Source organism: Sphingomonas sp. (genome assembly GCF_039594485.1).
Taxonomy (GTDB): domain Bacteria; phylum Pseudomonadota; class Alphaproteobacteria; order Sphingomonadales; family Sphingomonadaceae; genus Sphingomonas.
The window spans coordinates 1-115,343 of the sequence record NZ_JBCNNI010000002.1 but is presented as its reverse complement, the minus strand read 5'-3'; the positions used below and the strand labels follow the sequence as shown (position 1 = coordinate 115,343).

The 115,343-nt window shown below is 66.2% G+C and carries 93 protein-coding genes and 1 tRNA gene (1 of these 94 running past the window's edge); 50 read left to right on the top strand and 44 right to left on the bottom strand.

Features of this window, described 5'->3' with window-relative positions; all coding sequences use genetic code 11:
- Positions 1-283: the beginning of a cupin domain-containing protein gene (locus ABDV78_RS01555; protein WP_343525414.1), read on the bottom strand. It extends 584 nt beyond the left edge of the window; only the first 283 of its 867 coding nucleotides appear in the window; its start codon is at positions 281-283; its stop codon lies off the left edge, out of view.
- Positions 284-459: 176 nt separating this feature from the next.
- The gene (locus tag ABDV78_RS01550) at positions 460-966 is read right to left on the bottom strand and encodes an antibiotic biosynthesis monooxygenase (RefSeq protein WP_343525413.1); all 507 of its coding nucleotides are present in this window, start codon (positions 964-966) and stop codon (positions 460-462) included.
- A gap of 180 nt (positions 967-1,146) precedes the next feature.
- Here ABDV78_RS01550 and ABDV78_RS01545 point away from each other — a divergent pair, with 180 nt between their 5' ends.
- The 6 genes from ABDV78_RS01545 (at position 1,147) to ABDV78_RS01520 (ending at position 8,526) form a co-directional block, all read left to right on the top strand.
- Positions 1,147-2,640, top strand: a complete 1,494-nt coding sequence (locus tag ABDV78_RS01545; RefSeq protein WP_343525412.1) for a PLP-dependent aminotransferase family protein — start codon at positions 1,147-1,149, stop codon at positions 2,638-2,640.
- A gap of 140 nt (positions 2,641-2,780) precedes the next feature.
- Positions 2,781-4,187 carry an aldehyde dehydrogenase family protein gene (locus ABDV78_RS01540; RefSeq protein WP_343525411.1) on the top strand — a complete coding sequence of 469 codons (1,407 nt, stop codon included), beginning with the start codon at positions 2,781-2,783 and terminating at the stop codon, positions 4,185-4,187.
- A gap of 35 nt (positions 4,188-4,222) precedes the next feature.
- Entirely contained in the window at positions 4,223-4,372 is a 150-nt protein-coding gene (locus ABDV78_RS01535; RefSeq protein WP_343525409.1) for a hypothetical protein, read from the top strand.
- 217 nt (positions 4,373-4,589) lie between these two features.
- Positions 4,590-5,336, top strand: coding sequence for a trehalose-phosphatase (gene otsB / locus ABDV78_RS01530; RefSeq protein WP_343525408.1), 747 nt, complete (start codon positions 4,590-4,592; stop codon positions 5,334-5,336).
- Positions 5,336-7,114: a glycoside hydrolase family 15 protein gene (locus tag ABDV78_RS01525; protein WP_343525407.1), complete on the top strand. Its 1,779-nt coding sequence runs from the start codon at positions 5,336-5,338 to the stop codon at positions 7,112-7,114. Before otsB ends, ABDV78_RS01525 begins: the two co-directional genes overlap by 1 nt.
- Entirely contained in the window at positions 7,111-8,526 is a 1,416-nt protein-coding gene (locus ABDV78_RS01520; protein WP_343525406.1) for a trehalose-6-phosphate synthase, read from the top strand. Before ABDV78_RS01525 ends, ABDV78_RS01520 begins: the two co-directional genes overlap by 4 nt.
- Positions 8,527-8,556: 30 nt before the next feature.
- Here the strand turns inward: ABDV78_RS01520 and ABDV78_RS01515 are convergent, their stop codons facing one another.
- Both ABDV78_RS01515 and ABDV78_RS01510 read right to left on the bottom strand, forming a co-directional pair.
- Positions 8,557-9,144: an FKBP-type peptidyl-prolyl cis-trans isomerase gene (locus tag ABDV78_RS01515; protein ID WP_343525405.1), complete on the bottom strand. Its 588-nt coding sequence runs from the start codon at positions 9,142-9,144 to the stop codon at positions 8,557-8,559.
- A gap of 65 nt (positions 9,145-9,209) precedes the next feature.
- Positions 9,210-9,683: a YaiI/YqxD family protein gene (locus ABDV78_RS01510; RefSeq protein WP_343525404.1), complete on the bottom strand. Its 474-nt coding sequence runs from the start codon at positions 9,681-9,683 to the stop codon at positions 9,210-9,212.
- A gap of 236 nt (positions 9,684-9,919) precedes the next feature.
- On the opposite strand from ABDV78_RS01510, the gene ABDV78_RS01505 reads away from it, so the two are divergent.
- From ABDV78_RS01505 to ABDV78_RS01495, 3 genes are all read left to right on the top strand, one after another.
- A complete protein-coding gene (locus tag ABDV78_RS01505) occupies positions 9,920-10,690 on the top strand; it encodes an ABC transporter ATP-binding protein (protein WP_343525402.1) in 771 nt (256 codons plus the stop codon).
- Positions 10,687-13,218, top strand: coding sequence for a CPBP family intramembrane glutamic endopeptidase (locus tag ABDV78_RS01500; protein WP_343525401.1), 2,532 nt, complete (start codon positions 10,687-10,689; stop codon positions 13,216-13,218). Before ABDV78_RS01505 ends, ABDV78_RS01500 begins: the two co-directional genes overlap by 4 nt.
- 264 nt (positions 13,219-13,482) lie before the next feature.
- On the top strand, positions 13,483-16,587 hold the full coding sequence (locus tag ABDV78_RS01495) for an autotransporter domain-containing protein (protein WP_343525399.1): 3,105 nt from the start codon (positions 13,483-13,485) through the stop codon (positions 16,585-16,587).
- 62 nt (positions 16,588-16,649) lie between these two features.
- Here the strand turns inward: ABDV78_RS01495 and ABDV78_RS01490 are convergent, their stop codons facing one another.
- Positions 16,650-19,091: a TonB-dependent receptor gene (locus ABDV78_RS01490; RefSeq protein ID WP_343525398.1), complete on the bottom strand. Its 2,442-nt coding sequence runs from the start codon at positions 19,089-19,091 to the stop codon at positions 16,650-16,652.
- A gap of 353 nt (positions 19,092-19,444) precedes the next feature.
- Between ABDV78_RS01490 and ABDV78_RS01485 the strand changes: the two genes are divergently transcribed.
- The 5 genes from ABDV78_RS01485 to ABDV78_RS01465 all read left to right on the top strand — a co-directional run bounded on the left by ABDV78_RS01485 (position 19,445) and on the right by ABDV78_RS01465 (position 28,758).
- Positions 19,445-23,464 carry a Pls/PosA family non-ribosomal peptide synthetase gene (locus ABDV78_RS01485; protein WP_343525397.1) on the top strand — a complete coding sequence of 1,340 codons (4,020 nt, stop codon included), beginning with the start codon at positions 19,445-19,447 and terminating at the stop codon, positions 23,462-23,464.
- The gene (locus tag ABDV78_RS01480) at positions 23,461-24,030 is read left to right on the top strand and encodes a 4'-phosphopantetheinyl transferase superfamily protein (protein ID WP_343525396.1); all 570 of its coding nucleotides are present in this window, start codon (positions 23,461-23,463) and stop codon (positions 24,028-24,030) included. The genes ABDV78_RS01485 and ABDV78_RS01480 overlap by 4 nt, the downstream gene beginning before the upstream one ends.
- Positions 24,027-24,551 (top strand): GNAT family N-acetyltransferase, encoded by a 525-nt coding sequence (locus tag ABDV78_RS01475; RefSeq protein ID WP_343525395.1) that lies wholly within the window; start codon positions 24,027-24,029, stop codon positions 24,549-24,551. The genes ABDV78_RS01480 and ABDV78_RS01475 overlap by 4 nt, the downstream gene beginning before the upstream one ends.
- A gap of 200 nt (positions 24,552-24,751) precedes the next feature.
- Complete coding sequence (locus tag ABDV78_RS01470) at positions 24,752-27,757, top strand: TonB-dependent receptor (protein WP_343525394.1); 3,006 nt, start codon at positions 24,752-24,754, stop codon at positions 27,755-27,757.
- 29 nt (positions 27,758-27,786) lie between these two features.
- Positions 27,787-28,758 (top strand): glycoside hydrolase family 43 protein, encoded by a 972-nt coding sequence (locus ABDV78_RS01465; RefSeq protein ID WP_343525393.1) that lies wholly within the window; start codon positions 27,787-27,789, stop codon positions 28,756-28,758.
- A gap of 60 nt (positions 28,759-28,818) precedes the next feature.
- Here ABDV78_RS01465 and ABDV78_RS01460 read toward each other — a convergent pair whose 3' ends face one another.
- Positions 28,819-29,853: a LacI family DNA-binding transcriptional regulator gene (locus tag ABDV78_RS01460; RefSeq protein ID WP_343525392.1), complete on the bottom strand. Its 1,035-nt coding sequence runs from the start codon at positions 29,851-29,853 to the stop codon at positions 28,819-28,821.
- Between the two features lie 143 nt (positions 29,854-29,996).
- Here ABDV78_RS01460 and ABDV78_RS01455 point away from each other — a divergent pair, with 143 nt between their 5' ends.
- The gene (locus ABDV78_RS01455; protein WP_343525391.1) at positions 29,997-31,238 is read left to right on the top strand and encodes an MFS transporter; all 1,242 of its coding nucleotides are present in this window, start codon (positions 29,997-29,999) and stop codon (positions 31,236-31,238) included.
- Positions 31,235-32,821, top strand: coding sequence for a glycoside hydrolase family 43 protein (locus ABDV78_RS01450; protein WP_343525390.1), 1,587 nt, complete (start codon positions 31,235-31,237; stop codon positions 32,819-32,821). Before ABDV78_RS01455 ends, ABDV78_RS01450 begins: the two co-directional genes overlap by 4 nt.
- A 27-nt stretch (positions 32,822-32,848) precedes the next feature.
- On the opposite strand, the gene ABDV78_RS01445 is transcribed toward ABDV78_RS01450, so the two are convergent.
- The gene (locus ABDV78_RS01445; protein WP_343525389.1) at positions 32,849-35,284 is read right to left on the bottom strand and encodes a prolyl oligopeptidase family serine peptidase; all 2,436 of its coding nucleotides are present in this window, start codon (positions 35,282-35,284) and stop codon (positions 32,849-32,851) included.
- 212 nt (positions 35,285-35,496) lie between these two features.
- On the opposite strand from ABDV78_RS01445, the gene ABDV78_RS01440 reads away from it, so the two are divergent.
- Positions 35,497-36,813 carry a chloride channel protein gene (locus ABDV78_RS01440; RefSeq protein WP_343525388.1) on the top strand — a complete coding sequence of 439 codons (1,317 nt, stop codon included), beginning with the start codon at positions 35,497-35,499 and terminating at the stop codon, positions 36,811-36,813.
- Between the two features lie 6 nt (positions 36,814-36,819).
- On the opposite strand, the gene ABDV78_RS01435 is transcribed toward ABDV78_RS01440, so the two are convergent.
- From ABDV78_RS01435 to ABDV78_RS01415, 5 genes are all read right to left on the bottom strand, one after another.
- Positions 36,820-37,206, bottom strand: a complete 387-nt coding sequence (locus tag ABDV78_RS01435) for a hypothetical protein (RefSeq protein ID WP_343525387.1) — start codon at positions 37,204-37,206, stop codon at positions 36,820-36,822.
- Positions 37,203-38,822, bottom strand: a complete 1,620-nt coding sequence (locus ABDV78_RS01430) for an NAD(P)/FAD-dependent oxidoreductase (RefSeq protein ID WP_343525386.1) — start codon at positions 38,820-38,822, stop codon at positions 37,203-37,205. The genes ABDV78_RS01435 and ABDV78_RS01430 overlap by 4 nt, the downstream gene beginning before the upstream one ends.
- 55 nt (positions 38,823-38,877) lie before the next feature.
- Complete coding sequence (locus tag ABDV78_RS01425) at positions 38,878-39,348, bottom strand: GNAT family N-acetyltransferase (RefSeq protein ID WP_343525385.1); 471 nt, start codon at positions 39,346-39,348, stop codon at positions 38,878-38,880.
- A gap of 57 nt (positions 39,349-39,405) precedes the next feature.
- On the bottom strand, positions 39,406-40,707 hold the full coding sequence (locus tag ABDV78_RS01420) for an HD-GYP domain-containing protein (RefSeq protein ID WP_343525384.1): 1,302 nt from the start codon (positions 40,705-40,707) through the stop codon (positions 39,406-39,408).
- A gap of 162 nt (positions 40,708-40,869) precedes the next feature.
- Entirely contained in the window at positions 40,870-41,598 is a 729-nt protein-coding gene (locus ABDV78_RS01415; RefSeq protein ID WP_343525383.1) for a FecR domain-containing protein, read from the bottom strand.
- On the opposite strand from ABDV78_RS01415, the gene ABDV78_RS01410 reads away from it, so the two are divergent.
- Entirely contained in the window at positions 41,580-41,891 is a 312-nt protein-coding gene (locus tag ABDV78_RS01410) for a hypothetical protein (protein ID WP_343525382.1), read from the top strand. The genes ABDV78_RS01415 and ABDV78_RS01410 overlap by 19 nt on opposite strands.
- Here the strand turns inward: ABDV78_RS01410 and ABDV78_RS01405 are convergent.
- From ABDV78_RS01405 to ABDV78_RS01395, 3 genes are all read right to left on the bottom strand, one after another.
- A complete protein-coding gene (locus tag ABDV78_RS01405; protein ID WP_343525381.1) occupies positions 41,878-42,396 on the bottom strand; it encodes a sigma-70 family RNA polymerase sigma factor in 519 nt (172 codons plus the stop codon). The two genes, ABDV78_RS01410 and ABDV78_RS01405, sit on opposite strands and share 14 nt — an antisense overlap.
- A gap of 48 nt (positions 42,397-42,444) precedes the next feature.
- Positions 42,445-43,194 (bottom strand): TonB-dependent receptor, encoded by a 750-nt coding sequence (locus tag ABDV78_RS01400; protein ID WP_343525380.1) that lies wholly within the window; start codon positions 43,192-43,194, stop codon positions 42,445-42,447.
- A 410-nt stretch (positions 43,195-43,604) separates the two neighbouring features.
- Positions 43,605-45,152: a TonB-dependent receptor plug domain-containing protein gene (locus ABDV78_RS01395; protein WP_343525379.1), complete on the bottom strand. Its 1,548-nt coding sequence runs from the start codon at positions 45,150-45,152 to the stop codon at positions 43,605-43,607.
- 225 nt (positions 45,153-45,377) lie between these two features.
- On the opposite strand from ABDV78_RS01395, the gene ABDV78_RS01390 reads away from it, so the two are divergent.
- Both ABDV78_RS01390 and ABDV78_RS01385 read left to right on the top strand, forming a co-directional pair.
- Positions 45,378-47,768 (top strand): TonB-dependent receptor, encoded by a 2,391-nt coding sequence (locus ABDV78_RS01390; RefSeq protein WP_343525378.1) that lies wholly within the window; start codon positions 45,378-45,380, stop codon positions 47,766-47,768.
- 19 nt (positions 47,769-47,787) lie between these two features.
- A complete protein-coding gene (locus ABDV78_RS01385) occupies positions 47,788-48,471 on the top strand; it encodes a Fe2+-dependent dioxygenase (protein WP_343525377.1) in 684 nt (227 codons plus the stop codon).
- Between the two features lie 6 nt (positions 48,472-48,477).
- Here the strand turns inward: ABDV78_RS01385 and ABDV78_RS01380 are convergent, their stop codons facing one another.
- Complete coding sequence (locus ABDV78_RS01380) at positions 48,478-50,571, bottom strand: TonB-dependent siderophore receptor (protein WP_343525376.1); 2,094 nt, start codon at positions 50,569-50,571, stop codon at positions 48,478-48,480.
- A 182-nt stretch (positions 50,572-50,753) separates the two neighbouring features.
- Between ABDV78_RS01380 and ABDV78_RS01375 the strand changes: the two genes are divergently transcribed.
- The 6 genes from ABDV78_RS01375 to rarD all read left to right on the top strand — a co-directional run bounded on the left by ABDV78_RS01375 (position 50,754) and on the right by rarD (position 58,747).
- Positions 50,754-51,599 carry an endonuclease/exonuclease/phosphatase family protein gene (locus ABDV78_RS01375; RefSeq protein ID WP_343525375.1) on the top strand — a complete coding sequence of 282 codons (846 nt, stop codon included), beginning with the start codon at positions 50,754-50,756 and terminating at the stop codon, positions 51,597-51,599.
- A gap of 107 nt (positions 51,600-51,706) precedes the next feature.
- Positions 51,707-53,677: a sialate O-acetylesterase gene (locus ABDV78_RS01370; protein WP_343525374.1), complete on the top strand. Its 1,971-nt coding sequence runs from the start codon at positions 51,707-51,709 to the stop codon at positions 53,675-53,677.
- A 234-nt stretch (positions 53,678-53,911) separates the two neighbouring features.
- On the top strand, positions 53,912-55,207 hold the full coding sequence (locus ABDV78_RS01365; RefSeq protein WP_343525373.1) for a 3-methyl-2-oxobutanoate dehydrogenase (2-methylpropanoyl-transferring) subunit alpha: 1,296 nt from the start codon (positions 53,912-53,914) through the stop codon (positions 55,205-55,207).
- Positions 55,208-55,385: 178 nt separating this feature from the next.
- Positions 55,386-56,393 carry an alpha-ketoacid dehydrogenase subunit beta gene (locus ABDV78_RS01360; protein ID WP_343525468.1) on the top strand — a complete coding sequence of 336 codons (1,008 nt, stop codon included), beginning with the start codon at positions 55,386-55,388 and terminating at the stop codon, positions 56,391-56,393.
- A gap of 1 nt (position 56,394) precedes the next feature.
- Positions 56,395-57,693, top strand: a complete 1,299-nt coding sequence (locus ABDV78_RS01355) for a dihydrolipoamide acetyltransferase family protein (RefSeq protein ID WP_343525372.1) — start codon at positions 56,395-56,397, stop codon at positions 57,691-57,693.
- Between the two features lie 160 nt (positions 57,694-57,853).
- Positions 57,854-58,747 carry an EamA family transporter RarD gene (rarD, locus tag ABDV78_RS01350; protein ID WP_343525371.1) on the top strand — a complete coding sequence of 298 codons (894 nt, stop codon included), beginning with the start codon at positions 57,854-57,856 and terminating at the stop codon, positions 58,745-58,747.
- Positions 58,748-58,768: 21 nt separating this feature from the next.
- On the opposite strand, the gene ABDV78_RS01345 is transcribed toward rarD, so the two are convergent.
- The 3 genes from ABDV78_RS01345 to ABDV78_RS01335 form a co-directional block, all read right to left on the bottom strand.
- Positions 58,769-59,548 (bottom strand): SDR family oxidoreductase, encoded by a 780-nt coding sequence (locus tag ABDV78_RS01345; protein WP_343525369.1) that lies wholly within the window; start codon positions 59,546-59,548, stop codon positions 58,769-58,771.
- Between the two features lie 25 nt (positions 59,549-59,573).
- Positions 59,574-60,995: a glucoamylase family protein gene (locus tag ABDV78_RS01340; protein ID WP_343525368.1), complete on the bottom strand. Its 1,422-nt coding sequence runs from the start codon at positions 60,993-60,995 to the stop codon at positions 59,574-59,576.
- 69 nt (positions 60,996-61,064) lie between these two features.
- Positions 61,065-64,058: a TonB-dependent receptor gene (locus tag ABDV78_RS01335; RefSeq protein ID WP_343525367.1), complete on the bottom strand. Its 2,994-nt coding sequence runs from the start codon at positions 64,056-64,058 to the stop codon at positions 61,065-61,067.
- A 375-nt stretch (positions 64,059-64,433) separates the two neighbouring features.
- Between ABDV78_RS01335 and ABDV78_RS01330 the strand changes: the two genes are divergently transcribed.
- On the top strand, positions 64,434-65,195 hold the full coding sequence (locus ABDV78_RS01330; RefSeq protein WP_343525366.1) for an enoyl-CoA hydratase/isomerase family protein: 762 nt from the start codon (positions 64,434-64,436) through the stop codon (positions 65,193-65,195).
- 102 nt (positions 65,196-65,297) lie between these two features.
- On the opposite strand, the gene ABDV78_RS01325 is transcribed toward ABDV78_RS01330, so the two are convergent.
- From ABDV78_RS01325 to ABDV78_RS01315, 3 genes are all read right to left on the bottom strand, one after another.
- Positions 65,298-65,519, bottom strand: a complete 222-nt coding sequence (locus tag ABDV78_RS01325; protein ID WP_343525365.1) for a DUF1289 domain-containing protein — start codon at positions 65,517-65,519, stop codon at positions 65,298-65,300.
- Positions 65,520-65,539: 20 nt separating this feature from the next.
- Positions 65,540-66,973, bottom strand: coding sequence for a DEAD/DEAH box helicase (locus ABDV78_RS01320; protein ID WP_343525364.1), 1,434 nt, complete (start codon positions 66,971-66,973; stop codon positions 65,540-65,542).
- Positions 66,974-67,087: 114 nt separating this feature from the next.
- The gene (locus ABDV78_RS01315) at positions 67,088-67,549 is read right to left on the bottom strand and encodes a hypothetical protein (RefSeq protein ID WP_343525363.1); all 462 of its coding nucleotides are present in this window, start codon (positions 67,547-67,549) and stop codon (positions 67,088-67,090) included.
- A 65-nt stretch (positions 67,550-67,614) separates the two neighbouring features.
- Between ABDV78_RS01315 and ABDV78_RS01310 the strand changes: the two genes are divergently transcribed.
- The 3 genes from ABDV78_RS01310 to ABDV78_RS01300 all read left to right on the top strand — a co-directional run bounded on the left by ABDV78_RS01310 (position 67,615) and on the right by ABDV78_RS01300 (position 70,433).
- Complete coding sequence (locus tag ABDV78_RS01310) at positions 67,615-69,039, top strand: FAD-binding oxidoreductase (RefSeq protein WP_343525362.1); 1,425 nt, start codon at positions 67,615-67,617, stop codon at positions 69,037-69,039.
- A 76-nt stretch (positions 69,040-69,115) separates the two neighbouring features.
- Positions 69,116-69,889: a SapC family protein gene (locus ABDV78_RS01305; protein WP_343525361.1), complete on the top strand. Its 774-nt coding sequence runs from the start codon at positions 69,116-69,118 to the stop codon at positions 69,887-69,889.
- A 4-nt stretch (positions 69,890-69,893) separates the two neighbouring features.
- Positions 69,894-70,433 (top strand): cytochrome b, encoded by a 540-nt coding sequence (locus ABDV78_RS01300; RefSeq protein WP_343525360.1) that lies wholly within the window; start codon positions 69,894-69,896, stop codon positions 70,431-70,433.
- A gap of 373 nt (positions 70,434-70,806) precedes the next feature.
- On the opposite strand, the gene ABDV78_RS01295 is transcribed toward ABDV78_RS01300, so the two are convergent.
- Positions 70,807-71,676: an N-formylglutamate amidohydrolase gene (locus ABDV78_RS01295; protein ID WP_343525359.1), complete on the bottom strand. Its 870-nt coding sequence runs from the start codon at positions 71,674-71,676 to the stop codon at positions 70,807-70,809.
- A gap of 99 nt (positions 71,677-71,775) precedes the next feature.
- On the opposite strand from ABDV78_RS01295, the gene ABDV78_RS01290 reads away from it, so the two are divergent.
- Both ABDV78_RS01290 and ABDV78_RS01285 read left to right on the top strand, forming a co-directional pair.
- Positions 71,776-72,153, top strand: a complete 378-nt coding sequence (locus ABDV78_RS01290; protein ID WP_343525358.1) for a response regulator — start codon at positions 71,776-71,778, stop codon at positions 72,151-72,153.
- 44 nt (positions 72,154-72,197) lie between these two features.
- Positions 72,198-72,272: transfer RNA gene (locus ABDV78_RS01285), tRNA-Val, on the top strand.
- 192 nt (positions 72,273-72,464) lie between these two features.
- Here ABDV78_RS01285 and ABDV78_RS01280 read toward each other — a convergent pair.
- From ABDV78_RS01280 to ABDV78_RS01255, 6 genes are all read right to left on the bottom strand, one after another.
- Positions 72,465-73,652: a hypothetical protein gene (locus ABDV78_RS01280; protein WP_343525357.1), complete on the bottom strand. Its 1,188-nt coding sequence runs from the start codon at positions 73,650-73,652 to the stop codon at positions 72,465-72,467.
- On the bottom strand, positions 73,613-74,026 hold the full coding sequence (locus tag ABDV78_RS01275) for a hypothetical protein (protein WP_343525356.1): 414 nt from the start codon (positions 74,024-74,026) through the stop codon (positions 73,613-73,615). Before ABDV78_RS01275 ends, ABDV78_RS01280 begins: the two co-directional genes overlap by 40 nt.
- Before the next feature lie 48 nt (positions 74,027-74,074).
- Positions 74,075-75,319: a HipA domain-containing protein gene (locus ABDV78_RS01270; protein WP_343525355.1), complete on the bottom strand. Its 1,245-nt coding sequence runs from the start codon at positions 75,317-75,319 to the stop codon at positions 74,075-74,077.
- The gene (locus ABDV78_RS01265; protein ID WP_343525354.1) at positions 75,316-75,639 is read right to left on the bottom strand and encodes a helix-turn-helix transcriptional regulator; all 324 of its coding nucleotides are present in this window, start codon (positions 75,637-75,639) and stop codon (positions 75,316-75,318) included. Before ABDV78_RS01265 ends, ABDV78_RS01270 begins: the two co-directional genes overlap by 4 nt.
- A gap of 71 nt (positions 75,640-75,710) precedes the next feature.
- The gene (locus tag ABDV78_RS01260) at positions 75,711-77,024 is read right to left on the bottom strand and encodes an AAA family ATPase (RefSeq protein WP_343525353.1); all 1,314 of its coding nucleotides are present in this window, start codon (positions 77,022-77,024) and stop codon (positions 75,711-75,713) included.
- A gap of 241 nt (positions 77,025-77,265) precedes the next feature.
- Complete coding sequence (locus tag ABDV78_RS01255) at positions 77,266-77,457, bottom strand: hypothetical protein (protein ID WP_343525352.1); 192 nt, start codon at positions 77,455-77,457, stop codon at positions 77,266-77,268.
- 183 nt (positions 77,458-77,640) lie between these two features.
- Between ABDV78_RS01255 and ABDV78_RS01250 the strand changes: the two genes are divergently transcribed.
- Complete coding sequence (locus tag ABDV78_RS01250; protein ID WP_343525351.1) at positions 77,641-78,762, top strand: recombinase family protein; 1,122 nt, start codon at positions 77,641-77,643, stop codon at positions 78,760-78,762.
- Positions 78,763-78,838: 76 nt separating this feature from the next.
- Here ABDV78_RS01250 and ABDV78_RS01245 read toward each other — a convergent pair whose 3' ends face one another.
- Complete coding sequence (locus ABDV78_RS01245) at positions 78,839-81,118, bottom strand: MobA/MobL family protein (protein WP_343525350.1); 2,280 nt, start codon at positions 81,116-81,118, stop codon at positions 78,839-78,841.
- Positions 81,119-81,428: 310 nt separating this feature from the next.
- Positions 81,429-82,331 carry an HNH endonuclease gene (locus ABDV78_RS01240; protein ID WP_343525349.1) on the bottom strand — a complete coding sequence of 301 codons (903 nt, stop codon included), beginning with the start codon at positions 82,329-82,331 and terminating at the stop codon, positions 81,429-81,431.
- 251 nt (positions 82,332-82,582) lie between these two features.
- On the opposite strand from ABDV78_RS01240, the gene ABDV78_RS01235 reads away from it, so the two are divergent.
- The 4 genes from ABDV78_RS01235 (at position 82,583) to ABDV78_RS01220 (ending at position 89,817) form a co-directional block, all read left to right on the top strand.
- The gene (locus tag ABDV78_RS01235; RefSeq protein WP_343525348.1) at positions 82,583-84,172 is read left to right on the top strand and encodes a class I SAM-dependent DNA methyltransferase; all 1,590 of its coding nucleotides are present in this window, start codon (positions 82,583-82,585) and stop codon (positions 84,170-84,172) included.
- 74 nt (positions 84,173-84,246) lie between these two features.
- Positions 84,247-85,347 (top strand): Fic family protein, encoded by a 1,101-nt coding sequence (locus ABDV78_RS01230; protein ID WP_343525347.1) that lies wholly within the window; start codon positions 84,247-84,249, stop codon positions 85,345-85,347.
- Complete coding sequence (locus ABDV78_RS01225) at positions 85,347-86,582, top strand: restriction endonuclease subunit S (protein WP_343525467.1); 1,236 nt, start codon at positions 85,347-85,349, stop codon at positions 86,580-86,582. The genes ABDV78_RS01230 and ABDV78_RS01225 overlap by 1 nt, the downstream gene beginning before the upstream one ends.
- A 25-nt stretch (positions 86,583-86,607) precedes the next feature.
- The gene (locus ABDV78_RS01220) at positions 86,608-89,817 is read left to right on the top strand and encodes a type I restriction endonuclease subunit R (protein WP_343525346.1); all 3,210 of its coding nucleotides are present in this window, start codon (positions 86,608-86,610) and stop codon (positions 89,815-89,817) included.
- 291 nt (positions 89,818-90,108) lie between these two features.
- Here ABDV78_RS01220 and ABDV78_RS01215 read toward each other — a convergent pair whose 3' ends face one another.
- From ABDV78_RS01215 to ABDV78_RS01185, 7 genes are all read right to left on the bottom strand, one after another.
- Positions 90,109-91,101: a hypothetical protein gene (locus ABDV78_RS01215; RefSeq protein WP_343525345.1), complete on the bottom strand. Its 993-nt coding sequence runs from the start codon at positions 91,099-91,101 to the stop codon at positions 90,109-90,111.
- A 3-nt stretch (positions 91,102-91,104) separates the two neighbouring features.
- Positions 91,105-92,214, bottom strand: a complete 1,110-nt coding sequence (locus tag ABDV78_RS01210) for a DUF3696 domain-containing protein (protein ID WP_343525344.1) — start codon at positions 92,212-92,214, stop codon at positions 91,105-91,107.
- Positions 92,211-93,401, bottom strand: a complete 1,191-nt coding sequence (locus tag ABDV78_RS01205; RefSeq protein ID WP_343525343.1) for a DUF262 domain-containing protein — start codon at positions 93,399-93,401, stop codon at positions 92,211-92,213. Before ABDV78_RS01205 ends, ABDV78_RS01210 begins: the two co-directional genes overlap by 4 nt.
- Before the next feature lie 267 nt (positions 93,402-93,668).
- On the bottom strand, positions 93,669-94,169 hold the full coding sequence (locus ABDV78_RS01200) for a hypothetical protein (protein WP_343525342.1): 501 nt from the start codon (positions 94,167-94,169) through the stop codon (positions 93,669-93,671).
- Positions 94,170-94,238: 69 nt separating this feature from the next.
- On the bottom strand, positions 94,239-94,637 hold the full coding sequence (locus ABDV78_RS01195) for a hypothetical protein (RefSeq protein ID WP_343525341.1): 399 nt from the start codon (positions 94,635-94,637) through the stop codon (positions 94,239-94,241).
- Complete coding sequence (locus tag ABDV78_RS01190) at positions 94,634-95,275, bottom strand: hypothetical protein (RefSeq protein ID WP_343525340.1); 642 nt, start codon at positions 95,273-95,275, stop codon at positions 94,634-94,636. The genes ABDV78_RS01195 and ABDV78_RS01190 overlap by 4 nt, the downstream gene beginning before the upstream one ends.
- A 1-nt stretch (position 95,276) precedes the next feature.
- A complete protein-coding gene (locus ABDV78_RS01185; protein WP_343525339.1) occupies positions 95,277-95,795 on the bottom strand; it encodes a hypothetical protein in 519 nt (172 codons plus the stop codon).
- Positions 95,796-95,948: 153 nt separating this feature from the next.
- Here ABDV78_RS01185 and ABDV78_RS01180 point away from each other — a divergent pair, with 153 nt between their 5' ends.
- The 5 genes from ABDV78_RS01180 to ABDV78_RS01160 all read left to right on the top strand — a co-directional run bounded on the left by ABDV78_RS01180 (position 95,949) and on the right by ABDV78_RS01160 (position 100,287).
- Positions 95,949-96,719 (top strand): hypothetical protein, encoded by a 771-nt coding sequence (locus ABDV78_RS01180; RefSeq protein WP_343525338.1) that lies wholly within the window; start codon positions 95,949-95,951, stop codon positions 96,717-96,719.
- 398 nt (positions 96,720-97,117) lie between these two features.
- Complete coding sequence (locus ABDV78_RS01175) at positions 97,118-97,405, top strand: hypothetical protein (RefSeq protein ID WP_343525337.1); 288 nt, start codon at positions 97,118-97,120, stop codon at positions 97,403-97,405.
- Positions 97,406-97,413: 8 nt separating this feature from the next.
- Positions 97,414-97,845, top strand: coding sequence for a periplasmic heavy metal sensor (locus ABDV78_RS01170; protein ID WP_343525336.1), 432 nt, complete (start codon positions 97,414-97,416; stop codon positions 97,843-97,845).
- Positions 97,846-97,855: 10 nt separating this feature from the next.
- A complete protein-coding gene (locus tag ABDV78_RS01165; RefSeq protein ID WP_343525335.1) occupies positions 97,856-98,416 on the top strand; it encodes an RNA polymerase sigma factor in 561 nt (186 codons plus the stop codon).
- Positions 98,417-98,484: 68 nt separating this feature from the next.
- Complete coding sequence (locus ABDV78_RS01160) at positions 98,485-100,287, top strand: copper resistance system multicopper oxidase (protein ID WP_343525466.1); 1,803 nt, start codon at positions 98,485-98,487, stop codon at positions 100,285-100,287.
- A gap of 40 nt (positions 100,288-100,327) precedes the next feature.
- On the opposite strand, the gene ABDV78_RS01155 is transcribed toward ABDV78_RS01160, so the two are convergent.
- Positions 100,328-100,585: a hypothetical protein gene (locus ABDV78_RS01155; protein WP_343525334.1), complete on the bottom strand. Its 258-nt coding sequence runs from the start codon at positions 100,583-100,585 to the stop codon at positions 100,328-100,330.
- A gap of 13 nt (positions 100,586-100,598) precedes the next feature.
- Between ABDV78_RS01155 and ABDV78_RS01150 the strand changes: the two genes are divergently transcribed.
- The gene (locus tag ABDV78_RS01150) at positions 100,599-101,555 is read left to right on the top strand and encodes a copper resistance protein B (protein WP_343525333.1); all 957 of its coding nucleotides are present in this window, start codon (positions 100,599-100,601) and stop codon (positions 101,553-101,555) included.
- 12 nt (positions 101,556-101,567) lie between these two features.
- Here ABDV78_RS01150 and ABDV78_RS01145 read toward each other — a convergent pair whose 3' ends face one another.
- The 3 genes from ABDV78_RS01145 to ABDV78_RS01135 form a co-directional block, all read right to left on the bottom strand.
- Positions 101,568-102,746 (bottom strand): heparan-alpha-glucosaminide N-acetyltransferase domain-containing protein, encoded by a 1,179-nt coding sequence (locus ABDV78_RS01145; protein WP_343525332.1) that lies wholly within the window; start codon positions 102,744-102,746, stop codon positions 101,568-101,570.
- Positions 102,743-103,381: a DUF1826 domain-containing protein gene (locus tag ABDV78_RS01140; protein ID WP_343525331.1), complete on the bottom strand. Its 639-nt coding sequence runs from the start codon at positions 103,379-103,381 to the stop codon at positions 102,743-102,745. The genes ABDV78_RS01145 and ABDV78_RS01140 overlap by 4 nt, the downstream gene beginning before the upstream one ends.
- Before the next feature lie 140 nt (positions 103,382-103,521).
- Complete coding sequence (locus ABDV78_RS01135; RefSeq protein WP_343525330.1) at positions 103,522-104,829, bottom strand: sugar MFS transporter; 1,308 nt, start codon at positions 104,827-104,829, stop codon at positions 103,522-103,524.
- Between the two features lie 179 nt (positions 104,830-105,008).
- On the opposite strand from ABDV78_RS01135, the gene ABDV78_RS01130 reads away from it, so the two are divergent.
- Entirely contained in the window at positions 105,009-106,100 is a 1,092-nt protein-coding gene (locus ABDV78_RS01130; RefSeq protein WP_343525329.1) for an aldose epimerase family protein, read from the top strand.
- A 13-nt stretch (positions 106,101-106,113) separates the two neighbouring features.
- A complete protein-coding gene (locus ABDV78_RS01125) occupies positions 106,114-107,910 on the top strand; it encodes an IlvD/Edd family dehydratase (protein ID WP_343525328.1) in 1,797 nt (598 codons plus the stop codon).
- A 96-nt stretch (positions 107,911-108,006) separates the two neighbouring features.
- Here ABDV78_RS01125 and ABDV78_RS01120 read toward each other — a convergent pair whose 3' ends face one another.
- Positions 108,007-108,381 carry a hypothetical protein gene (locus ABDV78_RS01120; RefSeq protein ID WP_343525327.1) on the bottom strand — a complete coding sequence of 125 codons (375 nt, stop codon included), beginning with the start codon at positions 108,379-108,381 and terminating at the stop codon, positions 108,007-108,009.
- A 188-nt stretch (positions 108,382-108,569) separates the two neighbouring features.
- Between ABDV78_RS01120 and ABDV78_RS01115 the strand changes: the two genes are divergently transcribed.
- The 3 genes from ABDV78_RS01115 to ABDV78_RS01105 are packed head-to-tail and all read left to right on the top strand — an operon-like array spanning position 108,570 to position 111,412.
- Positions 108,570-109,715 carry a fumarylacetoacetate hydrolase family protein gene (locus ABDV78_RS01115; RefSeq protein ID WP_343525326.1) on the top strand — a complete coding sequence of 382 codons (1,146 nt, stop codon included), beginning with the start codon at positions 108,570-108,572 and terminating at the stop codon, positions 109,713-109,715.
- A gap of 14 nt (positions 109,716-109,729) precedes the next feature.
- Positions 109,730-110,515, top strand: a complete 786-nt coding sequence (locus ABDV78_RS01110; RefSeq protein ID WP_343525325.1) for an SDR family oxidoreductase — start codon at positions 109,730-109,732, stop codon at positions 110,513-110,515.
- A gap of 33 nt (positions 110,516-110,548) precedes the next feature.
- Complete coding sequence (locus ABDV78_RS01105) at positions 110,549-111,412, top strand: SMP-30/gluconolactonase/LRE family protein (protein ID WP_343525324.1); 864 nt, start codon at positions 110,549-110,551, stop codon at positions 111,410-111,412.
- Positions 111,413-111,470: 58 nt separating this feature from the next.
- Here the strand turns inward: ABDV78_RS01105 and ABDV78_RS01100 are convergent, their stop codons facing one another.
- Entirely contained in the window at positions 111,471-112,205 is a 735-nt protein-coding gene (locus ABDV78_RS01100; RefSeq protein ID WP_343525465.1) for a FadR/GntR family transcriptional regulator, read from the bottom strand.
- Positions 112,206-112,359: 154 nt separating this feature from the next.
- Between ABDV78_RS01100 and ABDV78_RS01095 the strand changes: the two genes are divergently transcribed.
- Entirely contained in the window at positions 112,360-113,883 is a 1,524-nt protein-coding gene (locus tag ABDV78_RS01095) for an aldehyde dehydrogenase (NADP(+)) (protein ID WP_343525323.1), read from the top strand.
- 72 nt (positions 113,884-113,955) lie between these two features.
- Positions 113,956-114,948, top strand: a complete 993-nt coding sequence (gene araD1 / locus ABDV78_RS01090; protein ID WP_343525322.1) for an AraD1 family protein — start codon at positions 113,956-113,958, stop codon at positions 114,946-114,948.
- Positions 114,949-115,343: the final 395 nt, after the last annotated feature.

The window sequence follows — 115,343 nt, the reverse complement described above, 5'->3', positions numbered from 1 at the left end:
TCACGCAGGCGACCTCGTCGCCCAATGGCGAGGAATAGACGAGGGTATGCGAACCATCCGCCGCAGCGCCCGGTGCGGTCGGTCCGGTGCGCCAGAACCCGGCCGAGAGCGAACCCGACGTGCCTTCGGGGCGGGCCACCACATATTCGCCGTGCACCTGCACGCCGAAGCGGGGTTCGACCCATTCGAAAGGCGTCCATTTCTCATTGGGTTCGTTCTGCACGCCGCCATGAACCGCGTAACGCGGCAGTTCCTGCACTTGAGGCGCCAACTGCGTTGCCATGCCAAATCTCCCTTGAACGAGATTGAACCGTAACCGGCCGATCGCGAAAACCATTCGGTTCCCCCCGAGCGTCGACCAGACTTCACTATCAGGGCATCACGCCCAACGGCCTAGCGCCATCCCTGGTCTTTTCGATGGGGCCAGATGACGGGTGCTTCGCCGTCCTGCCCACCCGTTCACGCCTCCACGGTCGGGGCGGTCAGCGCGATGGTTTCCGCGAGCAGCGGCACGTCCTTGAACACAGCAAAGCTGCTGGGCGTGTTCGGCATGACGGGGAAGTTGAAATTGCACTGCGGGCAGGGTTCGGCGAGAACCTTCTGCTCTTCCTGCAGTTCGAATGCCTTGTCCTCGACCAGCCCGCAACAGGGGCACACGCGAAGAAGGCGCGTGTTGGTCAGTTCGAAATTGGTGATGATGTCTTCCATGATGGCACCACGCGCCGCCCATTCCTTGGCGTGCTTGTGGTAGGTCGCCATGTGCCAGTCCTTGAGCGCCGCGCGGTTCACCCAGAAGCTGACTTCGTTGAACCAGGTCGGGTCTTCTGGGTGGACCCACCAGGTCAGGTGGAGGAAACCCGGCAGCTTCATCAAGTGATTGCGCGTATCGGCGAAAATGATCTTGAACTTCTCGTATCCGTCCGGGCTGGAAAAGCGCACGCGCTGCATACTGAGATAGATCGACATGGGGTCCTCCGCTCCAATGAGTCCAGCCCAATAAGCTGTGCGGTCAGGATGAAGATCGGCATGGCCAGTCGGTAGGGCCAGTATAGCGGAAGATGATGGTTCCAGATGCCGATGGCTCTATTATTGGCCGGACCGTGCGATAGGATCGGTTCGGCTGGTGTAGCGAAGGCAAGCCTGACGATGACGATGAACCTGATCATCCGTATCGACCGCGACGACGAACGATCGTTGCAGGTGCAGATCTATGAGGCGGTGCGCGATCAGATCCTGCGAGGCACCTTGGCCGCCGGCAAGCGGCTGCCCTCGACGCGCAGCATGTCGGATCAGCTCGGCATCGCCCGCAACACCGTGACGCTGGCCTATGAACGCCTCGCCGCCGAGGACTATATCTCCTCGCGGGCCAAGGCAGGAATCTTCGTCAATGACCGGCTGCCCGATGCGACCGTCCTGCTGCGCAATGGTCATTCGTCGATCCAGCCGAGCCGCAGTCGCCTCCGTCTGGGCAAGAATCCCAGCTTTTCCGGGCGTGCGCCCCGGCTCTGGCACGAAAAGCGCTCACGGCCGCAGTTCGATTTCTTCGTCGGACGTCCGCGCCCCGACAGCTTCCCGACCAGTTTCTGGCGACGCACGATCGCGCGCCACCTGGCCTATGCTCATGGCATCCAGACCGAATATAGCGACCCGCGTGGACTGGCGGCGCTGCGCGAGGCGATCGCGGCGCATCTGGGCGAAACGCGCGGGATCGAGGCCAGCGCCGATCAGATCATGGTCACGTCCGGCATCCAGGGGGCGCTCAACCTGCTCGCCCGCATCTTCATCACCGACCGTTCAAAGGCGAGCGTGGCGGTCGAGAATCCCTGTTACCAGGGCGCGGCCTTTCTCTTCGGCAGCTATGGGGCCAGCGTCCGTCCGATCGACGTCGACGAACAGGGCATCGTCGTGCCGCAACTCGAAAGCTTCATGGGCAATCTCGTCTATGTGACGCCGTCCCACCAGTTTCCGACCGGCTGCACGCTCAGCCTCGACCGCCGGCTGCACCTACTCGACTGGGCCTATCAGACCGGCAGCTATGTCATCGAGGACGATTATGACAGCGACTTCCGTTATGACGGACCCCCGCTGACCGCGCTGGCCGGACTGGATCGCCGGGGGCACGTCATCTATCTCGGCACCTTCTCCAAATCGATCGGCGCGGGGCTGAGAGTGGGCTATGCGGTCATGCCGCGCCATCTTCTCGACCAGGCGCGATTGGTGAAGACATTGACCGACCATGGCGCACCATGGCTGGAACAGGCGGTGATCGCCGATTTCCTGAAGGAAGGTGCCTTTCTCCGCCACCTGCGACGCATCCGCCGATCCTATATGGGCGCGCGCGACCAGGTGATCCGATCGATCGAAGAGCATTTCCCCGGCGGCGCGCTACTGGGGCGGGAATGCGGGATGCATATGATGTGGACGCTTCCGCCCGATCTCCCCTCGGCGAATGACATGCAGCGGATCGCCCTCAACTGCGGTGTCGGCCTGTATCCCTTCGCGGGCGCCGCGACGCAGGAATATGGTAATCCCGGCCGTTTCCGCGAACGCTCGCTGGTGCTCGGCTATACCGGGCTGACGGAAGAGGCGATCCGCGAAGCCTTTGCCCGGGTGGCCACGGTGGTCGGCCAGCGGAAATAGGCGCGAACTGGCACCACCATTAACCCCGGATTTGGCTCTAGGGGCTGGGCCGAAAGCTTTCTAACCTTCCTGAAAATCATCGGCATTCCCGTTCGCCCCGATGGCGAAGGGCGGTCGGGGACAACACAGGAGGATGGGATATGTCCGGTTACCGGCTTCTGATCGGCGGTCGATTGGTCGATGGCGCGGAGACGATGGAGGTCATCAACCCCGCGACCGAGGAGGTTCTGGCCTCGTGCCCGCGCGCCTCGGCTGCGCAACTGGACGAAGCGGTCGCGGCGGCGAAGCAGGCCTTTCCCGCCTGGGCGCGGACGCCGATCGCGGAGCGCCGCGCGCTGATCCTCGATCTTGCCGATGCCATGGAGGTGCATGCGGAGAGCCTGGCGCGCCTGCTCACCCAGGAACAAGGCAAGCCGTTGAGCGAGGCCACGGCCGAGATCGCCTATAGCATCGCCTTCATCCGCCAGCTCGCGAGCCATGATCTGCCGGTCGGGATGCTGGAGGACACTGAGAGTCGTCGGGTCGAGCGGCATCGTCGCCCGCTGGGCGTGGTCGGCGCGATCATCCCCTGGAACTTCCCGGTGCTGATCGTCGCCTTCAAGCTGCCCCTCGCGCTGCTGGCGGGCAATACGCTGGTCATCAAGCCGGCACCCACGACGCCCCTGTCGACGCTGCGCATCGGCGAGATGATGGCGGGGATCTTCCCGCCCGGCGTGGTCAACATCATCACCGACCAGAATGATCTGGGTACCCGCCTGACGACGCATCCCGATATCGCGAAGATCAGCTTCACCGGATCGACCGCGACCGGACGCAAGGTGATGGAAAGCGCAGCGGCGTCGATCAAGCGCCTTACCCTGGAACTGGGGGGCAACGACGCGGCGATCGTCCTGCCCGATGCCGATCCGGTGAAGGCCGCGACGGGCATCTTCGGCGGCGCGTTCCTGAACGCCGGACAGGTCTGCATCGCGATCAAGCGGGTCTATGCCCATGCCGATATCTATGACGCGCTCTGCACGGAACTGGCCCGGATCGCCGAAGAGGCGATCGTCGATGACGGGCTGATGCAGGGGGCCCAGATCGGGCCGCTCCAGAACAGGGCGCAATATGACAAGGTGAAGGCGCTCATCGAGACGGCGCGTGCGGACGGCACGATCATCGCCGGGGGCGAAGTGCTGGACCGGCCCGGCTATTTCATCCGGCCGACCATCGTGCGCGACATCCGCGACGGTACGCGGCTGGTGGACGAGGAACAGTTCGGTCCCGTGCTTCCCGTCATCCGTTATGACGATCCCGAAGAGGCGCTGGCGCGTGCCAATGCATCGGACATGGGGCTGGGCGGCTCGATCTGGTCGTCGGACCGCGATGCGGCGCATGACCTGGCCATGCGCATGGAGGCGGGCACGGTCTGGATCAACAAGCATCTCGATTTCGGCCCCACCATTCCGTTCGGCGGCGCGAAGCAATCGGGCCTTGGCGTCGAATTCGCCGAGGAGGGATTCCACGAGTTCACGCAGCTTCACGTCATCAATGAAGCAAAGGGCTGACCGGCGCCGACGCGACCTTCCGCAGGAGATATCTGATGATCCAGAATGTGGCACAGGTCGCGATCGGGATCGAGACCGGCAGCCGTAACGACAATCCCGATCAGTGGACGTCTTTTGAATGGGACGATCCCGTGTTCGGCAAACAGGTGAAGGAGGAGGTCGCGGTCATCCGTACCCACGGATAGTCGGATGCCATGGCGGGATGGGCGTCGGCGACATGCCGGAATCTGCCGTTGGTGTTCAACGGCCTCCGCGACGTCGTGAGGGCGCGATCCTTCGGATGATCCGCCCCCGATGGACCTGATCGATCAGGTCGGACCGCAATCATTTCGCTAGCGCAGCGGAACGTGAGCGGCGGGGATGGGTTCACTCGGCATGACCGCATCCGCTATGCTTTCGCCCATGCCCGTCGACCTCGCTCCACCGCCGCCGCGCCTGTCCACCCTCGACAGCCTGTTTCTCGATTTCGACGGCACGCTGGTCGAACTGGCCGACAGTCCCGAAGCCGTGCACGTCAGCCGCGCGCTGGCCGATCGGCTGGACGCGCTCGCGGCGCATATGCCCGGCCGTCTCGCCATCGTCAGCGGCCGCTCGATCGCGCAGCTCGACGCGCTGTTCGGTCCACAGGCCGAGCATCTCACGCTGGCGGGCAGCCACGGCGCCGAACGCCGCAGCCCCGAGAATGGCCACAGCCAGCCCGAAACGCCCGATCATCTGGCGACCGCGACCCAGGAGATGCGCGCCGTCGCGGAAGCCAACGACCTCTATTTCGAAACCAAGAGCTTTGGCGCTGGACTGCATTACCGCCGGAACCCGGATGCGGAGCAACTGGCCCTGCGCGAAGCCGCCGCCATTGCCGAGCGTCATGGCCTGACCCTGCAACCCGGCAAGATGATGGTCGAGGTCCGCCTGCCCGGTGACAAGGGCCAGGCGATCGAGACGTTGATGGAAACCCCGGCGATGCGCGGGACCGTCCCGATCTTCTTCGGCGACGACGTCACCGACGAGGACGGTTTCGTCGCGGCGGCGGCGCTTGGCGGCGCGGGCGTGCTGGTCGGCCCGATGCGCGCGACCGCTGCCCGCTATCGCCTGCCCGATGTCGCCGCCGTCCATGAATGGCTCGCCCAAGCGCTGGAGAATGCCGAGTAATGCAACAGGACATGAATCTCTGGCCGATCGGCAATTGCCAGGTTTCGGCGCTGGTCGACTCGGCGGGCCGTTTCGTCTGGGGCTGCGTGCCGCGTGTCGATGGCGATCCGGCCTTTTGCGCGCTGCTGGGCGATGGCGAACCGGAGACGGGATATTGGGCGATCGATCTGGAGGACCGGATCTCGACCACGCAGGGCTATCTGCGCAACACGCCGATCCTGGTCACCACGCATATGGACGATCGCGGCAACGGCATCGAGATCACCGATTTCTGCCCGCGCTTCTCGCGCGAGGGGCGCGTCTATCGCCCGACCAGCTATGTGCGGATCGTCCGCCCCATCGGGTCCCCCCGCATCCGCATCTGCTTGCGGGTCGCGACCGACTGGGGCAGCCCGACCGAGCGGACCCAGGGGTCCAACCATATCCGCTATCTGATGACGCAGCAGACGCTGCGCCTGACCACCGACGCGCCGGTCGGCCATATCGCGGCCGAACAATGGTTCCGCCTCGAACGGCCGATCCACATGTTCCTGGGGCCGGACGAGAGCTTCGCGGGCGTGCTGAGCGAGGCCAGCCGCGCCATGCTGGAGCGTACCACCCATGAATGGCACCATTGGGTGCGCGGGCTCGCCACCCCGGTCGAATGGCAGGCGGTCGTCATCCGCGCTGCGATCACGCTGAAGCTGTGCCAGCATGAGGAAACCGGCGCGATCGTCGCGGCGCTGACCACCTCGCTGCCCGAACATGCCGATTCGGGGCGCAACTGGGACTATCGCTACTGCTGGATTCGCGACGCCTATTACACGGTGCAGGCGCTCAACCGGCTGGGCGCGCTCGACGTGCTGGAGGGGTATCTCGAATATCTCCGCAATATCGTGGATGCGGCCAAGGGCGGGCATATCCAGCCGCTCTACGGCGTCGGCGGGGAGGCTACGCTGGTCGAGCGCATCGAGGAGAAGCTGCCCGGCTATCGCGCCATGGGGCCGGTCCGCGTCGGCAACCAGGCCTATGAGCAGATCCAGCACGACGCTTACGGCCAGATCGTGCTGTCCGACGTGCAGGCCTTTTTCGACACACGGCTGTTCCGCATGTCGGGTATCGAGGATTTCCACTCGCTCGAACGGGTCGGCGAGCGCGCCTGGGCCAAATATGACCAGCCCGATGCGGGGCTGTGGGAACTCCGCACCAAGAGCCATGTCCACACCTATTCCGCCGCGATGTGCTGGGCGGCGTGCGACCGGCTCGCCAATGCCGCGCAGGCGCTGGGACTGGAGGAGCGCCGCACCTTCTGGCAGGAGCGCGCCGACCTGATGCGTGAGACGATCGAGCAGGCCGCCTGGCGCGAGGAGACGCAGCGCATGTCGGCCACGTTCGGCGGCGACGATCTGGACGCCAGCATCATCCAGTTGCTCGACCTGCGCTTCCTGTCGCCTGACGATCCCCGTTTCCGCTCGACGCTCGACGCGGTGGAAAAGGGCCTGCGCCGGGGCAGCCATATGCTGCGCTATGCGACCGAGGATGATTTCGGCCTGCCGCACACCGCTTTCAACGTTTGCACCTTCTGGCTGATCGAAGCGTTATATGTGACGGGCCGTCATGACGACGCCCGCGCGCTGTTTGAGGAGATGGTGGCGCGCTGCACCCCCGCCGGGCTTCTGTCCGAGGATATCGACCCGAATACGGGCGAGCTGTGGGGGAATTATCCGCAAACCTATTCGCTGGTCGGCCTGATCAACTGCGCCGTCCTGCTGAGTAAACCATGGAGTGCCGTGCGATGAGTCGCCTGATCGTCATCTCGAACCGGGTCCAGCCGCCCACCACCGGGCCGGGCGGAAATCAGGGCGGGCTGGCGGTCGCACTCCTCGCCGCGCTTCGCGAACAGGGCGGCATCTGGTTCGGCTGGTCGGGGGAGACCACCGAGGAGTTCAGCGGCCATATCAACTTCCAGCAGGGCGGCGGCGTCACCACCGCGACGATCGACCTGGAAGAGCAGGATATCGACGAATATTATAACGGCTACGCCAACCGGACGCTGTGGCCGCTCTTCCACTATCGGATCGACCTGACAGAATTCGAGCGGGATTTCGATTCCGGCTATGCCCGTGTCAACGAACGCTTCGCCGAGACGGTACAGCCGCTGATCGAACCCGATGATCTGGTCTGGGTCCATGACTATCACCTGATCCCGCTGGGCCGCGACCTGCGCAAGCGGGGGTTCAAGAACCGGATCGGCTTCTTCCTGCACATCCCCTGGCCTCCGGTCCGGCTGCTGATGTCGCTGCCCAGCCATCGCAAGCTGGTGGAGTCGCTGTTCGCCTATGACGTGGTCGGTTTTCATACCGAGGACTGGCTCGACAGCTTCCGCGATTATGTGACCAAGGAGCTGGGCGGCACGCTGGGCGAGAATGGCGCGGTGACGTGGAACGGTCGCACGATCCAGGCGATCCGCGCGCCCATCGGCATCGAAACCAGGGAGTTCGAGGAAGCCGCTGCCGGGCACGACGCCCGTTTCGCGCGCGAACGCATGTATATGTCGGCGACGGGCCGCAGCCTGATCGTCGGCGTCGACCGGCTGGATTATTCCAAGGGCCTGGCCGAGCGCTTCCTGGGCTATGAGCGCTTCTTGGCGCAGAACCCGGAACGGCGGGCGCTGGTCTATATGCTCCAGATCGCGCCGCCCAGCCGTGAGAAGGTGAACACCTATCAGGAAATCCGCGCGACGCTGGACTCGCTGTCGGGGCGGATCAACGGCGAATATGCCGATATCGACTGGGTGCCGATCCGCTACGTCAACAAGGGGTTTCCGCGGCCGGTGCTGGCGGGCATCTACCGCGCGGCGCGGATCGGGCTGGTCACGCCCTTGCGCGACGGCATGAACCTGGTCGCCAAGGAATATGTCGCGGCCCAGGACCCGGAGGATCCCGGCGTGCTGATCCTGTCGCGCTTCGCGGGCGCCGCCGAACAACTGAAGGACGCCGTCCTCATCAATCCGTACAGCGCCGAGGAGATGTCCGACGCCATCGTCCAGGCGCTGACCATGCCGCGCGACGAGCGTATCCGGCGCTGGGAAAGCCTGGTCGCCAATGTCCGGCGCGAGGATGTGTTCTGGTGGTGCGAACTGTTCCTGTCCGCGCTGCGGGGCGATCAGGCGAAGGAAGAGGCCAAGGCGATCGAGGCGGCAGCATCATGACGCTGCCGCCTCGGGGCGCGTGATCGCGAGTTATTGGGGCGGAGAGCCGGGTGTCCCGGCATTCGCCGCCGCCGCCTTGCGCATTTCGGCGATCTCGGCGGCGGTCTTGAAGTCCATCAGTTCGACCTGGAATATGAGGTCCGCATTGGCGGGGATCGGGCCGGAGGCCTGCGCTCCATAGCCCAGCGCCGCCGGTACGCAGAGCCGTATCACGCCGCCCCGGCCGACCATCTGCAACCCCTGGGAGAAGCCGGGAATGACCTCGCCGACCGGCATCACCGACTGCATGGTCTGGTCAAAGACCGCCCCCGTCGCCTGCAGATAGCCGATATAGTTGACCAGTGCGGTCGCATCGGCCGCCGGCTTGGGCTCGGTCGAAGGCCGTAATATCGTATAGCCCAGCCCCGATGGCGTCCGGGCCGCACAGGATCGTTGCGTCGCGGGCACGATCGGGGTCAGCGGCAGGGGGATGATGCCACCGTCCGCCGCCACCGGCCTTGTTGGAGCGGCACGCTCCGGCTTTTTCACCTGGGCCGCCGCGTCCGCCAGCGGCAACGCCGCCAGCAGGGTCAGGGTCGCCGCGATCCGAATGGGCAGGGCATGCAAGGACATGGTCATGGCCCATCCCGTAGTCGGCCTTCGACCGCCAGATCAAGCCGGGGTGGCGGAACGGCGGACGGGCATCAGGGGGCGTGTCGCGCCTTTCGGATCATCGCCATCAGCGCGTTGTCCAGCGCGGACAGGAAGCGGGAACGGTCCTCCTTGCCGAAGGGCGGAGGGCCGCCGATGCGCTCGCCGCCCGCGCGCAGATCGCTCATGATCGCGCGTACCGCGATGGCATTGCCGATCGAGCTGGTCGTGAACGGCCTGCCATTCGGGGCGACCACGGCCGCACCCACCTTCAGGCATCGGTCGGCGAGCAGGATGTCCGCCGTGACCACCACCGTTGCCCCACCCGCATGTTCGGCGATCCAGTCGTCGGCGGCGTCGAACCCCGCACCGACGACGATGCGTGCGACCAGTGGATGCTGCGGGACGCGCAGGTGCGTGTTGCTCACCACCGTCACCGGCACCTCCAGCCGGAAGGCGACGCGATAAATCTCCTCCTTCACGGGGCAGGCATCGGCGTCGACAAGGATATGCGGTCGTTGCTCCACGGCCGGACGATGCCACAGGCTTTGGCCCGGCGGCAATCTCGGACCGGGAGACAGGCGCTATCCAACGGTCGCGCGCGCGCCGCGATCGATCCTGTCGTCGGGAAGACGAGTAGGACGAGAGGCGTCTGATACGGTTCTGTAAAAGACTTCGCTCCTCCCTTTCCAATAACGATTCGCTTCGCTTAAGATGAGGTGGGGATGCCCGGTGCGATCAGGGCAGGTGAGGGATGGTTTGAATGGCATATGGTCAGGCCCGCGACATGCTCTATCGTGAAAATATCGTCACGATCGAGCATGTCACCAAGACATTTGGTGAAAAGGTCGCGCTGAACGATGTTTCCTTCGACATCCCCCAGGGGCAGATATGCGGGCTGCTGGGGGCGAACGGAGCGGGCAAGACGACGCTGTTCCGCCTGTTGATGGGCATATTGAAGGCGAGCTCGGGGCGATTGCGGGTCGGCGGGCTCGATGCGTTCGAGGATCGGGTGGCGGTCAAGCGGGTGATCGGTTTCCTCCCCGACGAGCCGGTCTTCTATTCCTATCTCTCCGCGCGCGAATTGCTGGAATTGAGCGCCGGGATGCACGGGCTCGACACCGATGACGCGATGGCGGCGATCATGCCGGTGGCGCAGCGCCTCCGGCTGGCGGGCGAACTGGACAATTATGCCGAGGATTATTCGCGCGGCATGAAGAAAAAGCTGGGGCTCCTGCTCGCGATGCTTCACCGGCCGCGCTTGCTGGTCCTGGACGAGCCGACCAACGGGCTGGACGTCGAATCCACCCATTTGTTCTATGACCTGATCTTCGAGACCGCGGCGAGCGGCACGACCATCGTCTTTTCCACCCATTTGATGGACCATGTCGCCCGCCTGTGCAGCCATGCCGTGATCATGGGCGAGGGCGCGCTGATCGCGAGCGGATCGCTCGACGCGCTGAAGTCGGATCATGGCGAGGAGGATCTGGAGTCGCTGTTCCTGAAGCTCACGGCACGGCCGGGGGCGCTGTGACGGGGGTGGAGGCGCCGGGTTTCTGGCGGACGGTCTGGCTGCTCCTGACCACGGCGCGGCGGCGATCGCGTGGCCGCCAGGCGCGGCAACAGCAAATGCTCAACAGCCGGCGCCCCCGCTGGGCGATGGATTGGGGATCGATCGGCGTGATCGTCTCGCTGGCCGTCATGGCGCTCATCCATGGCATGGCCGCCTTCACGGTGATGATGGCGGTCGAATCGGCGCAGGTCGCGCATGTCCAGCGCCAGGGGCTGATGCCCGTGCGCGCATGGTTCTATTTTGAGGCGGGGCCGGAAAGCGAGCGGCCGCCGAGCGACGAAAGCTATCGATCCGAGGCGGAGCGCAGCGCGGAGGCCGATGGCGGCGACGAGGATGCGATCGAGGCGCGATTGCGCGACCTGGTGGCGTCGTCGGGCAACCGGCACCTGATCCCGCGCGACGTGGCGGCACCGGGTCTGTCCGCGCTCGCCCGGTCGGCACCCGCGGCGACCCTGCTCGGCTCGCTCATCCTGATCTGGTGGTTCGCGATGATGGTCTGTCAGGGCGAGGGGCTGGAACTCGATCTGCAGCGTCGGCGGCATCCGATGTGGGAATGGCTGCTGAGCCATCCGGTCGGCGCGGGGGCGGTGTTCTTCGCCGAGATGCTGGCCCCGATCGCCGCGAATCCGAGCTATTGGGCGGCGCCGGTGTTTCCCGGCATTCTCTATGGCGTCACCCAGGGACCGGCGGTCGGGCTGGTTGCCGCCGTGCTGATCGGCATCCCCCTGACGGTCGCGGCGGCCTGTCTTGGCAAGGCGCTGGAGATCGGAGCGATGCTGCGATTGCCCTTGCGCAGCCGGGGCGCGGCGATCGGGATCATGGGCTGGTTCGGCTATGCCTCGATGATCTCGATGTTCTTCGCCCTGCGCGTGATGCCCGGCATCGCGCATGGCGTCGTGGGGTGGATCGGGGACGGCGGCTGGACCTGGCCGGTGTTGCGCCTGTTTCTGGGCATGGACGAGGCGGGCGGTTTCTCCCTGCTGCGCGGAGTCGCCGCCTGTATCGGGTTCGGCGCGGTCGTGATCGCGGCGTCGGTCGCATTCAGCGCATGGTCGGTGCGCCAGGGGCTGAGCGGCGCCTTCGCCTCGGACAGCGTGGTCGTCCGATCCGGCAAGGCCGGGCGCTTCGGTCGTGACCCGCTGTTCCGCAAGGAATATCTCTGGTTCGTCCGCGATCGCAGCGCGCTGGTCCAGGTCATCCTGATCCCGGTCACGGTGGCGGGCGTCCAACTGGTCAATTTCCATCGCCTCATCGCGCATGCGGCGGATTCCTGGAATTATCTGTGCGCGGCGGGCATCTTCTTCGGGACCTATTTCCTGTGGATCCTGGGGCCAAAGTCGCTGACCTCCGAAGGATCGGCGCTGTGGATCGCGATGACCTGGCCACGCGGGCTGGAGGCGATGCTGAAGGCCAAGGCGTGGCTATGGTCGATGATCGCCAGCGCGCTGGTCGGCCTTGTACTGCTGCTGGCAGGCTGGATCTTCCCGCATCAGGCCTGGAAGATCGCGCTGTTGGGTGTCGCCTGGTTCCTGTTCGCGCGGACCATGGCCGAAAAGGCGGTGACGCTGGTCGCGATCGTATCGGAATCGGGCGAGCCGCAGAAGATTTCGCGCGGTCGGGTCTGGGCGGCGCAGCTCGGCATGCTGACCTTCGCGATCGGTGTGGTGACCCAGCAATGGCATCTGGTGATCGTCGGCATCGTCTATTCGTGGATCACGGCGGCGGCGATGTGGGAAAATCTGCGCGCGCGGCTGCCCTATCTCTACGATCCCTGGTCCGAACGGCTGCCGCCACCGCCGACCCTGATGCACGCGATGGTCGCGATCAGCATCCTGATCGAATGCGTGGCGGTCGTCACCGCCATCGGCTTTGCGGTGGGGAGAACAAGCGCGGTGGCGGTGCAGGGGGGCGGTTACGCCCTGTGCGCGCTGACGGTGGCGATCGGCATGGGAGTCTTCCTGAATCGGCGCGGCGTCAGCCCGGCGGCGATCTGGTGCTGGAGGGAGGATCCGTCGGCGGGCGGGTCCTGGTTCGGCCGCTATGTCGCGCGCGATCGCCGCGACATGGCGTGGCTGGCGGCGGGAATCGGTGGCGGGCTGGCGCTGGCGCTGGTCGCGCATCTCTATACAGAGATGGTGTCGCTGCTCCCCTGGGCGGGCGAGGCGATACGGACCGCGCGAAACCGGATGGATGCCATTCCGGGCATGGCGACGACCTATGCGGTGATCGCGATCCTCATGGCGCCCTTTGCCGAGGAATATCTGTTCCGGGGGCTGTTGTTCCGAACCCTCGACCGGCAATGGGGCGGCGGCTGGCTGGCCGTTCTGGGGGCGGCGGCGTTTTTCGCCATCTATCATCCCCTGTTGTCCTGGCTGCCGGTCGCGCTGGTCGGCGTCGCCAATTGCGTGCTCTTCAAGCGGTCCGAGCGGCTGACCCCGGCGATCCTGTTGCACATGACCTATAATGCGGTCGTGATCCTCTGGGTCTGAGTTACCGGTTTGGCATTGGCCAAGTATTGCAACATTTGCGACAGGTTTGCGACATATTGATACAATATGAAAAATAAATGATATTTGGATATGTGTTCCGTAATATTTGGAATGTACAAGATTTCATATTGATAAGAGAAATATATCGGCCTTTTAATTTGACCATGAAAGACCGCAATTCCTAGGAGGAAGGCAAGGTGCTGCCCGCCAACGGGGCTCCTTGTCTTTCCCAGGCGGGGCGTCCGCCGCAGCGTCGGGGTTTTTGTGGCACATAGGACGATCCGTTATCTCTCGACCGTCGCCTTCGGTCTGGTCGCCACGCCCGCGCTGGCCGACACCACGGTCGGCGGTTCGACCACGACGCCGCTCGCCACCTCGACCGCCGGGAATGTGACGATCGCCAGCGGCGGCTCGATCGCGCTGGGGAGTGCCGGGTCGGCCGTCACGATCGACAGCGACAACACCGCGTCCAATGCCGGATCGATCACCGCGAAGGACGTGAACAACAGCATCGGCATCCAGGCCAATGCGGGCGTGACGGGCAGCATCACCAATTCCGGCTCGATCGCCCTGACCGAAAGCTATGCCCGTACCGACACCAATGCCGATACGGTGCTCGACGGCCCCTATGCGCAAGGCTCGGGGCGATACGGGATCCAGACATTGGGTGCGTTCAACGGCGCGATCACCAATAGCGGGACGATCAGCGTCTATGGCAACAACAGCGCGGGCATCGCGCTGGGCGGGCCGCTGAATGGCGGACTGACGCATAGCGGCACGATTTCGGTCTATGGCGACAACAGCTATGGCGTGCTGACCGGCGCGGTGAACGGCGATGTCGCGCTGGGCGGGACGATCTCGGCCTATGGCACCAACAGCAGCGCGGCGGTGCTCAACGGGCCGGTGTCGGGCGCGGTGAACGTGACCGCGACGATGATCGCCACCGGCTATAGCGCGATCACCGCCCCGACCAATGTGGCGAACCTGACCGCGCAGAATCTGCAACTGGGCGGTCCCACGCTGTGGATCGCGGGCAATGTCGGGGGCGGCGTGACGATCGCCGCGGCGACCAGCACGACCACCAACGGCACGACCACCACGACGACCGCGGGGACGTTGACCAATTACGGTTCCGCGCCTGCGCTTCGGATCGGCTCGGCGAGCGGTGCGACGACGATCGGGGCGATCACGGGCGATACGGGCGGCTATAGCGTCGCGATCAACGGCACCGCGACTGGGAACGGCGTCTATGCGGGCAACAGCGCCAATGCGGTGCAGATTGGCGGGCTGGGCGGTACGACCATAGTGAACGGCGGCATGGTCGTGCGCGGCACCGTCTCCGCCACCGCCAATGTGGCAAATGCCACCGCCGTCTGGATCGGTAGCGGCACGACCACGCCCAGCCTCGACAATAGCGGCGCGATCAACGCCGCCGGTGCGGGCAGCGCCGGGCAGGTGACCACCGGCGTGCTGATCGACTCCGGTGCGTCGGTCGGCGCCATGACCAATACGGGCACGATTTCGGCGGGGTCCGCCAACGGCGCGACCAGCTATGCCCTGCGTGACCTGTCGGGCACGCTGGGCAGCATCACCAATATCGGGACCATCACCGCGACCGGCGGGGCGAGCGATATCGCCATCGACCTGTCGGCCAATGCGGGGGCCACCACGATCGTCCAGAACGCATCCACGACCAGTTCCATCGTACCATCGATCTCTGGCGCGATCCTGTTCGGTGCGGGGCCGGACAGCCTGACGATCAACGCGGGCACGGTCGCCGGCAACGTCACCTTTGGCGGCGGCGCCAGCACGATGACGCTGACCGGCCAGGGCCGTTACACGGGCATGGTCGATTTCGGCGGAGGAGCCGCGACGCTGAGCCTGTCGGGCAGCGCCGCTTTCCAGGGCGGGCTGGCCAATGCGGGCAACACAGCCGTCACCGTCAATGGCGGCACACTGGCGCTGACCGCCACGGGCACCACCACCATCGGTTCGCTGGCGTTGAACGGCGGCATGCTGGGCGTGACGGTGGACGGCCAGGCGGGTACGTCCAGCCTGCTCAACGTCACCGGCACCGCGACGATCGGGGCGGGGGCCGATATCGCCGTGCTGGCGACCTCGCTCAACAATGCGGTGGGCAGCTATACCGTGTTGCGCGCAGGCACGCTGAACGGCGCGTCCAACCTGTCGCTGGCGGATCTCAGCCTGCCCTATCTGTTCACCGGCACGATCGGCACCGATGCGACCGGCAGCGGCGTCATCGTCACGGTCGCGCGCAAGAGTGCCCAGCAACTGGGGCTGAGCGGACCGCTCGCCGCCGTCTATGATCCGGCCTATGCGGCCGCCCTGGGCGATACGGCGATCGGCGATAGCTTGCTGTCCTGGAGCAATGGAAGCCAGGTCACGGCGGGCCTGCGCCAGATGCTGCCCGAATTCGCCGGGGGCAATTTCGACTCGGTCAGCCTGTCGTCACGCGCCCTGAACCGTATCCTTGCCGATCCCGAAATGCCGCCGCTGCGCCACAATGGCTATGCCGGCTGGTTGCAGCAGGTCGCCTGGAGCGATCGCAAGGGCATGGGGAGCAGCGCGGGCTATGACATCAGCGGCTGGGGCCTGACCGGCGGTGTCGAGCATGGTCTGGGCGGCTTCGGGCGCATCGGCGTGTCGCTGGCCTATCTGATCGGCATCAACGACATGGTCGGCAGTTCCAACGCGCTGTCCGATCAGGAATATAAGGCGGGGCTCTACTGGCGTGGCCAGTGGGGCGGGTTGCACGCCTTCGCGACGGGCATGATCGGCACGATCAGCTTCGACGGCACCCGGACCTTCAACGGGATCAGCAATGCGACCAGCTTTACCCGCACCGCCGATGGGCGGTGGCACGGGCGGACCTATGACGCGGCGGCCGGCCTGTCCTATCAATTCGATATCGGTCGCCTCTATCTGCGGCCCCAGGCCTCGATCGATTATGTCCGGCTGAACGAGAACGGCTTTGCCGAGACCGGCGGCGGCACCGGCTTCGACCTGACGCTGGCGGACCGGACCGCCGAGGAAACGGGCGTCAACACGACGCTGGCCCTTGGCTATAATCTGCGCAAGCCCGACCCTGTCGACGGCATGTTCCTGCGCCTGGAGGTGGAGGGCGGCAACCGCGCCCTGCTGAACAGCCATCTGGGCGCGACGACGGCGAGCTTTGCCGGAGGCAGCGATTTCACCCTGACGCCCGAGGCGCGCAAGGCCGGGTGGCTGGGCAATGTCCGGTTGAAGGGCGGCAGCAACTACCTCGCCGTTACCATGGATGTGGGCGAGGAACGGCAACAGGACCATAGCGGCTTGGTCGGCAAGATGGGCCTGACCCTCGCGCTGTAAGGCCGGGTGTCGCGCGATCGGCAGGGGGGCAGGCGCGGCATCGCGCCCGCCCCGCCCTCCGTTTACCAGTTCAGACCTGCGCGGACGTACAGATAGCGCCCGTTGAACCCGAAGGGCGAGAAATAGGGGAAGCCCAAAACGCCGGTCGAATTGTTCGCGATCGGCGTGGCGCGCGGATAGACGTCGAACAGGTTGCTGACGCCCAGTCCGATCTGCGCACCCTTGGGGGTCGTATAGCGCAGTTCCAGGTCGGTGATCGCGCGGTCGCCGGTGAGCACGTCGGCGGCGGGCGTCGTACCCGGCTGGTTGACGTTGCCGTAATAGGTGACGCGGGCGAGCGCGCCCAGGCTGTCCAGCGACCAGTCGATCGTTCCCGTCACCTTCTCGCCCGGCGTTCCTTGCTCCAGGGTCAGGATGCGGCTGCGCGCGAACAGGGTCGGGGCGGGGTTGAGGGTGGCGGTCGAGGTGGGCACGCGCGTCACCTCGATGGTGTTGAGATTGCCCGCCAGGGTGAAGTCGAACGCCCCCGCGCTCTGGGTGCGCGCGCGATAGTGGGCGACCACGTCGATGCCCTTGGCGGTGCTGGCCAGCCCGTTGATGAAGAAGCGCGCCGCCGACACGTTATAGGGCGCGAGCAGTGCGGCGACCTGTGCGTTGTTCGCCCCCTGGATATTTTCCGACAGGCCGATCTGGTCGCGGATATGGATGCGATAGGCGTCGACGGTCAGGTCGAAGCCGCCCGCGCGGACGACGGCGCCGACCGACAGGTTGGTGGACTTTTCCGGCTCTAGCGGCAGGCCGCCGAGCGTGGTGCCGACCGCGCTGACCGAGGGAAAGGTGCCGGTCAGGATCGGCACGCCGTTGGTCACGACCGAGGCGATCTGGGTGAAATGTTGCTGTTGCAGCGAGGGCGCGCGGAAGCCGGTCGAAGCGGTGCCGCGCAGCGCGAACCAGTCGGTCAGGTCATAGCGGGCCGAGATCTTGCCGGTCGCGGTCGTGCCGAAATCCGAATAATCCTCGCCGCGTCCCGCAATCCCGAGCAGCAGCTTGTCGGTGAGCTGTGCCTCGACATCCAGATAGATGCTGCCGCTGCGCCGCCCGCGCTTGACGGCATTGGCCGGGCTGAACCCGCCGAACCCTTGCGCGCCGGGTGAACCGCCCGCCACTGCGCCGCTGGCTGGATAACCATAGGAGGCCTGCTCGCCCGGCGAGATCTTGTAGCCTTCCCGACGTCCTTCGATCCCGAAGGCGACGTTCAGCGACTGGAACACGTCGAACTTGCGCGTCACGTCCAACCCGGCGACATATTGGTCATAGGCGACCTGGCCGTCATAGAAGTTCTTCGGCGTCGCCGCGCCATAGGCGTAATTGGCCGAGTTCAGCGTGCGGAAATCGACGGTGTTGCGCCCATAGCTGAATGACAGGTCGAGGTTGAACCCGCCCACATCGCCGCGCAGGCCGATGGCCGAATTGATATCCTTGGTCTTGGTGTTGATGAGCGGCAGGAAGCCGTTCGGATAGCCCGCCAGCGCCGTTGCCGTGCTGGCGTTGCGGGGGAAGGCGGCGCTGCGGGTGTCGCGGTCCTGATAGCCGCCAAAGGCATAAAGGCTGATCGTGTCGGTCAGCGAAGTGCCCGCATTGACGAAGCCGGTGAACTGTTCGACCTCGGGATCGCCATAGCGGCCGGTGATGCGGTTGGGGGTGACGCGGCGGTCGATATCGGCGCGGTTGGTCGGCTGGCGCTTGGTATATTCGCCCGACACGGTGATGAAGCCGTCGCTGCCGAAGCCGATACCCTGCCAGGCCGAGGCGGTGACGACGGGCTCGCCGGTGACGTGGCGGCTGTTGGCGGCGGTATCGACCTGGGTGTCGTAGAATCCGTAGGTGACGGAGGCGCCGCCGCCCGACCGCGCCTCGCGCAGGCGCAGGTTGACGACGCCCGCGATCGCGTCCGACCCATATTGCGCCGACGCGCCGTCGCGCAGCACCTCGATCCGGTCGAGGGCGACCGTGGGTACGGTGTTGAGGTCGACCGCCGCCGATCCGCGCCCGACCGTGCCATTGGTGTTGAGATTGGCGGAGGTGTGGCCGCGAATCCCGTTGATCAGCACCAGCGTCTGGTCGGGGGACAGGCCGCGCAGCGTCGCCGGGCGGATCGCGTCGGTCGCGTCATTGGCCGAGGGGCGCGGAAAGTCGATCGAGGGGGCGACCGTCGCCAGCGCGGCGGCGAGTTCGGTGGTGCCCTGCCGCTGGAGGCTCGCGCCGCTCAGCACATCGACCGGCGATACGCTGTCCAGCCGGGTGCGGCCTTCGGCGCGGGTGCCGGTGACGATGATCTCATCGCCTTCGTCCCGCGTCGTCGCGGCCCCGGCGGTCGGCGCCGTCTGCGCGGCCTGATCCTCGGTCTGGCCGGCTGGCGGGGTGGTGGTCTGCGCGGCGGCGTGCGTGGCGGCAAGCGTCAGCAGCGAGGCTCCGAAAAGCGCGATGGTGCGACCCTGTGTCATTCCCTGAGATCCTTGTTCTTTCCCCGCTCTGCCGGGCGGCGGGACGACGCTCTTACCGCCGGAGCGGTCGGGGGGCGGCCAAAGAATTTCTATCGGATTGATAGGGACAAATTCTATCGTCTGATGATAGCATTGGCGCTTCTTTTGTCAGCGGGTTTCCCGGTTCGTCGTGGTTCTCCTACGGCTTGCCGATGATCGCGGGGCTAACAGAAATCGCCTTTTGCCGTCTCGGTCCTGGTCGCGAAGGGCGGTATCCGGCTTTACTATCCCCTGGTGGATCGGCGATTGTCGCGGGCGTTCATCCAGCGCAGTTTAGCCTGTTCCTTTCCTTGTTCGCGTCAGAAAGTTCGTCGATGCCAGTAGATACGATGCCGCCCCGCGACGAAGACCCGTCCGGCCTGAGCATCCACGCCTCGATCGCACCTGCCCCCGCGCTGCGCCCCGGTCGCCCCTATGCTCGTGACGAATTGCTGCACGAGCTGTTCGACGCGACCTGTCTCGTGCGTGGCTGGACCCCTGCACTGCGGCTGATCGGCGCGGACGAGGAACATGGTCGGGCCACCGAATGGACCTATGACATGCTCGCCCGGCGAAGCCTGTCGCTGGCCCACCGGCTGCGCGCGCTGGGCGTGGGCAAGGGCGACCGGGTGGTGCTGTGCCTGCCGCGCGGGCTGGACCAGTATATGGCGATCCTGGGCGTGCTGCGTTCGGGCGCGGCCTATGTGCCGGTCGACTGGGGCTATCCGCAGGACCGCATCGCCTACATCATCGAGGATAGCGGCGCGGCGCTGACCATCACCACAGCAGCGCGGGCGGAGGAGATTCCGGGGCGGACCCTGTGCCTGGATGCCGAACTGGGCGATCTGGCCGCCGAGCCCGCCGCGCCGCTGGGCCGTGAGGTGACGGGGGCGGACCCGCAGGATCTGGCCTATATCATCTATACCTCGGGCACGACCGGGCGGCCCAAGGGGGTGATGATCACCCATGCCAATGCCTGCCACCTGGTTCGATCCGAAAGCGCGATCCTGGCGCTGGAGCCGACCGACATCGTGTTCGGCGGATTCAGCCTCGCCTTCGACATGTCGGTCGAGACGATGTGGAGCGCCTTCTTCGTCGGCGCCAGGCTGCTCGTCGCGACCGAGGCGCTGGCGAGCAGCGGCCCCGATGTCGCGATCGCGCTGGCAGCGGAGAAGGCGACCGTCTGGCATGTCGTCCCTTCGCTGATCGCGCTGGTCGAGCATCCGGTGCCGACGCTCCGCCTGATCAACATGGGGGGCGAGGCGTGCCCGGCCGATCTGCCGCGTCGGCTGGCGCGACCGGGCCTGCGCCTGCTCAACACCTATGGCCCGACCGAAACCTCGGTGACCGCGACCTGGACCGAGGTGCAGCCGGGCAAGCGCATCACCATCGGCAAGCCGCTGCCCGGTTACACCGCCTGGATCGTCGATGAGGAGTTGCAGCCGGTCGAGGCGGGGCAGGAGGGGGAACTGGTCATCGGCGGTCCCGGCGTCGGCGTCGGCTATGTCAACCGCCCCGACCTGACGGCCGAGAAATTCACCATGACCCCGTTCGACACCGTGTCGGGCGGACCGGAGCGCATCTATCGCTCGGGCGATCTCGTCCGGCTGGATGCGGCCGGGGACATCGATTTCGTCGGCCGCATCGACACCCAGGTCAAGATTCGCGGCTTCCGTGTCGAACTGGCCGAGATCGAGGCGGTGATCGGCGAGGCGCCCGGTGTCGCGCAGGTGGTCGTCCATCTGTTCAATGATGCCGATGGCGCGGAATTCCTGGCGGCCTTCCTCGTCGCGCGAACCGGCGAGACGGTCGACATCCCCGCGATCAAGGCGCGCGTCACCGAACGCCTGCCCAATTACATGCGCCCCGCCGCCTATCAGATGCTCGCGGCGCTGCCGACGCTGCCCGCCTCGGGCAAGGTGGATCGCAAGGCGCTGGTCAAGCCCGAGATGACCGTCGACACCGGCCGCATGATCGCGCCACCATCCACGCCGATGGAGGAGCAGCTCCACCGCATCTGGGCCGAGGCGTTCGCGCCGCAACCGGTATCGGTGACCGACGACCTGTTCGAGGATCTGGGCGGCCACTCGCTGAAGGCCGCGCGGCTCGTCTCGGCGGCGCGCAAGGTGCCGGGGCTGGCGGGTCTGTCGCTGGAGGATCTGTACGCCGCGCCGACCATCCGCGCGCTGGCGTTGCGTATCGGGGGGAGCGCGCCGGTCGCGGTCGCGACCGAGGAAAGCTTTCATCGTGTCGCGGCCTGGAAGCGCTGGCTGTGCGTCGCGGCGCAGACGGTCGCGTTGCTGCCCATCTATACCATTGCCGGGCTTCAGTGGTTCTTTCCCTATATCGCCTATACCCATCTGGCGGGGCGGATGAACCGGATCGACGCGCTGATCCTCAGCGCCCTGTTCTTCACCATCGTACCGGTCGCGTCGATGTTCGTGTCGATCGCGGCCAAATGGCTGATCGTCGGGCGGTTCCGGGCGGGCGACTATCCGCTCTGGGGCGGCTATTATTTCCGCTGGTGGCTGGTCCGCCGGATCATCGCGGTGACGGCCACCCCCTATCTGGCGGGGACGCCGATGATCCGGGGCTATTACCGGATGCTCGGCGCGAAGATCGGGGACCGCGCCTATATCGGCAGCGGGGTGATCGACACCGCCGACCTCTTCACCTGCGGCGACGATGCGATCGTCAGCGATCAGGCGGTGCTGGCGACCAGTTCGGTCGAGCGCGGGCTGCTGCGGCTGGGCACGGTCAGCCTGGGCGCGCGGTCCTTTGTCGGGTCGCAGGCAGTGGTCGGGCGCGGTGCACGGCTGGAGGAGGATGCGATCCTGGACGACATGTCCGCGCTTCCGGCCGAGACGGTGATTCCCGCGCGCCAGCGCTGGACCGGATCGCCCGCCGCCTTCGACCGCATGGTCGAGCCGGGCGTGGTCCGCACGCCGAGGGGCAGGGGCACCGCGATCGGCCTGCTGGTCGGTGCGCTGCTGCTGCCGATCATCGCCATATTGCCGATCGCGCCGGGCCTGATCGCGTTGATAGAAATGGATTGGGCGACCACCGGCTATGGCTATATGCTCGTCTCGCCGCTGCTCGCCGCGACCTATATCGTGATGATGTGCGTGCTGACGGTGCTCGCCAAGCGGCTGCTGCTGGGGCGCGTCGCGCCCGGCGTCCATGACCTGGATAGCGGCTTCTACGTCCGGTACTGGATGGTCCGGCAGATCAACGACCTGGCGTTGCGGCTGCTGCATCCCATCTTCGCGACGCTGTACGTGATCCCCTGGTACCGGGCGCTGGGCGTCAAGGTCGGGCGGCGCGCCGAGATTTCGACCGCCAGCGCCATCGTCCCCGACCTGGTCGAGATCGGGCCGGAGAGCTTCATCGCGGACTCGGTGATCTTCGGCGCGGCCAAGATCGGGCACGGCACGATCGAACTGGCGCATACCCGGATCGGCCGTCGCAGCTTCATCGGCAATTCCGCGCTGCTGCCCACCGGCGCGCAGATCGGCGACGAGGTGCTGATCGGCGTCCTGTCCAAGCCGCCCGAAGACCCCGCGCTGGCGACCGAGGCGGGCAGCACCTGGTTCGGATCGCCCGCGATCAAGCTGCCCGTGCGGCAGGTCGCGACGATGTTCGACGAGGGCGCGCGCTTCAACCCGTCGCGCGGGCTGATCGCCACCCGCCTGTCGATCGAGGCGATCCGCACCACCCTGTCGCTGACCGCCTTCCTGGTCTTCTTCAGCGCGCTTCTGTCGGTGGTCGGCGATCTGGATGATCTGGAACGCGGCGGTCTGGTCATCGTCACGGCGTTCCCCTTCCTCTATCTCGGCTTCTGCCTCGCCTGCGGGGCGTTCGTGCTGGCGCTGAAATGGCTGGTGGTCGGGCGATACAAGGTGACGACCGCCCCCTTGTGGAGCCCCTTCGTCTGGCGGACCGAGCTGGTCACCGCGACCTACGAGAATCTCGCGGTCAGCAACCTGCTCGAACCGCTGCGGGGGACGCCGTGGATCGGCCTCTACCTCCGGCTGATGGGGGCGAAGGTCGGCAAGCGCTGCTATATCGACACCACCGACCTGACCGAGCATGATCTGGTGACCATCGGCGACGATGTGGCGCTGAACGACTATGCCGGGCTCCAGACCCATTTGTTCGAGGACCGGGTGATGAAAGTCGGCGCGATCAAGGTCGGCGACCGCGCGACGATCGGTTCGCTCGCCATCGTGCTGTATGATGCGGAAGTGGGGGCCGACGCGCAACTGGGCGACCTGTCGGTGGTGATGAAGGGCGAGACGCTGCCCGACGGCACCAATTGGGAAGGGAGCCCGGCCCGGATCGTGACCGGCGGGTGAGCCCGATCCGGCATCGGGGGGCGCTGGACGCGCTGGACTGGGACGGCGCGCGCGCGGTCGCCTGGCGGGTGCCGGATGACGGCGCGCGGCACCGCGCGGCCGCTGCGCTGGTCGCGTATCTCTCCCGCCAGCCGGCCGGTGCGGTGCAACTCCATCGGAGCCCGGCGGGGCAGCCGCGCGTCGCGTATCCGCCGGGCTGGTTCATCAGCCTGTCGGCGCGGGGCGGCCAGGTGCTGATCGGCGCGGCGCGGCAGCCGATCGGGGTGGACCGCGAATGCTTGGATGGCGAGGCACCGCTCTGGGACATGCTGACCCCGGCGGAGGCGCGGGCCCTGCGCGCGATCCCGGCGGCGGCGTGGTCGCGCGGCTGGACCCGGCTATGGACGATCAAGGAGGCGCACGCCAAGCGGATCGGTGAACCGCGCCGGATCGCGCCCGAGGCGATCGAGACGCAACTGATCGACGCGGTCCGCGCCACCGCCTGTTTCGAGGGTGTTTCCGACTGCTGGAGCGAGGATTGCGGCGATGCGATCGAGACGATCGCGCTGGGAAGGACCGGGCCATGACGGAGATCGCGATACGCCCCTATGAACCCACCGACCGGGCGGGCGTGCTGGCGATCTTCGACGGCAATCTGCCCGATTATTTCGGGGCGGGGGATCGCGAATGGCTGGAGGAGACGCTGGACGCACCCGATGGCCCGGCCTTTGTCGTGACGGCCGATGCGGTTCCGGTGGCGTTCGGCGGCTATGAGGTCTGGGATCATTACAACAAGGCGCTGCTCTATTGGGGCATGGCGGCGCGGGCCTGGCATGGGCGCGGGCTGGGACGGTTGCTGCTGCACGAGCGCTTGTTGCACGTCGCGCGGGCCGCGCGGCCCGCGACCCGGTATGTCACGGTCGACACGTCGCCGATGGTCGCCCCCTTTTTCCGCCGTTGGGGGTTCGAGGAAACCGCCATCTGGCCCGAGGGCTATCGGTCCGGCATGACGATGCACGAATTGCGCTTCGATCTGGCGCGCGTTTCGACGGACGAACTTGTCGCCCGCCGTGATCAGGCGCTGGCCGCGATCCGACGCGGTCCCTAGCGGACGACCGCCCCGCCACCGCCTACCCGGTTTCAGAAAGCGTGCCATTTAAACAACATGGCGGCAGGAATCGCGCTCATCCGATGGCGATGCGCGGCCGCAGGTGGCGCGGTTTTCACTCCGACTATTGACATCCCCATCGAAAGGAGAGAGGGGTTCTGGTAACGTTACCAGTCATACGGAACGAGTGGAGGGAGAGGATGATGAAGACCTTGGGATTGCGCGCCCGGCGTCCGCGCCAGGACAGTATCGCGGCGGCCAGTCTGGCCGTGCTCGCCATCTGTCTCGCCTCCACGCCAGCCTGGGCGCAGACGACACCGGCCCCCGCTCAGACCCCCGTCGAACCCGGTCAGGCCACGCCCGTCGAGGGGCAGGGCAGCCTCCCGCCCGGCACCGAGGACGATGGCGGCGCGACCACGCGGGACATCATCGTCACCGGGTCGCGCATCACCACCGGCGGTTTCACCGCGCCGACGCCGACGACCGTGATCGGCGAGGAGCAGATCGCCGCCAATGCGCAGCCCAATGTGTTCACCACGGTCGCGCAGCTTCCTTCGCTCCAGGGATCGACCGGCACCGCAACCAACACCTTCAGCACGTCGAGCGGCCAGCAGGGGCTGAGTTCCTTCTCGCTGCGTGGTGTCGGTGCGATCCGTACCCTGACCCTGCTCGACGGCCAGCGGGTTGTCGGCGCGAACGTGACCGGCGTGCCGGACATCAGCCTGTTCCCCCAGCTTCTCATCAAGCGGGTCGATGTGGTCAATGGCGGCGCGTCCGCCTCCTATGGTTCGGACGCGGTCGGGGGCGTCGTCAACTTCATCACCGATACCCGGTTCAAGGGGATCAAGGGCAATATCCAGGGTGGCGTCACCACCTATGGCGACGACGAGCAGGTGTTGATCCAGCTCGCGGGCGGCACCAGCCTGCTGAACGACACGGTGCACGTCATCGCCAGCACCGAATATGCGCATGAGGATGGCGTCGGCGGCGGCGATTTCGGCATCGGGCTGGCGGGCGGGCGCGACTGGTTCCGCCAGTCGACGCTGATCAATCGCAACGTCCTGAACGACGGGTCGCCGCAATATCTGTTCCGCGACTATGCCCAGTCCTACAACTACACCAAGTATGGCCTGATCACGGCGGGTCCGCTTCAGGGCATCGCCTTCGACCAGTCGGGCAACCCGTTCCAGTTCCAGTACGGCTCGAACGGTGTGCCCGCGCGCGACGCGGCCGGTAACGTCCGGGGCTGTCTGCCCGGATTCTGTCAGGGCGGCGACCTGTCTGGCAATGTCGATGCGGGCCGATCGCTGCAATCGAAGATCCAGCGGGTGAACAGCTATGGTCGTATCGGCTATGACTTCGCACCCAATGGCGAGATCTATGGCACGATCAATATCGGCCAGGTGAAGACCAACAACCAGCCGGTCGGCGGCCAGAACCGCCCCAACCTGACCATCCAGTGCGCCAACCCTTATGTCCCCGCGCTGGTCCAGGCCGCCTGCGCCACGGCGGGAATCACCAATTTCCAATATGGCACCAGCAATGCCGCGCTGGGCAACAGCCAGGTCTATACCGATCGCCGCCAGTTCCGCTTCGTGGCGGGGGCCAAGGGACGGGAAGCGGTCGCGGGCTCCGACTGGTCCTACGACATCTATTTCGAGCACGGGACCAACTATACCGATGTCGATGTCAGCAACATCATGCTGTCGCGGCGCTTCAACCAGGCGATCAATGCGACCACGCTGAACGGCGCGATCGTCTGCGCCGATGCGACCGCGCGCGCCAATGGATGCCAGCCGCTCAACATCTTCGGCGGCAATCCCTCGGCGGCGGCGCTTCGCTATATCATGCCGGAATATGGCCCCTATCAGCGGACCCGGCAGACGCAGGACGTGATCAGCCTCAATTTCTCGGGCTCGCCCTTCTCGTCCTGGGCCGGGCCGGTGTCGATCGCGTTCGGCGGCGAGTTCCGCCACGAATTCTACCGCGTGCGCGCCGATCCTTATGGCGCGGGCTTCGCCAACACGCCCGCCAACGCCGCCTATCCCGCCGACCCGGTGCTGCTGGCCGACGGCAACAACTGGTATGCGGGCAATTACAAGAATGGCGGCGGCGCCTATAGCGTGAAGGAGGCTTTCCTCGAGGCCGACCTGCCGATCATCAACTCCGATGCGGGCGGCCGGGCCAATATCAACGGCGCGGTGCGCGTCACCGATTACAGCACCTCGGGCACCGTCTGGGCGTGGAAGATCGGTGGCACCTGGGACCTGCCGGTGGACGGCCTGCGCATCCGCGGCGTGACCTCGCGCGACGTGCGCGCGCCCAATCTGTCGGAATTGTTCGCCGCCCCCGTGACCACGACGCTGCCGGGCTTTTTCGATCCGTTCCGCAACGTCACCGTGCTGGCGCTTCAGAACACGATCGGCAACGTCAATCTGAAGCCCGAAATCGCGCGCAACACCACGCTGGGCATCGCCTTCTCCAATTCGCAGGCGATACCGGGGCTCAGCCTGTCGGTTGACTATTACAAGATCAAGATCACCGACGTCATCTCCAGCCTGGGCGCACAGGATATCGTCAATCTGTGCTATCTCAACATCGCGCCGGAGACGTGCGGCGTCTTCAACCTGAACAATTCCAACGGCCCGAATTACATCAACGTCCAGTCGTTCAACCTGGCCTCGATCCTGACCGACGGCTTCGATATCGAGGCGAGCTATCGCTGGCGCAATCCGCTGGGCCTGCCGGGCAGCCTGACCCTGCGCGCGCTGGCGACCAATATCCGGCGCTTCATCACCGATACCGGCCTGCCGAACACGATCCCCAACGACACGGCAGGCGTGAACATCGGCAATACGCCCAAGTGGAAGTGGCTGGCGGTGCAGACCTATGCCACCGACGACTGGTCGCTGCTGCTCCAGGAACGCTGGTTCAGCGACGGCAAGCTGGGCAACCAATATGTCGAGTGCACCACCGGCTGCCCCGCCTCGACCGCGAACCGACCGACGATCGACCGCAATTTCATTCCCGGTGCCTTCTATTTCGATATCGGCGGCACCTATAATGTGACCAAGGCGGTCACCGCCTATTTCAAGGTCGACAATGTGTTCAACCGCGATCCGGCCCCTTCGCCCTATTTCGTGAACCCGGCGCTCTATGACGTGCTGGGCCGCGTGTACCGCGCGGGCGTGCGCTTCAACTTCTGATGGGCGCGGGGACCATGACGATAGTGCGGATGATCGCCTCCCTGCTGCTGCTGGCCGCGCCGGGGGCGGCCCTGTCCACCGATCGGCCGGGGAGCAACCCGATCATCCGCGACCGCTTCACTGCGGACCCGGCGCCGCTGGTCGTGGGGAACCGTCTCTACCTCTATGTCGGGCATGACGAGGCGCAGCGGGACGAGATGTTCAACATGAAGGAATGGCTCGTCTATTCCACCACCGACATGCGGCAGTGGACGCCGCACGGGCCCATCATGAACGTCAAGGACTTCAAATGGGCCAAGAAGGACGCCTGGGCCAGCCAGACGATCTACAGGCACGGCAGATACTGGTTCTACGCCGCCGTCGAGCATGACGACAGCCATCCCGGCAAGGCGATCGCGGTCGCCGTCTCGGACAAGCCGACGGGGCCCTTCGTCGATGCCAAGGGCGCCGCGCTGATCACCAATGAGATGACGCCCAAGGGCACGCATAGCTGGGAGGATATCGACCCGACCGTGCTGACCGACGATGACGGCACCACCTGGATCGCCTGGGGCAACCGGCAATGCTATATAGCCAAGCTAAAGCCCAACATGATCGAGATCGACGGCCCGATCACCGAGATCACGCCGCCGCATTTCGAGGAGGGGCCGTGGCTGCACAAGCGGGGCAAGCTCTATTACCTGACCTATGCCTCGCTCGACCGGACGACGCAGCGGGACGAGCATGTGTCCTATGCCACCGCGCCCTCGCTAAAGGGGCCATGGACCTATCGCGGGTTGCTGACTGGTTCAGGCAAGTACAGCTTCACCATCCATCCCGGCATCGCCGAGTTCAAGGGCAAGTCCTATCTGTTCCTGCACAACGCCACGCTGGCGATCGGCGACCAGAGCGGTTCGATCGGGCGGCGCGCGGTGACGGTCGAGCGACTTTACTACAACGCTGACGGGACGATGAAGCCGGTGGTCCAGACCTCGGCCGGCGTCACGGCCCCGGCGCGGTAAGCGGTGACGCCGGACCCATCACGCCATCCCGGCCCGCGCCGGGGCGAATGCCGATCGGCCTCAGGAACGCGGCGGCGCGGTGGAGTCGCGTTCGACCAGATGATGCTCCAGCAGCGTGACGCGCGGGCAGCCCGTGACCTTGGGAACGCCCCCGCGAATCTCCTGGATCAGCATCTGGAGCGCGGCCTCCGCCAGCGCGCGGACGGGCTGGTGAACGGTGGTCAGCGGCGGCCAGAGGGTCGTCGCGGCGGTGCTGTCGTCGAAGCCCGCTACGGTCAGGTCGCCCGGCACGTCCAGATGCCGCCGATGCGCGACCGAGACGATCGCGGCGGCCATGTCGTCGTTGCTGGCGAAGATCGCGGTCGGCGGCGTGTCGCTGTCCAGCAGGGCTTCGCCCGCGACCAGGCCCGAGGCATAGCTGTAATCGCCCTGCACGACCTGGGTGTCGAGGCCGCCTTCCTCCTCGATCGCCGCGCGGAAACCCGACAGTCGCGCCTGGCTGGCCGACTGGTCGGGATTGCCCAGTACGAAGCCGATCCGCTTGTGACCCAGTCCGATCAGATGACGGGTCATGTCATAGGCGGCGCGGGCATTGTCGATGCCGACGCATACCGCATCGGGGGCAGCGCCGCCGACCACCGCGACCGGCAGCCCGGCCTCGCGCAATATCTCGCGCACCACCGCCGATTCGCCCAGCGGCGGCGCAAGCAGCACGCCCGCGATCCGCTGCGCGATCAGTCCGTCGATCGCGGCGCGGGTCGGCGGCCTGCCATTCTCGCCCTTCAGCAGGAACAACTGCGCCGCGCGGGTCGAGGCTTCCTCGAACACGCCGACCAGCAACTCGCTCATGAAGGCCGCGCTGGGGTTGGAATAGATCACGCCGATGCGAATCTCGCGCGAGGTCACCAGGCTGCGCGCCATCATGTTGGGTGTGTAGTTCAACTCGCCGATCACCTGGCGGACATGCGCGCGCACCTCGTCGCGCACCCCGGGATCGCCGTTGATCACCCGCGATACCGTCATCGGCGAAACGCCCGCCGTCTTGGCCACATCGATGATCGTCACGCCACGCGGGCGGTTCCGGGAACGCGTCAAAGGCCCAACATCCTGTCCTCGCCGGCCATGGGGCCGCTTTTGTTGCGGACAGCCGTGCCTTGTCCCGGTGGAAAAGGTCAATGCCGCGAAAGCGGGCCACCGGCCTTGTCGGCGAAAATCCTGATGCTATCGAAAGGGGCGGCGTGACGCGATTTCCCTATATCCGATGGACGATCATCGCGCTGTTCGTGGCGGCGATGGTCATCAACTATCTGACGCGCAGCATCCTGGGCGTCGCGGCCCCCGCGATCATGACCGAGCAGCATATCTCGGCCCAGCAATATAGCTGGATCACCGGCGCCTTTCAGTTCGGCATCATGTTCCAGCCGGTGGCGGGCTATCTGCTTGACCTGATCGGCCTGAAGATCGGGTTCACCCTGTTCGTCGCGGTCTGGTCCTGCATCACCATCGGGCATGGCTTCGCCAATGGCTGGCTGGGGTTCGCCGGACTTCGCGGCGCATTGGGGCTGGTCGAGGGGTCGGCGCAACCGGCGGGCATGAAGGTCGTCGCCGAATGGTTCCCGGCGCGCGAGCGCGGGCTGGCGGGCGGTCTCTATCAGATCGGGGCGTCGTTCGGCGCGGTCTTCGCGCCGCCGCTCGTCGCCTGGGCGGTGTTCCATCATAGCTGGCGCGCGGCCTTCTTCGTGGCGGGCGGGCTGGGCCTGTTATGGGTCGTCGCCTGGCTGTTCTGGTATGCGCCGCCGCTGCGCCACCGGGCGCTGTCGACGCGCGAACGCACCCTGATCGTCGAGGGGCAGGAGGCCGCGCTTGCCCGGCACCGCCGCCGCCCGCCGCTGGGCGCGTTGCTGCGCCGTCGCAACCTCTGGGCGATCGCCGCCGCGCGTTTCCTGGCCGATCCGGTCTGGGGCATGTTGTCGCTGTGGATGCCGCTCTACCTCGTCCAGGCGCGGCATTTCGACCTGACCCAGATCGCGCTGTTCGCCTGGCTGCCCTTTCTGGCCGCCGATATGGGATGCCTGTTCGGCCCCGCCGTCGTCGCCTTTCTCCAGCGGCGGGGCGTCAACCTGATCGATGCGCGGCGTGGCGCCTTCACGCTGGGCGCGGTGCTGATGACGGGCATGATGTTCGTCGGCAGCGTCAACAGCCCGGTCGCGGCCGTCGCGCTCCTCTGCCTGGGCGGGTTCGCGCATCAGACGCTGTCGGTCACCGTCATCACCCTGTGTTCGGACCTGTTCCCGCAGGATCAGGTGGCGACCGCGACCGGCGTGTCGGGGACGGCGGCCAATCTGGGCGTGCTGCTCTTCACCCTGACCCTCGGCTCGCTGGTCGATCAGGTCGGTTATCAGCCCTTCTTCATCCTGCTCGGCCTTCTCGATCTGGCCGGTGCGGTTCTCCTCTGGACCCTGGTGCGCAAACCCGCATGACCCCGATCAATCCCATATTGCGCGGCTTCAATCCCGATCCGTCGATCGTCCGGGTTGGCGAGGATTACTACATCGCCACCTCAACCTTCGAATGGTTTCCCGGCGTCCAGATCCATCATAGCCGCGACCTGGTGAACTGGACCCTGGTCGCGCGGCCGCTGTCGCGCGCAGGGCAGCTCGACATGCGCGGCGATCCCGACAGTTGCGGCGTGTGGGCCCCCGACCTGAGCTACGCGCAAGGGCGGTTCCACCTGATCTTTACCGATGTGAAGCGCTATGGCCGCACCACCGTCGACGGGGCCAAGGGCGCGTCGCTGCGCGATTTCCACAATTACTGGGTATCGGCCGAGCGGATCGACGGCGACTGGTCGGACGCGGTGTATCTGAACAGCAGCGGTTTCGACCCCGCGCTGTTCCATGACGATGACGGGCGGAGCTGGCTGCTCAACATGCTGTGGGACCACCGCCCCGACCGGCGGCGTTTCGCAGGGATCGTCGTGCAGGAGATGGACCTGGCCAGCGGCCGTCTGCTGGGCGAGCGGCGGGTCATCTTCGAGGGGACGTCGCTCGGCTTCACCGAGGGGCCGCATCTCTACAAGCGCGACGGCTGGTATCATCTGCTCGTCGCCGAGGGCGGGACCGAGCGCGGTCATGCCGTGGTCATGGCACGGTCGCGCGCGCTGTTCGGTCCTTACGAAACCCATCCCGATGGGCCGGTCCTGACCGCGCGCGACACGCCACAGGCGCCGCTCCAGCGGACCGGGCATGGCGACCTGGTCGACACGCCCGGGGGCGAAACCTGGATGGCCTATCTTTGCGGTCGCCCGCTGCCGACAAGCGATCGCTGCGTGCTGGGCCGCGAGACGGCGATCCGGCGCATGGTCTGGGGCGAGGACGGGTGGTTGCGCTGTGCCGAGGAGCCGCCGGTGGCGGAGGGGGCGACGCCGGTGGTGGCACGCGACACGTTCGACGGCCCCGAACTGCCCGCCGCCTTCCAATGGCTGCGCACGCCCTATCCCGAGCATATCTTCAGCCTGACCGAGCGGCCGGGCCATTTGCGGCTTTACGGGCGCGAGACCATCGGCAGCCATTTCACCCAGGCGCTGGTCGCGCGCCGCCAGACCGCGTTCCGCTATGACGCGCGCACGCGGATCGACTTCGCGCCCGCGCATTTCCAGCAGGCGGCGGGGCTGGTCTGTTATTACAACAGCACCAAATATGTCTTCCTGCACCTGACCGCCGACGATGCGGGCGCGCGGGTGATCCAGGTCCTGTCAGTCCTGCCGATCGGCGAGGGACGGAGCCTGCTCACCCCGCCGGTGGCCGTGCCCGAAGGCCCGGTCGAACTGCGTGCCGAGGTCGATCACGAACGCCTGCGCTTCGCCTTCCGAGCCGGCGGTGCGGTGGACTGGCAGTGGCTGCCCGAGACGTTCGACGCCAGCCTGCTCTCCGACGAAGCGACCTTGCCCGGCCTGCCCAATTTCACCGGCAGCTTCGTCGGCATGGCGTGCCAGGACATGGCGGGCACCGGGCGGCCCGCCGATTTCGCCTGGTTCCACTATGTCGAGCCGTCCTGCGACTGACGGGGACGGCGACACCCCCGGCGGCGCCTATTGCGGCTGCGGATCGCGCACCGGCTTTACATAGCGGTCAAGCCAATCGGTCATCTGCCACAGGGTTTCACCGGTCGATTCCAGCGCGCGATAGCCATGCGGCTCGTTGGGCAGGACGACATAGCGGACCGTCGCGCCATTGCCCTTCAGCGCGGCGTACATCCGCTCCGACTGGATCGGGAAGGTACCCGAATTGTCGTCCGCCGCGCCGTGGATCAGCAGGATCGGCGACTTGATCCGGTCGGCATAGGTGAAGGGCGACATCTCGGTATAGGTCAGCGTCGCCTGCCAATAGGTGCGCTGTTCCGCCTGGAAGCCGAAGGGGGTAAGCGTGCGATTATAGGCTCCCGACCGCGCGATCCCGGCGCGGAACAGGTTGGTGTGCGCCAGCAGATTGGCGGTCATGAACGCGCCGTAGCTGTGGCCGCCCACGGCGATCCGGTTCCGATCGGCGACGCCCAGCTTGACGACCGCATCGACCGCCGCCTGCGCATCCGCCTGCAATTGTTTGACATAGGTGTCGTTGGGCTCGGCGCCGTTCTCGCCGATGATCGGCATCGCCGGATCGTCGAGCACCGCATAGCCCTGGGTCAGCAGGAACAGGTGGCTGATCCCGCGCGGTCGGACGAAGCGATTGCCTTGGTCCACCGTCTGCCCGGCCACCTTGGCATCGGTATATTCGGACGGATAGGCCCAGAGGAGGGTCGGCAGCGGCCCGTCACGCTTCGCGTCATATCCGGCGGGCAGATAGAGCGTACCCGACAGCGGCAGGCCGTCGGCGCGGTTGTAGGTGATCGTCCGCTGCGTCACATTGGCGAAGACCGGCGCGGGGTCGGCGAAGTCGGTGATCGCCCTGGCCGTGCCGCCCCTGACGCTGCGGATCATGTAATTGGGGGCGAGCTTGGCGCTTTCCCGTCGGGTCAGTATCCGCGCGCCCTTGTCGTCGAGCAGCGAAACGACCTCTTCATAATAGGGGGCCTTGGCGGTCCACAGCCGGGTCTGCTCGCCACCCGCGATCGGCATCAGCGCCAGGAAGGGGAAGGCTCCCGCCTTGGTCGCGCCCTCGCCGGTGACGAAGACGGCCTTGTGATCGGGGGTGAAGCGCATCACCGGCTTGCCCGCGGCATTCTCCTCGGTGAGGGGGAGGCCGGGGTCGCCATATTGGTCCTGATAGTTGCGGGTCGCGAGCAGTCGCGCATGGCCCGGTCGGGCGGGCGCGACGGCATAGCGGCGTTCGGACCGCGTCTTCCACTCGCGATCGACGACCAGGGCGAAGCCGTCATCGCCCCACATGGTGCCGGCATAGCGCTTGACCGTTCGGGCCAGTTCGACCGGTTCTGCAGTGAAGGGCGCGGCCTGCATCATCAGCCGGTCGTGATTCGGCACGTCCGCCTTGGGATCGCCGCCGTCCAGCGCCTCGGCCCAGACCAGGGTGGCGGGGGCGTCGCTGCGCCATTCCGCCTCGCGCGGGCCCTTGACCACCGCATCGAAATCGACCGGCAGTTCGTCGGCCAGCGGGCGGTCGACCAGCACCCGGCCCTGATGGCCGCCGCGTATCTGTTCGACCGCGATCTCGGTGGGAAAGAAAGGGGCGGGCAGTAGATAGCTATATGGGCGTTTGAGCCGTTCGGTCAGGATGAACTGGCCATCGGGCGAGACGCTGAAGCTGCGCCACAAGGCCTTGGGTTTCAGGGCATGGATCGCGCCGTCCGCGACATCGACCACCCCCAGGACACTGGTGAAATAATAGTCGAACAGCGCCTCGTCATTCGCGTTCTTCAGCAGATCCTCATAGGTGCGCGCGGCCGATCGGCGGCCGTTGCTTTCCTGCACGACCGGGCCGGTCGGCGTCGGGTCGGTACTTGGCGCCGCGCCGCGATCGGTGGGAACCAGCCGTACCACCAGGGAACGACCATCGGGCATCCACGCATAAGCGCGACCGAAGGCGGCGTTCAGCCCGCCCACCAGGCGGCGCGCCTGACCCGAACGATCGGCGATCCACAGCGCCAGCCCGTTCGGCTCCTGCGCGACAAAGGCCATCCGGCTGCCATCGGGCGACCAGTCGGGCGTGGAGAAGCGGGTGCCCGCGGGCAGGGGAACGGCCACGATGCGTCCGCTCGCGACGTCCTTGAACGACAGGGCGTTCAACCACTGCACCCGGACCTCGGCCGGGCCGTTGGTGGCCGGATCGATGCGATAGCCTGCCAACCGCAGGATCGGCTTGGAGAGATTGGCGATCAGGGGCAGATTCTCGCGCCCCAGAATGGCCAGCGTCCTGTGATCGGGACTGACCGCGACGGCCGGGGTAGGCGGGGTTTCCAGGATGCGCGCGATGGCGTCGGGCGCACGATGATAGGTCGTCGTCGGTTCGGCCGCCCAGGCTGCGCTCGATGCCAGCAGCGCCGCCAAGCATAACGTGATCCGAACCATCATCTTCCCCGTTTTTCGAATGAAATCGATGACATGATGTCGGCTGAAAGGGGGGCGGGCAAGCCCCGTTGCGGACGGGAGGGCTTGGGCGGTGACTGGGCCCCGATACTGAAGGACAGGGACAGCGCCCCGTCCCTTGTCCTTCTCTTTTCCGGGCGGATTGCACCGCACCTCCCGCTGGCCTTTGCGGGGTGTTGGCGTGTAGAGGCGAGGACATGGCAGAGACTCATCCGCCCCGCTCCGGGTCGCGTCGATGGACGCCCGCGCGCTATCGTGCGCTGTTGCGTGCACAGGGGCCGGGATCGGTGCGCTTCCGCACGCGGATGGCGATCCTGATCGGTGCGGTGGCGATCGGTCTGGCCGCGACCCTGTTCGCCGAGGCGGCGGACCTGGCGGGCGAGATGTTCGGCCATTTCGCCGCGCGCTATCATTGGGCGCCGTTGATTGTCACGCCCTTGCTGTTCGCGGGCCTGGTCTGGATCACCCGGCGGTTCGTGCCGCTGGCGCGCGGGTCGGGCATTCCGCAGGTGATGGCGGCGCAGGCCGATCCCGAGCGCGCGACCGAGGGACTGGTGTCGATGCGGACCGTCATGGGCAAGGCCGCGCTGACGCTGGCGGCGGTGCTGGGCGGCGCGTCGGTCGGGCGCGAGGGGCCGACGGTGCAGATCGCCGCGGCGATCATGGGGCTGACCCATCGATTACTGGGCGTACCCCTGCGCGGGGCGGTCCTGATCGCCGGCGGCGCGGCGGGGGTTGCGGCGGCGTTCAACACGCCGCTCGCCGGGCTGCTCTTCGCGATCGAGGAACTGGCCTCCGCCTATGAGCAGAAGGTGACCCTGCTGGTCATCGCGGCGATCGCGATCGCGGGTATGGTCGCGCAGTCGGCACAGGGCGATTATGTCTATTTCGGCGTGATCGGCGCGCATATGCCGATCGTCAGCGCGCTGCTCGTCGTGCCGGTCGCCGGGGTCGTGGGCGGACTGGCGGGAGGCGGTTTCGCGCGGCTGATGCTGATGGCGGCCACGGGCACCAACCGGCTGACCCGGTGGAGCAAGGCGCGGCCGATCCTGTTCGCCGCCCTGTGCGGACTGGTCGTGGCGGCGCTGGGCGTCGGCACCGGGCTGACCTGGGGTACGGGTTACGGTGCGGCGCGGGCGATGATCGTCGGCGTCGATGCGCCCTTGTGGTTCGGCCCCGCCAAGTTCCTCGCCACGCTCGCGACCGCCGTGGCGGGACTGCCCGGCGGTATCTTCGCCCCCTCGCTGGCGGTGGGGGCGGGGGTCGGCAACCTCCTGAGCGCCATCTATCCGGGCTCGCCGGTGTCGGCGATCGTGATCCTGGGCATGGTCGCCTATTTCGCGGGCGTCGTCCGCGCGCCGCTGACCGCCGTGATCATCCTGTCGGAGACGACCGCGAGCCGTGGCCTGATGCTGCCCATGTTCGCCGCCGCCTTCATCGCCGACGGGGTCAGCCAGTATGTGTGCCGCGAAAAACTGTATCACGGCCTGTCGCGCACCTTCGCGATGCGGTGAGGGGGGCTATTCCTCCCGCGAGCCCATGCGCTGCGCCACCCAGGGTTTTTCTAGCGCGATGCCCGCCAGATTCTGCGTCCGCCTGATGTGGCGCAGGCGAAACCGGCCCGTCGGGCGCGGCAGGTCCGACCAGAGCCGGAAATGACCGCGATAGGCGGGCGGCACGCGCACCCGGCCCGACGCCTGCCCGATCACCGCCGCCGAATCGCCCATCAGCAGCGCGTCGACCAGCCCATGCACATGGGCCAGCCGGGTCGCGGCGATCAGCGCCAGCCACTCGGCATCCATGCTGTCGCCCGCACCGAGACCCCGTTCGATATGGGCCTGCCCCCCGACTACCACCGCCCACTCCATGCCGGTCGGGCGCAGCCCGCCGTCGAAGAAGATCTTCACGCCGCCGCCGTGATGCTGTGCGCGACCGCCTCGGCCGTCTTGATGCCGTCGACCGCCGCCGACAGGATGCCGCCCGCATAGCCCGCGCCTTCGCCCGCCGGGAACAGGCCGCGCGTGTTGAGGCTGTGCCCATCCTCGCCGCGCGTGAAGCGGACGGGTGAGGAGGTACGGGTCTCGACCCCCGTCATCACCACGTCCGGGTGATCATAGCCGGCGATCTGGCGACCGAACACGGGAATCGCCTCACGCATCGCCTCGATCACGAAATCGGGCAGGCATTGCGACAGGTCGGTCGGGGTGACGCCGGGGCGATAGGAGGGCGTCACCGTTCCCAGCCCGGTCGATGGGCGACCCGCCAGGAAATCGCCGACGCGCTGTGCAGGGGCCTTGTAGTTCGATCCGCCCGCGATGAAGGCCTGCTCCTCCAACTGGCGTTGCAGCGTGATCCCCGCCAGCGGATCGCCCGGATAGTCGCGTTCGGGATCGATCGCGACGACGAAGCCCGAATTGGCGTTGCGTTCGTTGCGCGAATATTGGCTCATGCCGTTGGTCGCGACGCGGCCCTCTTCGGAGGTCGCGGCGACCACGGTGCCACCCGGGCACATGCAGAAGCTATAGACCGTGCGCCCGTTCCGGCAGTGGTGCGAGATGTGATATTCCGCCGCGCCCAGGATCGGATGCCCCGCCTGATGGCCGAACCGCGCCCGGTCGATCCACCCTTGCGGATGCTCGATGCGCACGCCGACCGAAAAGGGCTTGGCCTTGACATGCACGCCCGCGGCCTGGAGCATCGCGAAACTGTCGCGCGCGCTGTGGCCGATGGCGAGGACGACGTGATCGGCCTCCAGATAGCCGCCGCCATTCAGGTGCAGGCCGCGCACCCGCCGCGCGCCCGAGCCATCGATCTCGATGTCCAGCCCGTCGACGCGGGTGGAGAAACGATATTCGCCGCCCAGTTCCTCGATGGTCGCGCGGATGCTCTCGACCATGGTGACCAGGCGGAAGGTGCCGATATGCGGATGCGCCTCGGTCAGGATCTCCGGTGGCGCCCCCGCCTTGACGAACTCGGTCAGCACCTTGCGGTTCAGATGGCGCGGGTCCTTGATCCGGCTGTAGAGCTTGCCGTCCGAGAAGGTGCCGGCGCCCCCTTCGCCATATTGGACGTTGGATTCGGGGTTGAGGACGCTGCGCCGCCACAGGCCCCATGTGTCCTGCGTGCGTTCGCGCACCACCTTGCCGCGTTCCAGGATGATCGGGCGATGTCCCGCTTGCGCGAGCACCAGCGCGGCGAACAGGCCGCACGGCCCCGCGCCGATGACCACCGGGCGCCTGGCACCGGGCGGCGGAGCGGAGGGGAGGTGATAGCGGGTGTCGGGCGTCCGCTGCACGTCGCGGTCGCGGCGGAACCGCTCCAGCACGGCGGGTTCGTTCTTCAGCGTGACGTCGACCGAATAGACGAGCTGGATATTGCCCTTGTCGCGTGCATCATGCCCGCGCCGGGCCACGGTGAAGCGGATCATGTCGCGCGGGGTCACCCGCAACCGGCGACAGATCGCGGCGGGCAGTGCCTCGTCCGCGTGATGGAGAGGCAGTTTCAATTCACTCAGGCGGATCATGTCCTGCGCCATACAGACTTGCGGGCCTCGCCGCCAATCCGGCTTTGCGGCTGCGTCAGCGGGCTTGGGCGGGGAGCGTCAGCATCTTCTGGACGATACCGTCGCCCTCCCGATAGGTGCGAAAGCCCATCGCCTCATAATAGCGCAGTCCCATCGGATTGTCCGCGCCGATAGAGGCGTCGATCGACGACAGCCCGGCCTGGACGGCGGCGTGGTGGCTGGCGGCGAACAGGGCGGTGCCCACACCCCGCCGGTGCGCGCGGGGACGGATATGCGTGCCGATAATGCCCCAACCCTGCGGCACGCCGTATCGATTGCCAGGCGTTGCGCGGACCAGGGACTGAAAGCCCAGCATTCCGTCATCGTCCAGCGCGATGCTGCACCATATGCTGTCGGGGTTGGTGATGTAATGCGATCGGACAAAGGCTTCGTCATGCGGGCGCATGCGACCGGTCAGCGCGATGATATCGAGAAGCACACCGGACATGCCGGGCGCGTCGCGGTCGTCGGCGGGACGGATGTGCACGCAGGGCTGCTCCTTTCCAGGCGGTGGCGCCGCAGCCTATCACGATCCACCGGGGAGCTACATCCTGCCCGCGCGACGACGCACCGGAATCTCGGGCACGGCGGCCTGCGCCATGATCTCGGCCTGGAGCATCGCCCAGCGGACGCCGAACCAATATTCGCCACGCTCGACCCGGATGATCGCATCATGGCTGGTCGCGACATCCTCGATCGCTGTCATTTGCTGGTCCGGCACGTCGAAAAAGGCGCGAACGATCGGCGTGGTGGGGCTTTCCCCCTCGCGCACCACGATCCCCAGCCGATTGGAATTCAACCGGACCAGCGCGCCGAAGGGCTGGATATCCAGGCTGGCGATGAAGGCGCGCAGTATCTCCGGGTCGAAATGGCCTTCCCATTCGATCATCTGGGCCAGCGCTTCGTGCGGCGACCAGGCGCGCTTGTACGACCGGATCGACGTCACCGCATCATAGACGTCGCATACCGCCGACAGCCGCGCGAAGAGGCTGACTTCCTCGCCCTTCAGGCCGTCGGGATAGCCGGTGCCGTCCATCTTTTCGTGATGATGGCGGCAGACGTCCAGGATTCGAGGGTCGAGGTCGTCGATGTCGAGCAGGATGCGGTGCCCCAGGCCGGGATGCAGACGCATCTGCGCCAGTTCGCCTGCGTCCAGACGACCGGGCTTGTCGACGATCTCCGGCGCAATCTGCATCTTGCCGATATCGTGGAGCAGCCCCGCCATTCCGGCGACATGCACATCTTCATCGCTCATGCCCAACTGGCGGGCCAGCCCCATCATCAGCGTGCCGACCGCGACCGAATGGATATAGGTATATTGGTCCGTGTCCTTCAGGCGGGTCACCGCGATCATCGCGCCGGTGCCCTTGTGGGTCGCCTGGGCGATATCCTCGACCATCGAAACCAGGTCCGCCGTGCGGATCACCCGGCCAAGACGCGCTTCGGCGAAAAGCCGGGTCACTGCGGCCGTCGCCTTTGCGGCGGTCGCGCTTGCCAATTCCAGTTCGGTCGGCGGCTTGCGGCGGCGCGGACGGATCGAGGTGACGACCGCCGCATGAGGCTCGGGCTCGGGAGCCGAGCGCGGTTGTGGAATGGGCGGTTCGCCCGATTCCAGGACGTCGGGCTTGGCGACCAGCGTCAGGCCGCGCCCCTTGGCAAGATCGATGGTGATATGGGCCACGTCCCGGCGAATCTTTTCGCGATCCGCAGGGTCGATCAGCAGGAAGCTCTTCCGCCAGAAGGGGTTCATCAGCCACGAACAATGCAAGGCGTGAACATACATGCCCAGCTCCGCCTGCCTGCCCTCGATACGGACGTACCGATCCTTGTCCTCACGCTCGCTCATGCCAGCATCCGTAGCCGAGATGCAGTAAAGGCTTCGTTGCGGTCGCGATGGTGTCGGGAGAGGGGTGGGCTATGCTAAGTCATGATCATAATGGGCAGTTTCGGATTCAATTGATCATGACGCCATTGTCATGACGATTTAATTTTCTGCGCGACATGCTCATTATGGTCTCTTTGGCCCGGTCGGGTGTCGGCGCGTCAGGCGAATCGACCGGCCGTCATCCTCGACCGACAGATCGAACAGGGCGGCGATCAGCGTCAGGCTCTGGACCGGGGTGTCGAGCCGGAATCGCCCGTCGAACCGCAGGTCCGCGAGGGCGTGGTCGGTCAGCTGCACGGGATGCGGGCTGTAGCGGCCCAGCCGGGCGACGGCATCGCCCAGGCGGATGCGATCACCCGACAGCCAATGGTCCTGCCACCCCTCATAGCTGGCCGGATCGAAGCGGTGCAGCAGGATGCGGTCCGAACCGGCCTCCGCCCAATGTCCGGCGGTCACCACGACGGGGGGCTGGCCGGGCACGGTCAGGCGGACGCGCCCGCGGAATACGCGGAGTTCGCTGCGCCCCACGCCGCGATCGACGCTGAAATTGGTACCGAGCGCCACCATCTGCCCATCGGGCGTGGAGACGGCGAAGGGGCGGGCGGCATCATGGCGCACCTCGAACCGCGCGGCCCCCCGGGTCAGGGCCAGGTCGCGGGCGGTATCCGAAAAGGCGATGGCGACGCCGGATGCGGCATCGAGCGCCATGTCCGATCCGTCGGGCAGGGCGAAACGACGTTGCTGCCCGGTGGCGCTGGCATAGCTTTGCGCGACGATGCGGTCGTCGGGACGGCTCGCCCGCCACAGCAACGGCGTGGCGATGGCGGCGGCCAGTGCCGCGGCGATTCCCACACCCAGCCGTCGTCGGATCGGTCGGGCGGCGGCCGCCCAGCGGCGAAGGCGCGGACGCGGGGTGGGGGAGACGCAGCAGCGGGCACGTCGCGCTGCGCCTGTTCCACCATGTCGAACAGCGCGGGATCGCCGAGCAATCGTACCATCCGCCCCAGGGCCGCGCGGTTCTCCGCATCACCGCGCAACCAGTCGGCCAGCGCGATGCGCTCATCGGGGGAGAGGGTGTCGAGCCGGTCGGCCCAGTCGGCGGCCTCCTCCATCCGGGTCAGGGCGGCGGGATCAGTCATGCGTGACGCTCCGACGCAGCGACAGGTCGTCGATACACCCCGCCAGATCGACCATGGCGCGGGCCAGATGCTTCTTCACCGCCTCGACGCTGATCTCCATCTCCTCGGCGATCTGCTGTCGCGACTTGCCCTCCAGATGCCGCTCGACAAAGACCGCGCGGCGCTGGGCGGGCAGGCGCGACAGCGCGGTGCGGAACCGGTCGAAACGCTGGCGATAGTCGAGCACCTCGTCGGCCAGCGGCATCGCGCAGGCAATGTCGGGATCGACCGATGCATGATCGGTGGCGCGGGCCCATCCCCGCTCTCGCCCGCGATTGTGGATGACCGAGTCCGCGACCCGGAAGGCATAGGCGAGCGGCTGTTCGATCACCTGTTTGCGCTCCTGTTCGATCACGCGCATGATCGCTTCCTGCACGACATCCTCCGCCTGTTCGGGGTCGCGAAGCCGTCGGCGGACATAGGTCAGCAGGCGTTCCCGCCCCTCGGCCATCCAGGCGCCCGGTTCGGTCATTCGGTCCCGCCCAAGAAGAGCCGGTGGCGAGGCATCCGGGGACATTCCTCATCGAAAAGAACCGCGCCGACCCCGTGGACGGGACCGGCGCGGCCTTGGGCTGACGTTGCGGCCCTGCTGTCCCGGCCCTGCGTCCCGGCCCTGCTGTCCCGGCCTTGTGACCCTGCGCGTACGGGACATCAAGGCCGGGCGTGGCAGGTGGATCAGAAGGTGACCCGGACACCTCGTGCCGGAGCGGGTGACGACATAGAGCCGCCTGGTGCTGTTCGAATATTGCCGTTCGCGCTGGTTGGTCAGGTTGGTGCCGTTCAGCGTCAACTGGACGTTCTTCGTGACCGCATAATGCGCCGACATGTCGACATAGACGGTGCCCTCGAACCCGGTCACGTCCTGATCGGGGCCGAGCGCCGTCAGCACTGGCGACGCGCTGAAGATATAGCCGCTGCGATAATTGGCCGAGACCCGCGCGTCGAAGGCCTTGTCCTGATAATAGAGGGTGGCGTTGGCGTTATACTTGCTCAACCCCTCCAGCGTCGTCGGCATGCTGCCCGCATAGATTTTCGAATAATCCAGCCGCGAGTCGACATAGGTGACGTTCACCGCCGTCCCCAGCCGGTCGAAGGGGGCGGGCAGGAACTTGAAATCGGTCTGGCCCGACAGTTCGATGCCGAACAGGTCGGTCTTGGCGAGGTTCACCGGCCGCGAGAAGCTGTCGATGATCGCCGTTGCCGATGCGGAAGACGCCGGGATCGGGCAGCCGCATCGCCCGCGTCGCGCGGACAAAGGCGCCAAGCCCATCCTCCGCGCGCCAGTGCAGCGCCAGCGTGGCGGCGGTGCGCGCGAGATGCCGATGGCGGGTGTCCCATATCCCGGACGGCACCGCGATCCGGTCATCGGCGAGGGTTTCGGCCGCGCCGCCATCGATGGTCGCCGGACGCTCGACCCTGGCGGACAGCACCGCGCGCTCGTGCCGCAGTCCCCAGTCCAGCCGCCAGTGATCGGCGAAGCGCCATTCATCGGCGGCATAGAGCGCGATCATGCGTTGTCGTCCGTCCAGCGACTCATAGGTCGATCCGCGACTGACCAGCCCGCCATCGGTCGCCCGTCCGATCACCCGGCCGCCCGCATCCAGCGCCAGCAGATCGAGCAGCCGCCCCTGCGCCCGCGCCTCGACCAGCGCACGGGCGACGGCGCGGCGGAAGCGCCAGTCATAGCCGACGCCATAGAGCCCGATGGTCAGCTCGTGATGCCCCGCCGCCTCCACCATGCGGGCATAGGACAGGTCGGCGACCGCTTCGTTCAGCCGGATATCGGCGGCGACGGGGTTGAGCAGGATCACCCGGTCGATGCCCGGCAGCGCGGCAAGGTCGCCGCCATCGCGGCCATCGCCGGCGTGGCGCAGCGCGACCGCGACCGCGACCGTTCCCGGAAAGGCGGCGGCGCGGCAGCGCGTCCGCCATGGCCTGTCCCGCCGACACCGCATTGCCCGAGGAGGACAGCGCATAACGTTCGGTCCGCGACGCGCGGTAATGCGCCCGCAGGGTCAGCGTACCCCCGGCCAGCGGACGGATCATCGCCAGCGCCGGGGTTACCAGCCGGTTGCGATTGTTGCGCCCCAGCGGCCTGTCACCCAGCGCGGCGAAGCGCAGCTTTCTCAGATCGGGGCCGAAGAAACTCCCCCGGCGGGGGTCGAAGCCGGGCAGCGGGCTCAGCCGCCCCCGGTCATAGCGCATCGGAACGGGCGAGACGTTGAGCGTATCATCGTCGAGTAGATGCAGCGCCAGCGTCACTTGCCCGCCGCCACCCATGTCATGATCGACCCGCAGCCGCATTTGCCCGCCGCCGAGGGTGGAGGCGATCCGCCGCACGCTCGGATCGCGGGCGACCATGCCGCCGCCGATCACCCGCCATCCGGGGGCGATCGGGCCGGTGGCATAGCCTTCCCAGCGGATCAGGCCATAGTCGGTCAGGGTGGCGCGCAGCCGTGCCGCCGGGTTTGCGGCGGGGGCGCGGGTGCGCATGTTGAGCACGCCACCCGGCGCATTGCTGGCGAAGATCGCCGAGGGCCCGCCACGCACATAGTCCACCGACTCGATCATCAGGTCGGGGCGGACGAACTGGTCGATATCGGTCCAGGGCAGGGTATCATGCTGCACCGGCAGACCATCCTCCTGCACCGCGATCGCCTGATAGCCGTCGAGCGGAATGCCGCGCACGCGGATGGTGTTGGCCGCCACCCCGGCCGAAGTATCGACCCACAGTCCGGGCAGGCCGGTGAGCAGCTCGGCCATGCTCTGCGGCGCGCGGCGGGCCAGTTCGACGGGGCCGAGATGCGATGCGGAATAGCTGCGGTCCAGTTCGTCCTGCACGCTGACCCCGCGCCGTCCGGTGACGACGACGTCTGCGCCGATGACCGGCGGCAGGGGAGTGGCATGGCGAGCGGGCGAGACGAGGGGGCGGTCGCTTATCTCCTCACCGAGCTTGCTCGCGCGCACGACGATCCCGCCCGGCATCCGGCGGCAGGACAGGCCGGCGGCGCTGCACCATCGCCCCAGCGCCTGCGACAATCGCATCCGGCCGCGCAGCGCGGGGATGCGCCGCCCCGCCAGATCGCCCGGCCGCACGACCAGCGCCTGCCCCGCCTGACGAGCGAGCCGGTCCAGTCCCGCCGCCGCCGTCCCGGCGGGCAGATCGATATCGAGCAGCGGATCGACCTGTCCGGCCGAGGCGAGCGGCAGCGCGAGGGCGAGCGTCATCTGCCCGGCTCCTTCGCGCGCCGTCCTCCGTCACCGTCCGTCCCGCCGATCATCCCGCCACCCGCTCCATCCCGGAGCCTCCGCGCGGTCGCCTAGCGTCGGATTGTGTAGCCTGCATGTCACAGCAGGGTCGTTCATGACGCTATATTCATGAGAAGCATTATCAATTTCATTGACTGTGCGAATGTCTCTCAATAGCGAGCGCGCCCTTAAGGGGAAAATATCATGTCACATTCGTTCATCGCCCTGTCGTGCGTTGGCTTTCTGGCAACCGCTCCCGGTATCGCGGCGGCAGAGGATGCCCGCCCAGTCGATCCGGCCGCCGAGACCCGCGCGCAGGACGCGGCCGGGCAGCGCGACGTCATCGTCACGGGTCAGCGCGCCACGGGCGCCGCAGCGCTGGAAAGCCCCAAGGCGACATCACCGTTGCTCGACACGCCGCAGACCATCACCGTGGTCAGCGAACAGACCATCCGAAAGCAGAATCTCCAGACGCTGCGCGACGTGCTCCAGACGATTCCGGGCATCACCTTCGGCGCGGGCGAAGGCGGCGGCGGTTATGGCGACTCGATCAATCTGCGCGGCTATTCGGCGAACAACGACGTCACGATCGACGGCGTTCGCGACAGCGCGCAATATAGCCGCACCGACCCGTTCAACCTGCAGCAGGTCGAGGTCTATAACGGCGCGAACAGCGTCTTCAACGGATCGGGATCGGTCGGCGGCACGATCAACCTGGTCTCCAAGGTGCCGACGCCCGAGACGCTGACCATCATGCAGGGCTCGGTCGGCACCGACAATTATTATCGCGGCGCGATCGACAGCAATGTGCGCGCCTCTGACCTGGTCGCGGTGCGGCTGAACGCGGCCTATCACCACAATGACGTGCCCGGTCGCGATGTCGAGAAGATGGAGCGCTGGGGCATCGCGCCTTCGGTGACGATCGGCATGGACGGCCCGACCAGCCTGACGCTGGCCTATGTCCATCAGGAGGATCGCAACACGCCCGTCTATGGCGTGCCCTATTTCGACAATGGCATGGTCCATGGCTTCGTGCCGGGGGCGAGCCGCAGCGCCTATTTCGGGATCGCCAATCTCGACCGCCAGGACATCACGGTCGACCGGCTGACCGCGACCTTCCGCCATGCGATCGACGATCACCTGAGCGTGCGCAACCTGACCCGCTGGCAACAGGTGAAGCAGAACAGCGTCACCTCCGCGCCGCAGGGGACGTTCTGTCTGGCCTCGACCGGGCTTCAGCCGGTGACGACGGCGGCGGGGAGCACGATCGGTCAGGCTTGCCCCGCCACCGTCCCGGCTGGTTTCTATCTGCCCTCCGGCCCGCGCGGCCTGGTGCGGAACCAGGAAAACCAGATGCTCTACAACCAGACCGATCTTCGGCATGAGGCGGGGGCCAAGGGCGGCCTGCACAATGTCCTGAATGTCGGCCTGTCGGGCATGATCGAGAATTACCGGATCACCCAGGGATCGCTGCTGCGCAATGCGAATGGCAGCGCGGTGTCGCCCTTGCCCCTGATCTCGATCGCCAGCCCGAACACCAACTATACCGGGCCGGTCAACTTCACGACCACCGCGCAATCGCGTAGCGAGACGCGCAACCTGGCGGTCTATGCCTTCGACACGCTGGAGCTGAACCGCTTCTTCGAACTGAACGGCGGCGTGCGCTGGGAAACGCAGGACGCCAATTTCCGCGCCCTGCCGCTGACCGTCGTGCCGCCGGGTTCTACCCAATTGACCGCACTCCAGGCCCGGCCGCAGGTGAGCAGCGAACGGCTGTTCTCCTGGCGGATCGGGGCCGTATTCCATCCGGTCGAGAATGTCAGCCTCTATGCGGGCTATGGCAATGCCAAGTCGCCCTCGTCCACGACCGTCCGGCTGGGTTGCGGCGTGCCCGCGACGGCGACGGCGGCCGATCCCTGCGCCGTCGCGCCCGAAACCGCCAAGAATTACGAGGCGGGGATCAAGGCCGGGCTGTTCGACCGCCATCTGGAACTGACCGCCGCCGTCTTCCGCAATGAGCGGACCAATTACCGCGTCCCGTCCAACGATCTTTCGCTGCCCGCCAATCTGCAGGTGCTCGACGGACGCAGCCGGGTGGACGGCATCGCGCTGGGGGCGTCGGGGGCGATCACCCATGCGTGGACGATCTTCGCCAACTACACCTATCTCGACGGCAAGGTGCTTCAGAGCATCTTGAACCGCGACAAGGCGGCGGGCGTGGTCGATCCGCAGGCGGGCACCCAGCTCTTCCAGACGCCCAAGCATTCGGGCAGCCTGTTCACCAGCTACAAGCTGCCCTTCGGCCTGGAGGTCGGATATGGCCTGACCTATCAGGGCGCGTTCGTGACCAATGCGCCGGTGCTGGCGAACCCGGTGCAGTTCCGGGTGAACGACTATCTGATCCACCGCGCCTTCCTGGCCTATACCCTCGCGCAGCGCTGGACCTTGCAGCTCAACGTCCAGAACTTCACCGACGAGAAATATGTGACGGGCGTCCGCAACAATGTGAACGCGACGACCGGCATCGTCACCGGCGGCTGGGCGGTGCCCGGCGACCGGCGACAGGCGACGCTCAGCCTGTTCTACAACTTCTGAGCAGGGTAGCGTTGCCGTCATGCTGATCGCGATTCCCAACGTGCTCGATCCCGCCGGCGTGGCGGCGATCCGCTCCGTCATCGATGCGGGGGCATGGGCCGACGGCAACGCCACCTCCGGTCCGCAGGCCGCGCTTGCCAAGCGCAACGAGCAACTGCCCGAGGACTCCGCCGCCGCCATCCAGGCGGGGCGGATGGTCCTCGACGCGCTGGGCCGTTCGCCGCTGTTCGTGGCGGCGGCCCTGCCGCTGAAGGTCTATCCGCCGCTGTTCAACCGTTATGCGGGCGGGCAGGCGTTCGACGTGCATGTCGACAATGCCGTGCGGCTGAAGCGCGGCAGCGACTTCCGCATGCGCAGCGACCTGTCGCTGACGCTCTTCCTCGAAGACCCTGCCGCCTATGACGGCGGCGAACTGGTGGTCGAGGATCTGTTCGGCGAACAGCGGGTCAGGCTGGGCGCGGGCGATGCGGTGCTTTACCCCGCCTCCAGCCTCCACCGGGTCGAGCCGGTGACGCGCGGCACGCGGGTCGCCTCGTTCCTGTGGATCCAGTCGATGGTCCGCGACGATGGCGAGCGCCGCATCCTGTTCGACCTAGACCGCGCGATCCAGCGCATCGGGGCCGAGAAGGGCCAGGGCGATCGATCGGTGGTCGAACTGACCGGGGTCTATCACAATCTCCTGCGGCGCTGGGCGGACGCCTGATACCGCTCAGAAGCGTCCCCGCAACGTCACCCGCACATTGCGGGGCGTGCCCGGCATCGTCCACACATCGGCATAGCTGCTGGCGACATAATAGGTGTCGAACAGATTCTCGAGGTCGAGCCTGATGTCGAAGCGCGGAGTCACTGCCCAGGTCGCATCGGCGCGCACGATCGTATAGGCGGGCAGGCGATAGCCGGTGGCGAAGGGATCGCCGTTGCGCGCGCCGACATGGCTGGCCCCGCCGCCGATCGTCACCGCCCCGATCCGCTGATGCAGGTCGAGCGCGGCGAGATGCCGGGGCACGTTGGACAACATCGTGCCGATCAGCGCCGGGTTCTTGTCGTTGCGCACCGTCGCGTTGGTATAGGTATAGGTGCCGGTCGCGGTCAGCCCGTTCGCCAGCGTCAGGTCGGCGACCGTCTCGATCCCGCGCGACCGCTGACGCCCGATCTGCGTCTTGACGAACGGATCGGTGGCATTGGGATTCAGCACGTTGCGCTTGGTCATGGTGAACAGCGCGGTCTGCCCGGTCAGCGCGCCGCCGAAGAGCGTATATTTCGCGCCGATCTCGGTCGACGTGCTCTTTTCCGCGTCGAAGCTGCTGATCCCGTCGGAGGGATTGAGCCGCAGCGACTGGCCCCAGCTGGTGAACAGCGACACATGCCGCGTCGCCGCCCAGGTCAGCCCGGCGCGGGGCGTGATGCCACGGTCCACCGTGTCGAGCCGCAGATCGCCGCGCACATGGTTCACCATCGTCTCGCGAAAGCTGTTCCAGCGCGCACCGATCAGCGCGGTGACGTCGCCAAAGCGGATCAGGTCCTGCGCATAGATGCTCTCGCTGCGGAAGCTGTGGTGGCGATCCTGGAACGGCGCGGGCACCGGCAGCGGCTGGCCATAGACGGGGTTGAAGGCGTCGATGGTCAGGATCGGCGCACCGGGCCGCCCGCGCGCCTGGTCCATGCGGAAATCCAGGCCATGGCGCACCCGGTCGACCCCGATGCGAAGCTCGTGCGACAGGCCGAGCCAGTCGGTCTTGGCGGTCAGCTCGACCCGGCCGGTCAGATCCTGCCAGCGGAAATCATGATAGCGCCGCGATCGCCCGATGGTCCGGCCGTCCGCCTGCACCCCGCGCGCGCCGAAATCGACCTGCGTCGCATAGCCGCGCAGGAACCCGTCGCGGCTGGAGAGCCCGGCCTCCAGCGAGATCCGGTCGTTGAGCGCGGCGAACAGGCTGCCCTGCTGCCAGACCATCCGCTGCGTCATCCGGCCATCGGCGGGCTCGCCGAGAAAGGTGTCGCGGTCCATCGCCCGCGCATCGCCCTTGATCGCCGCCACGCCGCGATCGATCGGCGCGCGGTTGCGCATGAACTCGGCCTGGTACAGCAGGCGCAGGTCCTGGCTGGGCGTGAAGGCCAGCGAGGGCGCGAGCAGAAGTCGGTCGGTATGGACATGATCGCGGAAGCTGTCGCCCTCCTCCGTCACGCCGATCATCCGCACGGCGAGCGTGTCGGTCACGGGGCCGCTGATATCGCCCGTCGCGCGCACCCGGTTCCAGCTGCCATAGCTGAGCGTTGTTTCGCCCTGGCGGGTGGCGGTCGGCGCCTTGGTCACGATGTTGAGCGAACCGCCCGGCTCGCCCAGCCCCGACAGCGCGGCGGCCGCGCCCTTCAGAAATTCGAAGCGTTCGACCGTGGCGGTGTCGATCGGCGCGTTGAAGCCCAGATTGCTGCTGAAGCGGTTGATGAGCACGTCCGGGCCGCTATTCTCGTTCCCGGCAAAGCCGCGGATCGCATATTTGTCCCACAGGCCGCCAAAGTCGTTCTGCCGCGCCACGCCGCCCGCCAGGTCGATCGTGTCGTCCAGCCGCGTCGCGCCCAGTCGATCGATCAACGGACGGCCGATGATGCGCAACGACTGCGGATAGCGGAGCGGCGAGGTGTCGGCTCCGGTGATGCTGGCGCTGGCATCGCGCAGGCCCGTGACGATGATATCGCCGGGTCTATCCGTCGCATCCGAAGAGGGCGTCGTCGTCTGCGCGCCGACATTCTGGCCCATCGCCAGCCCGGCCAGCAACACCGCACCCCCCAGCACCTTTACCACCACCCCTGTCCCCCATATTCCTCGATCGGCGGCCGGGCCAATATCGATAATGATAATGGTTCGCAATGATGAATCGAAACGATTGCGGCAGGTCGATTGTCACGGACCTGCCACGCTCCGTCGCCAGGGGGCTGTACGCCCCGGATCGATCGGGGCCTGTAGGCAAGCGCAAGGATGATCCCATGACCCGGCTGTGGCGGATGTTCGTGAAGATGGCGGCGGTCGCCCTGATGCTCGCCTCGGGCGGGGCGATGGCGCAGACGCTGAAGGTCATGACGTTCAATGTCCGCTACGCCTCCGATGAGGGGGCGGAGCGCTGGGCGGTGCGGCGGCCGGTGATGGTCGAACTGATCCGCCGCGCCGCGCCCGACCTGATCGGTACGCAGGAATTGCTGCAACGGCAGGGCGACGATCTGGTGCACGCACTGCCCGGCTATCGCTGGTTCGGTCGCGACCGGCAGGGGCGGCATGACGACGAGCATATGGGCATCGTCTATCGCACGGACAGGCTGACCCTGATCCGACAGGGGGACTTCTGGCTGTCCGATACGTCCGATCGGGTGGGGAGCATGAGTTGGGGCACCGACCTGCCGCGCATGGCGAACTGGGCGGTGTTCGAGACGAAGGACGCCAGGCCGCGTCGTTTCCTGTTCGTCGACACCCATCTGGCGCATCGTGACGAGGATGCCGCGGCGCGCGAGCGGGCGGCGACGCTGATCCTGTCGCGGCTTCCGGCGCTGGCGCAGGGGTTGCCGGTGATCCTGGCGGGGGACATGAACGCCCGGCCGGACAGCGCCGCCTATCGGATATTCGCGACGAGCATGACCGATGCCTGGCGCAGTGCGACGCGGCGCGAGGGGCCGGACATGACCTTCCACGACTTCACCGGCACGCCCGATCGGCGCATCGACTATCTGTTTCTGCTTGGGTTCAAGGCCGATCAGGTGACGACTGATCGCTTCCACCGGGGCAAGACCTATCCCTCGGATCATTTCCCGGTCCACGCCACGCTGTCCTTCGCGCCGTGAACGCGCGGACACACCGCCATGCCTTTGCGGTAGCGTTATCATTTTCGGGATCCTATGGTCGGCGAACACCGATGACCGCGTAAAGCGCGGATAGGAGAGGGAAGACGATGCGGAAGGGGCAATTTCTGTCGGGCGTCGGCCGGTGCGCGGTCGTGGCGCTCGCTTTTGGGGCTGCGGCCTGGCCCGTGATGGCCGAGGCGCGGCCCCGTATCCTGACCCCGATGAGCGCCCATGCCGTCCTGCAACGCGACAGGCCGATCATCGTCGAGGGCGTGGCGGATGCGGGCGAGCGCGTGACGGTGACGCTGGGCGAGCAAGGCGCCGATGCCGTCGCCGATCGTCAGGGACGCTGGCGCGCGACCCTGCCCGCCATGGCGGCGGGTGGCGCTGCGCTGACCCTGACCGCGACCGGCAAGGACGGCGCGGTCGACAGGATGGACGATCTGCTGATCGGCGATGTCTGGTTGTGTTCGGGTCAGTCCAATATGGAATATCCGACCAAGCAGGCGCTGAACGGCGAAGGCCTGGTCGCCATGTCGGCCGATGATCATATCCGCCTGCTCGACATGGCGCATCATGTCGGCCTGTCCGCCGACGAGATGCTGGAAAAACGTCCGGTCTGGGCCGCCGCTTCGCCGGCCAGCGTCGCCAATTTCTCGGCCGCCTGCTATCTGATGGTCAAGGACCTTGCCGCTCGGTCGAAGGTGCCGATGGGCGCGATCGATTCGAGCTGGGGCGGGACCAAGATCCTGCCCTGGATCGCGGGCGACGACGCGCGCAAGCTGCCCGGCCTCGCCGCCGATGCCGATCTGCTGGCGCTTTACGCCCGCGACCATGCGGCGGGGCTGCGCAGCTTTGGGGATCGTTGGGGCGAATGGTGGCGCACGGCCAGCGGGACCAGGCGTGGGCAGGAGCCGTGGAACGCGCCCGACCGCCTGACCTGGGCGCCTGTCCCGAAGTTCGGCCCCTGGGAGGCGTGGGGCGTACCCGCGCTCGCCGACTATAACGGCCTGGTCTGGTTCCGGCAGGGCTTCGACCTGCCCAGCGCCCCGAGCGGCGACGGGATGATCGAACTGGCGGGGATCGACGAACTCGACACGGTGTGGATCAACGGCGTGGTCGTCGGCGCAACCTTCGGCTGGGGCGACTGGCGACGCTACACCGTTCCGCGCGCCGCGCTGAAGAAGGGCCGCAACGAGATCGTTGTCGGCCTTGGCGACACCTATGGTCCGGGCGGCATGTTCGGCCCCGCCGACAAGATCCAGTTCACCCCCGCCGGGGGACCGCCGATCCCGCTCGGCACCGGATGGCGCTATTCGGTCTATAAGCGCGACGACCAGAGCTATCCGCGCAGCCCCTGGGAAAGCCATGCGGGGCTGGGTACGCTCTACAATGGCATGATCGCGCCACTGGGGCCGATCGGGTTGAAGGGCGTCGCCTGGTATCAGGGGGAATCCGATGTGGGCCGCGCCGATTATGGCGATCGGCTGGCCGCGCTGATGACCGGCTGGCGGCGGCAGTTCCAGAATCCCGACCTGCCCTTCCTGATCGTCCAGCTCGCGAATTTCGGTGCGCCGCCGGTCAAGGTCGCGGATAGCGGCTGGGCGGCCCTGCGCGAGACGCAGCGGCTGGCGGTGCTGCGCGATCCCCATGCCGCGCTCGCCACGACGATCGATATCGGGGTGCGCAACGACATTCACCCGGCCGACAAGAACGAACTGGCCAGGCGGCTGGTCTTTGCTGAACAGCATTTGATGGCGGGCGACCGCGCAAACGCGTCGGGCCCGATGATCGCCTCGGCCACGCGGACCGAGGGCGCGGTGGTGTTGCGCTTTACCGGCGTGCAGGGCGCGCTCCACGCCTGGAGTGCGGCCGCCCCGATCGGCTTCGAACTGTGCGATGCCAGCGCCTGCCGCTATGCCAATGCCACGGTGAACGGGGCGGAGGTGCGGTTGGCCGATGCGAGGCCGGGTGACGTCCGCGTCCGCTATGCCTGGGCCGATGCGCCGGTGGTCAATTTCTATGATGAGGCCCCGCATCCGGTGGTGCCGTTCGAGACGGCGATCACGGGGGATTGATTTCTACACCCTCACCCTTCCGGCGCTCCGTGCCTCCCTCCCCCTCCCGCCGGAAGAGGGAAGAGGGAAGGGGGAGGGTGGAGGGTGGAGGGTGGGGCGAGACACGGGGAGAAAAGCCATCACGCGATGCGTTCAGCCGATCGGCGCCTTCAAAAGGTGCTTGAAATAAAATTCCATCGGGTTGAAAGATAGCAACGACCCGAACGGAATCGGGCGAAGCGTTGAGGAGAGAGCATGGCCGTGCCGCCATCAGGCATTTCGCGTGCCAACCTGGACCCGTTGCGGCTGCATGTGCCCGAGCCGAAATTCCGGCCGGGCGATGCGGTCGACTTCGCCGGTGTCGAGGTTCCTCCCGCCGGGGCGCAACGCCGCCCGGACACGGCCGCGCCCGCCGACAGCTTCCACGAACTCGCCTATACCCTGGTCCGCGTGCTGGATGACGAGGGCCGCGCGGTCGGTCCCTGGGACCCCCGGCTCTCTCCCGATGCCCTGCGCCGGATGCTGCGCCACATGGTGCTGCTCCGCGCGTTCGACGAGCGGATGTTCCGCGCACAGCGGCAGGGCAAGACCAGCTTCTATATGAAGGCGCTGGGCGAGGAGGCGGTCGCCGTCGCCGCCGCCCATGCGCTCGACTATGAGGATATGTGCTTCCCCTCCTATCGCCAGCAGGGGCTGTTGATCGCGCGCGACTGGCCGCTGGTCGACATGATGAACCAGATCTATTCCAACAGCGCGGATCGGCTGGGCGGCAAGCAGTTGCCCATCATGTATTCGGCGAGGGAGGCCGGGTTCTTCTCGATCTCGGGCAATTTGACCACGCAATATCCGCAGGCGGTGGGATGGGCGATGGCCTCGGCCGCCAAGGGCGATACGCGGATCGCGGCGGTCTGGTGCGGCGAGGGCTCGACGGCGGAGGGGGATTTCCACTCGGCCTGCACCTTCGCCGCGGTCTATCGCGCGCCCGTCGTCATGAACGTCGTCAACAACCAATGGGCGATCTCCAGCTTTTCCGGTTTCGCGGGCGCGGAGGCGACGACCTTTGCCGCGCGCGCGATCGGCTATGGCATTGCGGGCCTGCGGGTCGATGGGAATGATGCGCTGGCGGTCTATGCCGCTACCCAATGGGCGGCCGAGCGCGCGCGGACCAACCAGGGCGCGACGCTGATCGAGCATTTCACCTATCGCACCGAAGGCCATTCGACCTCGGACGATCCGACCCAATATCGCTCGGCGGGCGAGCCGACCGCCTGGCCGCTGGGCGACCCGATCCGGCGGTTGAAGGATCACCTGATCGGCTTGGGCGAGTGGGACGAGGAACGCCACGCGACCCAGGACCGTGAGGTCGCGGAGGAGGTGCGCGCCGCGCAAAAGGCCGCCGAGGCGAACGGCATTCTCGGCCATGGCCTGCACCAGCCGCTCGACAGCCTGTTCGACGGGGTGTTCGAGGAGATGCCCTGGCACCTTCGCGAGCAGCGCCAGCAGATGCTCGACGAGGAACAGGCGAGCGGACGGCCATGGGCGCGGAAATGATCGCCGTTCGGCACCACCCCGGCGAAGACCGGGGTCCAGTCGCCGCGTCCCCGCGACCGCAGGGCATCACGCGCCTCCTTTCGTCTCGCACCTGGCCCCCGGCCTTCGCCGGGGTGGAAGATCATCAATGAGCGATCCAACCACCGAAACCGCGCCCGGAACGGGCGAAACCACTCGCATGAACATGATCCAGGCGATCAATTCCGCCATGGACGTGGTCATGGCGCGCGACCCGGACGTGGTCGTGATGGGCGAGGATGTCGGCTATTTCGGCGGCGTCTTCCGCGCCACCGCCGGCCTTCAGAAAAAATATGGCAAGACCCGCGTGTTCGACACGCCGATCACCGAATGCGGCATCATCGGCGTCGCGGTCGGCATGGGGGCCTATGGCCTGCGTCCGGTGCCGGAAATCCAGTTCGCCGACTATATCTATCCCGCGCTCGACCAGTTGGTCAGCGAGGCAGCGCGGCTGCGCTATCGCTCGGCGGGGGAGTTCACCGCGCCGATCACCGTGCGCTCGCCCTTTGGCGGCGGCATCTTCGGCGGGCAGACGCACAGCCAGTCGCCGGAGGGCATCTTCACCCATGTCTCCGGCATCAAGACGGTGATCCCCGCGACCCCTTACGACGCCAAGGGCCTGCTGGTCGCCGCGATCGAGGACAATGACCCCGTCCTCTTCTTCGAGCCCAAGCGAATCTATAACGGCCCGTTCAACGGCCATTGGGATCGCCCGGCGGAGAACTGGTCGAAGCACCCCGGCGGCGAGGTGCCGACCGGCTATTACCGCATCCCGCTGGGCAAGGCCGCGACGGTGCGCGCGGGCGAGGCGGTGACGATCCTGTGCTACGGCACCATGGTCCATGTCTGCGCCGCCGTGGTCGCGGAGATGGGGGTCGATGCCGAGATCCTCGACCTGCGCACACTGGTGCCGCTCGACATCGAGGCGATCGAGGAATCGGTCAAGAAGACCGGCCGCTGCATGATCGTGCACGAGGCGACGCGCACCGGCGGCTATGGCGCGGAGCTGTCCGCGCTGGTGCAGGAACGCTGCTTCTATCATCTCGAAGCGCCGATCGCGCGCGTGACCGGCTTCGACACGCCCTATCCGCACAGCCTGGAATGGGCCTATTTCCCCGGCCCGGTCCGCATCGGCCAGGCGCTCAAGACCCTGTTGAAGGACGCCTGACATGGCTCGTTTCACCTTCCGCCTGCCCGATATCGGCGAAGGCATTTCCGAGGCCGAGATCGTCGCCTGGCATGTGAAGCTGGGCGACCGGGTCGAGGAAGATCAGTCGGTCGCCGACATGATGACCGACAAGGCGACGGTTGAGATGGAATCGCCCGTCTCGGGTACGGTCGTCGAACTGGCGGGCGAGGTCGGCGATCAGGTGCCGATCGGCTCGGCGCTGATGGTGATCGAGACGGATGCGGTGGAGGAAGCGTCGCCTGCGACCGAAGAGGCGGTGCTCGAAGCCGAAAACCCCGGCGTCGAAGAAGTGCAATCTCCCTCTCCCCCTGTGGGAGAGGGCCGGGGTGAGGGGGCGGCGCCGCAAGCCGAAACCTCCGTGGCTCCCCCCCACCCTGACCCTCTTCCACAAGGGGAGAGGGAGCAGAAGAAGGTACTGGCGTCGCCCGCCGTTCGTGCGCGGGCGCGGGATTTGGGCATTGACCTGTCGAGCGTGAAGCCTGCCGAGGGCGACCGCGTGCGCCATTCCGACCTCGACGCCTTCCTCCGCTACGGCTCCGCGCAGGGCTACACCCCCGCCCGCGCGCCCCGCGCCGATGAGACGGTGCGCGTCATCGGCATGCGCCGCCGCATCGCCGAGAACATGGCCGCCTCCAAGCGCGCCATCCCGCACTTCACCTATGTCGAGGAAATCGACGTCACCGCGCTGGAGGACACCAGGGCGCAGCTGAACGCCGGGCGCGGCAACCGGCCCAAGCTGACGCTGTTGCCGCTACTCATCGTCGCGATCTGCAAGACGCTGCCCGACTTCCCGATGCTCAACGCCCGCTATGATGACGAGGCGGGCGTGGTGACGCGCTCGGGCGCGGTCCATATGGGCATGGCGACGCAGACCCCCGCCGGACTGATGGTCCCCGTCATCCGCCATGCCGAGGGCCGCAATGTCTGGCAGCTTGCGACCGAGATCGCACGGCTGGCCGATGCGGCGCGGGCGGGAAGCATCGCCGGCACCGACATGGGCGGCGGTACGATCACACTGACCTCGCTGGGGCCGCTTGGCGGCATCGCGACGACGCCGGTGATCAACCGGCCGGAGGTGGCGATCATCGGCCCCAACCGCATCGTCGAGCGCCCCGTCTTCCGCTCTGACGGGCACGGGGGCGAGACGATCGCGCGCGCCAAGTTGATGAACCTGTCGATCAGTTGCGATCACCGCGTGGTCGATGGCTATGACGCGGCAAGCTATGTCCAGGCGTTGAAGACATTGCTCGAAACGCCGGTGATGCTGTTCGCGGATTGAGAGGGGCCTGGGCGAGATAGGGCGCAGGCTTCGACATCGCATGGCGTGAACGGAGGCGGGAATGGGATGGACGCCGCGCTCCGATCGACCCTCGGGGGCATGATCGCGGACGGCCCCTCCGGGCTTGCCATTCGCCATGCGCGCGTGGAACAGGGGCGGCATGACGACCGATCGCAATGCACGCACCGGCCTGTGGCTCGGCATCGGGGCCTATGTCTCCTGGGGTATCCTGCCCCTGTACCTCAAGCTGCTGAAGGGCGTGCCCGCGCTTCAGGTGCTGTCGCATCGCATCCTCTGGTCGCTTCTGCTGCTGGCGGTGGTGGTTCTCATCGCCAAGCGCGGCCGGGCGATCCTGGCGGCGGCGCGGGGACGGACCCTGCTCCTGCTGTGCGTCAGCGCCGCGCTGATCGCGGTCAATTGGCTGATCTATATCTGGTCGGTCCAGCATGATCATGTCCTGGAGGCGAGTCTCGGCTATTTCATCAACCCGCTGATCAATGTCGCCCTGGGCGTCGCGCTGCTCGGCGAGCGGATTCGGCGGGGGCAGGCGGTGGCGGTGGGGATCGCCGCGCTTGGTGTCTTGGTACTCGCGATCAGCGGGGGCGGGGCGATCTGGATCTCGTTGGCGCTGGCCCTGTCGTTCGGATTCTACGGCTTCGTCCGCAAGATCGCGGCGATCGATGCGCTGGGCGGGCTGACGGTCGAGACCGCACTGCTCGCCGGACCCGCGCTGGCGGTGTTGATCCATGCGAATGCCGACGGCACGGCCGTCTTCGGGGTGGACCGGCATCTGGACCTGTTGCTGATCCTGGCGGGCGCGGTGACGGCGGTGCCCTTGCTGATGTTCGCGGCGGCGGCGCGGCGGCTGCGCTATGCGACGCTGGGGCTGCTCCAGTATCTCGCGCCGACGCTGCAATTCGCGCAGGCCGTGTTGCTGTTCGGGGAGCCGCTTCGGCCGGTCCATATCGTCACCTTCGCGCTGATCTGGACGGGGTGTGCGCTCTATGCCTTCGACAGCGTGCGGGGGAGCCGGACGCTGGTGACGGTGGATTAGCTCAGCGTCGCGCGAACAGGTTCAGCGCCGCCCGCTCTGCAACTGCGCGACGGCCCGCCGCAGCAGCCCGCGCGGCGCGATCCGCGTGCTGACGGCGGTCAGCCGGTTGAACAGCCCCGACACCATCACCGCCTGCCCCCGGTCCAGCGCGGCGAGTCCGTCGCGCACCACCTGTTCGGAGTCCGAGGCGAAGCGGGTGAACAGCGGCGTTTCCGCCATGCCCGCGACATCGGCGAACTCGGTCCTGGTTGGCCCTGGGCATAATGCGGTGACGGTCACGCCGCGCGCTCGGACCTCTTCGTGCAGCGCCTCGGAGAAATGCAGCACGAACGCCTTGCTGGCATAATAGACCGCCATATAGGGCCCCGGCTGGAAGGCGGCCGTCGACGCGACGTTCAGCACCGCGCCGCGCCCGCGCGCCAGCATCGGCGGCAACAGGGCATGGGTCAGCGTGACCAGCGCGCGGCAGTTCAGGTCGATCATGCCGGTCTGCGTCGCCAGATCGCTGTCGGCGAAATCGCCCAGTGCACCGTAACCGACATTGTTGATCAGCGTGTCGATCGACAGGCCGCGATCGGCGATCCCCGTGAGCAGCGTCTCCACCCCGTCCACCCGCGCCAGATCGGCGGAGATGACATGCACCTCCACCCCCGGTCGTTGGCCGAGTTCCTGCGCCAGCGCGGCGAGCCGGTCGGTGCGCCGGGCGGTCAGGACCAAGGTCACGGGCTTTCGGGCCAAGGCCCGCGCAAAGTCCGCGCCCAGCCCGGCCGAGGCGCCGGTGATCAGGATGGTGTCGGGCATCAGGGTCTCCGCGAACGGGCGGCGGCTATTCGTTCAGCCATCCGCCGGTGAATCCTGCCCTTTGCAATCCCCGCCGCAGATGTGGGTTCCGCCGCATGGTCTTCCAGATCAGGCCGGTGCGATGATTCTCGATCATCGCGACGATGGGTCCCTGATCGATGCCCAGATAGTCCTTGTCCACCCAACCGATGCCGGGGACGATGTGTCCATGCTTCAACGGTGCGGGCGGATCGGTCAGCGTGGGGTTGAACGCGTCGAGAAAGCCATATCGGCCATAGATCCCCGAACCGTAACGGTCGTGCATCGCGCGCACCGCCGGAATGGCGATGTCGGGGGCAAAGGCGATCGAGGCCGCCGCTGCGGTCGGAGCCAGCGTCCCGTCGTCGCGCTCGCCGGGCCCGCGCGCCGAATAGCTGTAGAAGCGCCGTTCGAGGCCGTCGATCGTCTGGGTGAAGTCGCCCGGCCCGTCACAGGCGGTCAGCCCCCAGACATCGGCGCCATAGCCCCGCCAGCGTCCCGCATTGTCAATGGCATAGCGTTGCTGCGCATAGGCGGCGCGGCGGCTGTTCTCGAAATAATCGATGCCCTTGGACGCGATATAGGGGTCGCGAATGCCTTTGAAGTCCACCCAGACATGGCTGTATTGATGGCCGAACAGCGGCGCGAAGTGCAGATGCGGCAGGCCCCAGCGATCGGTCCAGCTCGCCTCGAACCGGCTGGACCACGCCGCCCATGTCCCCTCGGGCAGCGGATGGGTGGGGGAACCCAGCGCCAGCAGATAGAGCAGCATCCCCTCGTTATAGATATCCCAGTCGGACCTGATGAACCCCGTCTCCGGGTGCCAGCCCATCGACAGCAGCGGCGCGCGCGGCGTGATCCAGGTCCAGTCGACCGCGGCATAGATCCGGTCGGCGAGCGCCCGAATGCGCGCCTCGTCGGGATGGTCGGTGTCGAACCAGCTCTGCGCGAACAGGATACCGCCCAGGAGCAGCGCGGTGTCTACCGTCGACAGCTCGCACCGGGCGAAGCGCAACCCCTTGGTAACGCCCAGGAAATGATAGAAAAAGCCCTTATAGCCGCTGAAGCCGGTCTCGCCCGGCCCCTGCGGAGCATCGGCGAGGAATTGCAGCGTGGTCAGCGTCCGGGCCCGCGCCTCGTCCCGCGTGATCCAGCCATTGACCACCCCCACCGGATAGGCGGTCAGCGCGAATCCGACCGCCGCGACCGAGGCGAAGGACGGCGTGGGCCACCGATCGGGGGCGAGGCCGGTCGCCGCGTCGGTCGTCTCCCAGAAGAAGCGGAAGGTGCGTTCCTGTAGCTCGCGGATCAGGTCGGGCTGTGCGCTTGGGATGATCCGGGGCGGCGTCACCGGGCCGCGCGTGCAACCAGTGGCGAGCGCGGCGAGGCTCAGGCCGCCCAGGCCCAGGAGGCGGCGGCGGTCGTACATGGCGATATCCTTGTCCTGTGCCCGGTGCGCGGGGCCGGGGACGCGGCATCGCCCCCGGCTCGTCCGTCATCAGAAGCGATAGCCCAGCCGGAACTGGACCCGGCGCGGCAGGGTGAGCAGATTGGTGCCGATCCGTGCTGGCTCCAGCGGGTCGGTCACCCCGCCACCGGGGGCGGGGGTGTTGTTGAAGAAGTCGTCGAAGCCCGAGAAATTCTTGTTGTCGAAGGCGTTGAGCAGGTCGACCGCGGCCTCCAACTGGTCGCTGCGGCCGAATACGCGGAATTTCTTGGCCAGGGTCAGATTGACCTCGCAGAACGCGAACAGACCCTTGATGCAGTTCTTCTCGGGATAGGCGGCGGTGAATCGGTTGAAGCCGGAATCGGCGCCATTGGTGCCGTCCGTGACCCGGTAGGCCGAACCGCTGCCCAAGGTGGTCAGCGTCGAGAACTGGAAGCCCAGCGGCAGGTCGACGATCCCCGATAGGACGATCCGGTGGCGTTCGTCACCCGTGCTGGGGCGCCAGCCATAATCGTCGGGCGTCACCGCATCCAGGCTGAACAGGTCGCCGCCATTCTGCTCGGCCTTGGACAGGGTATAGGCGATGTTCACGCCCCAGCCCGAGGCCTGGCTATAGGGCTTGTCCAGGGTGAAGAAGATCGCCTTGTAGCGCGTGTCCAGCCCGTCGAACCCGATCAGCGCGTTGGAATAGCCGAAGGGGATGACCGGCGCGGTGTTGCAGCATGCCCCTTCGCCGTTCAGCGTCCGGGTGGCGAACAGGTTGGTATAGCCGTTGCGCCCGCGCTGATAGGAGCCGGTCAGCGAGGCCTGGAACACGCCGATCTTCTGCCGGACGCCCAGCGACACCTGATCGTTGACCGGCGGACGGGCATTGTTCTTGACCGCGAACAATTCGGGCAGGCCGACCTCCGGGTTGGTGTTGATCAGGGTCAGCAGTCCGTCGCGCGTGGCATAGGACGGGTTCCACTGAACGGTGGGCAAGCCGTTGCGCGGGCGGCCATCGGCGGAGAAGCGGAACACGCCGATCGGGTTGATCGTGCGGCTGAGCTCGTCGACCGTGTTGTTGAAATTGTTGCGGTCATAATAGCGGCCTGCGCCGCCGAAGATGACCGTCGTCTGGTCGTCCTTGATGTCCCAGGAAAAGCCGAAGCGCGGCGCGATCGCACCCGCAAAGGGTTTCCGCCTGGTGCCGTCGGTGATGTAGTTCTCGGGATCGAAATAGCGCGTCCGGGGCAGCGCGCGGAGTGCTGCTGCTGCGGCGGCGGGGGTGCGATAGTCGTTGTTGAACCCGTTGGTCTCATAGTCCCAGCGGACGCCCACATTGAACTGCAACCGCTCGGTCGCGTCCCAGTCGTCCTGGATGTACAGGCCGAGTTGCGTGTTCGATCCGAAGATGCGGCCATTGCCCAGGCCCAGCCGTGCCTCGGCGGGGAAGGAGAAGGTCAGATTGTTCTGCGGCTCGCGCCGGAAGGTATAGCGCGGCTGGATATAGGCCTGGTTGTTGAACGTGATATCGGTGACCTCGATCCGCGCACCCATCTTGAAGACGTGCTTGTCGAGCCCGCTATAGGTGAAGTCGTCGCGGAAGCTGTAATTCTTCTGCGCCTCGCGCCGGGTCGAATCCTTGCCGCCGAAGGTGATGACCGAGGCATATTCGTAACTTGGCAGATTGGGGTTCAGCGAGGTCGGATTGAAGACGTAGCTGAGATAATTGGCGTTGAATTCGTTGATGAAATTGTCGCCGTTATAGGTCCATTTGTAGAGATAGGTGTCGACGGTGTTCAGCTTGTTCTCCGCCGCCTCGAACGCGACGTCGTTGCCGAACCCCTGAATGTCGCTCTCGGTCCGGCGGCTGTACGACAGGTCGAAGACCTGGCGGTCGTCGGGGGTGAAGGTCAGCTTGCCGAAGAAGAAATCGGCGCGGAAGGGGCTGACGAAGGCGCCCTGGAAGTCGCTGAGCCGGCGGCCCGAAAACTGTTCGAACTCGGCGATCGCCGCGGCCGAGCCGGTGCTCTGGACGTTGAAGGCGCGGTCCTGGTCATTGCCCTCATAGGCGCCGAAGAAGAACAGCTTGTCCTTGATGATCGGCCCGCCCAGCGACGCGCCATATTGCTTGCGGGTGAAGGCGGGCTTGGGCCGGTCGTTGATGATGTCCAGATAGCTGCGTTCGGTCAGGCCGCGATTGGTATATTGCCCGAAGATCTCGCCGTGGAACTCGTTGGTGCCCGACTTGGTGATGGCGGTGATGATCGCGGAGCCAGCCTGTTCATACTCGGCCTTGTAATTCTGGGTCAGGACGCGGAATTCCTGCACCGCCAACTGGCCGAAGGGATTGCCCCGGCTGTTCTGCTGACCCGCCACGCCGCCCTCGCGAAGCTTGTTCTTCAGCGATACGCCGTCGATGAACACATTGACCTGGCTGGCGGTCGAGGCGCCCGAGGTGAAGCTCTTGTCGGTTTCGCTGTCGTTATAGCGGACGCCCGGCGCGAGTGCGGCGAAGGTCAGGAAGTTGCGATCGGTCTGGGGCAGGGTGCGGATCTGCGTCTGGCTGACATTGGTCGCGATCTCGCTGGTGCGGGTCTCGACTAGCCGGTTGCCGGTGACGACGATGTCCTGGCTCGTTGCCTCGCCGGTGTCGCCCGCCGCCACCTCGGCGCCGGTGGCCGCGCCGCCTTCGCCCGCCGGAGCCGCCGCGCCGACGCGCAGGTCGAGCGTCGCCGACTGGCCGATCGAAACGGTCACCAGTTGCGTGACGGTCGTACCGTCGGCGGCGGTCGCGGTGACGCGGTACTGGCTGGGGCGGAGGCCGCCGAGCACGAAATTGCCCGCGGCATCGGCGGTCTGGCGATAGGTCTGGTTGGTCGCGGTGTTGACCGCGACCACCTGTGCGCCGCTGCTGCCCGCGCCGGTCGCGTCGCGCACCTGTCCGCGTATCTGCGCGGTGGTGGTCTGCGCGGCGGCGGGCGCGAGGGTGATGGCGGCGCTGCCCAGGATGGTGGAGGTGGCCAGGGTCGCGCGGAGCGCGGCGGTCATGATCGTCTTCATCGTCGGTTCCCCAAACGCCGGTCGCGGAGGCGATCGCTCGCCCGCTCCGGTCCTGCTTTCGGTGCCGGACCCTGATGGGCTCCCACCGCGCAAGGTCGCGCGACGGGCGGGGCTGTGAGGATGGAGGAAGGGGCGGCCCGCCATCGGGCCGCCCGGCATCCCCTCCCGACACGGAGCCCGCCGGCTCCCGATGCCTGACGCCCGCCTGTTTTCGGCGGGTCATTTCTGACACCAATGTCATCTACGCCGCTTGTCGGGGGGCGCTCAAGCTCTTGCGACGCTGATACGGTCCGATAACGGTTCGGTGTGTCTTTCGAGCAACGGGTATGGTGCTGGCGGATTCCGTGAAAAGCGCGCTAATAGGGGTTTATGACAATGGAAATTGCGCGTGACGGGGCCGTGGCGATCCTGACCCTACGGAATCCTCCGAATAATCATCTGGGGCTAGGAACCATTTCCGAATTGGGTCGTGCGTTCGACGCGGCCGATGTCGATCCCGATATCCGAGCCATTTTGCTGCGTTCCGAGGGTCGGGTATTCTGTGCGGGGGCGGATCTGGTGAATGCCAATCCGGTGGCGGAGCCGCCGCCGCCGGGGGAGCGCAATCCCTTCTACATGGCGGCGACACGCCTGTTCGGGGTGGCGAAGCCGGTGGTCGCTGCGGTGCAGGGGGCGGCGGTCGGTGCGGGACTGGGCCTGGCGCTGGTCGCCGATTTCCGGGTGGCATCGCCCGAGGCCCGGTTCGTGGCGAATTTCGTGGCGCTGGGGCTGCACCCCGGCTTCGGCATCTCGGCGGTGCTGGAACGCGTCATCGGGCGGCAGCGCGCGGCGATGATGCTGCTGACCGGGCGACGTATCCGCGGCGAGGAAGCGGAACGCTGGGGATTGGTCGACCATCTCGTCCCTGCCGGCCAATTGCAGGCGGCGGCCATGGCGCTGGCGCAGGAGATCGCGGCGGCGGCCCCGCTGGCGGTGGCGTCCACCCGGCGCACCTTGCGCGGTGACCTGCGCGCGCTGGTCGAGGCGGCGACCGATCATGAACTGGGCGAGCAGGCGAAACTGATGCGGACCGAGGATTTCGCGGAAGGGGTACGCGCCGTGGCCGAGCGGCGGCCGGGGCGATTCACCGGGCGGTAGAGCAAGGACCGTTATCCCGCTTCCCGTCAGGTTGGAGGGGGCGTGGGGACATGGGCCGGGCCGGGCCAGTCGGCGACCCGGCGATCCCCAGGCTCCGCCCGTTCAGCGCGTGCGCGTCGCCAGTTCCGCCTTGCGGGCGGGCAGCGCGGCCAGGATCGTGCGGCGCTCCTCGGGCGGCTTGGCGCTCCAGTTGGAGATTTCCCGGATCGTGCGCGCACAGCCCAGGCACCAGCCGGTGGCCTTGTCCATCGTGCACACATTGACGCAGGGGCTGGCAATCCCCTGCGGCTGCGGATCGACGAAGCTGATGATGTCGAGCGACAAGGGCTGGCCTTTCCGCGCGGTCAGGCGCCGAACGATACCTTGAGGAAGTCGGGGATCGGCCCGTTCCAGCCACCATCGTCGGGTGCCTCGTCCGCGTTCGACCGGCGACGGTCGCGGCGGCGATCGTCGTCGCGTGCCTCCTGCCGTGCCGCACGGGGTTCCTCGAAACGCGGTTCTTCGCGGCGAGCTTCTTCACGGCGCGGGCGGGGTGCGCGTGCGCGCGGAGCCTCGGTCTGCGGCTCTTCGCGGGCGGGAACATCGGCTTCCGCCGTATCGCCGCGTGCCGTACGATCGCGGCGCGGGCGGCGGGCGGGCCGCTCCTCTTCGGCGACGGGCGGCAGTTCCAGCCGCTCGATCTTCTGCCCGGTCAGCTTTTCGATATTTTCCAGATTCTCGGCATCATCCGGCGTGACGAAGGTATAGGCGACGCCCGTCGCGCCGCCGCGACCCGTGCGACCGATCCGATGGACATAGTCGTCGGGATGCCAGGGTGCGTCGAAGTTGAACACATGGCTGACGCCCTTGACGTCCAGCCCGCGCGCCGCGACGTCCGAGGCGACCAGGATGTTCACTTCGCCGCGCTTGAACAGGTCCAGCTCGGCCAGGCGCTGCGCCTGTTCCATGTCGCCATGGATCTCGCCCGACCGGAAGCCGTGCGTCCTCAGGCTCTTGTTCAGCTCGCGCACGGTCGTCTTGCGGTTGCAGAAGATGATCGCGGTGCGAACCTCCTCCTGCGACAGCAACTGGCGCAGCCGCTTGCGCTTCTCGAACGACTGGGCCGCGACGGGCACCACGAACTGGGTGATGTTGATGTTGGTCGAGGCGGGGCGGGCGACCTCGATCGTCTTGGGGTTGTCCAGGAACTTGTCCGCCAGCTTCTTGATCGGCGGCGGCATCGTCGCGGAGAAGAGCAGCGTCTGGCGCTGCTTGGGCAGCTTGGTGCAGATTTCCTCGATATCGGGGATGAACCCCATGTCGAGCATCCGGTCCGCCTCGTCGATGACCAGCATCGAACAGCCGGTCAGCAGGATGTTGCCGCGCTGGAACAGGTCCATCAACCGGCCCGGCGTCGCGATCAGAACATCGACGCCCTTTTCCAGCGCCTTGATCTGGTCGCCCATCGACACGCCGCCGATCAGCAGCGCCATGGAGAGCTTGTGGTTCGCCCCGTATTTCTCGAAATTCTCGGCGACCTGCGCGGCGAGTTCGCGGGTCGGCTCCAGGATCAGGCTGCGCGGCATCCGCGCGCGGCTCCGGCCATGGGCGAGGATGTCGATCATCGGCAGCACGAAGGAGGCCGTCTTGCCCGTCCCCGTCTGCGCGATGCCGATGATGTCGCGCATCATCAGCACGGACGGGATGGCGGAGGCCTGAATCGGCGTCGGCTCGGTATAGCCGGCGTCGTTGACCGCCTTCAGAAGTTCGTCGGAGAGGCCGAGATCGGCAAAGCTCATGCAGTTTTCCGGAATTTGGCGCGGGATGGGAATCGCCCCGCACTCGCCCAGCAGCCTACGCCGCTTGCGGATTTATGGGCGAAAGTCAAGTTTTTCGCGCGTGTCGCCGATCGATCAGCGGGCGGGAACCAGCGCGCGGAAGCGATCGATCTCGCAGGTTGCGCCCGCCCGCGTGCGGATCGGATCGCGCCCGGCGCAAATCTGGCCGTCGGGTCCGGGGCGGATATAGAAGGTAGAGTAATAGTCGATCTGGCGACAGGTCCGCGCCAATCGGGCGCGCACCCGCTTGCCGCCGTTCAGCACGATGTCGACCGTGCCCCGGTCGCCGGGCAGCGCGCCCGCCATTTGCTGGGCGGGGATGCAGCGCGGGCCCTTGCGCTCCTTCCACCGGCTGGGGGTGACCATCGGCGGGGGCGTTCGCGGTACGCGGACGATGACCCGCTCGCGCACAATCATCTGCGTATATTGGGTCTGGTCCAGGCGAAGCTGATTCGGCGATTCGGCCGCGCCCAGCAGGGCGGGCGTCGCCAGCGTCGCCAGGAAGGCGGCGGGGAGTTTCGGGAATCGGCACACCATGATGTCGGCGCGAGATGATAGGGCCGGACATTGAACGCTGCATGAACCTGTTTTAGCGGGAGGGCATGAACAAGGCCCAGACCGCGCTGATCGCTGCGCTCCGCCCCCGGCTTGGCGACAAGGGTATCGTCACCGATCCCGCGCTGATCGCGCCATGGGAAATTGACTGGCGCCGGCGTTTCCAGGGGCACGCCCCGGCCATCCTCGCCCCCGCCGACACGGCCGAGGTCCAGGCGGTGCTGCGCGCGGCGGCCGAACACCGCGTGCCGCTGGTGCCGCAGGGGGGCAATAGTTCGATGGTCGGCGGGGCGACGCCGCCGCAGGACGGCTCGGCGCTGATTCTCTCCACCCGCCGGATGAACCGGATTCGCCGGATCGACGCGGGCGCGGGGATGGCGGTGGTCGAGGCGGGGGTGATCCTGGCCGATCTGCACGCGGCGACCGAGGTCGAGGGGCGGCGCTTTCCCCTGACCCTGGGCGCCAAGGGCAATGCGACGGTCGGCGGGCTTGTCTCGACCAATGCCGGCGGTACGCAGGTGCTGCGCTTCGGCACGATGCGCGGGCTGACACTGGGCGTCGAGGCGGTGTTGCCGGACGGGACGCTGTATGATGGTCTGTCGGCGCTGAAGAAGGACAATCGCGGCTATGACCTCGGCCAGTTGCTGATCGGGGCGGAGGGGACGCTGGGCATCGTCACCGCCGCCGCGCTTCGCCTGGCGCCGGCCATCGTCGCGCATGCCACGGCCTGGGTCGGGCTGGCCGATCCCGCCGCAGGCCTGGCGCTGCTGCGCCGATTGCAGGCGGCAAGCGACATGATCGAGAGTTTCGAGATCCTGCCTGCCGAAAGCCTCGCCGCCGCCGTCGCGCATCTGCCCGGTGCCCGTCCGCCGCTGTCGGGTCACCATCCCTGGCACGTCCTGATCGAGGCGGTGACCGGCGATCCGACCGCCGACCCGGCCGGGATGCTGGAGGCACGCCTCGCCGAGGCGCTGGAGGAGGGCCTGGTGTCGGATGCGATCATCGCCGCATCCGACACGCAGGCACATGCCTTCTGGTTGCTCCGCCACTCGCTTTCCGATGCCGAGCGGGCGCTCGGTCCGGCGGTGCAGCACGATATCGCGGTGCCCGTGGAGACGATGCCGCGCTTCATGATCGAGGCCGCCGCCGCCTGCGACGCGCGCTTCCCTGGCACCCACGCGTCCGGCTTCGGGCATCTGGGCGACGGCAATATCCATTTCCATGTCCGCGCCGCCCCCGGCACCGACCGCGAGCGCTTCTATGCCGAGGACGCCGCCACCATCACGCGGTTCGTCCATGACCTGGTCATGGCGGCGGGCGGCACCATCTCCGCCGAGCATGGCATCGGCCAGATGAAGCGCGACGAACTGGTCCGCCTCTCGCCCGAGCGGGTCGCGGCGATCCGCGCCATCAAGACGGCGCTCGATCCGCACGGCTTGTTCAATCCGGGCAAGCTCGTCGCTTGCGCATAAGGGCAAGGCCCCATAGACACGGGGCCACGACGCGCGGCCGGGGGGCTCGCGTGGACTGAGTTTTTTGGAGATCATCATGGCCAGCGCGCCGTCGCTTCCGCTTTTCTACAATGGCCTGGAACCGCTTTCGAGCGAAACCCATGCCAATTTCAAGGTCCGTCCGCAGGAAACCGCGCCTTTCCTGGTCGGCCAGCATGCGATCCCGGTGACCGTCGATGAATTCCCGCTGGTGCAGCGTTTCATGCCGATCGTCTTCTCGGTCGGCGACCAGCCCATCCCGCTGGCGCTGATGGGGCTGAACGAGGGCGTCAACGTCTTCGTCGACGACGAAGGCCGTCTGACCGAGACGAACTTCTATGTGCCCGCCTATATCCGTCGCTATCCGTACATGCTGGCGCGTCTGCGTCCCGAGGCGGACGAACTGTCGCTGTGCTTCGACCCGACCTCGCCGACGATCGGTGCGTTCGACGATGGCGATGCGCTGTTCGACGGCAACCAGCCGAGCGAGCTGACCAAGAACATCCTGTCGTTCAACGAATCCTTCGAACAGGCGGGCGCCCGCACCCAGAACTTCATGAAGGAACTGGCCGAGCTGGGGCTGCTGATGGACGGCGAAGTCTCGATCCAGCCCGATGGCGCGGATCAGCCCTTCATCTATCGCGGTTTCCAGATGGTCAATGAAGAGAAGCTGGTCGACCTGCGTGGCGATCAGCTCCGCAAGATGAGCCAGTCGGGCATGCTCCCGCTGCTCTATGCCCATCTCTTCTCGCTGTCGCTGATGCGCGACATCTTCGCCCGCCAGGCGCAGCTGGGCAAGATGCCCCAGCCGCAGCTTCAGCCGGTCGGCTGATCCGATGCGCGGGCCGGTCGCCGCCAGTCCGCGCTACAGCCAGGTCGCGATCGTCTTTCACTGGACGATCGCGGCGCTGGTGATGGCCAATCTGGCCATCGGCCTTCTCCATGAGAGCCTGTTGCCGGGAACCATCCCGCTGCACAAGGCGATCGGGTTGACTGTGCTGGCGTTGACCGCCGCGCGGATCGTCTGGCGGCTGGGCCACCGCCCGCCGCCCTTGCCCGCCGAGATTCCGGTCTGGGCGCGGGGCAGCGCCCATGCGCTTCACGCCCTGCTCTATTTCCTGATGATCGTCATGCCGATGACCGGCTGGGCAATGGGATCGGGCCGCGACGTGCCGCGCCCCGTGAGCTGGTTCGGTCTGTTCGACGTGCCGCCCCTGCCGATCGGCAAGGGGGCCGCCGGTTTCGGGCATGAGGCGCATGAGATCCTCGGCTGGCTGATGCTGGCGCTGGTGCTGATCCATGTGGCTGCGGCCCTGCGCCACCATTATCTGCTACGCGACGGTCTGCTCGCCCGGATGGGCCTCGGTAGCCGCTGAGCGTCTTCGCGGACGGGCCTGAGGGGAGGGCGCCATCGCGCTCCCACAGTCAAAGGCGATCCCGCTCGGGAGCGCGCAGATGGCCCGTGCGGGAAATGCTATTCAGGCCATGCTGGAACGCTGCTCATTCACCAAGCGTCCGCAGGGCGACGATCGGCGAGTTGCGCGGGGATTCGGGCGGCCGCCACCACGACCCGTTACGAAAAAATGACGAAATGCGATATTCGGGGTTGAACCAAATAGGCCCCTTCTTATTTATATCCTGTACGGCATCGTGTCCCCCCTTTCGCGGTGTCGTATGACACGCTTTCAGCGTGTCTCCTCCCTGAACCTTGGCCACCTCGCGCTCTTCCCCCTTGCGCGAGGTGGTTTTTTATTCGGCGGCGAGCGGCAGGCTTTGAGAGGGGTTTCCGTTCAGCGCTTCGTCGGCCAGCATGGCGAGCACCTGCCGAACCAGCGCCACGGTCGCATCGAAACCCTCGCCCGGCGACTCCAGCGCGGCGTCGAGATATAGCGAGCGGTCGAGTTCGAGCTGGATCGCATGGATCGCGCGTCGTGGCGCGCCGTGCCGCTCGACGATATGCCCGCCCGCATAAGGGGCGTTGCGCGTCACCGCGACGCCGCTGGCCCGAACCGCCGCTTCGATTCGCCGGACGAAGCGCGCATCCGCGGTGGTGCCGTGCCGGTCGCCGATCACGACACGGGGGTAGGAGGTCGGGCTGCCCAATGGCGGCATCGAATGCAGGTCGAGCAGCACCGCGACCCCGAACCGCGCGCGCACCTCCGCCAATCGGTCCGCCAGCGCCTGATGATAAGGGCGGTGATCGGCCGCGATCCGCTCCAGCATCTCCGCATCGCCGAACCGCCGGGACCAGATGTCGCCATACCCCGCCACCCGCCGGGGGACGAGGCCTAGCCCGCTGCGCAGCTTGGCCGATCCGCGTCCGGTGCCGCGCGCGCCCATGTCGATCAGGGGATCGCGCTCCTCCTCGCTGCGGTTCAGGTCGATCCAGGCGCGCGCGCGTCGCTGCACCAGCATCGGCTGGTCGTCATGCGCCGCCCGGGCGACCCGATCGATCAGCCGGTCCTCCAGCGCCATCATGGCGGGCAGGGGCACCCGCAGCGCCGCGACCAGTTCGGGCGGATAGTCCCGCCCGCCATGGGATACGGAGATCACCACCGGCCCGGTAGGCGGAACGGTGCCGAAGCTGGCGAAGGACGGGCCGGGGGGCGGAAGATCCATCGACGGGATGCTAGGGCGCGGCCGGGCGGGCCGCAATGGTCTGGAAATCTTAACTGCCGCGCCGCTAAGCTCCCCTACGAGATGAATCGGGATACCAAGATGCTTCACATCCTGCTGGCGGAAGACGATACCGTCATGCGTGAATATCTGACGCGGGCGCTCAGCAGGTCGGGATACCGGGTGACTGCGGTCCATTGCGGCACCGCAGCGCTGCCCCATCTGGAGAACGAGCGGTTCGATCTGTTGCTGACCGATATCGTGATGCCCGAAATGGACGGCATCGAACTGGCCCAGCGCGCGGCGACGATCGTGCCCGACCTGCGCGTGATGTTCATTACCGGCTTTGCGGCGGTGACGTTGAAGGCGGGGCAGGCGATGCCCAACGCCCGCGTCCTGTCCAAGCCGTTCCATCTGCGGGACCTGGTGATGGAGGTGGACAGACTTTTTGCAACGGAATCGGCCGATGGAGCAATTTAGGGCTTGCCAGCCTCGAACAACCTGCTAATTGGCCGGCCTCCGGCGGGCGTGTAGCTCAGTGGTAGAGCACTGTGTTGACATCGCAGGGGTCGCAAGTTCAATCCTTGCCACGCCCACCATCGAAAACCCCGCTAGGCCAACGGCTTAGCGGGGTTTTTGGTTTTCAGGTCCCCGAGTTGCGCGTCAAGGTTTTGCGTGCCTTTTGCGTGTCATGCCGAGTGGAACATCCGGGCGTACGGGACCTCGGAGGCGCTAGGGCGGCTGCGCCAGCGGATTGGGACCGGCAGTGATGGCGTGAAAACGATCGGCCATCACACCCGTCGCCGCCGTCCATCGGGACCGACTTGCGTGGGTTTTGCGTGGAGCGGCGTCGCCATCTTCCGGGTCAGCTCGGACGCAATGTCCTCCAGCCCCTGTCGGGTCTCGGAGAGATAAGCCGGACTGAAGATCACGTAGCGCCGCGTCGACTGAGGCAGCACCACGTGTCCGAGCGCCAACGGGATCTCCTGCTGCGAGACGCCGCGTTGTGCGATCAGGGTCGCCATGCTGTGGCGCATCAGCTTGGGGCCGAAGCCGACCGGCACCCCGAACCGCCTTGCCATGACACTCCACGCCTTTTTGACGTCCGCCACGGGCCGCTGAACCACCCAACGGTCCTCATCCTCCTCTGCCACACTCTCGTGACAGACCAGCCGGTCGTCCGTCGCCTCCAGCCAGTTCGCCAGGAGCGATGTGACGGGGAGCGCCGGTCGGTTTTTGCGCGTCTGGATCCGCCCCGCTGGGTTGAGGTCGAGCACGCCGGCGTCGCGGTGCCATTGCTGCCGGTCGGGCCGCACCGAGATATCGTAGAGCGCGTCCGGCCGCGCTAGCGTGCAGATCGCACCAATCAGGTAGCGGCGCAGTGGCATCAATCGTGCCGGATGCGCCGGGCTGAGCTCCGGGTCTCCTTCCGCCGTATAGTCGAGCATCTCGGCGATTTGGTCGAGCGAGAGGCGGAAGTTGCGCTCCGGCGTCACGGCAGCGCGGGGCAGGTGCTTCAGTTCGGGTACCGCCTCCATGCGCTTGACGTTGAACCGCAAGGCTGCCTTCAGCTGGATGATGCTCTCCTCGACCGTCGACTTCGCCCGTTTGCGGGTCGACACGGTCCATTCCCCGGTCTCCGGGTCACGCCGCCGCTGGGTCACGGGATCGATCTCGGTCCCCCAATGGCGAAATCGCTTCAGCCATTCGGCGTCCAGCACCTTCGGCAGCACGGGTTCACGCAATACACCGAACTTGAGTTCATGGTCGATGAACCGATTCACCAGTTTCAGCCGGGCATAGATCGCGTCGGCGCTGGCCTGGTCGGCACCGTGCAGCATCCAATAGTCCGTCATCGCCTGATGGACCGTGTAGGACGCCTTGTCGTCATCGGCAGGCTGGTGGAACGCCAGATAGTGACGGTCGAGCACCTCGGTCGCTACGCAAAGATCAGCCGTGCCCGTGCTGCGTCGCTGCATTCGGCCGGATACCGGGTCGTACCAGCAGATGTAGAGGTTCGGGCTGACGACCTCGCCGCCCTTGCCCCGGAGGTGATCGAGGTGGAATTCACCCCGGCGGTAGAAAACTTTCGGTGCCGGCACTGCGCTTTTTCCTTCAGGATTTCGCTTCGCGCCTTTCCGAGCAGGTTCACTGCACCCACCAGGGTGAGGAGGTCGAGATCCTCCGACTTGAGGTTGATGCCCCGGTCCGTCTGGATCGCACGGGCGATCTTGCGGTCGAGCCGCAGGATGGCGTCGGCGGTTGCCGCGTCGATCATGTCCTGGGGGAGGACCGGGCCGGTCCCCGGCGTCATCGCGACGGTGCCGCCGGCGTCCGCGTCGATGCTCATCATGTCTTTTCCTTCCTGACGTGGGTAACCCCCACGTGCAGGGCCTTCTTCTCACCCGAAGTGGTCGTCGGTGCCCTTCAAGCGATCCGCGATCTCGCGTCGCGAGACAGTGACGCCGACATCGGCGGCGATGACCGGCCATTCGGCCAGCGCGCCGCGCGTTCGGTCGATGATCTGCGCGATGACGCGATCCGACAGGCCATGGCGGCGGCCCAGCGCGAGGACGTGGGCGCGGGTCGGGGTGCGGCCTTCGCCTTCGACCGCGAGATAGTGTTCGCCGCCCAGGCCGACCGAGAAGGTCAGGTCATAGGCCGGGGCGAGGCGCCACTCACCGCTCGGTCCCATCAGATAGCTATGCTGACGGGTATGGTCGTCGCGATTATGCGCCAGGACGTTGAAGACCATGCGGCGGAACGCTTGTTCGACGTCGCCGGCATGGCGGGTGATCGCCATGGTCGCACGCAGGAATCCGTCATAGTCGAGGCTGGGCATCTCGGACGGGGCTTCGGCTGCCCCGGCGAGGGATACCATGTGCAGCCGGCGTCCGGGGGCCGGTCGGTCGAAGCGGCGCGTCGCGAAATAGCCAAGTCCGTCGCGCTCGGGCAGGACGCGGGATTCCGCGATCGTCAGGCCGGCCGCGCGGGCCATGCGGGCGTAGGCTTCCTCGACCGGGCCGATATCGACGGGATCGCCGGTCGCGCGGAACTTGACGATCCAGGCGTCATGGCCGTCCGCGGCCTCGCCGACGCTGATCGCACCGTCGGGGGCGAAGCCGACATGGACCTTGGGGCGAGCGCCGCCCGATGCCCCGCCCAGCGCCGCCAGCGTGTCGACCAGCGCGCCCTCGTCCCCGGCGAGGAGCAGCCGCGATTCCTCGGCCAAGGCATCGAGGTCGATCATCCCGATCTCGTCGTCGGGTGTGGCGGCTGGCTGATAGACCAGCGCGCCACGCCCGCCAGCGCCGATGATGGCCAGCTGATCGACCGGGTTCAGCGTGTCGAACTGGACGTCGATCCTGGCGAGGCGACGTCGCAGCAACAGCCGTCCCCAGGCATCGGGCAGGCTGTCCGCCAGGAAGCCGTGCAGCCCGCCGAACGACCGGCTCCGCGCGGCGTGCAAGCCCGGCTCGGGCGGATAGAGCAGCGGGGCAACGAGCAAGCCGCTGCGGATCACGTCGGGCGACCATTCGAGCTGGGCGACGCCACCGGCCATCACGACCCGCCCCGCTTGCGCGGCGGGCGCGGAATCGTCGAACGCCAGTGCGAGCCCCAGCGGTGCCCCCGGTCTCAGCTTCACGATGGAATCCTCGACGCAGCCCGGCGGCGACGCTTCGGCGCGGTGCGTTCGGTCATCCGTTTTTGCTCCAGCAGGGCATCCATCGAACTGGCCACCGGCTCCGGGAACAGGGAGAACAGATCCTGTTCGCATCGCAGCGCCACGGCCGCGCGGACGAGGTCGTCGATCGACGCCTTGCCCTCGGCCTCCAGCCGCCGCCACGTGCGGTAGGACACGCCAGCACGGGCCGCCGCATCGACCTGCGTCAGGTTCATCGCCAGTCGGCGGCGCTGGACCTTCTGGCCGAGATCGGCCGCGATTTCGCTAGGCGTGTGCAGCATCGTCCAAATATGGCCCGTAAAGCGAGATCACGCAACATTGATGGCCATATTTGGACGAATGCACGCTCTTGCTATTCTGCGGCCTCAGCCAACGGCTGGTCATTGTCGGCCGCGAGGTCGACGATGCGGATGTTACCCCGGTGCGTATCGATCAGACCGGCCTTGTTCATGTCCGCCAGTTCCTTGGCCAGCGTTCCGGGTGTTTTCCCACGCTTGCCTTCGATCTCGTCGGAGATTGCGGCGAGGACCGGGGACGATGCCTTCGCCGCGTTGAACGCGCCACGGATCGCGTCCCGTTCGATGACGGTGCCTGGCTTACCGCCGTCGAACGTCGCGAGCAGGGCTAGAACGGCGCGGCGGAGCTCGGGTGTATGCAGGGTCGCCTTGCCCCGCGACGGCGCAGGGGCCGCACTGAAGATGCCGGGGAAGTCCGACGTGATATCGTCATAGGCGCCGCGCTTGTCCCGGAGCAGCGCGCGAGGCCGCAGATCGGCGCCGAGCGAGTTTGCCTTGGCCACCTCGACGATGACGACGTCGCGGTCGGTCAGGCCGGGATGGGCGGCGCGAACGGATTCCAGGTCCTCGGACGGTCCGGCGAGCCGGACTTCGACGACGGTGCGGGGCGTGGTCGACCACATGGCCGAGCCACGCAGCCGCTCGATCGCGGCGTCGTCGGCCTTCTTTGCCGCGTCCTTCGGCGTGTGGCCGATCACCGCCCAGAACATCTTCTGCCGCCGTGACAGGCGATTCAGGTAGAAGAGGAAGTTCGTCGTCGCCTCGGAATTGGCGAGTTCGAATCCCGCCATCGATACGGCGGAGTCGAGAATGACCCCGACGATCCGGTCCTCGGGGCGACCATTGTCCTCGGCGCGGGCGTTCCAGTCGTCGAGGAAGGATTCGACGCCCTTGAGGACAGCGCTTGGCTGCCATCCGCCTGCTCCCCGTTTGAACAGGCAGGGATTAGGCTCCGTGAACTCCGTCGTGTCCATGCTCAGGAAGGCCATGACATGGATACGCCGGCAAAGCGCCGCGACGTCCTCGTCGGAGCCGCCAGACTGGTCGATCATGCGGCGGGCGATCATGCCGATGCGCTGGAGCACATGCTCGCGCAGATCCTCGGCGGTCAGGACCAGCACATGGCCGCGGACGTTGACATCCGCGCCTAGCCACTGACGCGGCGTCTTATCGCCGGCGGCGGCAATATGCGCCGCGAGCCAGAGAAGCAGCTGCGTCTTGCCGGTCGATCCTGCGCCGAACCAGATCGTTGCCCCGGTGGCAGGCATCAGGCCCTCGACGGCATAGTCCATCGTCTGTCGGTCCGATGCCGCATCGACAGCTTGATAGTGTCCTTGGCGGGCGCGGACAGTCCAACTTTCTCCGGTCATCTGGCGGTTCCCTCTATAGGCAGCTGGGATACGGCCGGGTCGTTAAAGTCAGGCTTACGCGCAGCCACCGGCGATCCCGATCGCTTTGTCGAGGACGTGCACCTGTTGACCCGATCGCAGGGATTGGTCAGTATAATAGTTATGGGGGTAAGGGGGTGGAGGCGATGAGCAGTGGGAACTGCACAGCGACTACACCCCCTTACCCCCACTTAACGCCAAGCGTTCGCGTTTCTGTCGTCGATCAGCGAACATCCTGCCATTCGGCCATCATGAATGTCTGAGCGGTATAGACGAAACAGTACCGACGCGGTCCCTGGTCCTTTCTGACGGGGATGTGGCCGGCATTGTCGTTTACCGCGATGGTTTCGATGGGCGGCTTGGCCAGTTCGAGGCACATTTCTAGCCAGAGGGCGTCTGCCTCTTCGTCCGTCATCGTCGGCGGTCTCATTTCATCCTCCTCCACACACTCGGTCCTCCCTCGTCTTCCTCCGTGCGAAAGTTCCAACTTTCGCGCCAAGGTCTCGACGGGCGTCAGCGCGGGCCCAGAAGATAGAAGAAAGGCAATTGAGCTAGGTTCGGAAGTGCTGGGGTAACTTTCACCCCAGGATGAAAAAGAATGAGTGAGATTGCCTATTACCGTGTGTCGACCAGCGGTCAGACGATCGAGGCGCAGCGTAGCGCGTTGCTCGGATCGACGAACCAGCCCTTCGACAAGGAATTCTTCGATGAGGGCGTCAGCGGCTCGGTGCTGGCCCGGGATCGATCCGGCTTCGCTGCAATGCTCGGATACCTCCGCGAGGGCGACAGGCTGCACGTCACCGCCATTGATCGGCTGGGCCGCAATGCCATCGACATCCACGCGACGGTGCGGGCGCTCAACGACAGGGGCGTCGAGATCGTCGTCCGTGGACTCGGCTCGATCAGCTCGAGCGCAGGTCGGCTGATCGTCGCGGTGCTGGCAGAGATCGCGGAGATGGAGCGTGAGGCCATCCGCGAGCGCACCCAGGCCGGGCGTGATCACGCTAGGAAGTCGCTCGCCGCCACCGGCCGGACGCACCGTGGCAAGGCGAGCCTCGGGCGACCGCGCAAGGCGGACCCCGTCGAGGTCATCGCCTGGCGCAGCACGAACGGGGCGAGCCTGTCCGTCACCGCCAGGCAGTTCGGCATCAGCGGGGCGACGGTGAAGCGCTACCTAGCGTCCACCGTCCTGCCCCCGACCCCGGTCCCCCCAGCCCATGGGGACGAAGGCGCGGTCGTCCTGCAGCCCATCACCACGATCCGTGCCGAGATCCGGGACGCGGCTGACGGTCGCGTCGCCGGTCCCGACGCTGGTCGATCCCTCGACGACGTATCGATCGACGCCGGTCCCCCGCCGCTGGTGATCGACGTCAGCCAGAAGGGCGTCGAGACGGTCGTACCCGCGCCAGCGGGTGACAAGGGCAGCGAGCCGTTTGTCGGGGAGGTCGATGTTCCACTGTTCCCCGATCTTCCGGAGGGGAGGCCGGGTGACACTCATCAGGGCGGCGCGGAGGTCGGCCAGCAGGCGGTTCCGTTCAGCGACGCTGTGGTCAAGCCACGGCGCCGCGTGACGTCGACGCATCGCGTCAAGGACCGCCGGCGCGTCGGCAAAGGCGTCGGCGGACATCCGCCATTCGGGAGCGTCGGCGGTATCGATGACGAGCCCATGCTCCCGTTCGACGACCCGCAGGGTGGGTTCAGCGAGGAGCGCGGCGGCTAGCGCAGCGATGGCCTCGTCGCGCGAGGATGGTGCCGGATCCCTGGCCGGTTCCGACGTGTGTGGCTGCGGTATTGGTTCAATGCGGGTGGTTGGTTGAATTGGCGTATTGCGTCCGAATAGCCCCCCCGACCAATCGGCGCCATGCGCTGCCGCTCTCGTCGACTCTGGTGGCGACCTGCGGTTCTGCCCTCTGCGCCGTTGCCACGGCATGCAGATAGACGGGATGGGTGCCATAGGCGCGGATGTGCTTCAGCGTCCGCGCCGCGCCCGGGTCGCCATCGGCGGTGGCACGCGTCAGGCCGTCCGTGCCGATTGATGCCACATGCTTTGCGGCAGCGGTCATCCGCTTGGCTTGAATGTCAGCCAGCGCGGCAAGGCGCTTCTGCGCCATCTCGGCCAGGGCGGGCGTGGTCAGAGCGGCGAATTCTACGCGCGTCACGCCGGGCACACGATATTCGGTCACCGTGCCGCCCGGCGGCAGGATCGGTATGTCGTCCGTCATGATCCGGTCGAACAGCGCCTCGAGCGTTGCCCGCAGGTCCGGACGGGCCGGCTCGAGGGTGCGAGCAGGTGCAGGGCGTTCGATCAGCGGCGTTGCCGCATCCGCGATCGCCTCGACCTCCGCCTGGGCCGTTGTGACCGCCGTCCGGTACTCGGCCAGCACCGGGGCATGATCGCGCTCGATGGCGGCGATGCCGGCGAGGAACGCCTCGGCTGCGTCAGCGCGGGCTGCGATCGCGGCGTTCGCCCGCTGCTCGGCCGAGTCCGCCTTGCCTTCGCCGATGGCCTTCAGGATGCGGCGGCAGACGGTGATCGTCTTGTCCGGGCGGGCGCGTGCCATGGCCAGCGTGACGTCGTACTCGGCGCATTCGGCATCATGCTGGCGCAGCACCGCGTCGGCCACATCGAGCCGGGCGGTCAGATCACGGATGGCGGCGACGTGGGCCTGATCGACAACCGCTCCCTCCGTGAACCGACGCTCCGCCTCGGCCAGCCGGCGGCGGAGGGCGGTGCGGGCCTTGGTGCGCTCCTCAGCCGCGGTCCACGCTTCGCGCAGCAGGGCCGACCAGAGGAGCTCGGCATTGTCGATGCCCTTCGCGGTCGGCACGCCGACGGCCTCCAGCGGCGCCGCACGGGTGCCGAGTGGCTTCTGCCCGTCGCGCTCGCACCCCAGCGAGCGCAGCGTGCCTGGATGGAACTTGCGGGTGGCGCCCAGCCGGTCGAGTTCCTCGTTGCACCGGTCGGCGAAGAATGCCCGCATCTCAGCCACCGAGGTGCTGCCATAGTAGCGATGGTTCCCGCCGCCCGGATCGCGAGACCATTCGGCCACCTTCTTCTGTGCGTACGGATAGCGGACCCGGCGATGCTGTCCCTCGACCTCCTCGGCGATCGTGAAGTCCCAACGGTCCCCGATCTTCCTGGCGGGTCGGTCATGACAGGCAAGATGCAGGTGGTGATTGCGGTGGTCATTGTGATGATCGGGCGCATGGATCGCGGCGACGTACATGATGCCGGCCGAATCCAGCCGGTCGCAGATGGCTTGGGTGATCGCTCGCCGACCCACGGCATCGAGCCCATCGGGAAACTCCGCCGTCAACCGGTATTGCGTCCGTCCGCCACGTCCCTTCGAGACCCTGACAGCCGACTTCTTCTTGCCGGTCCCCAGGATCGTGGCGAGCGTCTCCGCCAATTCGCGCGCGGCGGCACCGTCGATTGCCAGATCATCGAGCGGGATGGCGCGGGCTTTGCGCTTGCCCCTGGCGGTGGCGAAGACGGCGGCAATGTCGCGCACCGCCTCAGGGACATCGGGCGCGGCCGCCAGCGCCTGCCAGGCGCCGCGCGACGCATTCTCCGGCACCAGCGTCAGCCGGTCCACGCCGGGCGTGCGTTCGCACTCGTGCACGGCCTGCCAATAGGCTTGCCGTTCCAGTGGATCGGGCGAGATGTTGGAAAAGACGGCGCGCTCGCCATCGATTGCCTCCGTCGCGGACGGTCTCACCGCATAGCGGTCGAATCCGTCCGGTGAGATCGTGACCTCCACCGCCCCGGGACGGTCGATATAGGCATCGTGGTCCTTCGGTGCCCCGGCCTCCAATCGCCTGGTTCCCTCCGACGTCTTGATCTGGCAGCCGCCATCGCTGGTCTTGCTGACCGGCTCGAAGGTGAAGTTGAAGGTGACCTTTCCGTCTGCCGAGACGAACCGCTGGTGGAAGGCACCCGGTACCGCGAAATTGGGAGAGCGCGACCAGCGATTGCCGTGCGGCTTCCGGTCCCTGACCGCGTCACGGACATCCCGCCGGACCCGTACCGTGCGGCCGAGCGCCTCTTCCTCCTCGATCGCGAGCAGGCGTCGCAACCGTGCAGAACAATGACCGATGGGACCGAGGGGACGCTGGATCGACATAGCCGGACTCCTGTTGCCATCCATGGTACAGGACGCGAATCACGGTGAGAATCACCCGCCGGCGCTTTTTCCCGAGGGGGCCCAAGCCACCGACGGGCCGCGCCTCCGGCGCGCCCTTGGGGACGCCGACCCCGGCGTCCCGGCCTCGCCTCGCCGCATGGCGACGCACGCAAAGGTGAAGGATTCATCTTTGCGGAATTGCGCCTCCCTGAATCACGCTGTTCACCGCTCCGCTTCCACGGAGCGTTCGGACCGGTGCCAGTTACTGCTTGAAGCGGTGGTCGCGATGCCAGCGCACGAAGTCGGGATGCGGTCGGCTCGCCAGATGCGCGGGCAGGATCGCACAGCCAGACGGGTTCACGATCGAGCGGACGCTGTCCGGATCGTTGACCTGGCGTGACACCAGGATGCGCATGTCGTCGTCGAAGCCGATCAGGCCCCGGTCGAACATCCAGTGCGCCGTGCCCGACAGCGCCATGCCGTTGCTGATGATGTCGGGACCGTTTGCCTCGACGGGACGGATATGGGCGGCCTCCACCTCGGCACGACCGCCGCCGTTGATCAGCTTCAGCCCGGTGACGGCGCAGCGCTCGTCATAGGCGCGCAGCACAATACGACGGAACACCCGATCCCGGACCACGCGCGAGACCAGCGTCGTGACCCGCTCGCGGGCTTCGTCAAAGACGAAAGGCGTGCGATCCTCCCGGACGGCGGTTGGCGGATCAACGTCGTCGGTGCGGGGCAGCAGCGGGCTGGTGTCATCGAGCCCGGCTGAGACGATGCGGTTGAAGTCCGCCGGGGACAGCGACCGTACGGCAGCCTGAGCACGGCCGGAGATCCGGCCGGCATCGTTCAGGACGCCACGCTCGATGACCTGACCGTCCGCATCTGCGAAGGGGACAGGTGTTGCGAAATCGAGATAGCTGCCCGGCTCGATCAGCGCGAGGTACATGCCGGGCGCAGTTGGGTCCGGCGCGATCCGCTCGACCTTAGCAACGGCGAAATAGCCGCGGGTGTCTCGCACCTTGCGGGGCTCATAATAGATGATCCAGTCACCGAGACATGCTTGAGCGCGGCTCAGGTACTGGGATGGGAACTGATAGCGCTCCGCCGGTGTGTCATCGTAGATCGAGTCAAACCGGTGGATGAAAACGCCGAACGCCATAGGCATGGCTTAGCGGGATGTTGAGGTTCTGCAAATTAGCCGGAGCCTATCCCTTATGGCGCAAGCCCGGCAGATCGGCGCTACCATAATCCGTCACCCAAACCGTCATTCGCAGCCTCATGCCTGCTTTCCAGTTTCTATCGTTGGTCATGCCGATCCCGGCTGTTTCCGGCATATTGCGATGCGGCATGATGGTAGCCGCCGCCACGCACGGTGGCTATCAGGGCTGAAAGATATCGATCAGGATCGGCATGGCACGGGTAGCGAAGAAGATAGCGGGCGGAGTTTTGGGTTTTGAGGCGGAGCTCTTCCGCGCGGCCGACAAGCTACGCGGCAACATGGAGCCCTCCGACTACAAGCACGTCGTGCTCGGCCTGATTTTCCTGAAGCACATATCCGAGGGGTTCGAGGCGAAGCATGCCGAACTCCTCGCCGAGTATCCCGAAGGCGCCGAGGACGAGGACGAATATCGTGCCGACAACATCTTCTGGGTGCCGAAGGGGGCGCGCTGGTCCCACCTGCAGGCGAGCGCGAAGCAACCCGGCATCGGCAAGATCATCGACGACGCCATGCTGGAAATCGAGAAGGTCAATCCGGGGCTGAAGGGCGTTCTGCCCAAGGATTACGCCCGCCCCGGCCTGAACGCGGTGATGCTCGGCGAGCTGATCGACCTGATCTCCGGCATAGGCTTCAAAGACGCCAGCAACGCGTCCCGCGACCTGCTGGGCCGGGTCTACGAATATTTCCTCGGCCAGTTCGCGGGCAGCGAAGGCAAGCGTGGCGGTGAGTTCTACACCCCGCGCTCGGTTGTGCGGACGATGGTCGAGATGCTCGAACCGTATAAGGGCCGCGTGTATGATCCGTGCTGCGGCAGCGGCGGCATGTTCGTTCAGTCGGAGAAGTTCGTCGAAAGCCACGGCGGGCGGATCGGCGACATCGCCATCTATGGCCAGGAATCCAACCATACGACGTGGCGGCTGGCGATGATGAACCTGGCGGTGCGCGGCATCGACGCCGACATCCGCTGGAACAGCGAGGGCAGTTTCCACAAGGACGAGTTGCCTGACCTTCGCGCCGATTACGTGCTCGCAAATCCGCCGTTTAACATCTCCGACTGGGGCGGCGACCGGATCAAGCAGGATGCGCGGTGGCAGTTCGGTCCGCCGCCCGCCAGCAACGCCAACTTCGCCTGGCTCCAGCACATCCTGCACCATCTGGCGCCCACCGGCACCGCGGGCGTCATCCTGGCCAACGGGTCGATGTCCTCGACACAGAATGGCGAAGGTGACATCCGCCGGGCGATGGTGGATGGCGACGTGATCGACTGCATGATCGCGATGCCGGGTCAACTCTTCTATTCGACCCAGATTCCAGTGTGCATCTGGTTCCTGGCGAAGGATAAGTCGAACGGCATTGGCCGTAACAAGAAGCTGCGCGACCGGCGCGGTGAGATTCTGTTCATCGACGCGCGCAAGCTCGGCCACATGGTCGACCGCACACGGCGCGAGTTCAGCGATGCCGACATCGCGAAGATCTCCGACACCTATCATGCTTGGCGCGAGGGTGAAGGCTATGCGGATGTCCCGGGTTTCGCCTGCGCAGCGCGGCATGACGTCATTGCGAGCCATGGCTATGTCCTCACCCCCGGCCGCTATGTCGGCGCCGAAGACGTTGAAGCGGACACAATTTCCTTCGCCGAACGCTTCGCCACGCTGCAGGCGACGCTGGAAGAGCAGTTCGCCGAAAGCGCGCGGCTGACCGACGTCATCCGTCAGAGGCTGGCCAGCGTGATTGTGCCCGACGATGCAGCAACGGATTTGACACGTTCGGCGGACGTGTAAAGAAAATCGGGTTTCCTTTACACGTCACTAGCGACGTGCGAAAAAATCGCACATTTCTTTCACGAGGCTGTCCGATGCTCAAGGCGAGCTACATCATCCCGGACCTGCCCCCTCCGGGGGTGCAGGAAACGGCGGCAGTGCTGCGCGCGCTGACGCAGGCGCATCGGCATCTGGCGGAGTTGAAGGGCCGCGCCGCCGCGATCCCCAACCAGGGCATCCTGATTGACACGCTGGCGTTGCAGGAAGCCAAAGCCAGCTCGGAAATCGAGAACATCGTCACCACGCAGGACGAGCTGTTCCGCGCCAGCGTCTTTCCGGAAAACCCCTCGTCCGCTGATGCGAAGGAAGTCGCGCGCTATGCCGAAGCCCTGCGCGAGGGCTTCGTACAGCAGCGGCGACTGGGCGGCCTGCTGACGAACAACATGATCGTCGCCATGTTCCAGATGCTGAAGCGCACCGACGAGACGTTCCGCAACACCCCCGGCACTGCGCTGAAGAACGACCAGACCGGCGAGATGGTGTACGTCCCCCCGCAGGAGGGCGATGCGGTGCGCGGACACATGGCCGCGCTGGAGCGGTTCATCAACGAGGATGACGCCAGCGATCTCGACCCGCTGGTGAAGATGGCGATCATCCATCACCAGTTCGAAAGCATCCACCCGTTCAGCGACGGCAACGGCCGCGTCGGACGGATCATCAACATGCTGTACCTGACGCGCACCGGGCTGCTCGACGTGCCGGTGCTGTATCTCAGCCGTTGGATCACCGGCCGGAAGGGCGATTATTACCGGCTGTTGCAGGCCGTGCGTGACACGCGCGGGTCCGCCGAAGCCTGGGAGGCATGGCTGCTCTACATGATCCAAGGCGTCGCGCAGACGGCGAAGGACACGCTCGCGCTGATCGAGGGGATGCGGATGCTGATGGCCGAGTACAAGCAGCGTATCCGGACTGACCATCCCAAGGTCTATTCGCAGGACTTGCTCAACAATCTGTTCCGCCACCCCTACACGCGGATCGAATATGTCGAGCAGGAACTGGGGATTTCCCGGCCGACCGCGACGAAATATCTCGACACCCTGGCGGCGGCGGGGTTTCTGGACAAACAGCGGATTGGGCGGAATAACTATTATATGAACCAGCGATTGGTGGCTTTGTTTGTGGATGGGGCGGCGTGATGATGTTGCAATCTTTCGCCGACGCGGTCGGTGGAAAGCATCGCGTCATCGGCGGGCCATTTGGTTCGAAGCTAACCCAAGCGCATTATGTAGCAGACGGTGTGCCGGTTATTCGCGGCAGGAACATGGATCTTGGTCGTGAGATCGCGGGTGATTTCGTCTTTGTCTCGCACGAGAAATTTGCGCAGGATTTAACTACCAATACAGCTAGGCCCGGCGATATCATCGTGACGCAGCGTGGAACACTTGGCCAGGTCGCCATCGTTCCCGATAGCAGCTACAAGCAGTATGTAGTTTCGCAGAGTCAGATGGCCGTGTCTGTCGATCAGAAAGTCGCAGATCGCGACTTTGTATACCACTATCTCACTTCATCATTTTTCCTCGAATATATTAAGACATCGACTATTCAGACCGGCGTTCCGCATATTAATCTCGGAATTCTTCGTGATGCCCCGGTGTTATGGCCGGACCGCCATCAACAGCGCGCGATCGCAACCGTCCTTTCGGCCCTCGACGAAAAGATCGAGCTCAACCGGCGGATGAACGAGACGCTGGAGGCGAGCGCGCGGGCGTTGTTTCGGGACTGGTTCGTCGATTTCGGCCCCACCCGCGCCAAGGCAGAAGGCCGCCCCGCCTATCTCGCCCCTGATCTCTGGTCACTCTTCCCCGACCGCCTCGGTGAAAATGGCGTGCCGGAGGGGTGGGAATGGGGGACGCTCAACGAGGTGCTGGTTTTGCAGAGGGGATTCGATCTTCCCAAAGGCGATAGAACCGATGGAGCTTTCCCCGTTATCGCTGCCAGTGGCCCCAGCGGCACCCACAATGAGAAGCGGGTTGATGGCCCTGGTGTGTGTACCGGGCGATCCGGCGTGCTGGGGGGTGTCTATTACGTCGCCGAAGATTTCTGGCCCTTGAACACGTCCTTGTGGATCAAGGAGTATCCAAATTCTACGCCGCTCCATGCATTTCATGTCCTCCTCGAAATAGACATTGGCTCGTTCAATGCCGGTTCTGCGGTTCCGACGTTAAATCGAAATCACATCCACAACCTGCCCGTTGTTAAGCCACCGATGGTAGCCATCCTCGCCTTCGATAAGATCGCTGGAGAATTGTATGCGAAACGCGAAGCAAATATTGCACAAGCGGCTACCCTCGCCGCCACCCGCGACGCGTTGCTCCCTAAACTGATGTCCGGCGAACTCCGCGTCCGCGACGCCAAGGCGCTGGCGGCATGATCAACACCACCGGCACGCCCGCCTGATGGCGAAGCTGACCGAATCCATCGTCGAGGACGCCGCGCTCGCGTGGTTGGCCGAACAGGGCTGGCAGGTCGCCTATGGCATCGATGCCTCGCCCGACGGCAAGGCACCCGAGCGCACGGCGAACAGCGACGTGATCCTGACCGCGCGCCTGACCGCGGCGGTCGATCGGCTCAACCCGCACATCCCCGCCGATGCCCGGGCCGACGCGATTCGCCGGGTGCTGGCGGTCGAGATGCCGGGGCAGGTCGAGGAAAATCGGCGGCTCCACCGGCTGATCGTGGAGGGGGTGCCGGTCGAATATCATGCGCCGGACGGGACGATCCGTGGCGACCGGGTGCGGTTGGTCGATTTCACCACTCCCGCCGGTGGCCTCGACATGAACGATTGGGTGGCGATCAACCAGTTCACCGTCATCGAGCGCGGCCACACCCGCCGTCCCGACATCGTGCTGTTCCTCAACGGCCTGCCAATCGCGGTCATAGAGCTGAAGAATCCGGGCGACGAGAACGCCACCGTCGCCGGCGCCTACAATCAGCTCCAGACCTACAAGAGCGAGATCGGGTCGCTGTTCCGCACCAACGCGCTGCTGATTGCTTCGGACGGCATGACCGCGCGGATCGGATCGCTGACCGCCGACCAGGAACGCTTCATGCCCTGGCGCACCGTCGATGGCGAGGACATCGCCGCCAAGGGCGTGCCCGAACTGGAGGTGATGATCGCGGGCGTGCTCGACCGCCAGCGCCTGCTGATGCTGATCCGCGACTTCACCGTGTTCGGCGACACCGGGCGCGGCATCGTCAAGATCGTCGCTGGCTATCACCAGTTCCACGCCGCCCAGCGCGCCGTCGCCGCGACGTTGCGCGCGGTGCCGGGTGTGTCGGCGGTGGGGGCGATGCGGGAAAGCCCATTGCGCTACGGCTTGCCTGACGCCGCCGCGCATCCGGCCGGCGACCGCCGGATCGGGGTGATCTGGCACACGCAAGGGTCGGGCAAGAGCTTCCTGATGGCCTTCTACGCCGGGCTACTGGTGCGCGAACCGGCGCTGGAGAACCCGACGATCGTCGTCATCACCGACCGCAACGACCTGGACGATCAACTGTTCGCGACCTTCTCGATGTGTTCGGACCTCATCCGCCAGACGCCGATCCAGATCGACAGCCGCGAGGACCTGATCGAACGGCTCGACCGCGCGTCCGGCGGGGTGATCTTCACCACGATGCAGAAATTCGCGCCGCCGCCGGGGACCAGTGGCTATCCCGCGATCAGCGACCGCCGCAACGTCATCGTGATCGCGGACGAAGCGCACCGTTCGCAATATGGCTTTCGCGCGCGGATCGACCGCAAGACCGGTGAACTGGCCTATGGCTTCGCAAAATATCTGCGTGATGCACTGCCCAATGCCTCGTTCATCGGCTTTACCGGTACGCCGATCGAGAAGGATGACGTCAATACGCCCGCGGTGTTCGGCGACTATGTCGACGTGTACGATATTGCCCGCGCGGTCGAGGACGGCGCAACGGTGCCGATCTATTACGAAAGCCGACTGGCCCGGATCGAGCTGCCGCCCGAGGAACTGCCGGTCATCGACGCCGAGATCGACGGCCTGACCGAAGACGAGGCGCTGAGCGAGCAGGAACGGCTGAAGCAGCGCTGGTCCGCCGTGGAGAAGCTGGTCGGATCAAGCGCGCGGCTGGAAATGATCGCCGCCGATCTGGTCGCGCATCTCGAGGATCGGCTGGCGGCGATGGACGGCAAGGCGATGGTCGTCTGTATGAGCCGCCGGATCTGCGTCGCGCTCTACGACGTGATCGTCGCACTGCGGCCCGACTGGCATAGCGACGATGACAAGACGGGCGCGGTAAAGGTCGTGATGACCGGCTCCGCCGCCGACATTCCCGCTTGGCAGCCGCACATTGGCAACAAGGCGCGCCGCGACCTGCTGGCCAAGCGGGCGAAAGACCCGGCCGATCCGCTGCGGCTGGTCATCGTGCGGGACATGTGGCTGACCGGCTTCGACGCGCCATCGATGCATACCATGTACATCGACAAGCCGATGCGCGGTCACGGCCTAATGCAGGCGATCGCGCGCGTGAACCGCGTGTTCCGCGACAAGCCGGCCGGTCTGGTGGTCGATTACATCGGCATCGCCCAGAATCTAAAGAAGGCGCTCGGCCAATACTCCGCCTCCGACGCCGCCGAGACAGGTATCGACGAGGCGGAGGCCGTCGCGGTGCTGCTCGAGAAGTTCGACGTGGTGCGGGCGATGTTCCACGGCTTTGACTGCACGCCTGGCATTTCCGGCACACCGGTCGCACGTCTGAAATGCTTGGCGGAAGCGATCGAATTCATTCTTGCTCGACAGCACGAGGCGGCGGCGAAGGAGACGAGCGACGAGGCCCGCAAGGCGGCGCATCGCCGTTTCCAGGACGCGGTGCTTGCGCTGACCAAGGCTTTTGCCCTGGCGGCCGCCAGTGACGAGGCGCGTGCGATCCGCGACGACATCGCCTTCTACCAGACGATCCGTGCCGCGCTTGCCAAGACCGGCGGCGGTGGCACGGTGAAAGATCGCGACTTCGCCGTCCAGCAGCTTATCGACAGGTCGGTCGTATCGACCGAGATCGTCGACATATTGCGTGCCGCGGGCCTCACGACGCCGGACATTTCGATCCTGTCCGACGACTTTCTGGCCGAGGTGAAGGCGATGGAGCTGCCGAACCTGGCGCTGGAGGCGTTGAAGAAGCTGCTCGGCGACCAGATCCGCTCTCGCAGCCGCACCAACGCGGTAGAAAGCCGCCGCTATTCCGAACGCCTGACCGACGCCATCGCCCGCTATCACACCAACGCGGTTAGCACGGTCGAGGTGTTGCAGACGCTGATCGAATTGGCCAAGCAGATCCGCGCCGAGCAGGCCCGTGGCGAAGCCGAAGGCCTGACCCCCGACGAGATCGCCTTTTACGACGCGCTTGCGGACAACGAAAGTGCGGTGGACATCATGGGGAATGACAGCCTGAAGGTGATCGCCGCCGAGTTGGTGAACACCCTGAGGGCGAGCGCGACGGTCGACTGGTCGCATCGCGAAAGTGCCCGCGCTCGCATGCGGGTGCTCGTAAAGCGAATCTTGCGTAAATACGGGTTTCCACCAGACCTTCAGGATGTGGCTGTGCAGACGGTAATACAGCAGGCGGAGTTGCTCGCCGAACGGTGGTGAACGCTGCTCTGGTCCGAACCGCCGAGAAGAGCATCTCGATATTTTGCCGGCCTGCGCCAGTAGATCGATGATCAACGGAATGTCATTTTGATTAATTTTTCGACGTTGGCGGGAAATCTGCAAGCTACCCGATGACAGTCACCTGTTCATCAACAACTGGATTAGCTTTCGTCAGCCTGAAATTGCGGCACCTTCCTCGTCGGTTGCTTACGTCGCCACTGTACCTCGTTACGATTTGATCTCCTATATGCGATCGGCATTTTTGGTGATTTCCTCAGGAAAAGCCGAGGCTCAGGGCAGTGGCAAATGCTCGTGAATCATGCCGATTACAACCTTACCTCCGCTTTCAGCTACCGGCGGATGTAGATGAATACGGTTGCGATGCCCCTCAAGCCTAACATGCCACTCGCAGTATAGCGTGCGTGTTCCTAACTTTGTTTGCCGTGCTTTGCGGCTTTCTGCATCGGCATAAACGTTAGGCTTTTCTGGTACGACGTCAAGGTTAAAGCCTTTAAATCTATGTTCGATGATCTGGTTGGACGGCAAGCCATCAGTATTATCAGGCATGGCTTCCTGCGGCGTCAGGACTGGCGGCGGACAGGTGAATACCCACTTGCCCCAGTCATCCAGCGTTGCAAGGGACGTCTGCACGCGATCACGAGATGCGAGATATCCACCTCCAAGCTTACCAGCGTCATTGACTACACCTTCGACGAAATGGAGATTCGGGTAAGCTTTGGTCAAATAGGTCGCCAGGCTCGTTAATGTATCACCAGAAACGATGATAGCGCTCCTCCAAAATGCTTTTCGATCGACCTCGTTGATAACGAAGTGAATTTGTACTTTCCCTACTGCCGTCTCGGTCTGTACGAGGCGCCCAATGCCGAGCGTGATACATGCCATTGGGGTGCCATCACATGTCGCGCAATGCACCCATTCAACATCTGGATTTAAAGTTTGAGGCGCGCCATCAATAGAAACGCCTTCGTTAGCAAAGCCCAACGGCCAGGGCTCGCTCGAATATCCCGGTGCACGCATCAGCCATGCTTCGAGTTCGCGCGAAAGTTCTGGTGGCAAGGCAAGTGCAGAATCCTTGTGAAATAGGTCCCAGAGAGTCTCGGTTCCATGCATGGGCCGTGTCTGAAAATCATCGCCGACTGCCACCACCTCGCCGCGCTCGATTGACGTCTCGATGAATTCCAGCGCTCGCTCGATTCGCTCCTGTACATTTGCCGAAGTCAGGCCGTTGAAGTCCCACTCTGCGCTGTTGACGATGAACGCCACTACTCAGCGGCGCCCACGCCTGACGCGGCCTAGCGCCGAGACGTCAATTTGATACTGATCGAAAAAGCCGTTTGGCCAGTTTGACAGGCTACCATCACTGCCAATTGCGAGAGTTTCATGGAAGGGCTGGTCCAAAGTTTCACCCGCACCGAACCAGTGTACGACGGCACTGGTTGGCTCGAGATAACCGTGTTCAGCGATTGCGCGGCGGATGCCGTTCACGAGATGGTCCGAGTGTGTTTCGACCAGAACCTGTACACCTCGTTCCGCAAGCCATGCGAGGAAGACGCCCATACGAGACTGCCCGGCGGGATGCAGATGCGCCTCTGGATTTTCGACAATTAGGAGGCCGCCGGGTTCGGCGATGAGCCCGGCAAGGATAATCGGCAGCGCGTAGGAGATGCCAAACCCCATATTGGTCGCGCGGACCCAATCAGAACCAGGATTGCGAAAGCGCAATTCCGCGACGGTGGAGGCTGCCATCCGTTCACCGGTCACTTCGATCGGGCGCGTGATCTCGCTGAGCCATTGCTCGACCTCATATTTGAGGAGCCGCTGTGAAGGCGCATTATACAAAGGATGGGAGCGCTCCGGGTTTTCAATCAGCATGTCACCAAGGACGCTAAGGACATGAGCGCAGTATTCACCCTTAACGCCAACTTCCAGTTCTGTATCGGGAAGTGGCGATACTTGGCTAATGCCACGGGGTCCAAGGCGTTCAGCGCTTAGATACGTGAAAGTTCTGGGCGCGCCGGTAAATGCCTTGGGAGGGTTGTTCGGCCGCTCAGCCACCTCGAGATAAAGATCTTCCTCGTTCGGAACGGCAAAACGCCACCTTGCTGCCGTGCCACCGATCCCGGCGGCATTGACCTCGATCGGGCCTGGCCACATCCAGTTGAGCACGTCCTCAGCCATTCCCAATTCGAGATTGAACGGCCCATTCAGGCTCAAGGTGCGGGCGGTGCTTGTAGAAGCATGAGCTGCGAGTAGAATAGCCTGCAGCAACGAGGTCTTGCCGGCTCCGTTTAATCCGGTGAGCACGGTAAGTGGTGCGAACTCGAAGGGCTCATGCTGAAAACGCTTGAAACCGCTGACGGCGATACCGGTTATCACTTCATGGCATCCGCGAGAATTTTGCGAGTTTGATCAAGGCGGTATGCTACTCGATTGGCGTCGCCGGTACCGACGGTTACTGCTCGAAGATAATCGCCATTGTCAAACGCTCTTCGGAAAGCTGTGACGATCTTATCACGATGCGGTAACATGTCTTCAAGCTTGAGATCGGCAAGCGCATTGGCTTGTGCTTCGAAAACGGCGCGATTGATCGGTCCGCGTCGAGGCTCGCGTCGATCGGCGTCCATTGGCCAACGGCGGAAGGCTGCCTGACCGAGAATTTCTTTCGCCGCTACCATTGCCTTATCGAAGGCAGATGCCAGCGTTCTAAGTTCGGTATCCGTCAGCACAGGCTCAGCCGTCTTGTCTATGCGCTTGGTGAAATTCATGAGGAAAGCATCGAGACTAGGAAACTGGCGATACTGTTCGATCGTACTATACCGGAAGGCGCAGAACCTTAGCGCGAGCTCGCGATTGGCCATGCGCCCGCTGTCGCGCACCTTCGTGCCTTCTGCAGTCCGTTTCCAGTAATGCTGCTCTGTTGCGGCGTCGAAAGCATCGCTTTCGACCAAATTCCCGAGGAACGAGCGAGAGCGCACGTCGCTCATTGCATGCCGAATCTCCTGAGCTGAAAGGGGGCTGCCGAGCGTGTTTACACGATTAAAGATGTCGTACTTCACTTCGTCCGGCGTTTGCGGCTCGATGACATGAACAACGATCTGCGTGCTCCGGAATCGGCGCACCGCTGCCGTATCGAGCTGGCTGTACGTCAAAGCGTCTAGGTCCGAAAGATATTCGAGATCGACCTCGGCTAAGCGATGGTCGTCCTTCATAAAAGTGGCGATTGTCGAAAGGCGTTGGACACCATCGACAACTTGATAGGAACCGCTCTCGGACTGATTAAAGTAGAAGGCCGGGAGCGGGATGCCGAGCAAGATCGATTCTATGAGGCGAGTCCGCTGACGTTCCTTCCAGACATATTCCCGTTGAAAATCGGGCGACAAGTCAATGTCGCCGTCTTCGATTTGCCCAACGATCTCCCGCAGCGTGAAGGATTTGGTTGTGATCCGGATCTTGCTGGGATCCCACGGCTTGAGGGAGCCGGAATGACTGCTGGCTTCTTCGCTACTGTCCAGGCCATCGATGTCCTCGTCGGGTGTAAGATCCTTCAAGTCGTGTCCGCTCATTCTGGCGCCTTCGCTCAGCCCTGTTTGTCACCTCGATGCACTAAAGCAGAATTCGTTGCCGTACGTGAGTAAATTTCGAAGGGCTGTTGCCTGTTTTGAAACGCGGCTTAACGGCGATTGCCGCCCGAAAGCAGACGAGCCGCTAGTCACCAGACTGTACGATCCGCACCTCACTGAGGCCTGTTACCGTCAGGCGTCAACCTCAGCGCTGCCTCCATCTGAAACACACCTGCCATTGGCCAATACGCCTTCTGGGCAATAAGCTGATCAAGCGAGTTCGTGCACGCTGAAGAAGTTCGTGTTTGCGGGCTCGGCAAACTTAGACCCCATCCGACGCGCCAGCCAGGCATCCGCTCGCGCTATGCCGTCGACCATATCCTCCGCTGGCTTGCCGTCGATGTGGATCAGTTCGCGCGGCGACAGGCGGAAATGCCCACGCGATTCCGACCGAGGCAGGATCACGGCGCGGTTGCCCGCCTTGCTCAGCCAGAAGCGGCAGTCGGTCTGGACATAGCAGCCCTCGTCTCGCGGTAGGTAGACCGTGATCCCGGTCCGCCCGAACCGACCATCCGCGGTGGTGCCGAACTCCAGCGCGACGACGTCGGTGCCGGACAGGGCCGCCGTCCGCGCCATCTGGGCGCGCTCTTCCTGGTCGAGCGCCTCACCACCCGTGACGACGACGCCGTCTTTCAGCTTGCGGTTGCCGAGCAGAAGCCGGGTCGCCGCAACGGTGTAGGCGCGGAGGATGGCGTCGTCGTGTTGGGTCATTGTCGCTTACTCCTGTTTTCATCCCGCAATCCGGGATCGCCTGCATCTCCTTCCCATCAAGGCAGGCGGTCAGTGACCGACCCGCCACCACTTGATCGTGGGCGCGGCGACGCTGTCGATCGCGCCGCGCAATTCGCGCAGATCCTCCAGGCTGCCGCCGAACCGTTCGGCAGGGGAAGCGCCGCCCAGCGCATCGAGCGGAAGGTCGAGCGCATGGCGGATCGCGCGGCTGTCGTGATTGAGCCGCCATTCCAGCCGCATCAGGATGTTGATGAACAGGCGCAGCCGCTCCACGCGAGCGGTGTCCACCGGCGACCACAGCCGACCAAGATGAACCATGTCCTCGGCTTCGGCGCGATCGATACCGAGCAGGCGCATGGCATGGCCGGGATTGATGCCATGGGTCAGCATGATCCGACCGGCGAGATCGACCAGCGCCGTGCCGCCCCCGTCCTGTGTGCCTGTCACCGGAAGTGCGCCAGATGATCGGCCCACATTGCCTCGACGATTGCCTGTCCGCGATCGTGGATCATGTCCTCGTCGTACAGACCCTGGCGGATGCCGAGACCCGTGAGGCGCCTCGGCACAATCAGGGCGTGGGCATGGAGCGGGAAGGCGGCGTTGATCGTCCCCGGCGCATGCAGGATCAGGACGGACGCGAGCTGGCGATCCCGGGCAAACCGATCGCGCAGGAAGGCGCGGGCGCGTTCCCAGCCGACATGCACCCGCTCGACGTCGCCGAGCGGCAGCGTCAGATAGGTGAGCAGCGCCTTCTCGCGGTCAACGGCATGTGCGTCCATCTGCCCCAGCAGCGTCGCCGGATCGGCGAGGCTGTCGTCGGCACCCGCGGGGAGAAGCACCTCGATCCGCTCGACGTTCGGCGACCAGGCGGCGAGATCCGCGCCCGCGACGACGGGACCGAGATGCGCCTTGCGATAGCCGAACTCCAGCGCGCTGTTGACGCGACCGGCATAGGCCCGCCGCAGGACAGCAAATACCGTCCCCGCCGGGGACGGCCCGGACGGGTTGAGGTAGAGCCAGCTCTGCGGATCGGCATCGGTCGGCGTCGGCTTGACCGGCAGCTTGCGGGGCTTGCGCGCGGCCATGTCAGCGTCCCCGCCAATAGGTCACGATCCGCACGATCTCGGCGGCGGCGCGGCAGACCCCGTCGCAGCGCTCGTCCCAGGTGACGAAGGGCGGCGTCGTCTGGAGCGCCAAGCCGCCGCCCCGGATCTCGACGAATGCGCCGACCTGCTGCGGGACCAGCCACAGGCTGTCGTCACGCCGTCGCATGAAGACGAGGTCGGTCATCGTGAGGGGCCCGTCCGGCCCGACCAGCGCGACATCGACCGTGACCGGGTTCATCGTCTCCGGGAACAGCCCGGTACGCACGAGCATGACGTCGCGCCCGAAGCGGGTGCAGGCGTCCTCCATCTTCATGCCGAACAGCGGCGGATCGCAGGGCGTGGCGGCGATCAGCAGATTGGCCGAGGCGATGTCGAGCATGCCAGCGGGCAGACCGGCCAGTGCGCCGATCGGCACGGGCGCTTCGTAGAGCGCGGTGAGCGGCAGCGACAGGACGCGCAGCGAGGGATCGAGCGACGGCTCGATCGGGGAGGTCAACATGTAGGGCACTTTCGGCGAGAGGATCACCGGCCCGTCTCGGGTCCGGATCAGGCCGCCTGTTTTTTCATTCAACCGGCAGCTTCGCCGTGCGCAGCTGCTCTTCCCTCGGTACGTCTGATTGCACGCGTTGCGACGTGCCATTACCCTCGCGATATGACCCTTCGCCTGCGATCGATCCTTGCTGCGGCTGCCGCGACCTTATTGGTCGCCGCTGCCCCGGCCGGTTTCTATGCGCGTCAGGCGCAGCCGATCTGGAACCGGATTGCCGGTGCACCGGCCGGCTTGCGGCTCGAGGCACCGGATCGACAAACGCACGTCCTCGCCCGCTACACGGAAACGGAGAAAACGGACGGCGAAGTCACCCTGCGCGTGCGCGGCAAGCTCGGATCGGGCACCGTGTCGCTCGGCCCAGGCGTTGGCTCGGAACTCCTGTGGGCACCAAATTCACGAGCGTTTGCGGTGACGACCAGCGATGGCGGTGCGAACGGCCTCTACCGTGCGATCGTCGTCGCGCTGGGACGGGGCGGGCTAAAGGTAACGGACCTTTCGCCGCTCATCCGATCAGCGTTCGGGCACCCGGTCAAATGCGGCTGGCCCGAATATCCCAATGTCGCGATCGTCCAGTGGCGCGACGGATCGCAGAAGGTCATCGTCGCCGCCGAGATCATAGCCCACAGCAATTGCGACAGCTTCGGCACCTTCAAGGCCTATGAGGTTGACTGGCGTGCGAGGCGGATCACCCGGACCTTCGACCAGATCGAAGCCAAGCGATTGTTCGGGCGGTCGATGGGCATCGAATTACGCAATGCTCCCAACGAATGCATTCGATCGCCCCGGCGGTGCTGGGTCGCTACAAATCATGAGCCGGACCCCAGTGCCAAGCCGTCAGAATCAAAAGCGACGCGACGTCGGACGCGGTCATGAGGAAGTCCTTCGTTCAAAAGGACATAGGCTCGAAAATCGTCTTGCGTGTGTTTTGCGTGGAAGCAATCGTCCTTCACGGCCTGTTCTCGTCGCGTTCTCTCGCGTTTGCGCGTTCGGATAACGCAAAATCAACGGCTTAGGCGGTCCCATCTTCGTTGACATCGCAGGGGTCGCAAGTTCAATCCTTGCCACGCCCACCGTCGAAAACCCCGCTAGGCCAACGGCTTGGCGGGGTTTTTGGTTTTCAGGCTGCACCGCTTACCAACCGCTTTTTCCCCAACGTTCGGGCGTCCGGGGTACCCCATCCAGACGGGGAACCCGGCTCGGTCCGGCGGTGGCCGATCGTCTTGGGGCAATCGGCATGAGGGAAAGCCGGTGCTTTGACGTATAGTCCCGACATGACCGACCATCTGGATCACGATCTTGGCCGATTGGCGCAGCCGAGGCTGCCGCGGGCGCTGGACGATGTGGAGCGGCGCGTGGCGCTGGCGATCGAGGATGCGCCGTCGGCGCGCGTGGGGCCATCTGCGCGTGGGCTGGTGCTGACCGGGATCGCGGCGCTGGCGCTGGGGCTGGTCGGAGGAGGCGTGATGGCCGGGCGGGGCGAAGTCCGCGAACGACCCACGGTGATGCTGGCGGCGCTGGACGCTGGCCTGGCACCCTCGACGCTGTTGCTGGGCCGGTGAACGGGGCCATGCGACGCCATGTCCTGACCCTGCTGATCGCGTTCGTGGCGGCACTGGTGGGCGCCTTTGTCGGATGCCGGATGTTGCGACCCGCCGAACCGCATGCCAGCGACATCCACGCACTGGTCCACCGTGAAATCCGCCTGGACCCGGCGCAGGCCGAGGCGCTCGACCGGCTGGAGGCGCAGTTCGCCGCGACGCGCGGAGCGCTCGATGCCCGGCTGCGGGGTGACAATGCCCGGCTGGCGGCGGCGATCGAGGCGGAGCATCGCGACGGGCCGCGGGTCACCCAAGCGATCGACGCGGTGCATCACAGCATGGGCGATCTGCAAAAGGCGACGCTGGCGCATGTGTTCGCGATGCGCCGCGTGCTTCGCCCCGACCAGGCGGCGACCTTCGACCGGATGGTGGTCGGCAAGCTGACCGATCCGGGCCGGTGAGACGGAGGCGGTGAGCCGCGATCTGGCGGCGTTGCCCGATGGCGACCTCGTCGCGCTGGCCCTGGCGGGGCGGCCGGGGGCCTATGCGGCGATCGTGACCCGGCACAAACAGGCGCTGTACCGCCTGATCCTGGCGCATGTCCGCGATGCCGACGAAGCGCTGGACCTGGTGCAGGAGAGTTTCGTCGCCGGGCATGGCGCGCTGTCGCGGTTCGATGCGTCGCGGTCGTTGCGGGCCTGGCTCAGCCGGATCGCGCTCAACAAATGTCGCGACTGGGCGCGGCGGCGGCGGGTGCGTGCGATGCTGTCGCGGGTCTTGCCCGTCGACACGGTCGAAGCGATCGCCGACGACCGGATCGACGGCGAGGCGGCGGCGATCGAACGCGACTCGCTGGCCCGCACCCTCGCCGCGCTGGACGCGCTGCCCGAGGGACTGCGCGCGCCCTTGATCCTGTGCGCGGTCGAGGGGCTGAGCCAGGCCGAAGCGGCCGAAGCGCTGGGGCTGAGTGCCAAGGCGGTGGAATTGCGCATCCGTCGCGCCCGCGCCGCGCTGCGCGAGACAAGGATCTGAAAAAAAAGACCATGAGGGGAGGCGTATCCGCCCGCGTATAGGCCGGCATGATCGATGTTCCGACCGTGATGCGCCGCCGTGACCTGTTGGCTGGAGGATTGGGCCTGGGGGCGTTGTCGGCGCTGCCCGCCTGGGCGCAGAGCCCCATGCACGGAGTTGCCGGGCGCGATGTCCTGACCGGCCCCGACATCACCCTGACCGTCGCGCGCCAGCATATGATGATCGACGGCAGGTCCTATCACGCGATCGGCATCAACGGCTGGACGCCCGCCCCGCTGATCCGCCTGCGCGAGGGGCAGAGGGCGCGGATCACCGTCATCAACACGCTGGACGAGGAAACGTCGATCCACTGGCACGGACTGCTGCTGCCGTTCCAGATGGACGGGGTGCCGGGGATCAGCTTTCCGGGCATTCCGGCGGGTGGGCGTTTCACCTACGAGTTCCCGATCGCCCAGGCCGGCACCTATTGGTATCACAGTCACTCGGGCTTGCAGGAACAGGAGGGGCATTACGGCCCCATCGTCATCGATCCCGCCGGGCCGGATCCGATCGCTTTCGACCGCGAACATGTGATCGTGCTGTCGGACCACAGCCCGCTCCACCCCCATGCGATCTTCCGGCGGCTGAAGATGCAGGGCGGCTATTTCAACTATCAGAAGCAGACGCTGGCCGGTCTGCTGGCGGGGCGGGACCAGCCCTTGTCCGAGCGGTTGCAATGGGGCGCGATGCGGATGGACCCCAGCGACGTGTCGGACGTGACCGGCTCGACCTATCGCTACCTGATCAACGGTCATGGCCCGGCGGACAATTGGACCGGGCTGTTCGCGCGGGGCGAGCGGGTGAGGCTGCGGCTGATCAACGCCTCGGCGATGACCAACTTCAACATCCGCATCCCCGGCCTGTCGCTGACCGTGGTGCAGGCCGATGGGCAGGATGTGCAGCCGGTCGCCGTCGATGAATTGCAGATCGCGGTGGCCGAGACCTATGACGTGATCGTCACGCCGGTCGAGGAGCGCGCCTATACGCTGGTCGCCGAGACCTGGGACCGATCGGGCATGGCGCGGGGGACGCTGGCGCCGCGGGTTGGCATGGCGGCGGCGGTGCCTGCGCTGCGCCCCCGGCCGCTGGCGACGATGAAGGATATGGGCATGGGCAGCATGGGCCAGGATGCCGCACCCGCCGCCTGTCCGCCCGAACATGCCGCGATGGGACATTGCCAACCGTCCACGGGCGGGATGGAAATGGGCCAGGGCGCGACGGGCCATGGGAGCATGGACCATAGCGCGATGAAGCAGGGCGCGATGAAGCATGGGATGCGCGACTTCGCCAATGCGCCGGGTCTGCCGCGCACGCCGGTCGTGCAGACGGTCGCGCCGATGCCGGTCGACCGCACGGGCGAGCCGCCACAGGGGCTGGCGAATGTCGGCCACCGCGTGCTGACCTATCGCGACCTGATGAGCGTTGCGCCGAATCCCGACCGGCGAGCGCCCTCACGAGCGTTGACCATCCATCTGACCGGAAACATGGAACGCTATATGTGGGCCTTTGACGGGGTTAAGCTGAACGCCGTCACCGCGCCCATCCCCTTCCGGCTGGGCGAGCGGGTGCGCGTGACGCTGGTCAACGATACGATGATGGCGCATCCCATCCATCTGCACGGGCATTTCTTCGAACTGGTGACGGGGCATGGCGATCATGCGCCGCGCAAGCATACGGTCAATGTCGCGCCGGGGGGCACCGCGACCTTCGACCTGACCGCCGATGCGGAAGGTGACTGGGCCTTTCACTGTCACCTGCTCTATCACATGCATGCGGGCATGATGCAGGTGGTGAGTGTCCGTCCCGACAATGCGGGGGAGGTCGGCGCATGATCCTGCTCGCGCTCCTGCTCGCTGATCCGATGGGGCAGCATCATGGCATGGACATGCCCGGCATGACGATGCCCGTCGCCAAGCCCACTCCGGCGAAGAAGCCGTCCGGCCGGGCGGCGAAGCGGTCGCCGCGAAAGCCCGCTCCGTCGCGGAAAGCGGGCGCGATGACGCATGGCGCGATGTCGGGCATGACAATGCCGGGCATGGCGGTGCCATCCTGCTCGCCGGAACATGCGGCCATGGGGCATTGCAACCCGGCCGCCGCCTCGCCGCCCGGCGGGTCGTCGGCAGGGAGCATGCCTGGCCATGACATGTCCGATGCGACCGCCCCCGTCGCCTCCTGCCCGCCCGAACATGCGGCGATGGGCCATTGTGTCCCCGCATCGGCGGCCATGCCGGCCGGGCATGGCGCGGACCATCAGGCCGCCATGCCGGAGATGCCCGGCATGTCCATGGAGGGCATGGGAGCGGCGGCCATTGGAGCGGGAGGATGTTCGCCCGAACATGCCGCCATGGGCCATTGCCAGGCCGCCCCCGTCACCGGAGAGGCGGTCGTCGGCAACGCGCCGCCGCCGTCTCCTCCCACCAGCCGCGCGGCCGACCGCTATTATGATCCCGCAGTCATGGCCGCCGCCGACCGGCGGATGCGGATGGAGCATGGCGGCATGCGCTTCTCGCAGATCCTGTTCAACCTGGCGGAATTGCAGGTGCGCGACGGCCGCGATGGCTATCGCTGGGACGGGGAGGGCTGGTTCGGCGGCGACGTCGACCGGCTGGTCGTCAAGTCGGAAGGCGAGGGCACGCTTGGCGGTTCGATCGGCGAGGCGGAGGTGCAGGCGCTCTATGCCCGTGCGATCGATCCCTATTGGAATCTCCAGGCCGGTGTGCGGCAGGATGTCGGGCAGGGGGCACGACGCACCTATGCGGTGGTCGGGGTGGAGGGGCTCGCCCCCTATTGGTTCGATGTCGAGGGCGCGCTGTTCCTGTCCGATCGCGGCGACGTGCTGGCCCGGGCCGAGGCCTGGGTTGATCAGCGGATCACCCAGCGCGCCATTCTGCAACCCAGGGTCGAGGTGAATCTGGCGGCGCAGGACGTGCCGGACCAGCGTATCGCGGCGGGTGTCTCCGATATCGAACTGGGCCTGCGGCTCCGCTATGAGATCGCGCGCGAATTCGCACCCTATGTCGGGGTAAGCTGGGAGCGCCGCTATGGCCCGGCGGGCGGCGGCGGCGCGGCGCTGGCACTCGGTATCCGAACCTGGTTCTGAAGGCGTGGCCGGTCAGAAATAGCGCAGCCAGCGCAGATCCCGCCGGCGGCGCTTGAGGTCGGCGAACCAGCGCGTGGGGATATAGAGCGGCACGATCAACGCCGCATACATCAACCACATCGCCCCGACCGAGGGCAGGCCGAAGACCTGCCCCTGATTGGTGCCCCAGATCGCGACCGCGGCCAGGTACATGCCCCGCAGGACGTAGAGATGGAGCAGGTAGAAGGCCATCGGCGCGCCGCCCATCACCGACAGGGCCCGCGTGATCGGCCCGCCCCGCCCCTCGAAAAAGGCCAGCAGCAGCGCCGCGACACCCAGCGTCAGTAGCAGGAACAGCAGCGACGGCGGATATTTGGTCAGTGCCAGGAAACTCATCACGCTGCGCAGATGATCGCCCTGAACCGGCGTCCACGCCGTGTCGCCATAGGCGTTGATCGTCCTGAGCAGGACGAAGGCCAGGAGCAATCCGACCCCCAGCGCCGCGAACCGGCGTTGTCGCTCCTCGCCCGCGCGCCGGAACCAGGGGCCGACCGAATAGCCCAGCGCGATCACGCCGATCCAGGGCAATATGGGATAGGTCGTCTTGATGGTGATGCCCATCCAGTCGAACGCCGCACGGTGGTGCAGCAGCGCCCAGAGCTTGAACCCGGTGCTGTCGGTCGGGAAGGCGATGGGGTCGAGCAGATTGTGCCCGGCGACGATCGCGACGCCGATGGCGGCCACCGCCACGCGCGGCAGATGGATCAGCCCCGCCAGCGCGATCATGCACATGCCGATCGCCCAGATGACCTGCAACCATAGGGTGTGCGGCGGAAACTGTGCCGACCAGGCGAAGCTGACCAGCGTCACCTCCAGCAGCATCAGGAACAGGCCGCGTGTCAGGAGGAAGCGGCTCGTCTCCGCCCGGCTGTGCGTCTGGCCGTAGAGCCAGGCCGACAGGCCGGTCAGCGCGACGAAGGTCGGCGCGCAGAGCGACGCGAGCGTCCGGCTGAAGAACAGGGCGGGGGCGACGATCCGCGCGTCCATCGGGTCGCCCACTGCCCAATGGGTGCAGAAGGTGTCGCGCACATGGTCGAGCAGCATGATGATCATGACAAGCCCGCGTACCGCGTCGATGCTGGCGAGCCGGGCGGCGGCGGCGGGCGGCGTCACCGTCCGGGATACGTCATGGGGCAGGGCCAGGCTGGTCATTCGGGCGTGTCCGGCCATTCGGCATCGATGACGAGCAACAGCCGGTCCTCGCCGCTTCCCGCGATCGGCGGCGATCGGTGGATGATCGCCCGGTCGCCCGCCCGTTCGCGGCCCTTGAACAGGCCGACATCCCCGGCCGACAGGGCGCGCGGCTCGGCATCATGGGATGCGCCGTGCGGCAACCATTGGGTCGCCTGCCCGCAATAGGTGGAGATCATGCGCAGGCCGACATAATCGGCGTGGAATTTCCAGCAGCCATTGCCAGTCACCCGCTCGATCCGCACCTGGACCCGGTCTTCGCCCGTCCAGGTGGCGTAAAGTGACGCCAGATGCTGGACATCGGCGGCGAGTATGGCGTGCCAGGGCTCGGGGGGCAGGGGCGCAAGCGCGTCCTGCACATGGCTGGCCACCCACTGCGTTCCGGCGGCGAAGCGGATCGCGGGGAAGTCGTCAAGGTTGGGCCTGGGCAAGGGCGAGGCGCGCCGCCAGACAGCCAGCGTGACCTGCGGCTCGTCGACGGCGGCGAGGATGGCGGGGTCGCTGTCGATGCGGACATGATCGGGAAGAGCGTGTTCGAGCAGGCTGGAGGGCGGCGGGAGCGTTCGGGAATCGGCCGTCGGGATCATGCGCATCATCTTCAATCGTTCATGTAACGGTGTAACATTACCAGAATGATGCCGCGAACGAAAGCGCGCCGATTTCCAGGCATGGGGCCAAAGCAAAGGGGCGGCACCTTGCGGCACCGCCCCTTGTCATGACGCCGAAGCGAGTCGGTTTATCCGGCGTCCTGGTCCGGGAAGGCATTGGTCGGCTTCGACCCCCAGAGCGCGTAGAACAGGATGTAGAGTTCGCACACGGCGGTCAGCAGGAACGACTGCTGCAGCCCGTAATGATCGGCCAGCCAGCCATGCACCGCGACCAGCGCGCCGCCCGCGATCGCCATGATCAGCAGGCCCGAGCCCTCCTCGGTCAACGGGCCGAGGCCACGGATGCCGAGCGTGAAGATGGTCGGGAACATGATCGAGTGGAACAGGCCGACCAGGATCAGCGACCACATGGCGATCGGGCCGGTCGTGAAGACCGTCGCGAGCATCACGATGAACGCGCCGATCGAGAAGACCGCCAGGACGGTGCCCGCAGGCACCTTCTGCATGATCGCGGAGCCAACGAAGCGGCCGACCATCATCCCGCCCCACAACAGGGTCAGGTAACGGCCCGCGGCCTCGGTCGTCATGTTGCCGATGTCGGGGCGGCTGACGAAATTGACGAACAAATTGCCCACGCCGATTTCGGCGATCAGATAGATGAAGATCGCGCCGATGCCGAACACCAGGTTGCGATGCTTCCACAGCGAATGCTTCTTGCGCTCTTCCTTGGCGACGCGGCTGGTCGACGAACCCATGGCGGGCAGCGGGAAGCGCGCGATGACGAGGGCGAGCACGACCAGCACCACGGCGACCAGGCCATAAGGCAGGACCACCGCATGCGCGTCGGCCAGACGCTCGGCCTGGGTGAGCGCCTCACCGGCCTGCGCCGTGCCGCCCTTGGAGCGGCCGAGGATCAGATAGGCGCCGAACAACGGGGCCAGCATCGTGCCCATCGAGTTCATCGCCTGGACGAGATTGAGGCGCGACGACGCGGTGTCCGCCGGGCCGAGCACCGCGACATAGGGGTTGGCCGCGACCTGGAGCAGGGTGATGCCGCTGGCGATCACGAACAGCATCAGCAGCGTGACGCCATAGGAGGGAAGGCTCGCCGCCAGCATCATGCCGACCGCGCCTGCCGCCATGACCAGCAGACCCGTGACCAGCGACTTCTGATACCCGATCCGCTCGATCAGCTTGGCCGAGGGGATGGAGGCGAAGAAATAGGCGATGAACCACACGCTTTCGATCAGCGAGGCCTGGAAATAGCTCAGTTCGAACACGCTGCGCAGGTGCGGCAGCAGCGTTCCGTTGATGACGGTAATGAAGCCCCACATGAAGAACAGGCTGGCCAGCAGCGTCAGCGCGGACCCATAATGGCCCGACCCTCCCGTCGCGGGCGTTGCGCCGGGGGCGCGGGACGTGACGGGTGCGGCCATGCATTCCTCTCCTTCAGGCGGGCGGGTCTGGCGAAAAACAGTTCGCGCGCCGCTTGCTCCGCGTTTTTTGTCTGACTATAGTGACGCAAAAGGCGCGTCAATGGCGTCTGGCGAAAGGGTGAGGCATGTCGGTGGCGTCAATCAAGAGCTTTCTTACGCTGGTAGCGGTAACGACGGTAATGACCTCCACGGCCGCTCTTGCGAGCGAGGCGAAGCGCACGCCTGCCGGCCAGGTCGCGGGCGCGACGATCGAGGCGGTGACGTTGACCAACAAGGCGGGGCTGTCGGCCCGCATCCTGACCTATGGCGCGACGCTGCAGTCGGTGATGGCCCCGGATCGTGACGGAAGGCTGGCCGATGTCCTGCTCGGCTATGACAAGGCCGAGGATTATGTGAACCACCCGAATTTCTTCGGCGTGACGGTCGGCCGGTTCGCCAATCGCATCGCCGATGGCCGCTTCACGCTCGACGGGCGCAGCTATCAGCTGAGCCAGAACGACAAGACCAATTCGCTCCACGGCGGGACCAAGGGCTTCGACAAGTCCGTCTGGCGCATCGTGTCGATGAAGGATGGCCCCACCGCGAATGTGGTAATGGCGCTGATCAGCCCCGATGGCGACCAGGGCTATCCCGGCAAGGTCGACGCCACCGTCACCTATTCGCTGGACGAGGCGGGGGCGCTGACCATCGCGTTCGAGGCGAAGACCGACAAGCCGACCATCGTCAACATGACGAACCACGCGATCTTCAACCTGAACGGCGAGGGTTCGCCGCTGGGCGCAACCTTCCACAAGCTGACCATCCCGGCGGCGGCCTATACCCCGGTCGATGCCAAGCTGATCCCGACCGGCGAGCGCCGATCGGTGCAGGGCACGGTGTTCGACTTCCGCCAGCCCCGCGTGGTGGCCGAGGGCATTCGCGACGGCAACGACCAGCAGATCCGCTACGGCCAGGGCTATGACCATAACTTCGTGCTCGACAAGGGCCTGACCGCAACGCCGCAACTGGCGGCGCGACTCGAGGACCCGGCGTCGGGTCGCGTGCTCGAAGTGCTGTCGACCGAACCGGGCGTGCAATTCTATACGGGCAATTTCCTCGACGGGACCTATCTCGGCAAGAAGGGCCATCTGTACCGAATGGGCGACGGCATCGCGCTGGAGCCGCAGAAATTCCCGGATTCGCCCAACAAGCCCGACTTTGTTTCTCCGCGCGTCGATCCCGGCAAGCCCTACCGGCATACCATGATCTATCGCTTCTCCACCGTTCGCTGACCGAAAGCCTGACATGACCGACACGCCCCCCCAGAAACTGCGCAGCCGCGCCTGGTTCGACAATCCCGACAATATCGACATGACCGCCCTCTATCTGGAGCGGTATCTGAATTTCGGCCTGTCGCTGGAGGAGCTTCAGTCGGGCAAGCCGATCATCGGTATCGCGCAGACCGGCTCGGACCTGTCGCCCTGCAACCGCCACCATCTGGTGCTGGCGGAGCGGGTGCGCGAGGGCGTGCGCGAGATGGGCGGCATCGTCCTGGAATTCCCGGTCCACCCGATCCAGGAAACCGGCAAGCGCCCGACCGCGGGCCTCGACCGCAACCTGGCCTATCTGGGCCTGGTCGAGGTGCTGTACGGCTATCCGCTCGACGCGGTGGTGCTGACCATCGGTTGCGACAAGACGACTCCGGCCGCGCTGATGGCGGCCGCCACCGTCAACATCCCTGCGATCGCGCTGTCGGTCGGGCCGATGCTGAACGGCTGGCACAAGGGCGAGCGGACCGGCTCGGGCACCATCGTCTGGAAGGCGCGCCAGATGCTGGCGGCGGGCGAGATCGACGATGCGGAGTTCATCCGCCTGGTCGCCTCTTCGGCGCCCTCGACCGGCTATTGCAACACCATGGGCACCGCGACCACGATGAACTCGCTGGCCGAGGCGCTGGGCATGTCGCTGCCCGGTTCGGCGGCGATCCCCGCACCTTACCGCGATCGCCAGGAAGTCGCGTACCTGACCGGCAAGCGCATCGTCGAGATGGTGCATGAGGATCTGAAGCCCTCCGACATCCTGACCAAGGAGGCGTTCCACAACGCGATCAAGGTCAACTCGGCCATCGGCGGCTCGACCAACGCGCCGATCCACCTGGCCGCCATCGCGCGCCATATCGGTGTCGACCTGCCCGTGCAGGATTGGGAGACCGAGGGGCACAAGATCCCGCTGCTCGTGAACCTCCAGCCCGCGGGCGAGTATCTGGGCGAGGATTATTATCGCGCAGGCGGCGTGCCCGCCGTGGTCAACCAGCTGATCGAGCAGGGGCTGATCCACGAGGGCGCGATGACCGTCAACGGCCGCACCATGGGCGAGAATTGCCGGGGCGTCGCGATCGAGGACGAAAAGGTCATCCGTCCCTTCGACCAGCCATTGAAGGAAGAGGCGGGCTTCATCGTCCTGTCGGGCAATCTGTTCGACGCGGCGGTGATGAAGACCAGCGTGATCTCCGAGGAGTTCCGGGATCGCTATCTGTCCAACCCCGACGATCCCGACGCGTTCGAGGGGCCTGCTGTCGTGTTCGACGGGCCGGAGGATTATCATCACCGGATCGACGACCCGGCGACCGGCATCACGCCCGAGACGCTGCTGTTCATGCGCGGCGCGGGCCCGATCGGCTATCCGGGCGCGGCGGAAGTCGTCAACATGCGTCCGCCCGCCTATCTGATCACCGAAGGCGTGCACTCGCTGCCCTGTATCGGCGACGGTCGCCAGTCGGGCACGAGCGGATCGCCCTCGATCCTGAACGCCAGCCCCGAGGCGGCGGCCATGGGTGGTCTCGCGCTGCTCCAGACCGGCGACCGGGTGCGCATCGATCTGAACAAGGGCACCGCCAACGTCCTCATCCCCGAGGAGGAACTGGCCGAGCGTCGCAAGGCCCTCGCGGCGGCGGGCGGGTACAAATACCCGGCGTCACAGACCCCGTGGCAGGAGATTCAGCGCTCGGTGGTCGGCCAGATGTCGACCGGCGCGATCCTGGAGGGCGCGGAGAAGTATCAGCGCATCGCCCAGACCCGGGGCCTGCCGCGCGACAACCATTGATCGCGGGCACTGATCGCGGGCATTGACGGTGGGGCCGGGCGGGGATGGCGCGTCCGGCCGATATCCTGTCCGGCGGTGAAGGCCGGGCAGGGCGCCTCAGCCATTCTCCAGCCAGGCCAGGGCGGCATCATGGGACAGGAAGGCGTCGAGAAAGGCGCGCCGGTAATTCTGCCGAACCTGGGATTTCAATGGGCTTGAATCGACGACTAGCGCCAGCCGGTCGCCGGGGCGATAATGGTTCGTGATGCCGTCGTGCATGGTCTGCACCATCTCGATCGGCATGATCGGCGCGCCTCGCCGGTCGACCAGGGCCCTGGCATGACCCATGCGGGCGCGGGCCTCGTCCAGGAACGGCCGGAACGCGGTCCAGTAGCGTTCGGCGATGGCGGGGGTCCATATACCATGGGCACGGACATGGATGATGTATTGCTCGTCCAGCCATATGGCGAATGACGGATCTTCGATTTTCATATGCTTCTCGCGGCCATTCGGCCGGATATAAAAGGCCATTCTTATCTAAGACGTTAAAGCCAAAAACTGGTCTTTTGGCGCGTTGCGGGAATACCGATCCGACCATGGTCGCAAATCGGCATGGTCGGGCCCTCTTGACCTCACTCGGGCGACGATCGATACCGCTAACAAAATTAGAAGAGGAAGAGATGGCGAGCAATTTCACCACCCTGACGGATGCTTTGCCGGATGATTGGCGGAGCGGCCGGTTCGTCGGGCGGATCGATCGCGGCGAGGGACCTTGTCCGATCCTGGTCGAGGGGGGGCAGGTTTTCGACATGAGCCGCGTCGCGCCGACCGTCTCCGCGCTGGTGGCGAGCGGGACGATCGACGCTGCGCTGGGCGAGGCGCTGGGCGATCTCGCCGAACTCGCCCTGTCGCCGGAGCCGGAGGCGGTGCATCGCTTGCTCTCGCCGATCGACCTGCAATGCGTGAAGGCGGCGGGGGTGACCTTCGCGGTCTCCGCACTGGAGCGGGTGATCGAGGAGCGGGCGCGGGGCGACCATGCCAAGGCGGCGGGACTGCGCGCCACGCTGGAACAGGCGTTGGGCGGCAATATCCGTTCGGTCGTGCCCGGCTCGCCCGAGGCGGCGCAGCTCAAGGAGGTGCTGATCGCCGAGGGCCTGTGGTCGCAATATCTGGAGGTCGCGATCGGCCCGGATGCGGAGATCTTCACCAAGTCGCCGGTGCTGTCGACGGTGGGCTGGGGGATGCCGGTCGGCGTCCGGTCCGACTCGACTTGGAACAACCCGGAGCCCGAAGTGGTGCTGGTCGCCGATGCGCATGGGCGTGCGGTCGGCGCGACGCTGGGCAATGACGTGAACCTGCGTGATTTCGAAGGGCGCTCGGCGCTGCTGCTCGGCAAGGCGAAGGACAATAACGCCTCCTGTTCGCTGGGGCCGCTGGTGCGCCTGTTCGACGAAGGCTTCACCATGGACGATGTCCGGTCGAGCGAGGTCAAGCTGACCATCACCGGCACCGACGGCTATGTGCTGGAGGGCGCCAGCTCGATGGACCAGATCAGCCGCGACCCGGAGGATCTGCTGGGCCAGGCGCTCAGCGAGCATCATTATCCCGACGGGCTGGTCCTGTTCCTCGGCACGCTGTTCGCGCCGACCCAGGACCGCGACGAGCCGGGTCGCGGTTTCACCCACAAGGTCGGCGATAGTGTCGTAATCACCAACCCGCGCCTCGGCACGCTGGTCAATCCGGTGATGACCAGCGCCGACGCGCCCGCTTGGACCTTTGGTCTGGGCGACCTGATGCGCAATCTGGCCCGGCGCGGCCTGTTGTGACGGAGTCCGACGAGATGTTGCAGAAGACCAGCGCGGCCGACTTGACCGCCCGCTATCCCAGCCTGATCGACAAGCGGGTCATCGTGACGGGCGGCGGATCGGGCATCGGCGAAGGGCTGGTCGAGGCCTTTGTGGCGCAGGGCGCGCGCGTCGCCTTCGTCGACATCGCCGAGGAGGTGAGCCAGGCGCTGGTCGATCGGCTGTCCGCCGATGCACGCCATGCACCGCTCCACCGCCGCTGCGACCTGACCGATCTCGACAGCCTGAAGGCGATCTTCGCCGATCTGGAAGCGGCGCTGGGCGGGGTCGATATCCTGGTGAACAATGCCGGGAACGACGATCGCCACAGCATCGAGGACGTGACCCCGGCCTATTGGGACGAGCGGCTGAACGTCAATCTGCGCCACCAGTTCTTCGCGGCGCAGGCGGTGATCCCGGCGATGAAGCGGGCGGGCGGCGGCGCGATCCTGAACTTCGGGTCGATCAGCTGGCATCTCGGCCTGAACGACCTGGTCCTCTACCAGACCTGCAAGGCGGCGATCGAAGGGCTGACCCGCAGCCTTGCGCGCGATCTGGGCCGCGAGAATATCCGGGTGAACACCATCGTCCCCGGCAACGTCCAGACGCCGCGCCAGGAAAAATGGTACACGCCCGAAGGCGAGGCGGAGATCGTCGCGGCGCAGTGCCTCGACGGGCGGATCCAGCCGTCGGACGTCGCGGCGCTGGTCTTGTTCCTCGCCTCGGACGACGCGCGGATGTGCACGGGCCACGACTATTTCATCGACGCCGGCTGGCGCTGATCGAAGGCACGAGAACAAGAAGGAGAGAGAGTGATGCAGCGGGCCGAACATTGCCTGACCGTGGGTGCGACGCTGGGCGAAGGTCCGATCTGGGTCGATGACGTGCTCTGGTTCGTCGATATCAAGCAGCAGCGCATCTATGCCCATGATCCGGTGGCGGGCACGCTCGACCATTGGGCCGCGCCCGAAATGGTCGGTTGGGTCGTGCCCGCGCAGCGTGGCGGTTTCGTCGCGGGGCTGAAGTCGGGCCCGCATCATTTCGATCCCGCGACGGGTGGCTTTGAGCGGTTGGCGGAGGTCGATGCCCATCTGCCCGCGAACCGCCTGAACGACGCCTGTGTCGATGGACAGGGGCGAATCTGGTTCGGCACGATGGACAATGACGAGGCCGCGCTGTCGGGGCGGCTGTTCCGCTGGGCGGCGGGCCTGGTCGAGCCGACCGCGGCCGATCCGGTGTGCATCACCAACGGGCCGGCCATCGCACCCGACGATTCGATCCTTTATCATGTCGATACGCTCGGCAAGACGATCCTGGCGCATCCGATCCTGGGTGACGGCACGCTCGGCCCGGCAACCGAGTTCGCGCGTTTCGGCGATGCCGACGGCCATCCCGACGGCGCGATCTGCGATGCCGAGGGCGGCGTGTGGGTCGGCTTCTTCGGCGGCTGGGCCGCGCGCCGCTATGGGCCGGACGGTGTCATGACGGACGAAGTGCGCTTCCCCGTCTCGAACATCACCAAGATCGCACTGGGCGGCCCCGATGGCCGCACCGCCTATGCCACCACCGCGCGGCAGGGGCTGTCGGAGGAACAACGCGCCGAACAGACCCAGGCGGGCGACATCTTCACCTTCCGCGTCAAGGTGCCCGCCAAGCCGCTGCATCGCGCGGTCATCTGACCCCATTTCCCGAACCCGGCGTCTCGGGTGGCCCGCTCCCTTCGGGGGGCGGGCCTTCTTATCCCTCCATGGCGCTGCGGGTATCCTCCAGGGCCAGATCGACGAGCAGCCGCATGGCCTCTCCCGCAGCCTCGACATCGCCCGCGGCGATCGCGTCATAGACCTTCACATGGTCGGGTACGGGATTGCGGGGCAGCGCGCGCGACCGCTGCTTGAACTGCGTGGTCCAGGCGACCGCCGCACCGATACTGGCGGACAACACGACCAGCGCATCGTTGCGCGTCGCGGCCAGCACCGCATTGTGGAAATCGCGGTCCGCCGCGCGTCCGGCTTCGGTCGCCAGCGTATGACGCCGCATCGCGGCCAGCGCATCGCGCATGACCTTCAGATCGGTCTTGTCGCGCCGCTCGGCCGCGAACCGGGCTGCGGCGGGCTCGACGATGGCGCGCAGCTCGAACAGGCTGCGCACGAAGTGGATGTCGGGCTCGCCCGAAAAGGCCCAGGCCAGCACATCGGGGTCGAGCAGGTTCCAGCGGTTGCGCGGCAGGACCCGGGTGCCCGTCTTGGGGCGGCTTTCGACCAGCCCCTTGGCGGTCAGCACCTGCACCGCCTCGCGGTAAGCGCTGCGCGACACGTCGAGCGCCTCGGAAAAGGCGACCTCGCCCGACAGCGTGTCGCCGGGCTGGTATTCGCCGGACACGATCGCCGCGCCCAGCTTGTGCGCGATCGCGCCGTGCAGGCGACGGCCCGTGCCGCGCCGCGCCCTGGGCGTCGTCGCGGCCATGTCATCCATGGTCTCTATCGCCGGGGCGACGGGGGGTTCGTGCTTCTCGATCTCGTTCATCGCCTGTGTCTCGCCTCTCCGGCCCTATCCTCGCGCACTACGTTTAACATTGCCATCCCATCGTCAAATCAATATGTCCGAGTAATATAAAGGAGCTTCCCCTATGACCGATTTCCGTTCGATCGACGCCGCCACCGGACAGCCGGTGGGCGACGCTTTCGCGGTGCACGGGCCAGCCGATGTCGATGCGGCCTGCGCGGCCGCCGAGGCGGCGTTCGACGTCTATCGCGCGACGTCGCGCGAAGAGCGCGCCGTCTTCCTCGACAGGATCGGGGCCGAGATCATGGGCATAGGCGACGCCCTGATCGAAGCGGCGATGCGCGAGAGCGGTCTGCCGCGTGCGCGTCTGGAGGGCGAGCGTGGCCGTACCGTCGGCCAGCTCGGCCTGTTCGCCAAGGTGCTGCGCGCCGGTGCCTATCTCCAGGTCCGCATCGACCCCGCCATGCCCGACCGCCAGCCGCTGCCGCGCCCGGATCTTCGCCTGCGCATGGTGCCGCTGGGCCCGGTCGCGGTGTTCGGCGCGTCCAACTTCCCGCTCGCCTTCTCGACCGCGGGTGGCGACACTGCCTCGGCGCTGGCGGCCGGTTGCCCGGTGATCGTCAAGGGCCATCCCGCCCATCCGCAGACCGGCGCGCTGGTCGCTGCCGCGATCGAGCGGGCGGTGGCGGCGTGCGGCCTGCCCAAGGGCGTGTTCGGCCATCTGACCGGCCCCAGCAACGAACTGGGCGGCGCCCTGGTCCGCGACCCGCGTATCACCGCCGTCGGCTTCACCGGCTCGCGCGCCGGAGGCCTCGCGCTGGTCAAGATCGCGCAGGAGCGGACGGTGCCGATCCCGGTCTATGCCGAAATGTCGAGCATCAACCCGGTCGTGCTGATGCCCGAGGCGCTGAAGGCGCGTGGTGCGGCGCTCGGCACCGCCTTTGTCGGCTCGCTGACCATGGGCGCGGGGCAGTTCTGCACCAATCCGGGCCTGTTGCTGGCGATCGAGGGCGAAGGACTGGACGCGTTCGTCGAGGCGGCCCGTACCGCGCTGACCGATGCCCCGGCCCAGACCATGCTGACCCCCGGCATCCACGCCGCCTATACCAAGGCGTCGGAATCGCTGGCGGGCCACGACAAGGTCGAGACGATCGCGAGAGGAAAGGTGGGTGAGGGCGTCACCGCCGGTCGCGCCGCCTTCTTCCAGACCACCGCGGACGCGTTCCTCGCCGACGAGGCGCTGGGCCATGAAGTGTTCGGTGCCGCCTCCATCCTGGTCCGCTGCCGTGACGAGGCGGAGCTGATCGCGGTGCTCAAGGCCGCCGAGGGGCAGCTTACCGCGACGATCCAGATGGACGAGGGCGATACCGACATGGCCGCGCGGCTGGTGCCGGTGCTGGAGCGCAAGGCAGGCCGTATCCTCGCCAATGGCTGGCCGACGGGTGTCGAGGTCGCCCATGCGATGGTTCATGGCGGGCCCTTCCCGTCGACCTCGGACGCGCGCACGACCTCGGTCGGCAGCCTCGCGATCGACCGCTATCTGCGGCCGGTGTCGTACCAGAACCTCAGTGCGGCGCTGCTGCCCGAGGATTTGAAGGACGAAGCGGCGGGCACGCTGCCCCGCCTGGTCGATGGCCAGCCGGGCTGAGGCATGATGGGGCGCGTTCCGATCGGGAGCGCGTCCCTTTTTTTTGTTGAAAGACGATAAGGGGAGGAATTGATGGCGGATCGCCTGTTGCAGCATCGCGCACCGGATGGGACGCGCTCGGTCATTCTCGCGCGTGGCCCCCGGGCCGCGTTCGTGCCCGGCGTCGAAACCGTCATCGCGCTGGCGGAACGTGCCATTGCCGAGGGCCACTCGCTGCTCGATACCGCGCTGGCCTGTGGTGAGGGCGCGGAGGTCGATCTGGCGGCGGAACTGGCGGCGGGGCATCTGATCGCCCCGATCGACCATCAGGACCCGGCGCACTGCATCATGACCGGCACCGGCTTGACCCATCTCGGCTCGGCCGAGGGGCGCGACAAGATGCACCGCGAGGCTGCTGCTGCGGCGCACCAGACCGACTCGATGCGGATGTTCCTGGAAGGCGTGGAGGGCGGCAAGCCTGCCCAGGGCCAGGTCGGCCAGCAACCGGAATGGTTCTACAAGGGCGATGGTTCGCAGCTCGTCGGCCCCGGCGAGGCGCTCGAGATGCCGGCCTTCGCCCAGGATGGTGGCGAGGAGCCCGAACTGGCGGGCATCTATCTGATCGGCCCCGACGGCACCCCCCATCGCCTTGGCCTGTGCCTCGCAAATGAGTTTTCGGACCATGTGACCGAGCGGCACAATTATCTGTGGCTCGCGCACAGCAAGCTGCGGCCCGCCGCCTTGGGGGCGGAATTGCTGCTGGGCGAGGTGCCCGATCATATCGAGGGGACGAGCAAGGTTGTCCGCAACGGCGAGACGCTGTGGGAAAAGCCCTTCCTGTCGGGCGAGGCGAACATGTCGCACAGCCTGGCCAATCTGGAGCATCATCACTTCAAATATGCGCTGTTCCGTCGTCCGGGGGACGTGCATGTGCATTTCTTCGGTACCGCCACGCTGTCTTTCTCCGATGGCATCCGCACACAGGAAGGCGATGTGTTCGAGATCGCAGCGGCGCCTTTCACCCTGCCGCTCCCCAATCCGCTGGTACGGACCGAGGACAAGCCGGTGACGGTCGGGCGCCTCTGAACCGCGCGATTATCGCCTGACATGTCATCAAGGGCGTCCTTCCCGGCCGGGAAGGACGCCCTTGGTATATCCGGCTCCTGGTTCTTCAGGTGATTCCCGCCTTGAAAGCGAGTTGATTCGGCCCCGCACGCCCGATCGGGAATAAGGTTCCGGTGAGAACATGCCGACCGATGCCTGCTAGGCATTTGTAAAAATTGCAATTTCTCAGTTTTTTACGAAAAAATGAAAATCGGCTGTTGACCGTATTGGAGGTGGGGCCTAGAGGGGCTTCACCGCGACGGAGCGGGCCGCTGCGGCGGCCTGGGTGTTGGCGGTACTGGCATTGAGATGCTGGCGCACGGAAGTTTCTAGGCCGGGAGGTTTAGGGATGGAAGGGGTGCCGGTATTTGTTGTCG

Bases quoted from the DNA above. Each gene is read 5' to 3' on its own strand.
- ABDV78_RS01185 (WP_343525339.1), bottom strand. From the start codon at position 95,795: ATGTTGACCTCCCCGATCGAGCCGTCGCTCGATCCCTCGCTGCGCGTC.
- ABDV78_RS01540 (WP_343525411.1), top strand. From the start codon at position 2,781: ATGTCCGGTTACCGGCTTCTGATCGGCGGTCGATTGGTCGATGGCGCG.
- ABDV78_RS01345 (WP_343525369.1), bottom strand. From the start codon at position 59,548: ATGCCCGACACCATCCTGATCACCGGCGCCTCGGCCGGGCTGGGCGCG.
- ABDV78_RS01155 (WP_343525334.1), bottom strand. From the start codon at position 100,585: ATGCTCCCTGCCGACGACCCGCCGGGCGGCGAGGCGGCGGCCGGGTTG.
- ABDV78_RS01430 (WP_343525386.1), bottom strand. From the start codon at position 38,822: ATGATCCGCCTGAGTGAATTGAAACTGCCTCTCCATCACGCGGACGAG.
- ABDV78_RS01490 (WP_343525398.1), bottom strand. From the start codon at position 19,091: ATGACACAGGGTCGCACCATCGCGCTTTTCGGAGCCTCGCTGCTGACG.
- ABDV78_RS01550 (WP_343525413.1), bottom strand. From the start codon at position 966: ATGTCGATCTATCTCAGTATGCAGCGCGTGCGCTTTTCCAGCCCGGAC.
- ABDV78_RS01515 (WP_343525405.1), bottom strand. From the start codon at position 9,144: ATGACCATGTCCTTGCATGCCCTGCCCATTCGGATCGCGGCGACCCTG.
- araD1 (WP_343525322.1), top strand. From the start codon at position 113,956: ATGGCGGATCGCCTGTTGCAGCATCGCGCACCGGATGGGACGCGCTCG.
- ABDV78_RS01445 (WP_343525389.1), bottom strand. From the start codon at position 35,284: ATGATGGTTCGGATCACGTTATGCTTGGCGGCGCTGCTGGCATCGAGC.
- ABDV78_RS01170 (WP_343525336.1), top strand. From the start codon at position 97,414: ATGCGACGCCATGTCCTGACCCTGCTGATCGCGTTCGTGGCGGCACTG.
- ABDV78_RS01475 (WP_343525395.1), top strand. From the start codon at position 24,027: ATGACGGAGATCGCGATACGCCCCTATGAACCCACCGACCGGGCGGGC.
- ABDV78_RS01450 (WP_343525390.1), top strand. From the start codon at position 31,235: ATGACCCCGATCAATCCCATATTGCGCGGCTTCAATCCCGATCCGTCG.
- ABDV78_RS01300 (WP_343525360.1), top strand. From the start codon at position 69,894: ATGCGCGGGCCGGTCGCCGCCAGTCCGCGCTACAGCCAGGTCGCGATC.
- ABDV78_RS01095 (WP_343525323.1), top strand. From the start codon at position 112,360: ATGACCGATTTCCGTTCGATCGACGCCGCCACCGGACAGCCGGTGGGC.
- ABDV78_RS01130 (WP_343525329.1), top strand. From the start codon at position 105,009: ATGACCTCCACGGCCGCTCTTGCGAGCGAGGCGAAGCGCACGCCTGCC.
- ABDV78_RS01280 (WP_343525357.1), bottom strand. From the start codon at position 73,652: ATGCAGCGACGCAGCACGGGCACGGCTGATCTTTGCGTAGCGACCGAG.
- ABDV78_RS01105 (WP_343525324.1), top strand. From the start codon at position 110,549: ATGCAGCGGGCCGAACATTGCCTGACCGTGGGTGCGACGCTGGGCGAA.
- ABDV78_RS01320 (WP_343525364.1), bottom strand. From the start codon at position 66,973: ATGAGCTTTGCCGATCTCGGCCTCTCCGACGAACTTCTGAAGGCGGTC.
- ABDV78_RS01535 (WP_343525409.1), top strand. From the start codon at position 4,223: ATGATCCAGAATGTGGCACAGGTCGCGATCGGGATCGAGACCGGCAGC.
- ABDV78_RS01335 (WP_343525367.1), bottom strand. From the start codon at position 64,058: ATGAAGACGATCATGACCGCCGCGCTCCGCGCGACCCTGGCCACCTCC.
- ABDV78_RS01360 (WP_343525468.1), top strand. From the start codon at position 55,386: ATGAACATGATCCAGGCGATCAATTCCGCCATGGACGTGGTCATGGCG.
- ABDV78_RS01260 (WP_343525353.1), bottom strand. From the start codon at position 77,024: ATGACCGGAGAAAGTTGGACTGTCCGCGCCCGCCAAGGACACTATCAA.
- ABDV78_RS01100 (WP_343525465.1), bottom strand. From the start codon at position 112,205: ATGGATGACATGGCCGCGACGACGCCCAGGGCGCGGCGCGGCACGGGC.
- ABDV78_RS01520 (WP_343525406.1), top strand. From the start codon at position 7,111: ATGAGTCGCCTGATCGTCATCTCGAACCGGGTCCAGCCGCCCACCACC.
- ABDV78_RS01465 (WP_343525393.1), top strand. From the start codon at position 27,787: ATGATCGCCTCCCTGCTGCTGCTGGCCGCGCCGGGGGCGGCCCTGTCC.
- ABDV78_RS01200 (WP_343525342.1), bottom strand. From the start codon at position 94,169: ATGACCCAACACGACGACGCCATCCTCCGCGCCTACACCGTTGCGGCG.
- ABDV78_RS01340 (WP_343525368.1), bottom strand. From the start codon at position 60,995: ATGTACGACCGCCGCCGCCTCCTGGGCCTGGGCGGCCTGAGCCTCGCC.
- ABDV78_RS01330 (WP_343525366.1), top strand. From the start codon at position 64,434: ATGGAAATTGCGCGTGACGGGGCCGTGGCGATCCTGACCCTACGGAAT.
- ABDV78_RS01180 (WP_343525338.1), top strand. From the start codon at position 95,949: ATGACCCTTCGCCTGCGATCGATCCTTGCTGCGGCTGCCGCGACCTTA.
- ABDV78_RS01135 (WP_343525330.1), bottom strand. From the start codon at position 104,829: ATGGCCGCACCCGTCACGTCCCGCGCCCCCGGCGCAACGCCCGCGACG.
- ABDV78_RS01175 (WP_343525337.1), top strand. From the start codon at position 97,118: ATGACCGACCATCTGGATCACGATCTTGGCCGATTGGCGCAGCCGAGG.
- ABDV78_RS01145 (WP_343525332.1), bottom strand. From the start codon at position 102,746: ATGACCAGCCTGGCCCTGCCCCATGACGTATCCCGGACGGTGACGCCG.
- ABDV78_RS01295 (WP_343525359.1), bottom strand. From the start codon at position 71,676: ATGGATCTTCCGCCCCCCGGCCCGTCCTTCGCCAGCTTCGGCACCGTT.
- ABDV78_RS01110 (WP_343525325.1), top strand. From the start codon at position 109,730: ATGTTGCAGAAGACCAGCGCGGCCGACTTGACCGCCCGCTATCCCAGC.
- ABDV78_RS01150 (WP_343525333.1), top strand. From the start codon at position 100,599: ATGTCCGATGCGACCGCCCCCGTCGCCTCCTGCCCGCCCGAACATGCG.
- ABDV78_RS01125 (WP_343525328.1), top strand. From the start codon at position 106,114: ATGACCGACACGCCCCCCCAGAAACTGCGCAGCCGCGCCTGGTTCGAC.
- ABDV78_RS01220 (WP_343525346.1), top strand. From the start codon at position 86,608: ATGGCGAAGCTGACCGAATCCATCGTCGAGGACGCCGCGCTCGCGTGG.
- ABDV78_RS01315 (WP_343525363.1), bottom strand. From the start codon at position 67,549: ATGGTGTGCCGATTCCCGAAACTCCCCGCCGCCTTCCTGGCGACGCTG.
- rarD (WP_343525371.1), top strand. From the start codon at position 57,854: ATGACGACCGATCGCAATGCACGCACCGGCCTGTGGCTCGGCATCGGG.
- ABDV78_RS01250 (WP_343525351.1), top strand. From the start codon at position 77,641: ATGAGTGAGATTGCCTATTACCGTGTGTCGACCAGCGGTCAGACGATC.
- ABDV78_RS01485 (WP_343525397.1), top strand. From the start codon at position 19,445: ATGCCAGTAGATACGATGCCGCCCCGCGACGAAGACCCGTCCGGCCTG.
- ABDV78_RS01390 (WP_343525378.1), top strand. From the start codon at position 45,378: ATGTCACATTCGTTCATCGCCCTGTCGTGCGTTGGCTTTCTGGCAACC.
- ABDV78_RS01405 (WP_343525381.1), bottom strand. From the start codon at position 42,396: ATGACCGAACCGGGCGCCTGGATGGCCGAGGGGCGGGAACGCCTGCTG.
- ABDV78_RS01290 (WP_343525358.1), top strand. From the start codon at position 71,776: ATGCTTCACATCCTGCTGGCGGAAGACGATACCGTCATGCGTGAATAT.
- ABDV78_RS01310 (WP_343525362.1), top strand. From the start codon at position 67,615: ATGAACAAGGCCCAGACCGCGCTGATCGCTGCGCTCCGCCCCCGGCTT.
- ABDV78_RS01305 (WP_343525361.1), top strand. From the start codon at position 69,116: ATGGCCAGCGCGCCGTCGCTTCCGCTTTTCTACAATGGCCTGGAACCG.
- ABDV78_RS01440 (WP_343525388.1), top strand. From the start codon at position 35,497: ATGGCAGAGACTCATCCGCCCCGCTCCGGGTCGCGTCGATGGACGCCC.
- ABDV78_RS01160 (WP_343525466.1), top strand. From the start codon at position 98,485: ATGCGCCGCCGTGACCTGTTGGCTGGAGGATTGGGCCTGGGGGCGTTG.
- ABDV78_RS01140 (WP_343525331.1), bottom strand. From the start codon at position 103,381: ATGATGCGCATGATCCCGACGGCCGATTCCCGAACGCTCCCGCCGCCC.
- ABDV78_RS01275 (WP_343525356.1), bottom strand. From the start codon at position 74,026: ATGATGAGCATCGACGCGGACGCCGGCGGCACCGTCGCGATGACGCCG.
- ABDV78_RS01230 (WP_343525347.1), top strand. From the start codon at position 84,247: ATGCTCAAGGCGAGCTACATCATCCCGGACCTGCCCCCTCCGGGGGTG.
- ABDV78_RS01225 (WP_343525467.1), top strand. From the start codon at position 85,347: ATGATGTTGCAATCTTTCGCCGACGCGGTCGGTGGAAAGCATCGCGTC.
- ABDV78_RS01240 (WP_343525349.1), bottom strand. From the start codon at position 82,331: ATGGCGTTCGGCGTTTTCATCCACCGGTTTGACTCGATCTACGATGAC.
- ABDV78_RS01525 (WP_343525407.1), top strand. From the start codon at position 5,336: ATGCAACAGGACATGAATCTCTGGCCGATCGGCAATTGCCAGGTTTCG.
- ABDV78_RS01420 (WP_343525384.1), bottom strand. From the start codon at position 40,707: ATGAGCGAGCGTGAGGACAAGGATCGGTACGTCCGTATCGAGGGCAGG.
- ABDV78_RS01470 (WP_343525394.1), top strand. From the start codon at position 24,752: ATGATGAAGACCTTGGGATTGCGCGCCCGGCGTCCGCGCCAGGACAGT.
- ABDV78_RS01395 (WP_343525379.1), bottom strand. From the start codon at position 45,152: ATGACGCTCGCCCTCGCGCTGCCGCTCGCCTCGGCCGGACAGGTCGAT.
- ABDV78_RS01115 (WP_343525326.1), top strand. From the start codon at position 108,570: ATGGCGAGCAATTTCACCACCCTGACGGATGCTTTGCCGGATGATTGG.
- ABDV78_RS01190 (WP_343525340.1), bottom strand. From the start codon at position 95,275: ATGGCCGCGCGCAAGCCCCGCAAGCTGCCGGTCAAGCCGACGCCGACC.
- ABDV78_RS01205 (WP_343525343.1), bottom strand. From the start codon at position 93,401: ATGAGCGGACACGACTTGAAGGATCTTACACCCGACGAGGACATCGAT.
- ABDV78_RS01375 (WP_343525375.1), top strand. From the start codon at position 50,754: ATGACCCGGCTGTGGCGGATGTTCGTGAAGATGGCGGCGGTCGCCCTG.
- ABDV78_RS01255 (WP_343525352.1), bottom strand. From the start codon at position 77,457: ATGACGGACGAAGAGGCAGACGCCCTCTGGCTAGAAATGTGCCTCGAA.
- ABDV78_RS01355 (WP_343525372.1), top strand. From the start codon at position 56,395: ATGGCTCGTTTCACCTTCCGCCTGCCCGATATCGGCGAAGGCATTTCC.
- otsB (WP_343525408.1), top strand. From the start codon at position 4,590: ATGCCCGTCGACCTCGCTCCACCGCCGCCGCGCCTGTCCACCCTCGAC.
- ABDV78_RS01370 (WP_343525374.1), top strand. From the start codon at position 51,707: ATGCGGAAGGGGCAATTTCTGTCGGGCGTCGGCCGGTGCGCGGTCGTG.
- ABDV78_RS01505 (WP_343525402.1), top strand. From the start codon at position 9,920: ATGGCATATGGTCAGGCCCGCGACATGCTCTATCGTGAAAATATCGTC.
- ABDV78_RS01265 (WP_343525354.1), bottom strand. From the start codon at position 75,639: ATGCTGCACACGCCTAGCGAAATCGCGGCCGATCTCGGCCAGAAGGTC.
- ABDV78_RS01365 (WP_343525373.1), top strand. From the start codon at position 53,912: ATGGCCGTGCCGCCATCAGGCATTTCGCGTGCCAACCTGGACCCGTTG.
- ABDV78_RS01235 (WP_343525348.1), top strand. From the start codon at position 82,583: ATGGCACGGGTAGCGAAGAAGATAGCGGGCGGAGTTTTGGGTTTTGAG.
- ABDV78_RS01400 (WP_343525380.1), bottom strand. From the start codon at position 43,194: ATGGGCTTGGCGCCTTTGTCCGCGCGACGCGGGCGATGCGGCTGCCCG.
- ABDV78_RS01545 (WP_343525412.1), top strand. From the start codon at position 1,147: ATGACGATGAACCTGATCATCCGTATCGACCGCGACGACGAACGATCG.
- ABDV78_RS01120 (WP_343525327.1), bottom strand. From the start codon at position 108,381: ATGAAAATCGAAGATCCGTCATTCGCCATATGGCTGGACGAGCAATAC.
- ABDV78_RS01385 (WP_343525377.1), top strand. From the start codon at position 47,788: ATGCTGATCGCGATTCCCAACGTGCTCGATCCCGCCGGCGTGGCGGCG.